At 58.4% G+C, this 114,129-nt stretch carries 110 protein-coding genes and 1 pseudogene (2 of these 111 only partly in view); 45 read left to right on the plus strand and 66 right to left on the minus strand.

Going from position 1 to position 114,129, the window contains the following annotated elements; genetic code table 11:
• Nucleotides 1–1,249, minus strand: the 5' portion of a protein-coding gene (locus HGP16_RS13785; RefSeq protein ID WP_168840583.1) for a polysaccharide biosynthesis/export family protein. 92 nt of this gene lie to the left of the window's left edge; the window shows 1,249 of its 1,341 coding nt (coding positions 1–1,249); the start codon lies at nt 1,247–1,249; the stop codon falls past the left edge of the window.
• Nucleotides 1,250–1,561: 312 nt separating this feature from the next.
• Here HGP16_RS13785 and HGP16_RS13790 point away from each other — a divergent pair, with 312 nt between their 5' ends.
• Together HGP16_RS13790 and HGP16_RS13795 are read left to right on the plus strand one after the other, a co-directional pair.
• Entirely contained in the window at nt 1,562–2,758 is a 1,197-nt protein-coding gene (locus HGP16_RS13790; protein ID WP_168840584.1) for a glycosyltransferase, read from the plus strand.
• 244 nt (nt 2,759–3,002) lie between these two features.
• On the plus strand, nt 3,003–3,254 hold the full coding sequence (locus HGP16_RS13795; protein ID WP_168840447.1) for a hypothetical protein: 252 nt from the start codon (nt 3,003–3,005) through the stop codon (nt 3,252–3,254).
• A gap of 124 nt (nt 3,255–3,378) precedes the next feature.
• On the opposite strand, the gene HGP16_RS13800 is transcribed toward HGP16_RS13795, so the two are convergent.
• Nucleotides 3,379–4,449, minus strand: a complete 1,071-nt coding sequence (locus HGP16_RS13800; RefSeq protein WP_168840585.1) for a LacI family DNA-binding transcriptional regulator — start codon at nt 4,447–4,449, stop codon at nt 3,379–3,381.
• A gap of 218 nt (nt 4,450–4,667) precedes the next feature.
• Here HGP16_RS13800 and HGP16_RS13805 point away from each other — a divergent pair, with 218 nt between their 5' ends.
• The 6 genes from HGP16_RS13805 (at nt 4,668) to HGP16_RS13830 (ending at nt 11,502) form a co-directional block, all read left to right on the plus strand.
• The gene (locus HGP16_RS13805; RefSeq protein WP_168840586.1) at nt 4,668–5,621 is read left to right on the plus strand and encodes a sugar phosphate isomerase/epimerase; all 954 of its coding nucleotides are present in this window, start codon (nt 4,668–4,670) and stop codon (nt 5,619–5,621) included.
• A 58-nt stretch (nt 5,622–5,679) separates the two neighbouring features.
• A complete protein-coding gene (locus HGP16_RS13810; RefSeq protein ID WP_168840587.1) occupies nt 5,680–6,912 on the plus strand; it encodes an ABC transporter substrate-binding protein in 1,233 nt (410 codons plus the stop codon).
• 72 nt (nt 6,913–6,984) lie between these two features.
• Nucleotides 6,985–7,872 carry a carbohydrate ABC transporter permease gene (locus HGP16_RS13815; RefSeq protein WP_168840588.1) on the plus strand — a complete coding sequence of 296 codons (888 nt, stop codon included), beginning with the start codon at nt 6,985–6,987 and terminating at the stop codon, nt 7,870–7,872.
• On the plus strand, nt 7,872–8,759 hold the full coding sequence (locus HGP16_RS13820) for a carbohydrate ABC transporter permease (protein ID WP_168840589.1): 888 nt from the start codon (nt 7,872–7,874) through the stop codon (nt 8,757–8,759). The genes HGP16_RS13815 and HGP16_RS13820 overlap by 1 nt, the downstream gene beginning before the upstream one ends.
• A 4-nt stretch (nt 8,760–8,763) precedes the next feature.
• Entirely contained in the window at nt 8,764–9,846 is a 1,083-nt protein-coding gene (locus HGP16_RS13825; RefSeq protein WP_168840590.1) for an ABC transporter ATP-binding protein, read from the plus strand.
• An 18-nt stretch (nt 9,847–9,864) separates the two neighbouring features.
• Complete coding sequence (locus HGP16_RS13830; protein WP_168840591.1) at nt 9,865–11,502, plus strand: GMC oxidoreductase; 1,638 nt, start codon at nt 9,865–9,867, stop codon at nt 11,500–11,502.
• 24 nt (nt 11,503–11,526) lie between these two features.
• Here the strand turns inward: HGP16_RS13830 and HGP16_RS13835 are convergent, their stop codons facing one another.
• Both HGP16_RS13835 and HGP16_RS13840 read right to left on the minus strand, forming a co-directional pair.
• Nucleotides 11,527–12,102 carry a dihydrofolate reductase family protein gene (locus HGP16_RS13835; RefSeq protein ID WP_168840592.1) on the minus strand — a complete coding sequence of 192 codons (576 nt, stop codon included), beginning with the start codon at nt 12,100–12,102 and terminating at the stop codon, nt 11,527–11,529.
• Between the two features lie 183 nt (nt 12,103–12,285).
• Nucleotides 12,286–13,188 carry a LysR family transcriptional regulator gene (locus tag HGP16_RS13840; protein ID WP_168840593.1) on the minus strand — a complete coding sequence of 301 codons (903 nt, stop codon included), beginning with the start codon at nt 13,186–13,188 and terminating at the stop codon, nt 12,286–12,288.
• Between the two features lie 212 nt (nt 13,189–13,400).
• Here HGP16_RS13840 and HGP16_RS13845 point away from each other — a divergent pair, with 212 nt between their 5' ends.
• Nucleotides 13,401–14,279 (plus strand): NmrA family NAD(P)-binding protein, encoded by an 879-nt coding sequence (locus HGP16_RS13845; protein ID WP_168840594.1) that lies wholly within the window; start codon nt 13,401–13,403, stop codon nt 14,277–14,279.
• Nucleotides 14,280–14,355: 76 nt separating this feature from the next.
• On the opposite strand, the gene HGP16_RS13850 is transcribed toward HGP16_RS13845, so the two are convergent.
• The 14 genes from HGP16_RS13850 to HGP16_RS13915 form a co-directional block, all read right to left on the minus strand.
• Nucleotides 14,356–14,655 carry a hypothetical protein gene (locus HGP16_RS13850; RefSeq protein WP_168840595.1) on the minus strand — a complete coding sequence of 100 codons (300 nt, stop codon included), beginning with the start codon at nt 14,653–14,655 and terminating at the stop codon, nt 14,356–14,358.
• Nucleotides 14,656–15,258: 603 nt separating this feature from the next.
• On the minus strand, nt 15,259–17,061 hold the full coding sequence (locus HGP16_RS13855; RefSeq protein WP_168840596.1) for an ABC transporter ATP-binding protein: 1,803 nt from the start codon (nt 17,059–17,061) through the stop codon (nt 15,259–15,261).
• Between the two features lie 2 nt (nt 17,062–17,063).
• A complete protein-coding gene (locus HGP16_RS13860) occupies nt 17,064–17,924 on the minus strand; it encodes an ABC transporter permease (protein WP_168840597.1) in 861 nt (286 codons plus the stop codon).
• On the minus strand, nt 17,921–18,862 hold the full coding sequence (locus HGP16_RS13865) for an ABC transporter permease (RefSeq protein WP_168840761.1): 942 nt from the start codon (nt 18,860–18,862) through the stop codon (nt 17,921–17,923). Before HGP16_RS13865 ends, HGP16_RS13860 begins: the two co-directional genes overlap by 4 nt.
• 21 nt (nt 18,863–18,883) lie before the next feature.
• A complete protein-coding gene (locus HGP16_RS13870) occupies nt 18,884–20,401 on the minus strand; it encodes an ABC transporter substrate-binding protein (RefSeq protein ID WP_168840598.1) in 1,518 nt (505 codons plus the stop codon).
• Between the two features lie 80 nt (nt 20,402–20,481).
• Complete coding sequence (locus HGP16_RS13875) at nt 20,482–21,963, minus strand: M81 family metallopeptidase (RefSeq protein WP_168840599.1); 1,482 nt, start codon at nt 21,961–21,963, stop codon at nt 20,482–20,484.
• A 225-nt stretch (nt 21,964–22,188) separates the two neighbouring features.
• On the minus strand, nt 22,189–22,401 hold the full coding sequence (locus HGP16_RS13880; protein ID WP_168840600.1) for a hypothetical protein: 213 nt from the start codon (nt 22,399–22,401) through the stop codon (nt 22,189–22,191).
• A 48-nt stretch (nt 22,402–22,449) separates the two neighbouring features.
• The gene (locus HGP16_RS13885; RefSeq protein ID WP_312862878.1) at nt 22,450–22,824 is read right to left on the minus strand and encodes a hypothetical protein; all 375 of its coding nucleotides are present in this window, start codon (nt 22,822–22,824) and stop codon (nt 22,450–22,452) included.
• A 173-nt stretch (nt 22,825–22,997) separates the two neighbouring features.
• A complete protein-coding gene (locus tag HGP16_RS13890) occupies nt 22,998–24,329 on the minus strand; it encodes a sorbosone dehydrogenase family protein (protein WP_246705530.1) in 1,332 nt (443 codons plus the stop codon).
• A gap of 28 nt (nt 24,330–24,357) precedes the next feature.
• A complete protein-coding gene (locus tag HGP16_RS13895) occupies nt 24,358–24,774 on the minus strand; it encodes a DUF2231 domain-containing protein (RefSeq protein WP_168840601.1) in 417 nt (138 codons plus the stop codon).
• A gap of 202 nt (nt 24,775–24,976) precedes the next feature.
• Nucleotides 24,977–25,174: a hypothetical protein gene (locus tag HGP16_RS13900; protein WP_168840602.1), complete on the minus strand. Its 198-nt coding sequence runs from the start codon at nt 25,172–25,174 to the stop codon at nt 24,977–24,979.
• A gap of 10 nt (nt 25,175–25,184) precedes the next feature.
• Entirely contained in the window at nt 25,185–25,367 is a 183-nt protein-coding gene (locus tag HGP16_RS13905; protein WP_168840603.1) for a hypothetical protein, read from the minus strand.
• Between the two features lie 83 nt (nt 25,368–25,450).
• Nucleotides 25,451–25,606: a hypothetical protein gene (locus HGP16_RS13910; protein WP_168840604.1), complete on the minus strand. Its 156-nt coding sequence runs from the start codon at nt 25,604–25,606 to the stop codon at nt 25,451–25,453.
• A 153-nt stretch (nt 25,607–25,759) separates the two neighbouring features.
• Nucleotides 25,760–26,617: an SDR family oxidoreductase gene (locus HGP16_RS13915; RefSeq protein WP_168840605.1), complete on the minus strand. Its 858-nt coding sequence runs from the start codon at nt 26,615–26,617 to the stop codon at nt 25,760–25,762.
• 178 nt (nt 26,618–26,795) lie between these two features.
• Between HGP16_RS13915 and HGP16_RS13920 the strand changes: the two genes are divergently transcribed.
• The 3 genes from HGP16_RS13920 (at nt 26,796) to HGP16_RS13930 (ending at nt 30,206) form a co-directional block, all read left to right on the plus strand.
• Entirely contained in the window at nt 26,796–27,560 is a 765-nt protein-coding gene (locus tag HGP16_RS13920) for an SDR family NAD(P)-dependent oxidoreductase (RefSeq protein WP_168840606.1), read from the plus strand.
• A 16-nt stretch (nt 27,561–27,576) separates the two neighbouring features.
• On the plus strand, nt 27,577–28,014 hold the full coding sequence (locus HGP16_RS13925) for a PPC domain-containing DNA-binding protein (protein ID WP_168840607.1): 438 nt from the start codon (nt 27,577–27,579) through the stop codon (nt 28,012–28,014).
• Between the two features lie 98 nt (nt 28,015–28,112).
• Nucleotides 28,113–30,206, plus strand: a complete 2,094-nt coding sequence (locus HGP16_RS13930; protein ID WP_168840608.1) for a catalase — start codon at nt 28,113–28,115, stop codon at nt 30,204–30,206.
• Between the two features lie 87 nt (nt 30,207–30,293).
• Here HGP16_RS13930 and HGP16_RS13935 read toward each other — a convergent pair whose 3' ends face one another.
• The 13 genes from HGP16_RS13935 to HGP16_RS13995 form a co-directional block, all read right to left on the minus strand.
• Nucleotides 30,294–32,081 carry a thiamine pyrophosphate-requiring protein gene (locus tag HGP16_RS13935; RefSeq protein ID WP_168840609.1) on the minus strand — a complete coding sequence of 596 codons (1,788 nt, stop codon included), beginning with the start codon at nt 32,079–32,081 and terminating at the stop codon, nt 30,294–30,296.
• A 103-nt stretch (nt 32,082–32,184) separates the two neighbouring features.
• Nucleotides 32,185–32,460, minus strand: a complete 276-nt coding sequence (locus tag HGP16_RS13940; protein WP_168840610.1) for a cytochrome C oxidase subunit IV family protein — start codon at nt 32,458–32,460, stop codon at nt 32,185–32,187.
• Nucleotides 32,461–32,467: 7 nt separating this feature from the next.
• Nucleotides 32,468–33,103, minus strand: a complete 636-nt coding sequence (locus tag HGP16_RS13945) for a cytochrome c oxidase subunit 3 (protein ID WP_168840611.1) — start codon at nt 33,101–33,103, stop codon at nt 32,468–32,470.
• Nucleotides 33,096–34,763, minus strand: coding sequence for a cbb3-type cytochrome c oxidase subunit I (locus HGP16_RS13950; RefSeq protein ID WP_168840612.1), 1,668 nt, complete (start codon nt 34,761–34,763; stop codon nt 33,096–33,098). Before HGP16_RS13950 ends, HGP16_RS13945 begins: the two co-directional genes overlap by 8 nt.
• Nucleotides 34,760–35,701 carry a cytochrome c oxidase subunit II gene (gene coxB / locus HGP16_RS13955; protein ID WP_312867313.1) on the minus strand — a complete coding sequence of 314 codons (942 nt, stop codon included), beginning with the start codon at nt 35,699–35,701 and terminating at the stop codon, nt 34,760–34,762. The genes HGP16_RS13950 and coxB overlap by 4 nt, the downstream gene beginning before the upstream one ends.
• Nucleotides 35,698–36,504, minus strand: a complete 807-nt coding sequence (locus HGP16_RS13960; RefSeq protein WP_168840614.1) for an SCO family protein — start codon at nt 36,502–36,504, stop codon at nt 35,698–35,700. Before HGP16_RS13960 ends, coxB begins: the two co-directional genes overlap by 4 nt.
• Complete coding sequence (locus HGP16_RS13965; RefSeq protein WP_168840615.1) at nt 36,501–36,899, minus strand: hypothetical protein; 399 nt, start codon at nt 36,897–36,899, stop codon at nt 36,501–36,503. Before HGP16_RS13965 ends, HGP16_RS13960 begins: the two co-directional genes overlap by 4 nt.
• On the minus strand, nt 36,896–37,951 hold the full coding sequence (locus HGP16_RS13970) for a hypothetical protein (protein WP_168840616.1): 1,056 nt from the start codon (nt 37,949–37,951) through the stop codon (nt 36,896–36,898). The genes HGP16_RS13965 and HGP16_RS13970 overlap by 4 nt, the downstream gene beginning before the upstream one ends.
• Nucleotides 37,948–38,481 carry a cytochrome c gene (locus tag HGP16_RS13975; protein ID WP_168840617.1) on the minus strand — a complete coding sequence of 178 codons (534 nt, stop codon included), beginning with the start codon at nt 38,479–38,481 and terminating at the stop codon, nt 37,948–37,950. Before HGP16_RS13975 ends, HGP16_RS13970 begins: the two co-directional genes overlap by 4 nt.
• Nucleotides 38,478–39,038, minus strand: coding sequence for a DUF3341 domain-containing protein (locus HGP16_RS13980; protein WP_168840618.1), 561 nt, complete (start codon nt 39,036–39,038; stop codon nt 38,478–38,480). The genes HGP16_RS13975 and HGP16_RS13980 overlap by 4 nt, the downstream gene beginning before the upstream one ends.
• Nucleotides 39,031–40,368 (minus strand): NrfD/PsrC family molybdoenzyme membrane anchor subunit, encoded by a 1,338-nt coding sequence (gene nrfD / locus HGP16_RS13985; protein ID WP_168840619.1) that lies wholly within the window; start codon nt 40,366–40,368, stop codon nt 39,031–39,033. Before nrfD ends, HGP16_RS13980 begins: the two co-directional genes overlap by 8 nt.
• A complete protein-coding gene (locus tag HGP16_RS13990; RefSeq protein ID WP_168840620.1) occupies nt 40,365–43,313 on the minus strand; it encodes a TAT-variant-translocated molybdopterin oxidoreductase in 2,949 nt (982 codons plus the stop codon). The genes nrfD and HGP16_RS13990 overlap by 4 nt, the downstream gene beginning before the upstream one ends.
• 4 nt (nt 43,314–43,317) lie before the next feature.
• Nucleotides 43,318–43,986, minus strand: a complete 669-nt coding sequence (locus HGP16_RS13995; RefSeq protein ID WP_168840621.1) for a cytochrome c3 family protein — start codon at nt 43,984–43,986, stop codon at nt 43,318–43,320.
• 199 nt (nt 43,987–44,185) lie between these two features.
• Between HGP16_RS13995 and HGP16_RS33980 the strand changes: the two genes are divergently transcribed.
• The 3 genes from HGP16_RS33980 to HGP16_RS14005 all read left to right on the plus strand — a co-directional run bounded on the left by HGP16_RS33980 (nt 44,186) and on the right by HGP16_RS14005 (nt 46,679).
• Entirely contained in the window at nt 44,186–44,389 is a 204-nt protein-coding gene (locus HGP16_RS33980) for a hypothetical protein (protein WP_312867314.1), read from the plus strand.
• Between the two features lie 13 nt (nt 44,390–44,402).
• A complete protein-coding gene (locus tag HGP16_RS14000; protein ID WP_312867315.1) occupies nt 44,403–45,560 on the plus strand; it encodes a DNA topoisomerase IB in 1,158 nt (385 codons plus the stop codon).
• Between the two features lie 537 nt (nt 45,561–46,097).
• A complete protein-coding gene (locus HGP16_RS14005) occupies nt 46,098–46,679 on the plus strand; it encodes a hypothetical protein (RefSeq protein ID WP_168840622.1) in 582 nt (193 codons plus the stop codon).
• 23 nt (nt 46,680–46,702) lie between these two features.
• Here HGP16_RS14005 and HGP16_RS14010 read toward each other — a convergent pair whose 3' ends face one another.
• Together HGP16_RS14010 and treS are read right to left on the minus strand one after the other, a co-directional pair.
• On the minus strand, nt 46,703–46,924 hold the full coding sequence (locus tag HGP16_RS14010; protein ID WP_168840623.1) for a hypothetical protein: 222 nt from the start codon (nt 46,922–46,924) through the stop codon (nt 46,703–46,705).
• Between the two features lie 514 nt (nt 46,925–47,438).
• Nucleotides 47,439–49,085, minus strand: a pseudogene (gene treS, locus HGP16_RS14015) (maltose alpha-D-glucosyltransferase); the annotation flags it as partial.
• Nucleotides 49,086–49,310: 225 nt separating this feature from the next.
• On the opposite strand from treS, the gene HGP16_RS14020 reads away from it, so the two are divergent.
• Nucleotides 49,311–49,598 carry a DUF3175 domain-containing protein gene (locus HGP16_RS14020; protein WP_168840625.1) on the plus strand — a complete coding sequence of 96 codons (288 nt, stop codon included), beginning with the start codon at nt 49,311–49,313 and terminating at the stop codon, nt 49,596–49,598.
• Between the two features lie 66 nt (nt 49,599–49,664).
• On the opposite strand, the gene HGP16_RS14025 is transcribed toward HGP16_RS14020, so the two are convergent.
• Nucleotides 49,665–50,084 carry an HD domain-containing protein gene (locus HGP16_RS14025; RefSeq protein WP_168840626.1) on the minus strand — a complete coding sequence of 140 codons (420 nt, stop codon included), beginning with the start codon at nt 50,082–50,084 and terminating at the stop codon, nt 49,665–49,667.
• A 341-nt stretch (nt 50,085–50,425) separates the two neighbouring features.
• Between HGP16_RS14025 and HGP16_RS14030 the strand changes: the two genes are divergently transcribed.
• From HGP16_RS14030 to HGP16_RS14040, 3 genes are all read left to right on the plus strand, one after another.
• Nucleotides 50,426–50,953 carry a hypothetical protein gene (locus HGP16_RS14030; protein ID WP_168840765.1) on the plus strand — a complete coding sequence of 176 codons (528 nt, stop codon included), beginning with the start codon at nt 50,426–50,428 and terminating at the stop codon, nt 50,951–50,953.
• A gap of 65 nt (nt 50,954–51,018) precedes the next feature.
• Nucleotides 51,019–51,180, plus strand: a complete 162-nt coding sequence (locus HGP16_RS14035) for a DUF1328 domain-containing protein (RefSeq protein ID WP_112421833.1) — start codon at nt 51,019–51,021, stop codon at nt 51,178–51,180.
• 169 nt (nt 51,181–51,349) lie between these two features.
• Nucleotides 51,350–52,450, plus strand: coding sequence for a PAS domain S-box protein (locus HGP16_RS14040; protein WP_205926444.1), 1,101 nt, complete (start codon nt 51,350–51,352; stop codon nt 52,448–52,450).
• A 106-nt stretch (nt 52,451–52,556) separates the two neighbouring features.
• On the opposite strand, the gene HGP16_RS14045 is transcribed toward HGP16_RS14040, so the two are convergent.
• The 5 genes from HGP16_RS14045 to HGP16_RS14065 all read right to left on the minus strand — a co-directional run bounded on the left by HGP16_RS14045 (nt 52,557) and on the right by HGP16_RS14065 (nt 57,739).
• On the minus strand, nt 52,557–52,823 hold the full coding sequence (locus HGP16_RS14045; RefSeq protein WP_168840627.1) for a DUF6894 family protein: 267 nt from the start codon (nt 52,821–52,823) through the stop codon (nt 52,557–52,559).
• A gap of 63 nt (nt 52,824–52,886) precedes the next feature.
• On the minus strand, nt 52,887–53,387 hold the full coding sequence (locus HGP16_RS14050) for a ferritin-like domain-containing protein (RefSeq protein WP_168840628.1): 501 nt from the start codon (nt 53,385–53,387) through the stop codon (nt 52,887–52,889).
• 553 nt (nt 53,388–53,940) lie between these two features.
• Nucleotides 53,941–56,226 carry a xanthine dehydrogenase family protein molybdopterin-binding subunit gene (locus HGP16_RS14055; RefSeq protein ID WP_168840629.1) on the minus strand — a complete coding sequence of 762 codons (2,286 nt, stop codon included), beginning with the start codon at nt 56,224–56,226 and terminating at the stop codon, nt 53,941–53,943.
• Nucleotides 56,223–57,212, minus strand: a complete 990-nt coding sequence (locus HGP16_RS14060; protein WP_168840630.1) for an FAD binding domain-containing protein — start codon at nt 57,210–57,212, stop codon at nt 56,223–56,225. The genes HGP16_RS14055 and HGP16_RS14060 overlap by 4 nt, the downstream gene beginning before the upstream one ends.
• Nucleotides 57,209–57,739 carry a 2Fe-2S iron-sulfur cluster-binding protein gene (locus HGP16_RS14065; protein WP_168840631.1) on the minus strand — a complete coding sequence of 177 codons (531 nt, stop codon included), beginning with the start codon at nt 57,737–57,739 and terminating at the stop codon, nt 57,209–57,211. The genes HGP16_RS14060 and HGP16_RS14065 overlap by 4 nt, the downstream gene beginning before the upstream one ends.
• Nucleotides 57,740–58,111: 372 nt before the next feature.
• Between HGP16_RS14065 and HGP16_RS14070 the strand changes: the two genes are divergently transcribed.
• The gene (locus HGP16_RS14070) at nt 58,112–58,261 is read left to right on the plus strand and encodes a hypothetical protein (RefSeq protein WP_133704710.1); all 150 of its coding nucleotides are present in this window, start codon (nt 58,112–58,114) and stop codon (nt 58,259–58,261) included.
• Between the two features lie 254 nt (nt 58,262–58,515).
• Nucleotides 58,516–59,952: a CHAD domain-containing protein gene (locus tag HGP16_RS14075; protein WP_409526837.1), complete on the plus strand. Its 1,437-nt coding sequence runs from the start codon at nt 58,516–58,518 to the stop codon at nt 59,950–59,952.
• An 89-nt stretch (nt 59,953–60,041) separates the two neighbouring features.
• On the opposite strand, the gene HGP16_RS14080 is transcribed toward HGP16_RS14075, so the two are convergent.
• Entirely contained in the window at nt 60,042–60,485 is a 444-nt protein-coding gene (locus tag HGP16_RS14080; RefSeq protein WP_168840633.1) for a hypothetical protein, read from the minus strand.
• Between the two features lie 174 nt (nt 60,486–60,659).
• Here HGP16_RS14080 and HGP16_RS14085 point away from each other — a divergent pair, with 174 nt between their 5' ends.
• From HGP16_RS14085 to HGP16_RS14095, 3 genes are all read left to right on the plus strand, one after another.
• Entirely contained in the window at nt 60,660–63,068 is a 2,409-nt protein-coding gene (locus HGP16_RS14085) for an FdhF/YdeP family oxidoreductase (protein ID WP_168840634.1), read from the plus strand.
• A gap of 532 nt (nt 63,069–63,600) precedes the next feature.
• Complete coding sequence (locus HGP16_RS14090; RefSeq protein WP_168840635.1) at nt 63,601–64,971, plus strand: MFS transporter; 1,371 nt, start codon at nt 63,601–63,603, stop codon at nt 64,969–64,971.
• Nucleotides 64,972–65,318: 347 nt separating this feature from the next.
• Nucleotides 65,319–66,248: an NADP-dependent oxidoreductase gene (locus HGP16_RS14095; RefSeq protein ID WP_168840636.1), complete on the plus strand. Its 930-nt coding sequence runs from the start codon at nt 65,319–65,321 to the stop codon at nt 66,246–66,248.
• Nucleotides 66,249–66,523: 275 nt separating this feature from the next.
• Here the strand turns inward: HGP16_RS14095 and HGP16_RS14100 are convergent, their stop codons facing one another.
• From HGP16_RS14100 to HGP16_RS14120, 5 genes are all read right to left on the minus strand, one after another.
• Nucleotides 66,524–67,501, minus strand: a complete 978-nt coding sequence (locus HGP16_RS14100; protein WP_409526839.1) for an aliphatic sulfonate ABC transporter substrate-binding protein — start codon at nt 67,499–67,501, stop codon at nt 66,524–66,526.
• A gap of 31 nt (nt 67,502–67,532) precedes the next feature.
• Entirely contained in the window at nt 67,533–68,303 is a 771-nt protein-coding gene (locus HGP16_RS14105) for an ABC transporter ATP-binding protein (protein WP_168840638.1), read from the minus strand.
• Entirely contained in the window at nt 68,300–69,034 is a 735-nt protein-coding gene (locus HGP16_RS14110; RefSeq protein WP_205926459.1) for an ABC transporter permease, read from the minus strand. The genes HGP16_RS14105 and HGP16_RS14110 overlap by 4 nt, the downstream gene beginning before the upstream one ends.
• 68 nt (nt 69,035–69,102) lie before the next feature.
• A complete protein-coding gene (locus HGP16_RS14115) occupies nt 69,103–70,062 on the minus strand; it encodes a formylglycine-generating enzyme family protein (RefSeq protein WP_205927519.1) in 960 nt (319 codons plus the stop codon).
• Nucleotides 70,063–70,115: 53 nt separating this feature from the next.
• Complete coding sequence (locus HGP16_RS14120; RefSeq protein ID WP_168840640.1) at nt 70,116–71,552, minus strand: sulfatase; 1,437 nt, start codon at nt 71,550–71,552, stop codon at nt 70,116–70,118.
• A gap of 190 nt (nt 71,553–71,742) precedes the next feature.
• Between HGP16_RS14120 and HGP16_RS14125 the strand changes: the two genes are divergently transcribed.
• Both HGP16_RS14125 and HGP16_RS14130 read left to right on the plus strand, forming a co-directional pair.
• The gene (locus HGP16_RS14125; protein WP_246705532.1) at nt 71,743–72,744 is read left to right on the plus strand and encodes a LacI family DNA-binding transcriptional regulator; all 1,002 of its coding nucleotides are present in this window, start codon (nt 71,743–71,745) and stop codon (nt 72,742–72,744) included.
• 12 nt (nt 72,745–72,756) lie between these two features.
• Nucleotides 72,757–74,226, plus strand: a complete 1,470-nt coding sequence (locus HGP16_RS14130; RefSeq protein WP_312867316.1) for a sulfatase-like hydrolase/transferase — start codon at nt 72,757–72,759, stop codon at nt 74,224–74,226.
• A gap of 231 nt (nt 74,227–74,457) precedes the next feature.
• Here HGP16_RS14130 and HGP16_RS14135 read toward each other — a convergent pair whose 3' ends face one another.
• The 10 genes from HGP16_RS14135 to HGP16_RS14180 form a co-directional block, all read right to left on the minus strand.
• Nucleotides 74,458–75,201 (minus strand): SDR family oxidoreductase, encoded by a 744-nt coding sequence (locus HGP16_RS14135; protein ID WP_168840643.1) that lies wholly within the window; start codon nt 75,199–75,201, stop codon nt 74,458–74,460.
• A 274-nt stretch (nt 75,202–75,475) separates the two neighbouring features.
• Complete coding sequence (locus HGP16_RS14140) at nt 75,476–76,351, minus strand: shikimate dehydrogenase (RefSeq protein WP_168840644.1); 876 nt, start codon at nt 76,349–76,351, stop codon at nt 75,476–75,478.
• 137 nt (nt 76,352–76,488) lie between these two features.
• Nucleotides 76,489–77,160 carry a TetR family transcriptional regulator gene (locus tag HGP16_RS14145; RefSeq protein WP_168840645.1) on the minus strand — a complete coding sequence of 224 codons (672 nt, stop codon included), beginning with the start codon at nt 77,158–77,160 and terminating at the stop codon, nt 76,489–76,491.
• An 83-nt stretch (nt 77,161–77,243) separates the two neighbouring features.
• Nucleotides 77,244–79,130, minus strand: a complete 1,887-nt coding sequence (locus HGP16_RS14150; RefSeq protein WP_168840646.1) for a bifunctional sugar phosphate isomerase/epimerase/4-hydroxyphenylpyruvate dioxygenase family protein — start codon at nt 79,128–79,130, stop codon at nt 77,244–77,246.
• 83 nt (nt 79,131–79,213) lie between these two features.
• A complete protein-coding gene (locus HGP16_RS14155) occupies nt 79,214–80,554 on the minus strand; it encodes an MFS transporter (protein ID WP_168840647.1) in 1,341 nt (446 codons plus the stop codon).
• Between the two features lie 271 nt (nt 80,555–80,825).
• Nucleotides 80,826–80,972, minus strand: coding sequence for a hypothetical protein (locus tag HGP16_RS14160; protein WP_168840648.1), 147 nt, complete (start codon nt 80,970–80,972; stop codon nt 80,826–80,828).
• A 171-nt stretch (nt 80,973–81,143) separates the two neighbouring features.
• Nucleotides 81,144–81,386: a hypothetical protein gene (locus tag HGP16_RS14165; RefSeq protein ID WP_246705533.1), complete on the minus strand. Its 243-nt coding sequence runs from the start codon at nt 81,384–81,386 to the stop codon at nt 81,144–81,146.
• Between the two features lie 73 nt (nt 81,387–81,459).
• Nucleotides 81,460–82,032 (minus strand): cysteine hydrolase family protein, encoded by a 573-nt coding sequence (locus HGP16_RS14170; RefSeq protein ID WP_168840649.1) that lies wholly within the window; start codon nt 82,030–82,032, stop codon nt 81,460–81,462.
• Nucleotides 82,033–82,129: 97 nt separating this feature from the next.
• The gene (locus tag HGP16_RS14175; RefSeq protein WP_168840448.1) at nt 82,130–82,549 is read right to left on the minus strand and encodes a hypothetical protein; all 420 of its coding nucleotides are present in this window, start codon (nt 82,547–82,549) and stop codon (nt 82,130–82,132) included.
• A 172-nt stretch (nt 82,550–82,721) separates the two neighbouring features.
• Entirely contained in the window at nt 82,722–83,177 is a 456-nt protein-coding gene (locus HGP16_RS14180) for a hypothetical protein (protein WP_168840650.1), read from the minus strand.
• 270 nt (nt 83,178–83,447) lie between these two features.
• On the opposite strand from HGP16_RS14180, the gene HGP16_RS14185 reads away from it, so the two are divergent.
• The 3 genes from HGP16_RS14185 to HGP16_RS14195 all read left to right on the plus strand — a co-directional run bounded on the left by HGP16_RS14185 (nt 83,448) and on the right by HGP16_RS14195 (nt 86,103).
• Nucleotides 83,448–83,759 carry a PadR family transcriptional regulator gene (locus HGP16_RS14185; RefSeq protein WP_168840651.1) on the plus strand — a complete coding sequence of 104 codons (312 nt, stop codon included), beginning with the start codon at nt 83,448–83,450 and terminating at the stop codon, nt 83,757–83,759.
• The gene (chrA, locus tag HGP16_RS14190) at nt 83,731–84,960 is read left to right on the plus strand and encodes a chromate efflux transporter (protein WP_168840652.1); all 1,230 of its coding nucleotides are present in this window, start codon (nt 83,731–83,733) and stop codon (nt 84,958–84,960) included. The genes HGP16_RS14185 and chrA overlap by 29 nt, the downstream gene beginning before the upstream one ends.
• 111 nt (nt 84,961–85,071) lie before the next feature.
• Nucleotides 85,072–86,103: a DUF1176 domain-containing protein gene (locus HGP16_RS14195; protein ID WP_168840653.1), complete on the plus strand. Its 1,032-nt coding sequence runs from the start codon at nt 85,072–85,074 to the stop codon at nt 86,101–86,103.
• 70 nt (nt 86,104–86,173) lie between these two features.
• On the opposite strand, the gene HGP16_RS14200 is transcribed toward HGP16_RS14195, so the two are convergent.
• On the minus strand, nt 86,174–87,061 hold the full coding sequence (locus tag HGP16_RS14200) for a LysR family transcriptional regulator (protein ID WP_168840654.1): 888 nt from the start codon (nt 87,059–87,061) through the stop codon (nt 86,174–86,176).
• A 71-nt stretch (nt 87,062–87,132) separates the two neighbouring features.
• On the opposite strand from HGP16_RS14200, the gene HGP16_RS14205 reads away from it, so the two are divergent.
• The 3 genes from HGP16_RS14205 to HGP16_RS14215 all read left to right on the plus strand — a co-directional run bounded on the left by HGP16_RS14205 (nt 87,133) and on the right by HGP16_RS14215 (nt 89,473).
• Nucleotides 87,133–88,407, plus strand: coding sequence for an MFS transporter (locus HGP16_RS14205; RefSeq protein WP_246705534.1), 1,275 nt, complete (start codon nt 87,133–87,135; stop codon nt 88,405–88,407).
• Nucleotide 88,408: 1 nt separating this feature from the next.
• Nucleotides 88,409–88,876, plus strand: coding sequence for a cyclophilin-like fold protein (locus HGP16_RS14210; RefSeq protein ID WP_168840655.1), 468 nt, complete (start codon nt 88,409–88,411; stop codon nt 88,874–88,876).
• A 198-nt stretch (nt 88,877–89,074) separates the two neighbouring features.
• The gene (locus tag HGP16_RS14215) at nt 89,075–89,473 is read left to right on the plus strand and encodes a DUF1236 domain-containing protein (protein WP_168840656.1); all 399 of its coding nucleotides are present in this window, start codon (nt 89,075–89,077) and stop codon (nt 89,471–89,473) included.
• A 271-nt stretch (nt 89,474–89,744) separates the two neighbouring features.
• On the opposite strand, the gene HGP16_RS14220 is transcribed toward HGP16_RS14215, so the two are convergent.
• Nucleotides 89,745–90,425 carry a hypothetical protein gene (locus HGP16_RS14220; RefSeq protein ID WP_168840657.1) on the minus strand — a complete coding sequence of 227 codons (681 nt, stop codon included), beginning with the start codon at nt 90,423–90,425 and terminating at the stop codon, nt 89,745–89,747.
• 277 nt (nt 90,426–90,702) lie between these two features.
• Between HGP16_RS14220 and HGP16_RS14225 the strand changes: the two genes are divergently transcribed.
• Together HGP16_RS14225 and HGP16_RS14230 are read left to right on the plus strand one after the other, a co-directional pair.
• On the plus strand, nt 90,703–92,136 hold the full coding sequence (locus HGP16_RS14225) for a sensor histidine kinase (protein WP_168840658.1): 1,434 nt from the start codon (nt 90,703–90,705) through the stop codon (nt 92,134–92,136).
• Complete coding sequence (locus HGP16_RS14230; protein WP_168840659.1) at nt 92,133–92,777, plus strand: response regulator transcription factor; 645 nt, start codon at nt 92,133–92,135, stop codon at nt 92,775–92,777. Before HGP16_RS14225 ends, HGP16_RS14230 begins: the two co-directional genes overlap by 4 nt.
• On the opposite strand, the gene HGP16_RS14235 is transcribed toward HGP16_RS14230, so the two are convergent.
• The gene (locus tag HGP16_RS14235; RefSeq protein ID WP_168840660.1) at nt 92,771–93,256 is read right to left on the minus strand and encodes a hypothetical protein; all 486 of its coding nucleotides are present in this window, start codon (nt 93,254–93,256) and stop codon (nt 92,771–92,773) included. The two genes, HGP16_RS14230 and HGP16_RS14235, sit on opposite strands and share 7 nt — an antisense overlap.
• A gap of 405 nt (nt 93,257–93,661) precedes the next feature.
• On the opposite strand from HGP16_RS14235, the gene HGP16_RS14240 reads away from it, so the two are divergent.
• Nucleotides 93,662–93,985 (plus strand): hypothetical protein, encoded by a 324-nt coding sequence (locus HGP16_RS14240; protein ID WP_168840661.1) that lies wholly within the window; start codon nt 93,662–93,664, stop codon nt 93,983–93,985.
• A gap of 36 nt (nt 93,986–94,021) precedes the next feature.
• Here the strand turns inward: HGP16_RS14240 and HGP16_RS14245 are convergent, their stop codons facing one another.
• From HGP16_RS14245 to HGP16_RS14280, 8 genes are all read right to left on the minus strand, one after another.
• Nucleotides 94,022–95,221, minus strand: a complete 1,200-nt coding sequence (locus tag HGP16_RS14245; protein WP_168840662.1) for an ABC transporter permease — start codon at nt 95,219–95,221, stop codon at nt 94,022–94,024.
• A gap of 4 nt (nt 95,222–95,225) precedes the next feature.
• Complete coding sequence (locus tag HGP16_RS14250) at nt 95,226–96,368, minus strand: ABC transporter permease (RefSeq protein ID WP_168840663.1); 1,143 nt, start codon at nt 96,366–96,368, stop codon at nt 95,226–95,228.
• The gene (locus HGP16_RS14255) at nt 96,365–97,075 is read right to left on the minus strand and encodes an ABC transporter ATP-binding protein (protein ID WP_168840664.1); all 711 of its coding nucleotides are present in this window, start codon (nt 97,073–97,075) and stop codon (nt 96,365–96,367) included. Before HGP16_RS14255 ends, HGP16_RS14250 begins: the two co-directional genes overlap by 4 nt.
• A complete protein-coding gene (locus tag HGP16_RS14260; protein WP_168840665.1) occupies nt 97,072–98,211 on the minus strand; it encodes an efflux RND transporter periplasmic adaptor subunit in 1,140 nt (379 codons plus the stop codon). The genes HGP16_RS14255 and HGP16_RS14260 overlap by 4 nt, the downstream gene beginning before the upstream one ends.
• A gap of 86 nt (nt 98,212–98,297) precedes the next feature.
• Nucleotides 98,298–99,320: a helix-turn-helix domain-containing protein gene (locus tag HGP16_RS14265; protein ID WP_168840666.1), complete on the minus strand. Its 1,023-nt coding sequence runs from the start codon at nt 99,318–99,320 to the stop codon at nt 98,298–98,300.
• 328 nt (nt 99,321–99,648) lie between these two features.
• Nucleotides 99,649–100,671: an ABC transporter permease gene (locus HGP16_RS14270; protein ID WP_168840667.1), complete on the minus strand. Its 1,023-nt coding sequence runs from the start codon at nt 100,669–100,671 to the stop codon at nt 99,649–99,651.
• Nucleotides 100,655–102,175, minus strand: a complete 1,521-nt coding sequence (locus HGP16_RS14275; protein ID WP_168840668.1) for a sugar ABC transporter ATP-binding protein — start codon at nt 102,173–102,175, stop codon at nt 100,655–100,657. The genes HGP16_RS14270 and HGP16_RS14275 overlap by 17 nt, the downstream gene beginning before the upstream one ends.
• 171 nt (nt 102,176–102,346) lie before the next feature.
• Complete coding sequence (locus tag HGP16_RS14280) at nt 102,347–103,333, minus strand: sugar ABC transporter substrate-binding protein (RefSeq protein WP_168840669.1); 987 nt, start codon at nt 103,331–103,333, stop codon at nt 102,347–102,349.
• A gap of 323 nt (nt 103,334–103,656) precedes the next feature.
• Here HGP16_RS14280 and HGP16_RS14285 point away from each other — a divergent pair, with 323 nt between their 5' ends.
• The 10 genes from HGP16_RS14285 to HGP16_RS14330 all read left to right on the plus strand — a co-directional run.
• Nucleotides 103,657–104,667: a LacI family DNA-binding transcriptional regulator gene (locus HGP16_RS14285; protein ID WP_168840670.1), complete on the plus strand. Its 1,011-nt coding sequence runs from the start codon at nt 103,657–103,659 to the stop codon at nt 104,665–104,667.
• Nucleotides 104,668–104,892: 225 nt separating this feature from the next.
• Nucleotides 104,893–105,303 (plus strand): hypothetical protein, encoded by a 411-nt coding sequence (locus tag HGP16_RS14290; protein ID WP_168840671.1) that lies wholly within the window; start codon nt 104,893–104,895, stop codon nt 105,301–105,303.
• Nucleotides 105,304–105,638: 335 nt separating this feature from the next.
• On the plus strand, nt 105,639–106,439 hold the full coding sequence (locus HGP16_RS14295; RefSeq protein WP_168840672.1) for a hypothetical protein: 801 nt from the start codon (nt 105,639–105,641) through the stop codon (nt 106,437–106,439).
• 619 nt (nt 106,440–107,058) lie between these two features.
• Nucleotides 107,059–108,072: a UDP-glucuronic acid decarboxylase family protein gene (locus HGP16_RS14300; protein WP_168840673.1), complete on the plus strand. Its 1,014-nt coding sequence runs from the start codon at nt 107,059–107,061 to the stop codon at nt 108,070–108,072.
• Nucleotides 108,072–109,058: a UDP-glucose 4-epimerase GalE gene (gene galE, locus HGP16_RS14305; RefSeq protein ID WP_168840674.1), complete on the plus strand. Its 987-nt coding sequence runs from the start codon at nt 108,072–108,074 to the stop codon at nt 109,056–109,058. The genes HGP16_RS14300 and galE overlap by 1 nt, the downstream gene beginning before the upstream one ends.
• 44 nt (nt 109,059–109,102) lie before the next feature.
• Entirely contained in the window at nt 109,103–110,911 is a 1,809-nt protein-coding gene (locus HGP16_RS14310) for a glycosyltransferase family 2 protein (RefSeq protein WP_168840770.1), read from the plus strand.
• Between the two features lie 12 nt (nt 110,912–110,923).
• Nucleotides 110,924–112,342, plus strand: a complete 1,419-nt coding sequence (locus HGP16_RS14315; protein WP_168840675.1) for a UDP-glucose/GDP-mannose dehydrogenase family protein — start codon at nt 110,924–110,926, stop codon at nt 112,340–112,342.
• Entirely contained in the window at nt 112,326–112,895 is a 570-nt protein-coding gene (locus HGP16_RS14320; RefSeq protein ID WP_168840676.1) for a DUF995 domain-containing protein, read from the plus strand. The genes HGP16_RS14315 and HGP16_RS14320 overlap by 17 nt, the downstream gene beginning before the upstream one ends.
• Nucleotides 112,892–113,836 carry a glycoside hydrolase family 26 protein gene (locus HGP16_RS14325; RefSeq protein ID WP_168840677.1) on the plus strand — a complete coding sequence of 315 codons (945 nt, stop codon included), beginning with the start codon at nt 112,892–112,894 and terminating at the stop codon, nt 113,834–113,836. The genes HGP16_RS14320 and HGP16_RS14325 overlap by 4 nt, the downstream gene beginning before the upstream one ends.
• 28 nt (nt 113,837–113,864) lie before the next feature.
• On the plus strand, nt 113,865–114,129 hold the 5' portion of the coding sequence (locus HGP16_RS14330) for a DUF995 domain-containing protein (protein ID WP_168840678.1). 236 nt of this gene lie beyond the right edge of the window; 265 of the gene's 501 nt are visible here — the first part of the coding sequence; the start codon lies at nt 113,865–113,867; its stop codon lies beyond the right edge, outside the window.

The raw sequence follows: 114,129 nt of genomic DNA on the forward strand, positions 1-114,129 counted from the left end.
GCAGTTCGGTCGCTTCCGATGCCTTGATGGCGTCGGCCTCGTTGCCGTTTCGGGTGATCCAGTACTCGAGCGGCTGGAGATCGAGCGCCTTCATGCTCTGGCTGCGCGAGAGCGAGGCGCCGGAAATCTGCAGCAACTGAAGCGTTGTATTTCGCTTGAGTTTCGTATCCTCGATTTCCGTCTCGGCGACCTGGAGCTGTTGTCCGGCCTCCGTCTTGCGCTGGCCCGTCAGATTGAGCGCATCGCGCTCGGTCTCGTTCAGCTTCTGCTTTGCCTGCATCGATGCAACGACAAGATCCAGCTTGCCGGCCTGCATCTCGGCAACGATCCGTTCCAGCGAGGTCTTGCGAGACGTCGTCAGGATTTTAGTGTCGACCAGCTTGGAAATATCGCTCAATTCATCCTGCGCAATCTTCACCTGCTCGTCCTGCGACGACATCTTCTCATCGAGAATGTTGATTTCATTGCGCAGCAGCACTTCCAGATCTGAGGCGGCGGCAAGCTGCTGGCGCAACGCCTCGGCCCTGGCATTGAACAGATCGAGCTCGCTCGTCATGATCTGTCGAACCACCGATCCTTCAGGCGCGGCCTTGATCTCCGGCGGAAATGCGATTGACGGCTGATCGTTGAGTTCCGCCAACAGGCGCGCGCGCCGGGCTCCGAGCTGCTTCAGCTGCAGCTCCATACGGCTAATTTCCCCCGCATAGCTGATCTGTTGCGCCTCGGAATAATCCCCCGCCTGGGTCGAGCGACGCTCACGCCCCCCGGCCATGGCGATCGCCTGCCTGACGGTCAGGCCCGGCCTGAATTCCAACTCGCTTCGTTTCTCCACCGCGCCGGACACGTAAATCATCGGATATTTGACGACCTCGACGGAAGCTGTCGGCGCCACCGCCAAACCAGTGATCTGCTTCAGCCTTTCGCCGATACTGGCGCTGATGTCGTCGACCGTCTTGTCAGCGACCTGCATCTTCCCAATCATCGGAATTGAGATCGAGCCCGTTTGCGACACGACATATTCGCCGTTCAGCGCCGTCCATTCCTTATATTCGCCGGTCGCGGCGATCCATTCGACGATGGCGATCTTGATCCGGGCCTGAGGTCCGACATGGTACATCTCGCTGGCTGCGGCGGCGTTGGCGGTATGGAACACGCCCGCGCCGGAAAGCATCAATGCCAGTAGCCATGGCGCCATGCGCCGAGGCGGCCTCGAGGTGGAATGGTAAGGCAAAGCTGAAACTCTAAACATGAGCCGAAATCCTGCTTTCGTGTCGCTTGCACCGTCGGGCAGCCGAGGCGCGCCATGCAACGAGATCAGCAGCTGAACGCATAGCGTGTAAATCCCCTACCGGAGCAACAGGGCTTATCATTTCTGACAGGGAAGAAGACGTTCCTACAGTCCCTTAGGCGGGCGGATATATCCTTGAGTGCAGGCTTCGATCCTCGGCTAAATCTTTTGGTTACCCCCTTCGGCCATTTGGATGCCGTGGTGAACCGATGTGGGCCCTGTCGCAAAAGTTGCCGTCTGACAATGTTGTTTCGACCCATGGAGGGAAGAGCAATGCGAGTAGCGATCGTGCATTACTGGCTTGTGTCGATGCGGGGTGGAGAGAAGGTCGTCGAGGCGCTCTGTGACATGTATCCGGACGCCGATATCTTCACCCTCGTCTACGACGAAAGCCGCGTCTCGGAAAAGATCCGCAAACACAAGATCGTCACATCGTTCCTGCAGCGGATTCCGGGGGCGGTCAGAGGCTATCAATCGCTTCTGCCGCTCATGCCGTTCGCGCTGGAGAGTTTCGATCTCTCGGAGTACGATCTGATCATCTCCAGTGAATCGGGTCCTGCCAAGGGCATCATTCCACCGCCGCAGGCCACGCATGTCTGCTATTGTCATTCACCCATGCGCTATCTTTGGGATCACTATCATTTCTACCGATCCCACGCGGGGTTTGCATCGCGGCTGATGCTGCCGATGCTCGCGCCGCTCTTGCGCTCCTGGGACGTCAATACGAGCCTGCGCGTCGATCGTTTCGTCGCCAACTCGCATCATGTCTGCGATCGCATCAGCAAATACTACCGCCGTCCCGCGACCGTGCTGTATCCGCCGGTCAACGTCGATGACTTCGCGCCGGCCGCATCGACCGAGGACTTCTATCTCTGCGCCGGCCAGCTGGTTCCCTATAAGCGGATCGACCTCGCCGTGCAGGCGTTCACCCGGATGAACCGCAAGCTGGTGGTCATCGGCGAAGGCAAACAGATGGACGAACTGAAACGCATTGCCGGTCCCTCCATCACCTTCCTGGGCCGAACTCCGTTTGCGGTGCTCAAGGAGAAACTGGCGCGGTGCCGCGCCCTTATCTTTCCCGGCGAGGAAGATTTCGGGATCGTTCCGGTCGAAGCCATGGCAAGCGGAAGGCCCGTCATCGCCTATGGAAGCGGCGGAGCGCTGGAAACGGTCGTGCCGGGCGTGAGCGGCGTTCTTTTCAATACGCAGTCAGTAGACGCCTTGATCGAGGCGGTACTCGATTTCGAGGCCACGGAGCACCGCTTTCGCCCCGAAACGCTACACGCGCATGCGGAACAATTCAGCCTGCACAGGTTCACCACGGGCATGCGGGCGATCATCAACGAGGAGCTGATGATCCGCAAGGCCATCAGACTTCGCAATCCCCAGGTCGTCGCGGCGGTTCAACGCGGACTTGAAGCACAATTACCCGCCCTTGCTGCAAAGCCGCACAGCACGACGCTGCAATAGACCACACGGCACAATCGCCTGAGGGAAATCCCCGCTTGGACAAGCATGTTCCCAGCAAACCAATTTTTCAGTGTGATTCGCCTATCCATCGTGATCTCGAACCGAAGCCGTCCTCTCATCGTGCGCTCGTCCGAAACCGTCGGTTAACCATCTGAAACCTACCGTTCGTGCCGACGCTTCCGAACATGAACTGATTCCATGTCTGGCTCCGGCAGGACAGGACAAGGCAAAAGAGGATTCGACGATGACCGACGATGCAGCCGAGATGACGCTCTCCCTCGAAATGCAGGCCTTGGAGAGCCATTACTGCGAATATCCCGGCTGCTTGAAGCGGGGCAGCCTCGGCTACGATGTCGGCGATGGAGAAAACCAGTTTTTCTGTCATGCGCATAAATGGAGCGATTATCGTCGAGACGGAGCACGGCGTTCGTTCTTCGAAGAAGAGGCGGCGGGAATCGAAGCCATCATGGTCGAGCCGCGAAGCCTTGCCTCGTGAGGGTGCGGACGCATAAAGCACCCCGGAATGGTGATCTTCCATGGCAAACCGCCCTCTGGGATATGGGGTGGTAGCGGTCACCTCCCCAGACCGCTCGGATCAGGGTCACATTTCGCATCTTTCTTCAATTCCTCGGCGGGGCCACGCTCTCCCGCAGGATCAGCCTGCTGCGGATCGTGACGCGCAGGTCCCGCACTTTCTCGGCTTGTCCGATGCCATCAAGCAGACGAGCGACGGCGGCCTGCCCCATTTCCTCGAACGGCTGTTCGATCGTCGAGAGCGGCGGGAAACAGAATTCGCAGACCGGCGCGCCGTCGAAGGAGAGCACCGACAGATCGTCGGGAATGCGCAGGCCCGTTTGCCGTATGCGGCTGACGAAAGAGATGGCCATATCGTCGCTGGTGGCGATCACCGCCGTCGGCCGATCCTTCAGCGGCGCGAAATCGGCGGCAGCCTGAACGCCGATCTCGAAGCCCTTCTGGTAATCGAGATTGCCTCCGGACCGCGACAGCGCTTGTTTCGAAATTCCGGCATCGCGCAGGGCTTCCAGGGTGCCGCCATAGCGCTCGACATCATGATAATTGTCCTGCGGACCGGCAATGTAGAAAAAGCGCCTGTGACCCATTCTGATCAGCTCCGCCACCGCGTCCCGCACCGCCTCGCGATCATTGGTCACGATGCTCGGTACGCCGGCGTTGCTCATGTCGAGCAGCATGGAGACGATCGGCAGGCCGGCATTCGCCAGGGATCGGCCGTCGATCTCCGGCAGTTTCGACGACAGGATGATGGCACCGCGAATGGTGCCACCGAAGGCGAGATTGAGAATATGCCGTTCCGATTCCGGGTCGCGGCCGAGATTGGCGATCATCAGATTGTAGCCATTCTGCAGCAGGGCTTTGTTGATGCTCTGCAGGACCTGCGGGATGACCTGGGAGACACCGTAGTAGAGCGATCCTGGAAGGATGATCATGATGGTGTTGGATTTGCCGACCCTTAAGCCCCGAGCCATGGCGTTCGGCGTATAGCCCAGCTGCTTGGCGGCCGCATCAATCTTGGCGCGCGTCTTCTCGTTCACACGTCCGGGATTGGCAAGGGCACGGCTGACCGTCGAGATCGCGACCCCAGCTAACCTCGCGACATCGGCCATTAATGGTCCGGAATGCTCCTCAACGGGCATATCCTTGTTATTTTTCACTTTTTTGTTTCCTTCCCGGTGCCTGACGCAGCGGATGCTATGGTAATTCCTCTCGCTTAGCAAACGTTTGCCAAAAATCGCTTGCATATGGAAATGACTTGTCTACTATCACCTAATGGCAAACGATTGCCAAATGATAGCGCATTGAAATTATGTTGGATTACTCGCTGCGGGATGTTCCGCAGGCGATGGTCCCCAGTTTGAGAACGGACAGCATCATGAGCTCGACCGAACGGCTTCGCTTTGGCGTGGATCTCGTCACCTTTTTCCATCCCGGCTTCTGGGGCGTCGAGGATTACGACGGCATCGTCGCGCTGTCGCGCAGCGAACCCCGCGCCTTCTGGGACAAGATCCTCGATGCCGTTAAGGCATCCGGCGTCACCGGTGTCGAACTGACCTTCTCTCCCTTCAACTGGCAGGATGCGACGAAAACCTATGGTTCGGTCGAAGCCTTCGCGGCCGAGCTTTCCAGGCGCGGCCTGACGCTGGCAAGCGGCTTTTTTGCCGAACTCGAGGCGGCGGGCGATTTCACCGAAACGGCGGCACAGGCCGCCATCATCGAAAAGGCGGAGAAGTACGCCGCGTTTCTCAAGGCCTGCGGCAGCGACATCATGGTCATCGGCGCGCCGCTGCGCCAGACGCTCGGCGCCGAGCCCGTTCGGTTCTTCGATTTCGAGCAGGCCCGCAAGATTGCCGACTTTCTCAACCGTCTCGGCGCCATCCTCCATGCAAAGGGCGTGCGGCTTGCCCTTCACACGGAGGCGCACTCGATCTTTGCCGCATCGCGCGATGTCGATCTTCTGATGCTGTTGACAGATCCCGCCTATGTCCACATGTGCCCAGACACCGCCCATATCATCGTTGCCGGTTCCGACCCACTCCAGGTGGTCGACCGTCATCACGAGCGGGTCATCATCGCCCATTGGAAGGATGCGCTCGGACCGATGCCGGCCGATACGCCGATCGACGAACATATTCATGATCGCCATCGCCCCTATTTCTGCGGCTTCGGCCTCGGCCGCGTCGACTGGCCGGGCTGGATCAGGCTGCTGCGCGACCGTGGCTACCAGGGCTGGGCCATTCTCGAGCTGGACGCCGCACCTGATCCGGTCGGAGACATCGCCAACGGCCTGACACTGGTGCGGCAGGCATTACTGCCGATCTATCGCTGATTTCATAAACCGAAGACCAATGGCTCCGCAAAGAGGGCCTTCTTGAAGAGGTGGAACAATGAAGAATACGATGAAATTGCTCATAATGGGGGCAGCACTCGCGGCTGCCTCCGCTCCCGCCCGCGCCGAGGACAAGGCAAGGGCCGAAGTCATGACGTCCTGGACGTCTGGCAGCGAAGCCGCGGCTCTTAATGTCATCAAGCAGGAGTTCGAAAAGCGCGGGGGCGTCTGGAAGGATTCGTCCATTGCCGGCTTCGGTGCGGCCGACGCCGCCTTCCAGAACCGGCTGGTCGCCGGCGATCCGCCCGCCGCCAAGCAGGCGGTGATCGGCCTCGCCAACACGGATTTCGTCAGGCAAGGGCTCATGAACCCGATCGACGATATCGCCAAGGCTGGCAAATGGGCGGACGTGCTGCCGAAATCGATCCATGACCTCATCACCTATAATGGCCAGGTCTATCTTTCCCCCACCGATGCCCATGGCGAAAGCTGGGTCTTTTATTCCAAGGAGGCCTTCACCAAGGCCGGTGTAAGCGAAGAGCCTAAAAGCTGGGACGAATTCTTCATGGCACTCGACAAGCTCAAGGCCGCCGGCGTGCAGCCGGTAGCTTGGGGCGGCCAGTCCTGGCAGGAATCCAAGGTCTTCAACATGATCCTGCTCACGCAGGTCGGCATCGAGGGCTTCCTCAAAATCTATGTCGACAAGGACAAGGGCGACGCATCCGTCGAAGGTGTGAAGAAGGCACTCGATATTCTCGGCAAGCTGCGCGCCTATGTCGATGCGGGAGCGCCGGGACGCAACTGGAACGATGCCACCGCGATGGTCATCACCGGCAAGGCGGGCGTCCAGTTCATGGGCGACTGGGCCAAGGGCGAATTCGTTGCGGCCGGCAAAGAGCTCGGCAAGGACTACGGCTGCATGCTCGCTCCCCAATCCCCCGGCATGGTCTACGTGGCCGACGCCTTCTCCTTCCCGAAGATCGCCGATGCGGCATCGCAGAAAGGACAGACGCTGCTCGCCGAAGTCGCCATGAATCCCGCCGTGCAGGTCGAGTTCTCGCTCAAGAAGGGCTCCGTGCCGATGCGCACCGACGTCGACAAGTCGAAGCTCGATATTTGCGCGCAGAAGGGCCTGGAGCTGATGAGTGCCGGCAAGATCGTTCCGGATCAAGCATTGATCCTCTCGCCGCAGCAGGCAGGCGCGCTCAACGACTTCGTCGACGAGTTCTGGAGCAACCCATCGGAAGACAGCGCCTCCGGTGCCGAGAAGTTTTTCGGGGTCTTCGAATAGCGCCTTTGTTTCGGACCGGTCGACGATGTGATCGTCGATCGGCTCCTTCCGTTCTTTTGAGAGGGTTTGCTCATGCAAGCCAAGCGCAGACGTTCCCTGGCTGCGACCTTTGCACTCCTGCCGACATGGATCGCCGCAATCTTCGTCTATATCGGCACCATGGTCTGGTCAGTCCGGCTGTCCTTCACGGATTCGACGATCTTTCCGTCATCCAACTATGTCGGCTTTGCCCAATATGCCAGGCTGTTTAAAAACTCACGCTGGCTCGCATCGCTGGAGAATGTACTGATCTTCGGCATTCTCTATGTCGCGGGATGCCTCGCTCTCGGCTTCGTCCTGGCAGCAGCCCTTGACCGCAAGGTTCGCTTCGAAAGCGTGTTCCGCACCATATTCCTCTATCCCTATGCCATGTCCTTCGTGGTCACCGGCCTCATCTGGCAATGGATGCTGAACCCGACATTCGGCATTCAGGCGACCGTACGGGCAATCGGCTGGCAGGGCTTCGTCTTCGACTGGATCGTCAATCGCGACATGGCGATCTATACGGTGGTCTTCGCCGGCGTCTGGCAAGGCGCCGGTCTCGTGATGGTCATTGCGCTTTCCGGCATGCGCGGCATCGGCGAGGAGCAATGGAAGGCCGCCCAGATCGACGGCATTCCGGTCTGGCGCATCTATCTTTCGATCATCCTGCCGCAACTCGGACCGGCGTTGGCAGCATCCGGAATGCTCCTGTCGATGGGAGTGATCAAAACCTACGATCTGATCGTCGCGCAAACTGGCGGCGGCCCCGGTTACGCGACCGATGTGCCGGCAAAATTCATCATGGACAATCTGTTCGAACGCCAGAACCTCGGGCTCGCCAGCGCCGGCGCCACCGTACTGGTCCTTTCCGTCGTCATGGCCGTCGCCCCGTTCCGCTATGTGCTTGCCATGCGCGCCAGAAGAAGGGGAGCGCATTGATGACAATTCAACTCCATCCTCGCGGTCCGAAACCATCCAGGCTTAGCGGCGGCCAGATCGGGCTCTACGCCTTCCTGATCCTGTCGGCATTGTTCTTCCTGCTGCCTTTATACACCATGCTCGTGACCTCATTGAAGTCGATGGAAGAAATCCGCCAGGGTCATATCTTCGCCCTGCCCGCCACTATCGATTTCGATGCGTGGAAGACCGCCTGGTCGGGAGCCTGCATGGGTACGCAATGCCTCGGCGTGCGGATCGGTTTCTGGAATTCGGTCAAGATCACCGTGCCTGCCGTCGTCATTTCCGTCTTCATCGGGGCGATCAACGGTTATGCATTGTCGCTCTGGCGGCCGAAGGGCTCGAACCTTCTGTTCGGGTTGCTGATGGCCGGCGGCCTGATCCCCTATCAGATATTCCTCTATCCGCTGGTACGGCTGCTCGCCAATCTGAGCCTCTATAATTCGGTCGCCGGCGTCGTCCTCGTGCACGTGATCTTCGGCCTGCCGCTGGTCACGCTGCTGTTCCGCAACTACTTCGTCGCCATTCCCGAAGAGCTCTGCAAGGCAGCCCGCGTCGACGGAGCCGGCTTCTGGCGCATCTTTCTCGAGATCATGTTGCCGATGTCGGTGCCGATGGTGATGGTTGCCTCCATCTTTCAGTTCACCGGTATCTGGAACGACTTCCTGATCGGCCTCGTCTTTGCCGGGCGCGACAACCTGCCGATGACGGTCCAGCTCAACAACATCGTCAATACCACCATGGGCGAACGCGCCTACAATGTGAACATGGCCGCCACCATCCTGACCGCCGTCGTTCCGCTCGCCATCTATTTCTTCTCCGGCCGCTGGTTCCTGCGCGGTGTCGCAGCCGGCGCCGTCAAAGGGTAATGCCATGCAGCCTGCCGTATCGGTCAAAGACCTCAAGATCGCCTATGGTGACCACACCGTCATCGAAAAGCTCTCCATCGACATTGCTCCGCGCGAGTTTCTCGTGCTTCTCGGCCCATCCGGCTGCGGGAAATCGACGCTGCTCAATGCCATCGCTGGATTGCAGGACATTCGCGACGGCGAGATGTGGATCTCCGGAAAGAACGTGACTTGGGAGGAACCGAAAGACCGCGGCATCGGCATGGTTTTCCAGTCCTATGCGCTTTACCCGCGCATGACGGTGCGCAGAAACCTGTCCTTCGGCCTGCGCGTCGCCGGCCTGCCCAAAGCCGAGATAGAGGCGCGCATGGCTCGCACCGCCTCCCTCCTGCACCTTGAAAATCTGCTCGATCGGCGTCCCTCGGAACTGTCTGGTGGCCAGCGCCAACGCGTCGCGATCGGCCGGGCGCTGGTTCGCGAAGTGGATGTCTTCCTGTTCGACGAACCGCTCTCCAATCTCGATGCCAAGCTTCGCAACGAGCTGCGCGTCGAGATCAAGAAACTGCATCAAAGCCTCGGCAATACGATGATCTATGTGACGCACGATCAGGTCGAGGCGCTGACGCTTGCCGACCGCATCGCCATCATGAGGGATGGCGTGATCCAGCAGCTTGCGAGCCCCGCGGAGATCTATCACCGACCCGCCAATCTTTTCGTTGCTGGCTTCATCGGCGCACCGGCGATGAACCTCATCAGGGGCGAGATCGCGATCAAGGCTGGTGCCCCGGTCTTCGAGAGCGACAGCCTGACCGTCAATCTCAGCAATTATCCATTTCTCGCGCCCGTCAAAGCGGGTCCCGCAACGCTCGGCATCCGGCCGGAACATGTCGCTCCGGAGGGAGGAACGGCATCCCTGCCAACCGTCGCCGGCATCGTCTCGGTGGTCGAGCCGATGGGCGCCGACACCGTCGTCTGGTTCGATTGGGCCGGGCAGAGCCTGTCCTATCGCATCATGGGCGACACGGTACTCCAGCCTGGCGCGGCAATCGCACCCGGCATCGATATAGCCAGGGCTTCCCTCTTTGACGCCGATGGCGTCCGTCTCTGAAATATACGGAAAATATCTATGTCTCAGACTGTTTATGACGCGCTGGTCATCGGCTCCGGCGCCGCCGGCTCCTTTGCCGCCAAGGAATTAACCGCCCAGGGGCTTTCCGTGCTTTTGCTCGAAGCCGGCCTGGCGGTGAGCCAGAAGGATTTCGATCCGGCACGCAAGAAACTGCCGGCCAGCAGCATCAACATCTGGGAGCGCGCCCGCGCAACCATAAAGGGGCAGCCGATACAGGCACGCGCTGCCTTCTTTACCGAGCGCTTCAGTCATTTCTTCGTCAACGACCGTAAAAATCCCTATACGACCCCGAAGGATGCGCCCTTCCTCTGGATTCGCGGCCGGCAAAGCGGTGGCCGCCTGCACAGCTTTGGCCGAGTACTGCTGCGCTGGACCGACGATGATTTCAAGATCCGGTCGAAGACCGGCAAGGGCGTCGACTGGCCTGTCAGCTATGATGATCTCGTGCCTTACTACGAGGAAGTCGAGACCAGTCTCGGCCTCTACGGCAACCCCGACGGCGTGGAGACGCTGCCGGATGGCATCTATGCCCGTCCGGCAAAACTGACGCCCGCCGAACAGATCTTCAAGAACGAGGTGGAGGGCCGCTGGCCGCAACGGCATATCGTGTCCTGGCGCTATATCGCGCCGGACGCCGAACGCACGCCGAAGCCCTTGAGAGAGGCGCTTGCGACCGGACGGTTGACCATCCGCCACGACGCCATCGTCCGCCGCATCGTGACGGACGAGCAAGGGGCTCGCGCCACGGGCGCGGAATTCATCGATCGTGTCAGCGGCAAGGTCGAGACCGCGCGCGCCAACCTCGTCGTGTTGTCGGCGTCGCCGATCGAAAGCGTGCGGCTGCTTCTGAATTCGGCATCCCCGCGCCATCCCGAAGGCCTCGGCAACAGTTCCGGCGCGCTCGGGCGTTATTTCATGGATCAGCTGCCCTGCCTTGCCTTCGGCTCCTTTTCCAAAGCGAAGGGGTGGGCGGTCGATGATTCCGCGCCCGCCGACCCATTCTATAACCCCTCCGGAGGCATCTTCGTGCCGCGTTTCGGCGCCGGCGATGCCGGGCGCGGCGATTTCGACTATCAAGGCAGCATCGGCCGGGCACCGACGCCCGATGACGAGCCGGCGCGGCTGGCATTCTTCGGCTTCGGTCGCATGCTACCCTATGCGAATAACCGCATAAGCCTCAACCCACAGCGAAAGGATGCCTGGGGGATTCCCGTTCCCCACATTCGCTGCGTCATGGGCGAGGAGGAACATGCGCTTCTCCGCCAGCAGGAAGAGGTGCTGATCGAGATGGTGCGCGGCGTCGGCGGAGATCTGGAGTTCATCGGCTCCCCCACCGGCCTCAGGGAAATGGGGCGCGGCGCCTTCCCGGACGCCGATCCTTTTAGCCGCTTCATGTTCCGCACATGGTTCCGCAAGACCATGTGCATGGGCGCGGCCATTCACGAGACGGGCGGCGCGCGGATGGGGGATAATCCCAGCAATTCCGTACTCAACCCCTATAACCAGCTCTGGGACGCATCCAATGTCATTGTCACGGACGCCAGCGCATTTCCCGGCAGCGGCATCGCCGGCACAACCCTCACCGTCATGGCCTTGACGATCCGTGCATGCCGCAATCTCATCGGCCAGTACTAATCAGACAGGGCTGGTTGCGTTCGCTTACTTCACAATGCGATAGGCGATATGCCGAGCGAGCGGCGTGTCGAGCATGCTGGTGGGCTCAAGCTTGATCTGATTGGGCAGCGTGTCGAACAGGCGAGTCCCAGCACCAAAGAGCACCGGCACGATATGCAACTCGATCTCGTCGACAAGCCCGCCGGCCAGTGCTTGGCGAAAGACGTCGGCTCCGCCCATGAGGCTCACATCCTTGCCTTTGGCCGCCGACTTCGCCTGCTTCACCGCGTCGGGAATTGTCGCAGCCGCGTGATAGATTCCAGTGCTGTGCGAAGCGAGTAACGGCCGGTGGGTGACGACGAAAAGCGGCAGCTTTAACGACCCCGTCGGCCCGTTCTCGTCCCAGAATGGGATCGAGTCGTCATAGCATTTGCGCCCGCAGATCACGGCGCCAACATTGCTGGTGAGGCGCTGCACATATGCATTGCCCTCTGCACCGCTGTTGAAGAACCATTCGTGAAGAAATTCGCCGTTCTTGCCGAGTGGTTCCTCCCTGGTCTGGTTTCCTGCGGTAATGAAGCCGTCGAGCGACATGCTGATATTGAAAGCGACCTTGGTCATTTGCGTTCTCCGTGATCGATCGGTTGAGGTTACGCCTTCATGACGAATGAGTGTCGGTCAAACCTACATCTGGGACAGCAAATAGCTCGTCGCGACCTCTTGAAGCGTCCGAACTCCTCGCCATTCTCGGGCTTACGGCGTTGACCCGGATGCCACGGGTCGAGGCTAAGAGCGGCGGGCCTTTCACATTGCTGCTTTCGCAACCTCCTCGACGAATGCGAGAAATGCCCTCACCTTAGCGGGCGGCAGATGGCGGGAAGGATGATAGGCATAGAGCGGATAGTGCTCGTCCGACCAATCGGTAAGGATGGGCACGAGTTCACCCCGCGCAAGGAAGGGCGCAAGCCCGATCGACAGGCTCTGAAAGATGCCCTGTCCCGCGACGCAGGCGGAGATCGCGACGGACGGGTCATCCAGCATGAGACGGCTTGAGATTTTAAGCTCCATGCGCTCGCCCTGACGCTGAAACTCCCAGGGAAATGGCAGGCCGCTTTGGGGATCACGAAAGAGAAGCGCTTCATGATGCGCAAGATCATGCGGCGAACGCGGTTCACCATATCGCTTGAGATAGGATGGGGCAGCGACCGTCACCACCTGGGTTTCCAGGAGCTTGCGAACGATGAAGGAAGACATGTCCGGAGGGCCAAAGCGCACTGCCACATCGATCCCGGTCATCATCTCCTCACGGTAGTTGCTGGTGGAAAGATCGAGCGATAGCTGCGGATGGCGAGCCAGAAATTGCTGCAGCTTGGGGGCAAGAACGGTTCGTGCGAACCACGGGTCGACCGAAACGCGCAGTCGCCCCCGCACGGACGAGGCCGCACCCGAAACCTCAGCGGCCGCCTCTTCCAAACCGGTGAGAAGCGGAATGACCTGCGAATGAAATCGGCGCCCTTCCTCGGTGAGGCTGACTTGCCGAGGGCTTCGATCAAACAGCCGCACACCGACCCGCGCTTCCAATCGCGCTATCGCCCGGCTGACACCCGACGGGGTTAGCCCCAACACCTCGGCCGCCCGGGCGAAGTTTCCTGCTTCGCTGACTGCGGCCATGACGCCAACACCGGTCAAAAGACGCGCATCGAACATACTGGATCTCCGTTGTCATGGGACCCCACAACACATAGTGATTTTTAGTCATCTTAACATTGATATTAATGCGCGTGAATCACTGATCTCTTAGGCCTACAAACGAGATGTATTCAGCGCAGCCGGCCTCATGACGCCTTCGAGCACGGCTCCTTGCCGAGCCCGTCTGAGCTTGCGCGCTGTCAATCAGAGCAGGTCCTTGGAGAACTATCATGTACGCAATTACGGGAATTACCGGAAAGGTGGGCGGCGCTCTGGCGCGAGAACTCATCGCCAATCGGCAGCCGGTCCGGGCCATCCTTCGAAATGAAGCGAAGGCGGCGGAATGGCTGGAACGCGGCTGCGACATCGCCCTGGCGGAGATGGACGACGAGAAAAGTCTCGCTGCAGCCTTTAGCGGAGCCGATGGCGTTTTCATTCTGCCGCCTTCGGAATTCGATCCCGAGCCGGGCTTTCCCGAAGCCAGGCGCGTGATCGAAGCTGTAGGCGCCGCACTGTCTAAGGGCCGTCCTGGCAAAGTCGTATGCCTGTCGACCATCGGTGCGGACGCACCATATGAGAATCTGCTGAGCCAACGCACATTGATGGAACAGGCGTTGAGCAATCTCGATCTTCCTCTCACCTTCCTGCGGCCCGGCTGGTTTGTCGAAAACGCATTATGGGATGTGCCGTCGGCGCGGGATGAAGGCCTTTTGCGTAGCTTCCTTCATCCCGCTGACAAGGCATTTCCGATGGTCGCAACGCCGGACGTCGGAAAATGTGCCGCGGCTTTGCTCACAGAGGACTGGAGCGGCATCCGGATTGTCGAGCTTGAAGGACCCGTCCGCGTATCGCCGAACGATCTGGCCCGCGCCTTCGCCAAAGCGCTCGAACGTCCTGTTCGTGTCGAGATCGTGCCGCGTGAGAGCTGGGAAGAAATCTTTCGGGCTGAGGGCGCGCGAAATCCGCTCCCGCGTATCCGCATGCTGGATGGTTTCAACGAAGGTTGGATCGAATTTCGCGACCAAGGCCGATCGGCCGTGAAGGGCACAACGCCATTCGAAACCGTTATCCGTGAACTCGTGCGAGAAAGCCGCTTCCAAGCGGGCTAACGCAAACGAGCCGCTTCGGACTGCGCGCCCGTCCATCTGCACACGTCGAAGCCTCCGCCACCGGCGAAGGCTTCGGCTAGCTTCGAATCGAAAGCCGCTCGATCCTGAGCGCGGTATTCTTCAGAGTCGCCCGATCCGTTTTTACGCCGTTGCGAATAAAGTCATTCACCGCCCAGGAAACACCGATAGTTTGGAGATTTGCCGTATTTTCTATTCCCATTTCGATCAAAATCGTAAGTCGCTCGGCTAAGATGTCGCAAGCGCGTTCATTGTCATCGAACCAGGGCTGATTGGTGATGCAGGCCAACACTTTTTGGAGTGTATCGGTCTGCTTCGGCGACAGACGGCCACTCATAACACGGCGAAAACGCTCCATTACTCACTCTCCAAACGCTATCGCCCGTCCAGCTTCGCGAACGGTTGCGTCTTCGAAGGAGAATTTGCCCTGATGGCGCAGGGGCCATCAGGCCACCTTCCTCCGATCGACGCTTGCCGATGGTCCACTGTCACATCGCGATCACCCTGCCTTCACGGCTTGGGACATTAGGCAGATCCCCACCCGGTTCCTACGTCCATTTTTGACGAGCGATGGCTACAGTAAGCATCAGCATGGGCATTTGGACGCCTTTTGATGGTGCTGTGGAGCGAACCGCTCTATCGAGTCAGTGTGCGTCCGACGACAATGCAAGGGGCATATTGATTGCCGCCGGACGCTGCACTCTTCGGCTCGCGGGTGGCATCCGGGCCGACAATTAGAATATTAGCATCAAGCGTAACTTTGACGTACCTACCCGAATGGGTTGCTGGATTCGCTCGCCACCTACCCGCCGAAGGAGGGTTCATGCTTCTCCATTTCAAAATGGCTGGAAGAAGCGATCGGATGGGCGAGATGCGAATGATTGGACACCCGAATTGGACCGCATTCGTAATGTCGATTGCTTGAGCAGCGCTTTTTTCAATTCATCTCGCGAGCCGGTCACTATGTTTCCTGTACGAAATGCCCCGGAGAAACCTGCCGGTAGGCCCGTTTCGGCGGCTCGTAATCGAGCGGCCTTACCGCACTCTTGATCTCATCGGAAGGCTGCGGCGCCACCTGACCACGGTGCGAGGGATCCGGGATCGGCACGGCCGAGATCAGCCGCCGCGTGTAAGGATGCTGCGGGTTATCGAAGATCGCCGCACGCGGGCCTATTTCAACGATTTCTCCAAGAAACATGACTGCGACGCGATGGCTTACCCGCTCCACGACCGCCATGTCATGACTGATGAAGAGATAGGCGAGCTGGCGTTCTTCCTGCAGCTCAAGCAGGAGATTGGCAACCTGCGCCTTGACCGAAACGTCGAGCGCCGAGACGGCCTCGTCCGCAATGATAAACTTCGGCTCGAGCGCCAGTGCCCGGGCGATCGAGATCCGTTGACGCTGGCCGCCGGAAAATTCGTGCGGATGGCGGTCGGCCATCTTCGCCGACAGGCCGACCTGTTCAAGCAATTCGCCGACCCGCCCCTTCGCTTCGCGCTTGCCGATCACGCCGTGGGCAAGCATCGGCTCCGCGATTGCCGATCCGATGGTGATACGCGGATTGAGCGATGCGAACGGGTCCTGGAAAATCATCTGCGACGTGCGGCGCATCGCGCGCAATTCGCGTGTATTCGCTTCCGTGACGTCCCTCCCATCGATCACGACCGAGCCGGCGGTTGGATTGATCAACCGGATGATCGCGCGGCCAGTCGTCGATTTACCGCAACCGGATTCGCCGACCAGTGAAAGGGTCTCGCCGGGACGTAGATCGAACGAAACACCCTCAACCGCATGGATGCGGCCATTTGGCAGGTCGAATCGGACCGAAAGATCACTGACCTTCAGAATTGGCGCGATCGTCCCGGAAACGCGGCGCATTTCGCGACCGTCCGACGCCTCGCCGGTCGCCGGATCGACCTCCGGAAAGCGGCGGGGAGCAACGGCATTGCCCATCGTGCCGAGCCGCGGAATGGAGGCCAGCAGGGATTTCGTATAGACGGCCCTTGGCGCTGCGAAAATCTCGCGCGTTGGGCCGGTCTCGATCATCTCGCCGCGAAACATAACGACCGTACGGTCTGCGATTTCGGCAACCACTCCCATATCGTGCGTAATGAAGAGCACCGCCATGTTCTCTTCGCGCTGCAACTCGCGAATGAGGTGAAGGATTTCCGCCTGGATCGTGACGTCGAGCGCCGTCGTCGGCTCGTCGGCGATCAGGAGCTTGGGCCGACAGGCAAGCGCCATGGCAATCATCACGCGCTGGCGCATGCCGCCCGAGAATTTATGCGGATATTCGTTGAGCCGGGTTTTGGCTGCGGGAATGCGCACGCGTTCCATCAGCCGCACAGCCTCGGCCTCGGCCGCCTGCCAGGAAAGGCTCTGGTGCAACACCAGTGCCTCCGCGATCTGGTTGCCGATGGTGAACACCGGATTGAGCGATGTCATCGGTTCCTGAAAGATCATGCCGATCGAGCCGCCGCGAACCGAGCGCATTTCCACCTCGGAAACCTTGATGAGATCCTTGCCCGCAAGCAGGATCCTGCCTTCGCATCGCGCCTTGCCCGCGGGCAGAAGGCGCATTGTCGAGAGCGCCGTCACACTCTTGCCGGAGCCGGATTCACCGACGATGGCGACGGTTTCCCCCGCGCTGACCTGCAGATTGATGTTGCGGATGACGGAGCGCCAGCCCTCGCTTGTCCTGAACGAGGTCGTCAGGTTCTCAATGGCGAGGACAGGTTGAGTAGCGGAGGTCGTGTCGGTCATGATTAGCTCTCCTTCGCGAGGCGCGGATCGACCAGATCGCGCAGGCCATCGCCGAGCAATTGCAACGACAGGACCGAAAAGACGATGGCGAGGCCGGGAAAGACCATGAGCCAGGGCGCGTTGTTCATGAATTCCCGGCCTGACGCGAGCATGGTGCCCCAGGTCGGAGTGTCGGAGGAGACGCCGACACCAAGAAATGAAAGGCTTGCCTCGGCCAGCATCGCAGAGGCGAAGACGAAGGTCGCCTGCACCAGGATGGGTGACGCCAGATTGAGCAGGACATGGCGACACAGGATCTGCGAGGTCGGCAGACCCATGGCGATTGCCGCTTCGATATAGGGCAGTTCTCTGAGGACCAAGGTCGAGCCCCGGACGATGCGGGCCAGTCGTGGTGCGTAGGTAATACCAAGCGCCAGGATCACCGTTACCAGCGACGGCCCGAGCGCCGCGACCAAGGCGATAGCAAGGAGAATGTCAGGAAACGACATCATGGCATCGAGCAGGCGCGAGATCGGAGCATCGAATTTGCGGAAATACCCCGCGATGACACCGAGAAACACGCCGAGCACGGTCGAAATGCACACCACACCGAGACTGACCAGCAGCGAAACGCGGCCTGCGAAGATCGCGCGCGAGAAGATGTCGCGCCCGAACTCGTCGGTACCGAAGATATGAACCTCCGATGGCCCTTTCAGCTTGTTGATGATCGACAGCTTATTCGGCGCGTAAGGGGCAATCCATGGCGCCAGGATGGCGGCGAGGATGACGACAAGCAGAATGATGGCACCCAGCAGCATGGCGCGATTGCCAAAGAGGCGTCGCAGGCTTGCGACGAGCGGCAAAGTGAAAGAACCGGCCGTCATAGGCGGACCCTCGGATCGACGACAATATAGAGCATGTCGACGATGAAATTGATGAGAACATAGATGGCGGCGACGACGAGAAGCGCGCCCTGAATCACCGGATAATCGCGCCGCAGGACAGCGGACACGACCAGATTTCCGACACCGGGCAATCCGAAGACGGTTTCCGTGACGACGGCACCCGCGACGAGCATCGCAACGGAGAGGCCGATAACGGTGATGATCGGGATCAGCGCATTCTTCAGCGCGTGCTTCAGGATGACGCGGCGTTCGCTCGCACCCTTGGCACGGGCTGTGCGCACATAGTCATCGCCGAGCACATCGAGCATTGCAGCCCGCGTGAAGCGCGTGATCATGGCGGAGTTGACGATACCGAGCGTGATTGCTGGCAGGATCAGATGGTGCAGGCGCTCGAGAAAATCAGTGTCTGGTCCGCCATATCCGGAGGCTGGAAACCAGCCTTGGCCGACGGCGAGGATCTGGATCAGCATCAGTCCGAGCCAGAAACTCGGCACACTCGCGGCCACCATGCTCAGAACAACGACGATCTGATCGAAGAGCGTTCCGCGCTTGACCGCCGAGATGATCCCGACGGGAAGCGCGATCGCCGTGGCGATCAGAATGGAGAACAGCGTCAGGAAGAAGGTCGGCTCGGCGCGGGCTGCCAGCGCATGCGTGACCGGCTGGTTGAGAAAGATCGATTGCCCGAGGTCTCCCTTCAGCAGGCCCAGAACGAACTGGACGTATTGAACCAGCAACGGCGCATCGAGCCCCATCTTGGCGCGCAGCTGCGCAATGTCCTGCGGGGTGGCGTCGGCCCCTAGCATCACGGCCGCCGGATCGCCCGGGGTAACCCGGACGATGATGAAGACGACCGTGACGACGAGCGCGAGCACAATCACCATGCCTCCGAGACGTCTCAAAAGCGCCTGGGCGATCTTTGCCATGTGCTTCAAGCCTTATTTCTTCGGAGTGACGTTCCAGAAATGCGGCCAATAGGTCTGCGTATAGCCGGTGACCGACGCGGAGAGCCCCGAAAGAGCGTTGAAGTTGCCGACCTTGTAGAGCGGCGCATCGTCGTAGATCACGGTCTGGATGCCCTCCCAGGCCTTTTGTTTTGCGTCGTCGCTCGTGGCGTCCATATAGGCCGAGACCGCCTTGGCCTTCTGGTCGGACACGTACCAGCCGGGATAGCTGTCGGTGATGGTGTTGATCGTCGTCGGATCGCCGGGAAAGTTGGAATGGGTGATGAAGATATCCCATTCCTTCGGATCGGCGCGGCGGGTCGTCAGCGTCGCCCAATCGACCACCTGCATATCCACCTTGAAGCCTGCGGCCTCAAGATAGGCCTTGGCGACTTCTCCGATCTTGTAGTGAAACTCGTATTGGCGGCTGGTCAGAAGCCGCAGCGGCGTGCCGTCATATCCGGCATCCTTCAGAAGCTTCGCCGCCGTTTCGGGATCGCCTTCGCCATAGCGAACGACACCCGCCTCGGTGTGCCAGAACGACCCTTTCGGGAAGATGGAACCATCGACGCTGAAGAAGCGCTGATCGTTGAAGGCGGCAAGCATCATGTCCGAGGAGTTCAGTGCGGCCTGCACCGCCTGCCGCAGCGGCTTCTTGGCCAGCAGACCTTGCTTCATGTTCATGTTGAGCGAAACCCAGCCGGTATTTTCGAAGATCACGGGCTTGGCGTTGCCGCTTTTGTCAATGCGCTCATAGGCGCTGACCGGCAGGGAGTCGGCAAAATCGAACTGCCCGGAGATCAGACCTTCCACGCGGGTATTGGCGTCCGGCACGGGCACGAAACGGATTTCCTTGGCGATCGCTTCACGTTTGCCGGCATAGTTGTTCGGCTCGCCCTGAGGCGACTTGTAGCCATCGAAGCGAACAAGCTGGGTGTACTGGTCCGGCTTGCGCTCCTTCAGCATATAGGGGCCGGTGCCGATGAAATCGGTAAGCGTATCGGCGACCTTTTCCGAGGGAAGGATGATCGAAGACTGCGACAACGTTGCCAGTAGCGGCGCATAACGCGACTTCAGCTTGATGATGACGGTATGATCGCCATCGGCCGCCAGGGTATCGACGATGCCGGCAACCTGCTTGCCCTTGGAATTGACATTCATCCAGCGTTTCAGCGAGGCGACAACGTCTTTCGAGTCAAAATCGCTGCCATCGTGAAACGTCACGCCTTCGCGCAGCGGGATGCGATAGGTAAGGCCATCGTCCGAAATCGTCGGCATGGCGGCCGCCAGCAACGGAACGGATTTCCACTGGGCATCGTAGGTGTAGAGCGTCTCGAAAATATGCTGATCGACGGTCAGCACGATATCGGTCGGCGTCTGCATGGCATCGAGCGTCGGCAGTTCACCGATCGTGGCGACGGTCAGGACGCCATTCGAGGACTGGGCGGTCGCCAAGCTGCTTGTGCCGGCAATCATGGCCAGCGTGATCAAAGCAAATGCGCTTTTCTTCATCTTATTCCCCTTCTATTTTCGTTGGCATTTGGTCGAGTGTCTCTCTTAAGGCCGGCAGCCGGTTCCTCTCTGCTAACGGTTCATGCGTCCAATCCCAACGGATCGGCGATGCGCGGCCACAAGTCGAGGCGCGCCTTGCGATAGGGTGTCGTTGCTGGATCCGTGGGATAGGAGGTCGGCGCTGCGACATAGATGATTTCGGAGGAAACCGGCACGAAACCAGCATGGAAATGATTGGTCGATTTGACCAGCAGATAGGCCTTTCCCGTAAAATCGACGCCTTGATTGGAGAAGATATCCGGCTCGTAGGTCTGTGTTCGGCTGGTGATCAACACAATGTCGATATTCGTCCCGACCGGACGAACCACGGCCGTGCTGCCAAGCGTGACGCGGCTATTGCGGAAACTCTGCCATCCGGCATGGAAGAGCCGCTGTACGGTGACGCGAAGATCAAGTGGCTCGCCGCCTTCCGGACCCGACTTGCCGCCAACGCGCAGGTTGAGCACTGCCCCTTCGCCCGCGGCGTGACAGAAGGTCACCGCTATCGGATCCCAGATCGTCGCAACGGCGAAATCATCCAGGCCGCGTTGCATCATCCGCCGCAGAATATGCGTGGCATCGCCAGCAACACCGCCGCCGGGATTGTCCCATATATCGGCGATCGTTACCGGCATCTCCGGATGCGCGACGCGGATTGCTATCGCCCGATCGAGACCGGCCTCGGTATCGAACATCGGCATGGCTGCTTGCTTGCGCAAGCCATAGAGTTCGCGGCCGAGCGCAGCGGCCAAGGAATCCCCCTTGGCCTTGTCATTGTCGGTCAAAACGACGATGCGCGTGCCCATATCGGGCAGATCACCGGCCATGAAGCCATGGATAACGGAGATGGAAAGCACGCCGTTCTCACCTTCCATCGCCTTTAAGCGGTCGACAAACGATCGCATCGGCTCCTGGCTGGTGGGAAAGATGGTGATCATGCGGCAATCGAACGATGAGATGACCGGCTTGATTTCGCCCCGGAGCGTGCGAAGTGTCAATTCGACGACGTGCTCGCCGCGCTCCTCGAAATCGACATGCGGAAACTCAAGAAAGGTTGCCATGATATCGAGATTGGCGACACGCAGCGCGGTCAGATGGCTATGCGGATCGAACTCCGCAGCGACTAGCACCGTTGGGCCGACGATATCGCGAACCCGCGACAGCAAGTCACCTTCGGGATCGTCGTAGCCTTGAGCCGCCATCGCGCCGTGGAGGCCGAGAACGATGGCATCGACCGGCATCGCCGCGGTCAGTTCGGCAAGGATTTGGTCGCGAAGCATCTCATAGGTCTGCCGCTGGATCAGCCCCGCCGGCTCCGCCCAGCAGGAGGTGCCCTCGATGACGACGAACCCCTCCGCTTTGGCACGGCGGCGCAGGATCGGCACGACCGAGGAGCACAGGGTCGGCGTGTCCGGATGCTCGCCTGGTCCAGCATAAAATGCCGCCTTGAACGCGTTCATATCGGTCGGAACGGGAGAAAATGTGTTTGTTTCAGTCGCCAACGAGGCAGTGAATATGCGCATATCTGTTACCTGAATAAACAGAGTGTCGGAGCCGGAAATCGATCAGCACCGGATCGAGGCTCGGGACCGGCAAAGCCGCCGTATGGGATGACCGTTCATGAAATCAAAGGTCGACCACAGCCGCCATCGGCTTCGTCGACAGATTTAGCTCCCGTTCGTATGTTCACCCACTCATCGCTTCTTATGTAATTTATTTTCATCATAATGCGTCAAATAAGCGCAAAGTCAACGCCGTTTGAATATTTCCGGGATAATTTGTAATTTTTTTTCTTCACCGACAAAAACTGTCGCCGAGCTTTCATCCTCGCCCGGGGAAGGCTTGCGGAACAAAAAGCGCGGCTTCATGCATTGGCAAATGCATGGCGAAACAGTCCGCTGATCGCCGTTGAAATATTCATCGCCTTGACGACGGGCATGAAGTGGCCGCGTCTCCGCCATCGGCGAAGCGCGCCGCGCCTACCGTCCATCTTATCCGTAAGATTTTGCTTACTTTTCGGCTCTCTGCAAAAGAATCCGCATTTCCTCGAACCGTCGTTTCCGGTCGGCATCCTGGTCGTTCGCCGTGTAGCAGGTGCTCGATACGCAGAACTTGGCAAGGTTATGAGGCTTGTCCGTCTTGTCGAACTCACATTCGAACGTGTCGCTCATCTCCGACGGAGCCGTTCCCTGCCGCGCGGAATAAGCCATGCGCACACCCGGGGGCTTCAACTCGGGAAAGGATTGGATCGCGCCGATCGAGAGCCCATCGGACAGGAAAAAATTCTTGGCCACCGTTTTGCAGGTTGCCTCGAGATCGGTCGATTGCGCGAATGCGGCCGACGGGATCAGCGTAAGAGTAAGCAAAACCAGATGTTTGAACACCGGAACCTCCATTGGATACGCTATGGACTCACTTAAGAGCGAGACCGACAAAAGCAAGTAGCAGCTGTATCGTCTTTCGCTATCAGCGCATCGACTGCGGCCTCACATATAACAAGGAAAACAACCCACGGTGCGTGGCTTCGTATTTCCAGCCATTGCCTTTTCGCGAGAGATCACGGCGTTGCGGCACTAACGCGCCAAACGGTGTTTCCGACATCGTCCGCGATCAGAAGGCCACCGGCATTGTCGACCGCCAGACCCACAGGCCGCCCTCTCGCCTCATCATCGCCGTTCAGAAAACCGGTCACCACATCTTGCGGAGCGCCTTTTGGCTGCCCGCCCGCGAAGGGAACGAAGATGACCTTGTATCCATTGAATTGGTAGCGGTTCCAACTCCCGTGCTCGCCGACGAACGCGCCGCCGCGATAGGCCGCGGGCAGATTGGCGCCCATGTAGAAGACCATGCCGAGCGGCGCCACATGCGAACTAAGTGCGTAGTCGGGAACGATTGCTTTCTCAACCAGGTCCGGCCTTTGCGGCATGACGCGAGGATCGATATTCTTGCCGAAATAGCTGTATGGCCAACCATAGAAACCGCCCTCCTTCACCGAGGTCATATAATCCGGGACGAGGTTGGACCCCAGTTCGTCTCGCTCGTTGACAACGGTCCACAGGGCATGGGTTTCGGGCTGAAAGGACAGGCCGTTCGGGTTTCTGAGGCCGTCCGCAAAAATGCGATGACGTCCCGTAGCCCTGTCGATCTCCCAGATGGAGGCTCGGTCCATCTCGGCTTGGATGCCGTTTTCCGTGATGTTGCTGTTGGATCCGACACCGGCGTAAAGCAGCGATCCGTCCGGACTGGCCGCAAGGCTCTTTGTCCAATGGTGATCGATCGGGCCGCCCGGTAGATCGGTCAGCTTCGTTTCCGGTTCGGGGATGCTTGTCTCCCCCATCTTGTAAGGGTAGCGCGTAATCTTGTCCGTCTCTGCGACATAGAGATCACTGCCGACGAGAGCAACGCCAAAAGGAGAATTGAGATGGTCGAGAAACACGCTCTTCGTTTCGGCAACGCCATCGCCATCGGCATCGCGCAACAGGGTGATGCGGTTGCTGCCTTCGTTGCCGCCCGCCGACGTCGCCGCTGCCTCGATCCAGCCCATGATCAGGTCCTTGGGCCGCTTGACCGAAGCCTCAGGCGGGGCGACGGATTCCACCGCAAGAATGTCACCATTCGGCAGCACATAGACCGAGCGGGGGTGTTTCAATCCCGTCGCAAGTGCCTTGATCTGCAATCCCTTTGCAACTTGCGGCTTTTCACCGTTTTGCCAGCCGATGACCTTGGCGACGTGCATTGGCGGGAAAAGATATTGCGTTTGGGCTGGCAGCACCGGATTTGGTCCGATCTGTCCACCGGGATCCTCTTCGTTCTGGCTGCAGCCGGAAAGAATGCAGGTCGCGCCAAAGACAAGGACCGCAGCCATCGTCTCGCTTTTCCTGATGATCATGGCTCGACTCCAGTGCTTTCGTAGTCGATCAGCGCCCAGCATATCCAGCCCGCGAAAGGATGAAGACGACTGTCGCAGTAGAAAGGATAAGCCCCATGGGAACGACGGAAGTCCACGCGTCCCGGCTATGCACCAGCGCGTTCAGGAACGATAGAACGAGGATAAGAGCATTGCAGATCGCATAGAGCCAGATGGGACCTTGCATTAAGGAAAGGCGCCTGGTGAAAGCGTCGACAACTGCAGCGATGATTGCGACCAAGCCGAACAAGAGACCAACCGCCAGCAGCCATGCAGATGCATCCGCCCACATCATTTCGGCGGATTTCCAATAAGCCAAATCCGTTGCCAATGCGCCGATGAAGCAAACCATCGGAATTGGAACGAGAACAATATGAAAAGGGCGATATGAAGCACGAGGCATCACCTGAAGATCTCGATCGACCATGCCGGTGTCTCCAATATTTATTTCCGCAGAAAGGCTATCTGACTTCGACCGATCTGCTTTGTCGCGGACGCGAGAAAGGGTGGCATCGGGACGAATCTCATGGCCAAAACTCGATCATGAGCAACACAGCCGTCCAAGCTGAAGCCCGCCATAGGCGAGCTTTGCGATTTCAACAAAAGCGGACATTCTTCTACAGGCTGCACTACTTGCCGCCCTTTCGCTTGGGATCGTGGCCATGATGACGATCGCGTTCTCCGCCACCGCCGGAAACCTTGCTTCGGTCGCGCCGATCGGGCTCGGCGGCCAGCTTTGGAATATTCAATGGCGCCTTGGCATTTTCATGCGATGCGCCCGGACCGCCTTGGCGGATGCTGGCCGGCGTCTTCGTCGAAGTGGACATTGGCACCTCCCTATCGATCCTGTTGATGACCTTGGTGGCTGGTGTTGATCTTGCTATTTCCCTGCTGGCCCTTCTTTTCGGGATCGACCGACATGTCAGGCTTGCGGGGGTCGGATACGGACGGTCTGGCGTGATCGCCGACGCCCTTATCGCTTCGGTTTGCTTCGGGAACCGGTGGTGGTCTGCTACTCATCATATCCTCCTATCGCTGCTTGTGGCGAAACTTGGCGCGCGGAAAACCGCAAAGCTATCTGTCCCTGACAGTGCGGGATGGCGTCACTGGGTCTGAGACGATTGCGTTGTGCCATCTGGAAGTGCAGGTTCACCAGGATATAACTCGAAGGTGAAATAGACGGCGATAACGCAGGCAAGAACGAAAATCGTCGCAACAAAGATCATCATGCGGCGACCTGCTTGCGGCTGACGGTCCATCTGGCCTCCTCGCGAGCGTCTCGCCCGCGCCCAAGCGCGGTCATCTTCTCGGCATCACGGAACGGACAAAGGTTAACCCGCGTCCCATCCATAATGTTCCCGACAAATGGGCGGTAGTTCGGGTCTCTGTCTGTGCAACAAACAATCCAGCTATCACAGCAAGGGCTTGCCTCCCGTGACGGCGACCGTGGTTCCCGAGACATAGCTGGAGAGCGGGTCAGCGAGCATGACGTATGTCGTTGCCAGCTCCGCCGGTTGACCGGGCCGTTTCATCGGCACTTGCTTTCCGAAATGCTCGACGGCATCCGGCGCCAAGGTCGAAGGGATTAGCGGCGTCCAAATAGGTCCAGGCGCGACCGCATTGGCGCGAATGCCCTTTTCCGCGAGCAATTGCGCCAAGCCTGCGGTGAAATTTTGTATAGCGCCTTTGGTTGTGGCATAGGCAAGTAATGTCGGGTTCGGATTGTCCGAATTGATCGACGCTGTATTGATGATGGCGCTGCCCGGCTTCATATGCGGCACGGCCGCCTTGGTCAGATAAAACATGGCGTGAATATTGACCTTGAACGTCAGATCCCATTCCTCGTCGCTGATGTCGCCGATATCGTGAAAGCTTGCCTGATGCGCGGCATTGTTCACAAGGATGTCAATCCCACCGAGTTCGGTCACGGCCTTGTCGATGATATCGCGGCAATGCTTCGGATCTTGGATATCGCCTGAAACCAGAATCGCTTTGCGGCCTGCCTTCTCGACCCAGCGTCGGGTCTCGTGCGCGTCGTCATCCTCGTTAAGATAGGCGATCAGAATGTCGGCCCCCTCGCGCGCGAAAGCAATCGCGACCGCGCGGCCAATACCGCTGTCGCCCCCGGTGATGATCGCCCTCTTGCCGGCAAGTCTCTCCGATCCGCGATAGCTGTCTTCTCCGTGATCGGGCGCCGGATGCATGGCGGCCGTGTGACCAGGCATAGACTGCTGCTGTTGTGGGAATGGTGGCTTGGGGTAGGTAACCATGGTTGTCTCCAGGGCCTCGTGCTCGTTGGATTTCTTCATCTCCGAACCCGCTGGTTGGCGCCGGGTTCCCATCGATTGGCAAAAATCGATGACAACTGGGCCTGCAGGAACCTTGGCGCCGTCTGGCGGTTCTGCACGCAAGGCCAATCCGATAATTCGTTTGGAAAGGGACGCTCCAATGCATCGTTTCAAGGAAAAAGTCGTGATCGTGACCGGCGCAGCCTCGGGAATGGGAGAAGCCACCGCCCGGCGGTTTTCGGAGGAAGGTGCCAATGTCGCTCTTGTCGATCGCAACGCCGAGGCCCTGAGCAAGGTCATTGCCGACCTGCCAGCCGAACGCAGCATGGCGCAGGTGGTGGACGTCTCGCAATCGGCCGCAGTCGACGCGATGGTTTTGGCCGTTGTGGACAGGTTCGGTCGGCTTGATGTGATCGTCAATAATGCGGGCGTCCACGAGGCTGGCGAACCCGGCGACATTTCCGACAAGCGTTGGCGCAATGTCATGGCCACCGACCTTGACGGCGTGTTTTTCGGATGCCGCGCCGCCATTCCGTATCTTGAGAAAACCAAGGGCGCGATCATCAATACCGCATCCGTTTCGGGGACAGGGGGCGACTGGGGAATGAGCCCCTATAACGCCGCTAAAGGTGGTGTCGTCAATCTTACACGGGCATTGGCACTCGATCTCGGCAAGAAAGGTATCCGCGTCAATTCGGTATGTCCGAGCCTGACGCGGACGGGCATGACCACGGACATGCTCAAGGACGATGCACTCGTCGCCAAATTCACGCAGCGCATTGCGCTCGGTCGTGTCTGCGAGGCGCATGAAGTCGCCGCCGTCATCGCCTTTCTGGCAAGCGACGATGCAAGCTTCGTGACCGGTGCCAATATCGCCATCGATGGCGGGGTTTCGGCTTCCAATGGCCAGCCGGCGCAAGATTAAAGCGGAGGCGACTGTCATGAATTTCAAGAAAATCGAGCTCCAGAACGGGCAGAAGACCTATATCGTCGTGCTCGACACCAATGAGGAGGCTTTCTCCACCCTCCGGGCATTCGCCGCGGACCAGCATTTGACCGCGGCCTCGATTACTGCGATCGGAGCCTTCAAAACGGCGACCGTCGGCTGGTTCGATTTCGCAAATCGCAACCACCGCAAGATCCCAATCGCAGAGCAATGCGAGGTACTGAGCTTGGTGGGCGATATCGCCACCGGTGATGACGGCAAGCCAAGTTTGCATCTTCATGCCGTTCTCGGCCTTGCGGACGGATCTACTCGTGGCGGCCATTTCCTCGACGGCATCGTTCACCCGACATTGGAAGCAACCGTCGTCGAAACGCCCGCAGATCTGCATCGCCGTCATCAAAAGGACCTCGGCATCGCCTTGATTGACCTTTGAAATCTGTTGCCTCGCCCCTCACCAGGAACAATGCCGAGCGGCAAAGGTTCGACCTCGCGAACCCGATACGAACATGAGTTCGACAAAAGGAGGACAGCATGGCGAGCGAGACGAATTTCGAAACATCACGCGGTGAAGGCGGCGAGACGCATCAGCAGATTACGGCAAAGGTGTCCCATGACGCGGCCGATCATCTGACAACCAATCAAGGCATACGGGTCTCAGACAACCAGAACAGCCTGAAGTCAGGCCAGCGAGGACCGACGCTGCTGGAAGACTTCGTTCTGCGTGAAAAGATCTTCCATTTCGACCACGAGCGGATCCCCGAAAGGATCGTTCATGCGAGGGGGTCGGCCGCCCATGGCTTCTTCGAGCTTTATGAACCGCTTTCCGATATCACCCGCGCCGATCTGTTCCAGCGCAAGGGCGAGAAGACGCCCGTTTTTGTGCGATTTTCCACGGTTGCCGGCGGCGCAGGATCTGTCGACACGCCGCGGGACGTGCGTGGCTTCGCCGTGAAATTCTATACCAAACAGGGTAATTGGGATCTCGTCGGCAATAATATCCCGGTGTTCTTCATCCAGGATGCGATGAAATTTCCGGACCTCGTGCATGCGGTCAAAATGGAGGCCGACAGGGCCTATCCGCAGGCCGCCTCCGCCCACGACACCTTCTGGGACTTTGTGTCCCTGATGCCGGAATCGACGCATATGCTGATGTGGGCGATGTCCGACCGCGCTATTCCCCGTTCCTTCCGCATGATGCAGGGCTTCGGAATTCACACTTTTCGCTTTGTCAACGAAGCCGGCAAATCCACCTTCGTTAAGTTTCATTGGAAGCCGAAGCTGGGTATCCAATCCCTGGTCTGGGACGAAGCTCTCAAGCTGCAGGCAGCCGATAACGACTATCATCGTCGCGATCTTTTCGAGGCCATCGCGGCAGGGCAATTTCCGGAATGGGAACTGGGGTTACAGCTCTTCGACGATGCCTTTGCCGAAAGCCTTCCCTATGACGTCCTCGATTCCACGAAAATCATCCCCGAAGAGATACTGCCGCTCAAGATCGTCGGGCGGTTGGTGCTCGACCGCAATCCGGACAATTTCTTCGCTGAAACGGAACAGGTGGCGTTCTGCCCTGCCAATATCGTTCCTGGTGTCGATTTCACCAACGATCCATTGCTGCAGGGACGCCTGTTCAGCTATCTCGATACGCAGAAATCCCGTCTGGGCACCGCGAACTTCCACCAACTGCCGATCAATGCACCGAAATGTCCGGTCATGAATTTTCAACGCGACGGACAGATGCAGATGGCGGTGCCGAAGGGTCGAGCCAATTATGAGCCCAACAGTCTTGGCGACGATGGCGAAGCCGGCGGTCCGCGTGAATGTCCCGTCAGCGGCTTTCAAACCTACGAGCATCAGATTGGCGAGGCGGAGCACGGTGACAAACGTCGCATTCGCGGCGAGCTTTTTGCCGATCATTACAGCCAGGCCCGCCTGTTCTGGAAATCGCAGACACCCTCGGAGCAGGCCCATATCGCTTCGGCGTTCGTCTTCGAATTGTCGAAGGTACAAATGGAGCATGTGCCACCCCGTATGGTCGGTAATCTTATGAATGTCGACACCGCGCTCGCCAATCGTGTTGCCGCCGGCCTCGGTCTGGTTGCGCCCCAAAAGAACGCGCCGGCGCGCGAACCGATCGACCTCGACGCATCCCCTGCCCTGTCCATTCATAGGAATATGAAAGAGAGCCTCGAGGGGCGAAAAATAGGCATATTGATTGCCGCCGGGAGCGACGCAAAAGCGGTCTCCGATCTCGTTGATCTGTTGAACGAGGCCAAAGCAACACCCTTCCTTGTAGCGCCGAGGATCGGCGACACAAAGCTTTCCGACGGCAATACGATCAGAGCCGACGGCCAACTTCTCGGGTCGCCGTCGCAGATCTTCGACGCGGTTGCCGTTGTCCTTTCCAAGGAGGGTGCCGCTACGCTCGCCAAAGAAGCTGCGGCCGTGCAATGGGTGATGGACGCGTTCGGGCATTTGAAGGCGATCGGCCACGACGCTCCTGCCAAAGCGCTTCTCGACAAGGCGGGAATTCGGCCCGATGCCGGCGTCGTCGACCTCGTTTCATTTCCGGGCGCTGCAGCCAAACGCTATTGGGACCGTGAACCCGCAATACGCATGCTCGCTTGAACGGTAAGGCTTTCATGTTGCCGGAAAGCCTCCGTCTGGCGACAGGCGGCACCCGCCGAGCTCCTTGTTCGGCGGGTGTTGTTTTGGCTATTTTCGGCCAGGGAGAATGGCACTGAGCGCCTGCTTCAACGTACCCTTGACGACACCGCTTTCCTCCGGATCCCCCTTTAATAAAGCGGCGGTAAGATTGCTCATCTGCTCGAAAGTCAGATGCGGCGGCATGGGAGGCACCTCCGGATCGGTCTTGACCTCGAGGACGACGGGACGTTTGGCGGCGAGCGCCTCATCCCACGCGGCTCCCAGATTTTCCGGTTTGTCGACAAAGACACCCTGCAGACCGATGAGCTCGGCAAAGCGATGATAGGGGACATTCGGAATACGCTGGGACGCATCGAACTTCGGATCCCCTTCCATGACGCGCTGTTCCCAAGTCACCTGGTTGAGATCCTCATTGTTGAAAACGCAGACCACCAGCCGGGGATCGGGCCAGTTTCGCCAATATTTGGCAGCGGTAATCAGTTCGGCCATGTTGTTCATCTGCATGGCGCCGTCGCCCACGAGTGCAATGACAGGCCGGTCCGGATGAGCGATCTTGGCCGCAATCGCATAGGGAACGGCCGCCCCCATGGACGCGAGGCCACCGGACAAGGAAGCCATCATGCCGCGCCGCATGCGGAGATCCCGAGCATACCAGTTGGCGCAGGAACCGGAATCGCTAGTGACGATGGCCCGGTCGGGAAGGCGGGGCGAAAGTTCCCAGATAACGCGCTGCGGATTAACGGGATTGGCCTCCACATGTGCCCGTATCTCGAGCGTTCTCCACCACTTGCCGACGGCGGCTTCGATCTTCTTGCGCCAGGAAAGATCTTGCTTTTGCTTCAGGAGCGGCAACAGCGCCTCCAGGGTTTCACGCGCATCGCCGACCAGATTGACCTCCATGGGATAGCGCAGGGAAAGCATATCCGGTCGTATATCGATCTGAACGCCGCGCGCATCGCCCTCCTCGGGAAGAAATTCCGAATAGGGAAAGCCGGAGCCGATCACCAATAGCGTATCGCAATCGCGCATCAGATCCCATGATGGCTCGGTTCCGAGAAGGCCGATCGAGCCCGTAACCCAGCCAAGATCATCGGGCAGCGCCGCCTTGCCGAGCAACGCCTTGGCGGCACCGGCGCCGAGGCGATCGGCAACCGCGATCACCTCCTGTGTCGCGCCGAGCGCACCAGCGCCGACTAGAACCGCAACCCGCTCACCGGCATTCAGCACCTCGGCGGCACGCCTCAGATCGATTTCATGCGGCACAGTTCTCGGCGCCGTATAGCCAACGCCCGACATCACGGAACCATGCTTGCGCGGCGGTGTTTCATAAGGCATTTCCTGCAAATCGTTCGGCAGGATGACGGCGGTTACGGTCTTGTTGGCAAGAGCGATCCGCACGGCGCGATCGATCAGGTGCCGGATCTGCGCAGGCGTGGCTGCCTGATGCACAAAATCGCCGGCGACATCCTTGAAGAGCGAGGCGAGATCGACCTCCTGTTGATAGTGCCCGCCAATGGCACGCCGGGCCTGTTGGCCAACCAGTGCCAAGACCGGCTGATGATCAAGCCGCGCGTCGTAAAGGCCTGTGACGAGGTGCGTGGCGCCCGGACCTGACGTCGCGATACAGACCCCCAATTCACCGGAAAATTTCGCATAAGCCGATGCCATAAAAGCCGCCATCTCCTCGTGACGGGCCTGGGTGAATTCGATTTTTCCGTCCGCACGGTTCAAGGCACCGAAAAGACCGTTAATGCCGTCTCCCGGATAGCCGAACAAACGCCGTACGCCCCAATCGTGGAGGCGCTGCACGATGAAATCGCCAACCGTCTTTGCCATGATCTATCTCCGCTTGTTACGCGCCGCCATTCCCCGACGCAGATGGCGTCCAACAAGCGGAGCTCGCTTATGTTCCCATAAACAACGGGCGGTAAGCGCTTCGCTAGGAGAAAGCACGCGTCCAGTAATCGATGCCAAGGAAGAGCAGCAAAACGAGAAGCCACGCAGAGGCAGCAAGGGCCGCGATGCGGTTTAACGCATCTTCTTCGTCCAGATGCATGTAGCGCCAATAGATTATCGCCGATTTCAACAATGCAATCGAGAAGCTCGCAGCAAGGCCAGCTACGCCGCTCAACAGCAGGCTGGCGCAGATGGTGATACCGAGCAGACCCAGCAGTATGATCCAGAGTGATACCAGCGGATTTATCTGCCGCAACATCGGGTATTTACCTCGCCAAATAAAATACCGGATAGAGAAAGACCCAGACCACATCGACGAGATGCCAATATAGCCCGGCGACGACAAGGACTATAGAGCGTTGCGGGAGTGCAATGGCGCCTCGCGCCGTTTGAAATGACAACAGCAACAAAAGCAGAATGCCGACGGCCAAGTGTGCGGCATGCAAAGCAGTCGCCGACAGATAAAGATTCATGAAAAGATGCTGGATACTTGTGTCATAGCGCGCTTCTATTCCAGGCACCGGTAGCAGTCCTTCGGCGAATTCCAGCCGGTACTCATAGGCTTTAAGCGCCAGGAACGCCAAACCCAGCATCGAGGCGCCGGCAAACCGGCGAGCAGAAGATCCAGCCTGGCCTGTTTGTGCGCTCTCGACGCCCAGCGCGACGAGCAGGCTTGAGGTCAGCAAGATCGCGGTATTCATCCCGCCAATGCCAAAATGCAAGGCGTGCGAGGCGTGCACGATCTCCGCCGAATGGGCCATTCGCATGGCCGCAGCGACACAGAACAGGGCTCCAAACAGCATGATTTCGCTGCCGAGAAAGACATACATGCCCATCATGGCCGCTCGATGCTGCTGCCGGGGATCGGTGAAAGGTTCGGCAACGGGTTCGGTGTCAGGCATGATCCTCCCTCATCTCGATCTCGTAGTCGTAGGGCGGCCTGTCGATGACGGGTACATGATCGAAATTGTGCTTTGGCGGCGGCGACGGTATCGTCCATTCCAGACCCGTCGCCTCCCAGGGATTGTCGCCGGCCGGCCGACCATAGCGCAAAGAATAAATGAAATAGATCAATGGCATGAAATAAGCGACACCAAGTACTGCCGCACCGCCGGTCGAAACGACATTCAGCACCTGAAACTCCGGCGGATAAACATGATAGCGTCTCGGCATGCCGAGATAGCCAAGCAGGAATTGCGGGAAGAATGTGAGGTTGAAGCCAATAAAAAAGAAGATGGCGGTCACACGACCCCATGCGAGCGGATACATGCGGCCGGTAATTTTCGGCCACCAATAATGCAGCGCGCCAAAGAATGCCGAAATGGTTCCACCAACCATGATGTAGTGAAAATGGGCGATTACGAAATAGGTGTCGTGCACGTGGACATCGATCGCCAGCATAGCGAGCATCAGGCCAGTCAGTCCGCCGAAGACGAAAAGCCCGATGAATGTCATGGCAAAGAGGAACGGTGCATGGAGTGAGATCTGGCCTTTGAAGAGCGTCGCGGTCCAATTGTAGACTTTCACGCCTGAAGGGATTGCCACTGCTATGCTGAGGAACGAAAATGCCGCGCTCGCATAGAGCGATTGCCCCGAGACGAACATGTGGTGGCCCCAGACGAAGAAGCCGAGCGCTGCAATCGCAATCGACGAGCCGGCGACGAACTGATAGCCGAAGATTGGTTTGTGAGCACCGGCCGCTACAAGTTCGCTGACGACACCCAGAGCGGGCAAAATCATAATATAAACGGCCGGATGGCTGTAAAACCAGAACAGATGCTGAAACAGCAATGGATCGCCCCCGATCGCGGGATTGAAAATGCCGAGCCCAAACAATCTTTCGAGCGAGATGAGAACGAGCGTAATCGACAGTACCGGCGTGGCCAGGACGAGGATTAGCGATGTCGCATAGATCGACCAAACGAACAGTGGCAGTCTTCCCCACCGCATGCCGGGACAGCGCAATGTATGCACCGTGACGATGAAATTCAGCCCGGTCAGGATCGAGGAAAAGCCGACGACAAACACGGCGCTTGCCGCAAGAATGACGTTGCCATTGGCATACATTGTCGAGAGTGGCGTGTAGAAGGTCCATCCTGTATCCACGCCGCCTGCGATCAGCACAAAGACAGTGAACAGGCCTGCAATCATGTAAATGTACCAGCTCAAGAGATTGAGCCGGGGAAAGGCCAGATCCTTGGCGCCTATCATCAAGGGCACCAGAAAATTCCCGAACGTATTGGGAATCGATGGGATGAGAAAGAACCAGACCATGATGACGCCATGGACGGTGAAAGCGCGATTGTAACCTTCATTGGTCAGGAGATCGCCGGCCGGGGTCACGAGATCCAGTCTGATCATCGCCGCCGCGACCGCGCCAATGAAAAAGAAGAGCGTGATAGAGAACACGTAAAGGATGGCTATGCGCTTGTGATCCGTCGTCCCCAACCAGGATTTGAGGCTATGGCCGGCGCGCAGATAGCTGGTGCGCTCTTGCGTGGTTTCGGAGACATGGTCAGTGACGGGTTTTTCCAGGCCCGGGTTCTCGGTCGAAGTCGTCATTGCGTCACCTGCGCTGGATGCAACGATTTGATGTAGGCGACAAGCTTCAGGACGTCCTCCTCGCTCAAGACATTCTGGAAGGTTGGCATGATCGGCTGATAGCCGGCGGCAACCTGCAACTGCGGCAGTAGAATGCTATCCCTAATATATTGGTCATCGGCGATCACCGTCTGCCCGCTCGCGAGCGACACCGGGTTGCCATAGATGCCGATCAGCGAGGGCGCGCGCACGATCGAGGCTGGGTCATGGCAGCCGCTGCAGCCGCGGCTGCGGAACAGTGCCGCTCCCTGCTTGGCTAGTGTAATGTCGTTCGAAGACCGCGAGAGCCAATCGCCGTAGTCCGTCGGGCTCATGACGATGAAGCTGCCGGTCATCTCGGAGTGGTTGCTGCCGCAGAACTGGGAACAGGCCAGGCGGTAGATGCCGGGCCTGTCGGCGATAAACCAGCTGGCCGTATATCTGCCCGGCACGACATCCTGCTTGATGCGCAGGGCCGGAATGAAAAGGTTATGGATAACGTCCTGGGACGCCATGGTCAGTTCTATCGGTTGACCGGTTGGGACATGCAATTCATTGATTTCGGCTTGGCCTTCGGGATGCTGAAATTTCCACATCCACTGTTTGGCAACGACGTCGATCTGCATCGCAGCCGACGGAGGATGATAGAGTCTGGCAAATAGATCGGTCGACCAGACGTAGAAACCCAACATGGCAAGGAAGGGAATGACCGACCAGGAGACTTCAAGCGCAACATTCCGATTCGGAGCGTGCCTGCGATCCGCCGCCTTGCCGCGCCGATATTTCACGATAAAGACAAGGAGAAGGATGAAAACAGGCGCGGAAAGTGCGACGATCAGCACGGTGAAAGCGATAACGAGCAAATCCACCTGATGGCTATACACGGAGGCACTGGGCGGCCAGAGAGGAATGAAGTTCACGGCAGCCTCCTCCCGGTCTGCTTCGTCCCGCGCTCCCGGATCATCACCCGGGCAAGTAGGCAGAGACCCACTACAGCACTCAGGCCGGCACTCCATTGTAGGCCGGTCAAAATAAGCGGCGAGTACCGTCCGGTATGCGGATCATAGTGATAGCAGAGCACGAGCAGCTGGTCGCCCCAGTTACCCACGTGCCCCTCGCCCGCCTCGGTCAGCGCCAGTTGCAGGTCACGGCTCGTCGGTGCCAGCCCATAAAGCCAGCGGCTCAGTCGTCCCTCCGGGGTCAGGACGGCGACGGCGGCGGCGTGGGCATATTGGCCGATTTCGGGTTCCCACGCATAACGATAGCCGAGTGCCGCCGTGATAGCATGAACGGCACTGGCATCGCCCGTCAGGGCATGCACCCCGTTTGCCGCCAAAGAGGGAAAGCGTCTCCGCAGCCGATCGAGTGAAGCACGTGCCTCTGTCGGTCCCTCGCGGGGATCGATGCCAAAGGCAACGAGCGTAAAATCACTGGGAGATCGAAACGGCTGGGCCTGGATCGCTTCCATAAGGCCCGACAGGGTCACACCGCAAATATTGGGACAATTGTGCAACACGGGCGCCAGCAGGATCGGTTTCCCTGCGCCAAGCTGGCGGAGGGTCACGCGCGCACCGTTTTCGTCCTGGAAAGCTTGGTCGAGCGGGATACGCGCATCGGGTCCTCGCTCGATGCCGGTCGCGGCGAATGGATCGAAACCTGTGGCATTCGAAGGAATGGCACAGCAGAGCAGTGCAAAGGCAAGCAAGAGGCCACCAACGTTCATCTCCCGACCCCTTGATCATCCGGATCCGGCCAACCGCGCGTGGCGAGAATAGCCATGGCGCGCGCAATTGGAATCTGTGCGGCGTTCGGACCGTCAGCTCGGCCGTATCCTTGCAGTCGCCCCTCTGCGCGCTGCTGAAGCATTGCGCGATCAGCCGAGGGAGATATTTCGAGGCGAGGACCGCCTCGCGCCTGTTGAGCTCCAAAGATCGTCGAGGCAGGAGAGCCGGCCGGCGTGACCCACCGGAGAACCTCGAAGACGACGGCGATGGAAAGTCCCATGACGACGAAGAGACCAAGGGTCACCAAAAGCACAAGGCGCGGGGAGACATCGCTTGTCTCGTAGCCTTGCAAAGCCCGTCGTGATCGGGCTCGCTTGCGAAAAAGCGCCGTCATGGCGAGGCCTCCGTCACTTGCCTTGCTGCCAGCCGCGCCGTGACTGCCTTCGAGCGCGACAGGATGGCGAAAGCAATCTGGATGAGCCCGATCAGCGACAAGAGATAGGCGACGATCGCATATTCGCGGTGATCCGCCAGCTGCGGCACCACCAACCAGGCGTATTCAAGCGATCGCCCGGCAAGGACGATCAATGCAACGAAGACCAGCCACCGCGGAGAGCGTCGTATTGGCGGAAAGAAAAGCAGGAGCAGCGCGGATAGATGCAGGAAAGCGATCAGATATTCCGCTACGGCCCATATGCCAGCGCCGCGACGCTCAAACCAGACAACGCCGGGCTTCAGATTGTCGGACCAGACAATAAAATACTGCATGAAGGCGAGGTACGCCCACAAGAGAATCGCGGTGAGCAGAAGAGCTCCAAGCGCGCTACGCACCACCACATCCTCCCCCACCAAGGTCACGATCACAAGCAATGCCAAAGCCGTTAGCATCTGACCAGCCAGCACATAGAGTGCGAAACCAGAGGAATGGAATTGCGGATCGAGAGACATAAGCCAGTCTGTTGAAAGGATCGACTGACAGACCACGAAACCGATGAGGCCGATGACGGCAACAGACGGCGATCGGCCGCGCAGGAACGCCTGAGCGAGCAAGCATGCGGCGGCAAGAATGAACAGGGTTCGAATGTCGAAGAAAAACGGCCTCAGATAGATTGCCTTGAAGCCCGAAGATGGCGGCCGGCGCGCCCACTCATAAACCGACGGCAGATGAAACATGATCGGCAACCATGCGACGAGCGTGAGCGGAAACAGCGATAATGCCGAACGGGTTGCTTGGCCGAGGTCTTGTCGCCACGAGCCGGGAATGATGCGCATCATCATCGCCAGGCAGAGAGCGCCAATCGGCACGGCGCTCGTGAAGACGAAGGCGGCCAACCAGCCCATCGACGCTGGTCCCGGCAGCACAAGCATCATGGCAAGTACAGCGAGGCAAAAGACGGCGCCGCTGATCGTTAGTAGACGGGTGGGCAAGGCTTCGATCCGGCTCATGATCGCGCCTTCTCGATCCTGGCCCGATCCTGCGGCGGAAGGGCCGCCGGATCAGCATTCTGACTGAACTGCAGTGCGCGAATGTAGGCGGCTACCGCCCACCGATCCTGCGGAGAAATCCTGTCGGCATAGGCATACATCACCCCATGCCCGTTGGAGATTACCTCGACAAAATAACGTGATGGCGCGCTTCGCAGGCGATCGATGTGAAAGCTCGGCGGATGCGGAAAGCCTCGCGCTGGCACCGTCCCATTGCCGTAGCCAGCGGCGTCATGACAGGGCGTGCAATAGATGCCGAACTCCACCTGCCCCCGCTGCAAGAGTTCGGGAGACATCGTCGGCCGATTGGCGAGGGCTTCGCCGTTCAGGACATCGTCGCGCGCCAACGTCCCCGCGGGGGGCGCCTGCAGCGCCTTGCCATCGGCAAAGAGCGGGCTTCTCTCGTAGGAATCGTAGCGTGGCTGATGGTTCATGTCGTCGCAGCTGGAAAGCAGTAGGGTCGTCAGCCCCATGATGAAAAACCTTCTCATTCCGGTTGCTCCGTGTGCTCCACGGCCTCCACGCGCACCGGCTTGAGACTCGTGAGAAAAGCGCGCGTACGCTTCGGATGATAGCGACCGTCATTGCTGAAAATGACGAGGAAGAACTTGTCGGAGCTTGCAAGATGAAACGACTCGATATCGAACAGCGGATGATGCAGCCGCGGCAAGCGGTTCAACAGCAGCATGCCAAAGATTGCAGCGAGTACCGCGAAGAGCACGGTCAGCTCGAATGTGATCAGAACGAAAGATTGCCAGGCGAAGAGCGGCCGTCCGCCGATTTCGATCGGATAGGCATAGTTTGTATAGAGCTGCAGCCCGTAACCGACCGCCGCGCCGGCCGCGCCTCCCGCCACAGTCAGCCAGGGGACAATATTTTCCTCAAACCCCAATGCCTCCGTCAGTTCATGGACAGGATAAGGTGAATAGGCCTCCATGGCGCGAAAACCCGCTTTGCGCGCGCGATTGGCCGCCTCCACCAACCGATCGGGCCTGTCGAATTCGGCAAGCAGGCCGAATGTCACGCTTCCCGGACGTGGCTCACGCATGGCGCAAGTCCCCCGTTTCGCGCAGCGCTTCTTCGACTTCGAAAGCGGAGATAACAGGCAAGAAGCGCACGAAGAGCAGAAATGGCGTCAGGAAGACGCCAAGCATGCCTGCGTAGAGGCCCCACTCCCACATGCTTGGATGATATTCGCCCCACGAAGAGACGAGATAGTCGCGATAAAGCGATGTCGTCAGCAGCATGTATCGCTCGAACCACATGCCGATCGTCGCCGATAGACCAATAAGGAAGAGGAGGATAGGTCGCCGCCGAACGCTTTTGAACCACAATAACTGCAGCGGCACGAAATTAAGAATGACGGCACCCCAATAGCTGAAGGCATAGGTTCCGGTCAGCCGATCCATCAAGGTTCCCATGTCCTGAAGATCGCCGCCATAGAAGCTATCGAATATCTCCGCCAGATAGCCGTAGGCGGTCATGAGCCCCGTCGCCAAAAGGAAGCAGCCAAGCAAATCGAGATGGCGATCCGTCACGAACATGCCGAGGCCCAGGGCATGGCGCAGCACGACCGCGATCATCGCCACCACGGCAAATCCGGAAAAGGCGGCACCCAGGACAAAATAGGGAGGGAAGACTGTCGAGCTCCATCCAGGAATTGGTCCCGCGGCAAATAGCAGCGAGATTTCCGAGTGGACGGACACCACGAGCGGCACGGCGATCGCCGCGGTGAGCCGATAGGCCTGATTCCATCTCGCCCAATGTCTCGCCGATCCGCGCCAGCCGAGCGCGGCAAGACCATAGGCGACCTGTTGCCAACGGCGTTTCGCTCGATCTCGGATCGCGGCAAGATCCGGAACGATGCCGATATACCAGAAAAGCACGGAAACCGTCAGATAGGTCAGCACGGCGAAGAAATCCCAGCTCAAGGGACTTTTGAACTGCGGGGAAATCGTCATGGTGTTCGGATAAGGCGCGATCCAGTAGAAGAACCACGGGCGGCCGAGATGGAGGATGGGGTAAAGCCCGGCACAGATGACCGCAAACAGCGTCATGGCTTCGGCGAAACGGTTCAGCGAGTTGCGCCAATGGGCATTCAACAGCAGCAAAAGCGCCGAAATCAGCGTGCCGGCGTGGCCGATGCCGAGAAACCAGATGTAATTGGCAATCGCGAGGCCCCAATTGACGGGAATATTATTGCCCCAGACGCCGACGCCGTAGATGAGAAGAACAGTTGCGGACACGACGAAGCAAACCAGAAGCAGCAACGAAAACGCAAAACACGCCCACCATGCCCCCGGCGCCGGATATCTCAATGGGATCGTTGTGATAGGCGATGTAAGCTCGGCCTGATCGTTTCCCGTCATCTCGTTCATGCGGGCGCCTCCGCTTTCAGGGTTTCATCCTCGATGCGAGCGAGATATGTCGTGCGCGGGCGTGTACCTGCCTCCTCGAGCAACGCATAGTCACGGGAGCTGGCCTTACGACGGCTGACGGCGGAATTTGTATCGGCGACATTGCCGAATACGATTGCCTGCGTCGGACAGGCTTGTTGGCAAGCGGTGACAATCTCGCCATCCCTGATCGGGCGACCATCCTTGTCGGCGACAATTCGCGCTTCGGCGATGCGCTGTACGCAATAAGTGCATTTTTCCATAACACCGCGGCTGCGCACCGTAACATCAGGATTGCGCATTGCTTTCAGTTGTTCAGGATCGTTGCCGGTAAAGTCGAACCAATTAAAGCGGCGGACCTTGTAGGGGCAGTAGGATGAGCAGGTGCGCGTGCCGATGCAGCGATTATAGACCTGCAGGTTCAAGCCATCGACACTGTGGACGGCAGCATTGACCGGACAGCCCATTTCGCACGGCGCCTGCTCGCAATGCATGCAGGGAACCGGCTCGAAATAGGATTTGGGCTCGGCAACGTCGCCTTCATAATAATGGTCGACCCGCAGCCAATGCATATGCCGCCCCTCCGCCACAAGGTCCTTACCAACGACGGGGATATTGTTTTCCGCCTGGCACGCCGTGACACAGGCGTTGCAGCCGATGCAAAGATCGAGATCGATGGACATACCCCAGGACGGGTCTGAGTTCGGTTTGTCGGGATAAAGGGAAGGCGATTTATCCTTATGGTCAGACCGCGACCGAGGATCGAGTTGGCTAATATTCACGGTTCGGACAAAATCGAAACCATCGATCGCCTGGTGCAACTGCGTCGTTGCGACCTGCAATGTCGTGCCGGTCGCCTCGATGCGAACATCGGCTCGATGCCATATGGCCGTCGATTCTCGGAGCTTGTAAGCATCATAGCCAAGCCCGGCAGCAATCGAATCCTTCAATTTGCGACCATAGCCGAGCGTGATCGTCACGGCATCCCCTGCTTGACCGGGCATGATCCAAACCGGACCGTCGATTGACCGAGTGCCAGCCGTCAGTCGGACTTCGTCACAGTTTTTCAAGCTCCGTTTGGCCGCAAGCTGCGGACTGATGAGAATAACATTCCCCCAGGTGATCTTCGTGAGCGGTCTTGGCGTCTCCTGCGCCCAAGCGTTTTCGCAGAGAGAGCCATCCCAGACGCCCGCATCGGGGCGGATGCCGAGCACCAGGCCGGCATCGCCGGAATTTTGAACGGGTGTGACCGTTCGATCCACAATGGCCGGACTAGTTGGTTGCACGGTGCTGCCGGCGACGAAACCGCGATTGAGCGCATCACGCCAGCGCTCCTCGAAATTATCGCCCCAGTCTGCCTGCCAAGTCCGCTGCAAGACAGCCCTGTCGGTTGCAGAACGCCCCATGAGATTTTCGAGCACGACCTGGGGGGAACGAATGTCATAAAACGGCCGGACAAGAGGCTGCATGAGGCAGGTGGTGCCATCGCGCAATCGCACGTCGCCCCAACTTTCCAAATCGTGCTGCAGAGGCAGATGCCAGTGGCAGAAGGACGCGCTCTCATCGACGTAAAGACCGGCGTGAACGCGGAGCGTCACCTTTTGCAATGCGTCGCGAAATGCGAGGTCGGCGGGCGCCATGTAGGCAGGATCCGTCCCGATGATCACGAGCGTCGAAACCTTACCTGCCCTCATGTCTTCCGCAAGCACCTCGAGCGATCGTGCGCCGTCGGGAGGCTCGGCGATGACAGGATCGCCGAAGCGCAGAGTCGTCCCAAGACCTCCCAGTCTCTCGTTGATCAGCAGGCTAAGCGCCTGCGTAGCCTCGCCGTATTGCGGCCCGACCAACAGCAATGCGTTGGGCTTAGAAGCGACGAGCGACCTGACTGCGGTTGCTGCCCATCGGCGTTCCTTATCGGCAAGTTCGATGTCTTCCACTCCCTCGACGCCGAGCTGCTTTGCAATTGCTTGAAGCAACCGCTCCATCGACGCATATGAGGACGCCAGGCGCACATCCGCGACAGATCCCGTGACCGAGGGAGAAGGTTCTGCCGCAAGGAGCCGGCATGCCCCCTGTCCGCTCTGACGCAGGCGACGACGATTGGCGAAGGACAGGGCGTTTGCCGTCTGATGCGGGCCGGGGCCAAGAAAATCGTCATCGATGCTGACAATCGTCTCGGCAGCATCGAATGCGGGCCGAAACAGCAATGACCGACCGAAAACACGCCTCGTTGCGCTTAGCCGGGACGTGTCCGGCAAGGGGTCGCAGACGTGCCAGCGTGTCTTCGGCCATCGTTTCATCATGGCATCGATCTGCCGTAGCATAGTTGGCGAACTGAGAGGACAAGTCAGCAGGCGAAACCCCTCTCCCTGCAACCTGTCCAGCTCGCTTGCTTGTGCCGCCATCGCGACCTCGAACGCATCCCAATTCGTGGGCTGGCCGAGATGAAGCGGTACCTGCGAGCGCCCCGGATCGTAAAGTCCGAGCAACGCCGCCTGCGTGAAGGCATCGGTGGCGCCTGCCGACGCGGGATGATCCGGATTTCCCTCGAGCTTGACCGGTCGGCCTGCAAAGGTCTTTCCAAGAACCGGTTGCCCATAACCAGCAAACGTGACCGCCGTCGCATACCATTTGGCGACACCAACCGTGACGCCTTCAGGTGCCTCGACATAGGGAAGCGCTTCTTCATCCTCCTCACCCTTGCATGCGGAAAGGCCTGACAGGGCAAGCGACGCAGCCATGATCTTGAGAAGCGCGCGTCGGTTGAGCGTGATGCCCTTGACATGCAGCGCGGGAAACTCGCTGCTGGCAAAACGGCGGAACGCCTCGGAATCCGCGAGCTCTTCTAGGCTTCGCCAAAAATCCCGGCCCGTCCTATTCTTGAGGCGCTCATGGATTGCTTTGTCCGGGAATGACGGAGAGGTCATGGGGTCACCTGTGGCAGATATTGCATTGGATGAGTTTCGCCGGCTCGATGCCATAAGCCTTCACCATTTGCGCGCCGAAATCCTTATGCTGGTCGGGATTGGCATCCCAATCCGACCAATCCATGCGCGTCACCTGATCCGCAGGACGCAGGTTCGGCGCGGGATTTCGATGGCAATCCAGGCACCATTGCATCTGGAAGGGCCGTGCGCGCGACATGAGCGGCATCTGATCGACCCGACCGTGGCAAGTCACGCAAGCGACGCCACGGGCAATGTGGATCGAATGATTGAAATAGACGTAATCCGGCAAGCGCGAGACACGGTTCCACATCAGCGGCACGTTTGCCGCCAGGCTGTGGCGCACCGCCGCCAGCATGCCGGCGCCGGTCCATATCTGCGAATGGCAGCTCATGCAGATATGGGTCGCAGGTAGGCCGGCGCGCGCGCTCGTCTCGACCGACGTGTGGCAATAACGACAGTCCACACCGAGGCCGGCGACATGGTGCTCGTGGCTGAAGGGGACCGGCTGGTCCTTTACCCAGCCAACCAGCGTGCCGTAACTGGAACTCGCATAACCGCCGACAAACAATACGATCAGGAATATGAGGATGGCGGCGGCAAGCAGGGATGCGCGCAGCCTTGTATCAGCAGATGCTGTAAAAATCTGCGGCACCGAATTCCCCTGAATTCGCTCTAGCGATCATGCCAAACGAAAAATGGGATCGAAAGTTCCGATCCTCGCCTGAACGCGCCCGTGCGACCGCCAACGGCCTGCCTTGCCAAGCCAAAAGGAACAATGCGGCGTGCGAACGGTTTCATTGCCAAAAGAGAGGCGTCAGCTGACGCGTCGAACGTTCAAAAAGGAGACCTCTGTGAAACATCAGCAACCACGCGACGGCGCGCCGGGGACCACGGACCAATCACCGCGATGGGAAGGACCGGCGGGATCAAGACCAGCCGGATATCTTCCAGCCAAGGATGGAGGGGAGGAAGCACGCGATGCGCACGGCGAGAATAGCGACCATCCTCGCAAGCGCCGGGTATCCGACGCATTGAAACAGAAGGGCGACGATTGACGGCGGTGCACGGGTGAAAACGGAAGTCGGTATACCGGGCGTAATCCCCGATGAGCGCGGAGACGCATCGACGGCGGAAGACAGTTTCACGCGCGATTCGGGTGACCCTGGCCGCGGCAAACAAATTGGCACGCGGACTGGTGATTGGCCAGCTTCGGGACATGAAGAGATCGTCTATCTTGCTGGACTTGAAACGGGCATAACCCGCAGAAGGAGCGGCACAGGCTTTTCCTATTATGATCGAGAGGGGCAGAGGATAACCGCTTCGGGAGAGCTCGATCGGCTGTCCGCTTTAGCAATTCCCCCCGCCTACACGGATGTGGTCATATCGCCGGATCCGAACAGCCATCTGCAGGCGGTCGGCCGTGACGCAAGGGGGCGCAAGCAATACCGGTATCATCCCAGCTGGATCGCCATGCGGGAAAACGAGAAATTCGGCCAATTGGCCGAGTTTGGACGGTCGCTTCCGGCCATCCGCAAGCGCGTCGATATCGATCTCAGGCGACGCAAACCGGGCCTTGCGAAGGGGCTTGCAACCGTCGTTTCGCTGATGGACAATCTTTTTGTCCGTATCGGCAACGAGGCCTATGCCGTGGAAAACGGCTCCTATGGCCTGACGACGCTGCGCGGTCGCCACATCAAAGCGATTGGATCGCGCCTGCAGTTCCGCTTCAAAGGCAAGTCCGGCAAGGAATGGCGTCTTAACGTCACGGACAGGCGGATCGTCCGCGCTATTCGCATGCTTCAGGAACTGCCAGGCCAGCACTTGTTTCAATATGCAGACGAAAACGGACTGATCCATCCGATCCGCTCGCAAGACGTGAATGCCTATATCCGCGAAGCGACAAGCTGCAACTTCAGCTCGCGTCAGTTTCGCATATGGGGTGCCACGCGCATGGCGGCAACAGCGCTTTCGCTACTCGAGCCGGCGGATACCGTAAGGGGACGAGCAAGACAGATCAATGACGTCATCGATGGCGTCGCGGCGAAATTGGTGAACACCCGTGCCGTTTGTCGCAGCTCCTATATTCATCCCCGCGTTTTCGAGGATTTCGACAATGGCCGTCTTAGCGAAATCGCCAAAATGCGCGTGCGAAAAGGATCGGCCATTCTCAAATGGATGGATGAAGACGAATTGGCGGTGCTGCGTTGGCTGGAAGCATTGGGTTGAGCGGCGCCGGCAATTTGATCTCTTACGCGGCCATATGTTGGCAGCTCTCGGCACATTGACGACAGCTATCGGCGCAACCCGCCATGCCACCGATATGTTCGCAGTCAGCGGCGCACTCAAGGCAGATCGCTGCGCATTCCCGGCCTCGCTGTGAATGATGGCTTGAGCTGACCAGCATGGAATATGCGGCAGCCTGGCGGATCTCCACCCATGACATCATCAAGCGGAAATGGGCGGAGCCAGTCTGCTTGCCGCCTGCGTGCAGGCAATGAAGCATGGCTGTCGAAAGGCAGCGGCTATAACAGCGCAGACAAGCCTCGACACATTGCTGTTCCCGCCGATCCAATTGCATGGTCATCTCCAGGAATTTCTTCGCCGCTCTGCGATGCCGCCAAACCGGCGACTGAGCTGATTGTTCCCAACCGGCCGGAGCAGGCCCGATGAGCCTTAGAATGTGGGCGTGAGCAGGGAACATGTGGGTCTTTCAGACAGTTACATCCGCAAATATGCGTTCCGACCCACGAAGGGAGATGGCTCATGCCGATGGTCGCCGGACTTTTCGACGAATACTACGAGGCAAAGCTTGCGGTCGAGCTACTGGAAGATGCCGGAATTGCACCGCAGGGCATCTCGATCATTTCTCGCACCCTTTATGGTCGTAGGATCGATGAAGGAGACAATCAAACGGCGGCGAATGCGACCGGATGCTCCGGCGCTGGAGCCGTGGCGGGTGGTCTTTTGGCCAGCCTCGACGTCATGTCAATTCCCGGCATCGGTCCCGTCGTGGCCGCAGGCTGGCTTATCACGATGCTGAAAGGCCCGGCCGGCGGTGCGACGGGAGGCATCATAGGAGCATTGACCAGTTCAGGCATTCCAAAAGACGATGCCAATGTTTACGCGGAAAGCCTACGCCGAGGTGGGGCGCTGGTTATCGCCCAGGTCAAACAGACGCAGGTTTCGCTTGCAAATGAAATTCTCGATCGCGTGCCGCGGATCGATATTGCGGCGCGCCAGGCATTCTACGTACAAACCGGCTGGGAGGAATTTGAAGAGAATCGCGGCCCATACGATCCGCCGGATCGTGATCCCATACATTATGCTCCTCTGCCGCGTGTGTGAGAGCAGGCGTGACCAGCAGGACATCAGGTTCGTATGTCAGCTGCCTTCGCCAGGAGCAAGAGCTGCTTTTCGTCACGGATGCCCTTTTGATACAGCTCGATGATCAGTGCTGCAGCTGCTTCCGCTTCTTCGCTGTCGCGCCTAGCATCCCGCTCGATCAGGAAGGCGTCGAAGGCACGTTGGCAAAGGTTGAGTTCGGCCGGAGCGAGGGGATAGGCCCGATTTTGCAGAGATTTCCGGATCATTACAGTCTCTTTCTATCAAGAGCGATGCGCCGCGGCAGGAGCTCCCTTGAGAACCGCCGGCATCGAGGTCTGCCGTTCTGGACGTTCGAACTCGTCATCTTTCGCTCGCCTTGTCGAGCCGCCAAACTTGCACCCGGGAGGCCGCCTGGCGCGTACGGAATGCGCTAGGATAGGCGCAAGAAAGCCCAACGCTTCTTCCCGCGAGGTTTCGTTTATCGATCACAATCCTATGGACGATATGTCGCCATGGCCCACCCCCTCGTGGCGAGCCGGGCCTTGCTTACCCCAAATGTACGCTTTCCAGGCTGAGAAACCGGTGCGCGCTTTTCCTGGAAATACTCCAACTAAATCGAACTGCGGTATCAAGCGGATGTTCCGGGGGATCGCTCATTTTTTTGTGGGAACGAGATTATCTCAGCGAATGTGATGAGGGATCGGGATCATATTGGGCCTCCGGCCGCGCAGCCAACGTTGGGCTGGCAAACGCAAACCTGCACGCTCACCTGGGCGGGCACTCCAACTGGAGCCAAAAATATCCGTAGGGCGGAAATGTCAGCGTACAGGGACGCTCGCCAATGACTGGAAATGCTGCGCCGCCAAACAATTCCCTCAGGCGTTGATCTGCATATTGGCGCAGATCGAGATCGGCCGCTTGCGGCACCTTCGACAGATTCGCAACGCAAAGCACGTGATCGCCGCCGCATTCCCTGACATAGGCAATGACGGCGACATTATCCGTGCCGACGAAATGAATATAGCCCCGCGCGAAAGCTTCATGCTCGGAGCGAATTGCCAAGGCGCGGCGAATCCAGTTTAGCAGGGAATGTGGGTCATTCTCCTGCGTCGCCACATTGACCGCGCGAAATCCGAACCGGGCATCGTCGATGGGCGGAAGCGCAAGCGCCTCGGGATCGCCATTTGAAAACCCACCGTTTCTACCGTCGGACCATTGCATCGGTGTGCGAACACCGCTTCTATCGCCCAATTCGACATTATCGCCCATGCCGATTTCATCGCCGTAGTAGAGCACCGGGCTGCCCGGCAGCGAGAGCAACAGCGCGTGCAGGAGTTCGACGCGACGCCTGTCTTGATCCATCAACGGCGACAGACGACGTCGGATGCCGAGGTTGAGGCGCGTGCGCTCGTCCGACGCATAAGTGTCCCACATGAAATTGCGCTCGGCCTCGGTGACCATTTCCAGCGTCAGCTCGTCATGGTTTCTGAGGAAAATAGCCCACTGGCAATCTTCGGGAATGTCGTGAGTCTGCTCGATCATCGTCACGATCGGCTGGCGGTCTCCGGTTGCGACCGCCATGAATATTCGCGGCATCAGCGGAAAATGGAAAGCCATGTGGCATTCATCGCCCTTTCCGAAATAATCTCGTGCCTCATCCGGCCACTGGTTGGCTTCGGCCAGAAGAATGACGCCCGGATAGCTGGCATCCAGAGTCTTCCTAATGCGCTTGAGCAGCTGATGGGTTTCCGGAAGATTCTCGTTATTGGTGTCGTCCCGCTCGACCAGGTAGGGAACGGCATCGAGGCGAAAACCATCCACTCCGAAATCTAGCCAGAAGCGCATGATGCCCAAAACCGCTTCGACGACCGCGGGATTGTGATAGTTGAGATCCGGCTGATGCGAATAGAATCTATGCCAGAAATAGGCTCCCGCAACCGGATCCCAGCTCCAATTGGATCTTTCGCTGTCGATGAAAATAATGCGCGTCTCGGCAAACTTGTCGTCCGTGTCCGACCAAACGTAGAAATCCCGCTCAGGGGAACCAGCGGGTGCATGTCTCGCACGTTGAAACCAGGGATGTTGATCGGATGTATGATTGATGACGAGCTCGATGATGACGCGCATCCTGCGCGCGTGAGCGGCGTCTATGAAGACTCTAAAATCGTCAAGGTTTCCGAACTCCGGGCTGATGCTTTCGTAATTCAGGACGTCGTAGCCATCATCGCGCTTGGGGGACGGATAAAAGGGTAGCAGCCAGATCGTGTTGACACCAAGTGATGTCAGATAGTCCAGTTTCTGGGTGAGCCCCTCGAAATCCCCAAATCCGTCACCGTTTGCGTCGAAGAAGGATTTGACGTGCAGCTGATAGATTACGGCATCCTTGTGCCAGGATGGATACCGGAGCTCCCGTTCAGTCCTCTTCAATCGGCTGCTCCTCGGGCAACGCTATTCGCCAATTTAACACCCCTCGGAATTAATATCGCCTGGCGTGTCTTCAAGGCCGGGATTGCGAATGTCTGCCTCGAAGGTGACGTTCGGCTGGTCAACATCCCGGGAACACAGGAGGATCCCTCGGTGTTTGGCTGAATGCCATGGGGCCTTCCCGAGGCGGCTGTTCCCGTGGGCATCATTTCAAGGAGGAACGGAACGATGTCAAAAAAGAAATCGAAAAAATGGTCAAAGCGGGTCACCGACAACAGCGACGCCCTGGATCTTGACCAAGGCGTGTTCAAACAGCGCAGCGCCAAGAAGATCGCCGACTCACTCAAGCAATCCGCCGAGCAAAGCCATCGTCGCATGGCCAGCCCATTTCAATCGGCGATGTCCATGCTGAACTTTTATATCAATCGCGCAGGCGACCAGCTTTCGAAGTCGAGGCGGACAACGCTGGAAAAGGCGAAGACCGAATTGCGCAAGGATTTTGGCCGCGAACCCTAGTCAATCTGCGATTGGCATATGAGCATCGAACTGCCGAAATGCCGGACCAGGGGCTGCTAACCGAGATTAGATTTTCCCCATCATTCCGAGCAATATCTGCAAACCACGCTGATATTTCTCGCCGCTCTTGCCGATTTGTTCGCTTTGCCACAGATTATCCTCCAAATCGGCCTTCTTTACTGGCAGTGCCAGTGCATTCGTTGCCGCCCTGATGACGAATTCGTCATCCGACTCGGCCGCTCGCCGCGTCAACGCGTTGACGGCGGAGACGATCCTTGGCGGAAAACCCTCTTCTCTCAATCGATCGAGCGTCCATCCCCTTCCCTTCTCGACGACATCGTGAAGATAGGCGACCATGCGCGCGTCTTCCCCGGAAACGAGAAGTGCAATCCGCTGGCAATGCTCGAAAAAAGGGCGCCCCGTCTTATCGGTCTGCCCCTCATGCGCCTCGAGCGCAATCTGTATGGCTTGGTCAAGGTGCCTCATGACGTTCTACGCCTCCAGTCATTGCAAATGCCCGCCGGACCGGCAAGCAGATCGAATATTCAGGGTACAGGACGCCATCAGAGCCCGTGGAAGGTGCCCTGAGCGCCGGCCCGGCATCTTATACCCTCTTTGTCGAAAGACACGGGAGACCGGCAACGCAGACCTTTTCCAAGAAGCGCATCCCGCGAATCAGCCAATGAACCAAGCTCGAAAAGGATTGTTCCCTCCCCGTCGCCCCACAACACCGCTGTTAGCGTCTATTTTCGTTGCAATTGGCGGTCTGCCATGCTGATGCCGAAATTTTCTGATCTTGCGTTCCCACGACTTTGGAAGGGCGCCGCATGGAATTCATCACTCGTTATGTTGATCAACCATTGCTTGATTGTGGAGCGATGGCGCTGCGAACGTGGCACGAGCACACACGTCAATCGCCGCAGAAACTCGTCCCTTTCTGGACTCTTTTCGTCATATTGTTGCTTTTGTCCGCAACCAGCCTCTTCCTGGCGGGCACTGCCTACAAATTGACCTTTGCCGCCTTGTTAATGCTCTCCCTTCCGTCGGTCCAAATGCTGACGCTCGGCCGCACGGCCAGAACCTACGATATCCGAGCCTACCGTGCGCTGGCGACCGTTGCAATTCGCAAGCGCGAAACTGAATGGGCCATTCGCCTGACGGTTCTCTTCACCTCGGTCGTCTTTCCGTTCTGCATACACGTCGATGATCAGACGACGGCATTTTTTCTCATTGGCGCTAGCCTTTGGTTCGCACTCATTGTGCCGGCAAGGCTATATTTGGACGCAGCCGAACCGCCGCCACCGGCCGACGATGGCCGCAAGGTTTCCTCGCGAGCAACGATGGTTGTCGCTTAACTTTCAGCCATGGAACAAATTGATAGCCAAGCCCGTTCTCTATTGGGTAACAAATGGAGAGTGAGATGCTTTACTATGCGTTGGTATTTCTCGTCGTGGCCCTGATCGCCGGCGCCCTTGGATTCGGTGGTATTGCCGGTACATCCGCATCAATTGCTCAGGTGCTATTCTTTATCTTCCTGATATTCTTCGTTGTCTCTCTGGTCATGAATGTAATGAGACGCTAGGCGATGGCGAAAGAATTGACCTCGGAAGTTCCGAATGCCGGGTTGCCAGATGAGTTGAGCATAAACATCTTGTATCTCTGGCACCAAGGCCGACCCATTCGGCTTGATGCCAGAGATATGGGATATCGTCGTTTACCCAAAACGGCGTGACAAAAACGGGAGGCAACGCATGCGTGAGGAGGCACCTCACTTGCTGCAATCAATAGATTTGCAACGCGAAACAGCACCGAATTCATCATCACGCGCGACGGCCGTTACGTCTGGAGAACCCTCGGGCACCGACGCCCCTCCAGCGCAAGCCTTGCTCGCAGCCATCGTCGAAAGCTCCGACGACGCGATCGTCAGCAAATCCCTTACCGGCCACATTACGAGCTGGAACCGTAGCGCCGAACGGCTTTTTGGGTATGCGGCAGTCGAGGCGATCGGACAGCACATTTCCATTATCATCCCTGATGACCGACTTCATGAAGAAGACGTCATTATTTCCAGCATTCGCGCCGGAAAGAGAATCGAGCACTATGAAACCGTCCGCCGCCGGAAGGATGGAACCTTGCTGGATATTTCGCTGACAGTGTCGCCGGTCCGCGACAGCCACGGCACCATCGTCGGCGCTTCGAAAGTCGCACGTGACATTTCCGAGCGCAAGCGTGCCGCCGAACGCCAGGTCCTGCTGCTTCGGGAAATGAATCATAGAATCAAGAACATTTTCGCCATCGTGAGCGCAGTGATCGGATTAAGCGAGCGCACGGCAACCACGGTCCACGAACTTGCTCGCGACGTACGCGCCAGAACCAACGCATTGGCAATCGCGCACGAACTGACCCTGCAGGATATTGGGCCAACGACCTTCCAGTCGCAACAAACAACGCTCTTTGCGCTTATGAAAGCTCTTTTTGCCGCCCATCAGATCGATGGGGTCGAGCGCGTCTCGATAGATGGCGAGGACATACCGGTGCGAGGAAATATGTTGACACCACTCGCCTTGCTCCTGCACGAGTTTTCCACGAACGCCACGAAGTACGGCGCTTTATCAACGCCTGACGGCCGCATCGAGATCGACGTGCGCCATGACACTGATTTTTCGCTTGTCTGGACGGAAATCGGCGGACCGGCGGTCTATCGGCCTGACGGGCAGGGCGGCTTCGGATCGCAACTCGAAAAAGCGACCATCGGGTCACTTCAGGGTTCGATCGAGCGCGAATGGGATCCGACCGGGTTGAAGATCTCGTTGCGAATTCCCGCCACCATCCTCCGTGGAGAACAGCGCTGAGACCGTTGAGAAGCTGTAATTTACGTCCACATATATGGGAAGGAGGGCAATGGGACGAGACCCGAGTCCCGGAAAAAGCGTTGACGCAAAGCCTTCGTTTACACAGCTACTGGCTATGGTCGCCTCCTTCTTCTTGGATAGCCGGGTATGAGATCTCCATCAGCAATGCCAACCGCACGATGGGAAGCTTGTCGCTTCCTGCGATTTCGACAACCAGCCGTTCCCCATGCTTTTGTGGAATACCGTCAGCAGCCATTTCCGCCAATATATTCTTTGCTTGCGCGATAGCGGACATGAGATCGGGCAGATCACAACCTTCGCCGTCATCCCATATGCAGTCGCTGTCCTGCGTCACAAAGTAGAAGGTTGTCATGTTTAATCTCGTGCGATGCGCTACGCCGGCAGCGCATCGCCGAATGAAATGTCAACCGTTCTTCTACGCCGCCTTCTTTGCCTTTGCGTTCGCGGCCGTTTCCGCCAGCTTCGTAAGCTTCTGGTCGGTCGCTTTTTCCTCAGCCAGGGTCTGCTGAAGGAGAGGTACGGCGTCCTTCAAGCCAAGTTGCTTGGCCCATTCGATAAGAGTGCCGTAGCGTGCGATTTCATAATGCTCGACAGCTTGAGCCGAGGAGATTAGGCCAGCGTCGAGCGCAGGTGTGCCCTTGAACTCTTCCGTGATCTCATCGGCTTCGGCTATAATGCCCTGGATCGCTTCGCATGTCTTACCCCGTGCCGGCTTCCCAAGCATTTCGAACACCTGCTCCAGGCGTTCGACATGCGCTTGCGTTTCATCGCGATGTTGCAGAAAGCCTTGCTTGCCTTGTTCTGCCTGCGCTGCCCGCGCCATCTTGGGCAGAGCCTTGAGAATTTGCTTTTCGGCGTAGTATATGTCTTTCAGAGTGTCCAAGAACAGATCGTTCAATGTCTTCTCGGATGCCATTGATTCCTCCAACGATTATCGGTGCGTTCTTTTTGCGCGGCCGACCTTTGATAGCCTGCGGGAAAGCCGCCTGTGCGGCATTTCATGAAAACAAAATCACGAGCTCTTATGGCCCTGCCGGCCGGCCTTCCCATGTTGTTCGTGGCTGCCACCACGTGTTGCCTCTTTTGACTGCTCGTTGCGAGGTGAGGCTTGCTGCTTCGTGCCAGTATTCTTGTGGCTCTGCTGACCAGCCTTAACGTGCTGGTCATGTGAACCGCCTTGAGTTGCCATGTTCTTTCTCCTTGGCTTGATTGCGAGACCTTGCCGATCTCGACTTCCAAACAGATGGCCAGGGCTTTGGTTCCACTAAGACTTTCAAAAAAATACTGTTGCTCTATTTCGACAATTGATGCTGTCAAGATGGGACGGCAGCCAGTCTGATCCGTCAACTTCGCTATCACGAGCTGGGTATTCACCGTCCTGCGAACACCCGGCTTGCGCCTGCAATCTCAGAATTCTTCATCAACCGACGCCCTGCATGCAACCCGCCTTGCTTAAGGCTGCACTTACGCTACATCATTTTATCAAGCGTGATCGGCAGCTCGCGAACGCGTCTACCTGTCGCGTTAAAAACGGCATTGGCGACAGCGGCTGCCACTCCTGTGATGCCGATTTCACCGATGCCGCGTGCTCCCATTGGTGCTTGCGGATCGGCGACATCCGTGTAGATGATGTCGATCTTCGGCACATCCATCTGCACAGGCACATGATATTCGGCAAGCGAGGCGTTGACAATGCGACCGGTCCGCTCATCGAAATTCGTCTCTTCCGTCAGTGCGAGACCAATTCCCATGACGATGCCTCCCTTGAATTGGCTGGTCGCCGTTTTGGCATTCAGAATGCGCCCGGCGTCAAATGAACCAAGAAAGCGAGTGACCCGAATTTCTCCCGTAACCTCGCTGACGCGCACTTCGCAGAATTGGGCGCCGTATGAATGCATGGAGAACGCCTGCATCTCGGCCGGCGGTAGGGCCTCGGCCTGGCAGACCAGTTCATTGCGACCGGAGCGATGGAGGATCGTTTCATACGTCTCGAAACGTTCGGCATCGTTGCGATGGCCGATCCCTCCCTCGCGCGGCTCGACATCGGCGAGCGAAAGGCCGGCGAGCGGCGAGGCATTTCCCGCGAGCTTGATCAGCTCTTCGATAAACACATCCGTCGCGGCAATGACAGCGCCACCGATCGACGCCGTCTGCGTCGAGCCTCCCGCAATGACGCCGCGAGGCAAGTCGCTATCGCCATATTCGAAGGTAATGCGATCGGCCGGAATGCCAAGTCGCGCAGCAATATGCTGCGTCTGCGCGGTAGCAGTGCCCATTCCCATGTCGTGAACCGCGGTCGAAACCGTGACGCGGCCGTCAGCCGTGAGCTTGATACTAGCCGCAGTTCCGGGGAAACGATGGTAGGGATAGGTCGCCGTCGCGCAGCCCATACCGATCAGCCATTCTCCGTCGCGCTGCCGACGCGGCTCCGGGTTACGGCGATGCCAGCCGAATTGCTTCGCGCCCCTGTCATAGGCATCAAGCAAATGACGCGAAGAGAAGGACTTCCCGCTCGTGGGATCCTTTTCCGGCTCGATACGCTTGCGCAGTTCAACCGGATCGATCCCGAGCTTGTCGGCAAGTTCGTCCAGTGCGCATTCGAGCGCGAATGTCCCGACAGCTTCGCCCGGAGCGCGCATGAAAGTATTTGCCAGCATATCCATGTCGGCAACTTCCTGAGCAAGGCGAAATGTTTCGGCAGCATAGAGATGCCGGGCTGGAAAGGTAAACTGCTCGGGACAGGAATTATGCAGCGTCATGGCGACGATGCCGGTATGTATGAGCGCATTCAGGGTTCCGTCGGTAGTAGCGCCCAGCGCCACCCGCTGCTCCGTCACCGTACGGCCGCCGACCAGGCGAAAGACGCCCTCGCGCGACAGCATGATCCGGACCGGACGCTGCGCGAGCTTGGCGGCCGCGCAGGCCAGGATCTGATGATCCCATAGGCACTTGCCGCCAAAGCCTCCACCGACATACGGGGAGGTCACACGCACCTTGCTCGCATCAATGCCGAAAACCTCGGCGAGTTGCCCCGCGGTCAGATCGATCATCTGCGTCGCATCGTGCACACGCAGTTCATCGCCTTTCCAGACGACCGTCGCGGCGTGCAGCTCGATTGCGTTATGATTGTACCGAGGCGTTCGATAAATGTTGTCCACCTGCACGTCGGATGCCTTCAACGCGCCTTCCGCATCGCCGATTTCCAGGATGGGCGGCTCGCCGAGCAACGTGTCCAGCTGACGCGGCTTCCTCTTGGCCTCCTCAAAGGACGTAACCGCCGGCAAGGGAGCATATTTCACCACGATCAGCGATGCGGCGTGATCGGCTTGTTCCTGCGTTTCTCCGAGAACAACCGCGACCGTCTGGCCGTTCCAATGGATTTCGTCATTCTGCATGACGGGCAGGTCGCTTGCGCCGGCGGCCGACGGCGACGACATCATCAAGGACGGCGCTTTCATTCGGGGCGCATTGCGGTAAGTCATCACGAGTACGACGCCGGGCGCCCTTTCGGCTGCAGCGGTATTAAGTTCGGTCACGCGACCCCGTGCGATCTTGCTGAAGACGAGGGCGGCGTAGCAGATGTTCTCATACGGATATTCGGCTGCAAATCGAGCCTTGCCCTGGACCTTCAGCGGCCCGTCGACCCGCGAGATCGGCCGTCCGAGCGCGCCGTGCTTGCGCAGCAATGGGTCGGATGTGACGGCTGGTTGCCAGCTGCGGGGCATTCCTTGCGGAGTGTCGGATCGTACGCTCATGCGGCCTCTCCCTTTAATTCATCGAGCACGGCGACAATCGTTCGTTTCGCCAACTCGATCTTGAATCCGTTATCCTTCAGGGCAACCGCCGCGGCGAGTTCGGCTTCGGCTGCCGCGCGAAAGCTTTCGACGGTGGCGGGCTCACCTTTCAGGGCCGCTTCGGCCTTTAAGGCCCGCCAGGGCTTATGCGCAACGCCGCCGAGCGCCAAGCGGACATCGCGCACCTTGCCCGCCTCATCGATGTCCATCGCAGCGGCGACGGAGATCAAAGCGAAGGCGTAGCTCGCGCGGTCGCGCACCTTGCGGTACGTGGAGCGTCGGGCGAAGGGAAGCGGCGGAATTTCGACCGCGGTGATCAGTTCATTCGGCTGCAAGTCCGTTTCGATATCGGGCCTTTCACCGGGCAGTCTGTGCAGATCCATGAGCGGCATGCTACGCAAACCAATCGTACCCTTGAGATGTAGCCTCGCATCCAACGCGGCAAGCGCGACGGACATGTCGGACGGATGGGTCGCGACACAGGAAGGCGAGGCGCCAAGGATCGCATGATAGCGATTGAAGCCGTCTCTGGCATCACAACCGTCACCCTGATGCCGCTTGTTGCAACGCGCGGCGTCATCATAGAAGTACCGACAGCGCGTGCGCTGCAAGATATTACCGCCGACGGTCGCCATATTGCGGATCTGGGCGCTCGCCCCGGCAAGGATGGAGCGGGTAAGCAGAGGAAAGGCCGCGCGGACATACGAATCTGCCGCGAGCGCGGTGTTCTTTGCCGCGGCGCCGATGAGAAGGCCGCCGTCAGGACGTGGTTCGATGTCGGCGGGTAGTTGCGTAATATCGATCAGCATGTCCGGGCGTTCGATATCTTCACGCATTAGATCGACGAGATTCGTGCCTCCCCCGAGATATCGTGACGCGTTACCGGCCTTGGCAAGATCGATGGCCGTATTGGCATTGGGTGCCAGCTGGTAGGAGAAAAGGTTCATGGCCGCGCCCTCCCCTTGGTCTCCGTTTCACTTTGCGCGAAGGTCTGCGAGATGGCCTCGACAATACCGTTATAGGCGCCACATCGACAGAGATTGCCGCTCATTCGTTCGCGAAGTTCAATCTCATCAAGAACGACGCTTGTCGCGGAAAGGTCCTTTGTGACGGCACTCGGCACGTTGCGGTCGACCTCATGCATCATGCCGATCGCGGAACAGAGCTGGCCCGGCGTGCAATATCCGCATTGAAAGCCTTCACATTCGACGAAAGCATGTTGCAGCGGATGAAGCGGGCCTCGTGAAGCAATGCCTTCAATCGTCGTAATACTTCGGCCTTGATACTGGACCGCAAGCGCCAGACAGGAATTGATGCGTTCACCATCGACCAAGACCGTGCAGGCGCCGCAAGCGCCTTGATCGCATCCCTTCTTTGTGCCGGTGAAGTTCAGAATATTACGCAGCAGATCGAGAAGCGATGTGCGAATATCTGCCTGCACCTCGACATTTTCACCATTAATCGTGAACCTCATGATTCTTGTCTCCATGATGGCAACCGATGCGCTTGATATCGGGGATTAGCGTCTGGCCGGCGTTTCCCGGTGACACCCGCTCCGCGGCCGCCGGCGCCCTCGTCCGATCGCCGGAGCGTTGAACAGGCTTGCCCCTTTCGAAGCCCGGCCGCTGTCTAAGCGAGAACCACGCGAACGGCCAATTGTTCCCAGGAGATTCCCGATGGCGAAGATTTAGATAAGGAGCGCGCCAGCGCCCGTTCCGGCTTTCACGATGTGGTTTTCACGATGCGGCCGGCACGACGACCGGCGCGGCGGCATGACAGCGACTGGGTTCCTTGGAACCAGACAGGTTTATGAGAATTAATTTCTTTTCAATGGGAGAACACGGCCATGATCCGGAAATTGAAATCTGGCGAATATCGGCTTTACTCGCGCAAGGTCGACCCGAAGACAAATAAGCGTAAAAATCTCGGCACCTTCAAAACCCGCGAGGCCGCCGAAAAGCATGAGCGCGAGGTGCAATACTTCAAGCATCATTAGTCGGCTGCCAACGAAACATCGGCTCGAAACATCAGGTCCCGCCGACGATCCCCCGGTCAAGAGACCGCGCGATAATAGGGCGAGCCTTTGGACGTTTGACCGATTTTGTCGTGGTCTCGCTCTGCGTTCAGTCGATTTCATTACCCCAGACGGTGATCTTGTGGGCAAAGCATGCTTTCATCTGAATGTGAGATGATTGAACTATCCCTGTTACAAAGCCGTTCCGCAGATCATAGGGCATAGGGAGCATGAAGGTGGCCGAAATCGAACTTAAACTTGACCTGTCAGATCTGGAGATGGACAGGCTCGTGACGTCGGACCTTCTCGGCGAACCCGCCGAAACGGTCGAGCAGCGTTCGGTTTACTTCGATACGGATGACCGAAGGCTATTCAACGCAGGATTCACACTCCGGATCCGCCGTTCCGGTGTCGCGAGGACGCAGACGGTGAAAGCAACTGGTCCCAGCGCCTCGTTATTCGCTCGCTCGGAATGGGAGACCGCCGTCGAGACGGATGTCCCCGCCCTCGACCATACAAGCCCTCTTCTGAACCAGTTCGGCGACATCCGGGAAAGTCTGTTTCCCCAGTTCGAGATTTCCATAGAGCGTCGGATTTGGAACCTGATCGAGAACGACTCCAAGATCGAGCTCGTTGCCGATCGGGGCACGGCCGCGGAGGCCGACCGGCAGGCGGCTATCTGCGAGATAGAGCTTGAATTGAAAGACGGTAATCCGAAGGATCTCTTTACTCTGGCGCGCAAAATCGAGGCGATCGTGCCGTTCAAGTTCGGCGTCAACTCCAAGGCCGAGCGCGGATATCGGCTGCTGGATGCGGCGCAACATGTGCATAAATCAGCGGAGATCGCACTTGAGTGGCGCTCAAGCGCCGAGGACGGCTTCCAGGCGATCGCGCAAGCCTGTTTGCGCCAATTTCGGTTGAACGAGACCGTTCTGCTGCACCGAAGAAGCGCCGAAGCCCTTCATCAGGCGCGGGTCGCGATCCGGCGATTGCGATCGGCCATTTCGCTCTTCAGGCCGATCCTGGACGAAGAGGCGCGTCGGCTGTCCGATGAGTTCCGCTGGCTGGCTGGCGTGCTTGGCGAAGCCCGCAACACTGACGTGCTTTTGCCAAAAGCGAAAGACGGGGATCTTACGGACAGGCTGCAGAAAGTTCGCGAGGCGGCTTATGATGAGGTCGAGAACGCGCTAGGTTCGCCCCGAGCCAGAGCGCTCATGTTGGATTTCCATGAATGGCTGCATACCGGCGCCTATCGAGACGGGCCGGCGAAAGACAAGACGATCGGCGAACAAGCAGTCGAAGCGCTCGACAAGATGCGGAAGAAGCTGAAGAAGCACGGCCGGGATCTTGCCCATGTGGGCGACGAGAAGCGGCACGAGGCTAGGAAGGACGCGAAAAAGCTACGCTACGCCGCGGAATTCTTCAAATCATTGTTCGCCGACCACAAAAAGGCGCGCCGCCATAAGCGTTTCATCAAGGCCATGGAAGAATTGCAGGATCAGCTTGGAGCTCTGAACGATCTTGCAACCGGCCCCGACGTATTGGACAAACACGGTCTACGAGACCACCCGGGGGCCGCGTCGGTCATTTCGCACGCCGACAAATCATCGCTGATCGCAGCCGCGCAGGCGGCCCTCGACGACGTCCTCGACGCCAAGCGGTTCTGGCGATAGCTGCTTTCACGACGATACGGCTGCATTAGCGAGGCCGTCGGCTTTTGAAATTCATAAAGGCCTCCGTTTTTGATATCGCGCTCGATCCGTCACTGCAGGCCTGCCATAACATTTGACTTGGACTCATATTGGTGAGGCGTAAAATCCACCCATTGTTGCCGACCGATCTGGTAGGCGGTGACGGGTGAAGGTAAACGCGCGCTCTGGAAGCACATGACGACCCGTATGGAACGAGCACAATTCCCAAGAGATCCGGCGCTGCGCGCCTGAGCAATTGGGCGCGCGCGTTTCTTGCCAACGAGACGTCCGTAAACCGTGTGGTGGAGCGGACCATCAACGTTGCTTGCGATGACCCCGAAATCCTCAATGGCACCAATATGGACGATGCCCTGTTTGCTCTTTTGCATCGGCACGCATTGGAGGAGATCCACCTGACCGTGGCGCTGGCTTCGGGAACCGAGATGTCGATCGTGGCGCAGCCGGACGACATTCGCAACCAGCCGTTCTGCTGAAAATCCCGCTTCGAACCCCATGCATATCCACCGATCGCCGTATTCGGGCACGAATGCAAATGGCTGCCCGCGAAGCGAACCGGGCGTAAAGTGCCCGGCCGCTGGTTTGTGAGATTTCACGTCGCCGCGATAGGTGGAACCAATTGTTCTTCCCTGTGTTCGATGTAGGTTCCAGACGACGCAGGACACATCCCCATGACCAGCAATCCACGAAATCCTCCCAGAATTCGGGCTTATGACGGCCCAGCCGGCGGCTGGGGGTCGGCAAGGTCAGTGAGTGAAGTGCTGCTTCGCGAGCACGTCCCTGCGAAAGGACCGAGCCTGCTTGCGCACCAGAACAAGCCGGACGGCTATATGTGTGTCAGTTGCGCCTGGGCAAAGCCGGCAAAGCCTCATCCATTGGAATTTTGTGAGAACGGTGCAAAGGCCACAGCCTGGGAGGTCACCGATCGCAGAGCGGATGCGGCGTTCTTCGCCCGCTACTCGCTGACGGAATTGGCAAACTGGAGCGACCACGATCTGGAAGAACAGGGCCGCCTGACGCAGCCCATGCGCTTCAATCCCGATAGCGATCGGTACGAACCCGTCGAATGGGAGGTCGCTTTCGGAGAAATCGGAAACGAGCTGCGTGCCCTAGAGCCCAAACAAGTGGATTTTTACACCTCCGGCCGCGCCTCCCTGGAAACGTCTTACATGTATCAGCTCTTTGCGCGCATGTACGGAAGTAACAATCTGCCAGACTCTTCGAACATGTGCCATGAGAGTACCTCCGTCGCCCTGCCGGAAAGTATCGGTGCTTCTGTCGGCACCGCAATCCTCTCCGACTTTCAAAACTGCGACTGTATTTTCTATATCGCACAGAATGTCGGGACCTCGTCCCCTCGCCTGCTGCACGATCTGCAGGATGCGGCGGATCGCGGCGTACCGATCGTCACCATCAATCTTCTGCGCGAACGCGGATTGGAGCGTTTCAAGAACCCGCAAGCGCCGAGTCAAATGCTGTCGGGCAAGGAAACGATCATTTCGACGGAATATTATCAAGTCCGCAACGGTGGTGACACCGCCGCGCTTTTTGGAATATGCAAGGCTTTGATCGAAGCGGATGATGCGCTGAAGCTCACTGGCGTCAGCAAGAGCAGCGGCGCGGATGCCGAGCCCAAAGACCAGACCAATGCCTCAGAAGTCGCCTTTGCCGCCTCGATGGCGGCGGCCGACAAGAAGCACGTATTGGATCACGACTTCATCAAGGAACATACAACCGGATTCGAGCAATTCGCCTCGATCACCAGAGCCCACTCGTGGGAGGAGCTGGAACGCGTTTCAGGTCTCAACCGACAACAGATGGAACAGGCTGCGAAGACCTATGCAAATGCGCAAGCGGTCGTCATTGCCTACGGCATGGGCGTCACTCAGCACATCATGGGCGTCGACAATGTTCACATGATTGCCAATCTGGCCCTGCTGAGGGGAAATATCGGCAAACCTGGGGCAAATATATTGTCCATCCGTGGCCATTCGAACGTCCAAGGGCAGCGCACGGTCGGCATTACGGAAAAACCGGGTCTTGCTCCGCTTGATAAGTTGGCGCAGCTTTATCATTTCAATCCGCCGAGATGGATGGGGCGGTCGACGGTCGAGACGTGCGGTGCGATTCTAAACGGCGAGAGCCGTGCCTTCATCGGACTTGGCGGCAATTTTCTCCGGGCTGTGCCCGACACCGACCTGATGGAAAAGGCTTGGCGAAAGCTTCGCCTGACGGTCGCGATAGCCACGAAGCTCAATCGCTCGCATGTCGTTCATGGCGAGCTCGCCTATCTCCTTCCCTGCCTGGGACGCCTGGAAATCGACGAACAGGAGAGCGGCGCGCAAGCGGTTTCGATCGAAAGTTCCATCGCGCATTTTCACGGCTCGCGAGGGCGAGCAGCACCTGCAAGCACGCTTTTGCGTTCCGAGCCGGCGATCGTCGCCGGCCTCGCCCAGGCGACGCTTGGCGCCACTGCAGTGCCATGGGACAGATGGGTCGCAAACTATGCAGAAATCCGCGACGCGATTGAAAAAACCTATCCGGAGACATTCAAGGATTTCAACAAACGGCTTTTCCAGCCTGGGGGATTCGCGCGCCCGCTTCCTGCGCGCGAACGCAAATGGGTGACAGCGTCGGGGAAGGCAAACTTCATCGCGCCGGCCCGTTTGTTTCCGGACTTCGATATCGACGGCGACCCCGGCCGCATTCTTCATCTTGCGACCCTGCGCTCCAACGATCAATTCAATACCACCGTCTATGGCTATAGCGATCGCTTCCGGGGAGTGGACGGAACGAGAATGGTCGTGTTCATGAACGGCCACGACATTCGTCGGCTCGGCTTTGTCGAGGGTGAGAGCATTGACCTGCGCACCGCGCTTGCAGATGCGACAGACAGACAGGTCACAGGCCTGCGGATCATTGAATACGCCATCCCGGAAGGCTGCTGCGCGGCCTATTACCCCGAGGCCAATCCGCTTTTTCCGTTGGCCCATCACGACAAGAAGTCGAAGACGCCCTCCTACAAGCTTCTGCCGGTCTTGGTCTCCCGCACGAGCGGTATGTCTGCTGTTGATGAATGACGATCCTATCAACCCCTTCATGTTGGCGAGCAGGAAAGGCTCCCACACTCGGTGTCATCAAGGCTACGAACTATTGCCGGCATGCGCGGGAACTTCAGGCGGAGCTGCCGGGCCATCGTTCTTGGTTGACCGCATCAGTTCAACCACGTTTTGTGGGAGGCGCCGAAGCTTCGACGACGTCGTCACGTTATGCGGCCCTGGATCCGTGCCCGACTGTTTTCCGATTTCATCAAAAGCGCACCCGCAAACAAAGCGAAAATCAGCTCGCTAGCCAAGGGACCAGGGAAGTGCCGACCCCGCGTCGGGATGCCGGCGTTGTGCGGATGTCGGGCTGGTCCTTGGATTTATCGTTCATCGTCAACTCCGAGCCGGGATGAGTATCGGAAGCATTCGCTCTAGGGCCGAGCTTGTTTCTGCCAGCATGTTGCTGATCGAGCGAAGCCCATTGGCATTTGTTCCGGCGCTCTGATTGGAGCGCATCCGACGTGAAACCAATTCAATTGCGCTAGGTTTGCTTGCGAGAGGAAATGCCATGCATTCGATCGAACAATCCGCGAAACCACTTTCGAAACTGCATCCTGCTTTGCTGAGCGTTCTCTGTCTGGGCGTGATCGTCGCGCAAGTCGACACATCGGTCGTCAATCTGGCGGTACAACCAATTGGTAAGAGCCTCGCGGCTTCGGTAACGCAGTTGCAGTGGGTCATCGATGCCTACAATCTTGTCTACGCCGCCCTTCTCATCAGCGGCGGCCTGCTGGCTGATCTTTATGGGCGGCGCCTGATTTTCGTCGTCGGCTGCATCATCTTCACAATCGCAAGCCTGGGCTGCGCCCTGGCTCCGTCGATCGCGATCCTGATCGGCGCCAGAGCGACAACCGGCCTTGGATCGGCTCTTCTGATCCCCGCCTGTCTCTCGCTCATTCGGGTGATTTATCCGGACGAGAAGGTTCGCGGCCGTGCGCTGGGCATCTGGGCGGGGTGCAACGGCATGTCGCTCGCCATCGGACCGAGCCTCGGTGGATATCTGATTCACGGCTTCGGTTGGCGGGCAGTCTTTCTTGTCGTCGTTCCGATCGGTGCGGTTGCCGCCGTCGGGGCGTTGCTTTTGGTCCCGGAAAGCGCGGACCGAAAGGGAAGATCGTTCGACGCGCTCGGCCAGATGCTGGGCATTGTATCACTGGGCGCCATCACTCTTGCAGCCATCGAATCCTCGCATCTTCCCTTGCTCTGGACGATCTTCCTGGCGTTTTGCGGCGTCGTTCTTCTCTCGCTTTTTATCCTGGTGGAACGGCGTCTGGATCAGCGCGCCCTCGTGCCGATCCCGATGTTTGCCAGCGGGAAGTTCAGCGGCGCCATGGCGGGAACGGCCGCAATGACTTTCGGCATGTATGGCACGCTCTTTCTGTTTCCGCTTACCTCGCTAAGTCTCGACAGAATGGATCCGACCGAGGTCGGCCTGGCTCTCCTGCCCATGGCATTGAGCTTTGTGGCGATATCGCCTTTTTCGGGCCCACTTTCAGAGCGTCTCGGCAAGCGGCGAGTAATTACGCTGGGACTGGCTGCAATGGGTCTGGGAAATGTGCTGCTCGGCATTGCTTTTGCCGAAAACCTATTAATCGCTGAGGAACTCGGCCTGCTGTTGACCGGCATCGGCATGGGCTTCGCAACCGGCCCGCTTACAGCGGTTGCGGTATCAAGCGTCGCCAGCGAACGCGCGGGAACCGCAAGCGCACTCATCAACGTCGCTCGCATGGTCGGCGCAACCATTGGCGTGGCGGCACTCGGATCGGTCTTTGCATTTTTCCATGAACCTCCGTCGGGCTTCATCACAGCCATGCTCTGTGGCGGCGTTGCTCAACTTCTCGGCAGTGTGGCTACATGGAGGTATCTGAAACGGGCCTAAGCGCTTTCGGATCACTTATTGTTCGTATCTTCCGCTGTGGCTTCGCATCTTCCGTTTTGGGAACTTCCCGCACGGCAGCTTGTTCGGTTACGAGTCAATCGGTGCCGACGAAGACGACATTGGTCGTAATCGGATTGCTGGTGATACTGGCTGCAAGCGGTAGCCCTGCTTGTCTGCGCTTATGTCGGCCATGTCGATTACGTGGCTGAGAAAGGCAAAGAACCCTTACCTCTCAGGCAAGCTGCCGAACCCCGCAGCGGGCTTTGATTGGATCACGGTGACAAGATAGTTACGCATCTCATCGGCACATTGCAGTTCTGAGATTTAATCAGCAAGGAGAGTCAACGATGCAAGCCGTACGAATTCATCGCTTTGGCGGGCCGGAGGTCATGCAGCTCGACCAAATCGAACAGCCAATACCGGCGACCGACGAAGTCGTCATCAAGGTCGTTGCCGCGAGCGTCAATCCGGTCGATACGAAGATGCGCGAGGGCAAATATCCTGTCGTCACCGAAAAGGATTTCCCGTATGTGCTTGGGCGCGATGTAAGCGGCAAAATTGCCGATGCAGGCGAGTCGGTTTCAAGTTTTCTGGTGGGCGACGAGGTCTTCGCCTTTCTGGCACCGGATCACGGCGGCTACGAAGAATTCGTGATCGCAAAATCGGACGAAATCGCCATGAAGCCCGTGTCCTTAGACCATGTTGAGGCTGCCGCGGTGCCGCTTGCGGGCATTACTGCGTGGCAAGGCCTCTTCGATCACGGCAAGCTCGAAGCGGGCCAGCGCGTTCTCATCCATGGCGGTGCCGGCGGTGTCGGCCACCTTGCAATTCAGTTCGCTAAAGCAAAGGGTGCCTGGGTGGCGACCACGGCTTCCGCGGCTGACCGGGATTTTCTGAGTGGCTTGGGTGCCGACCGGATTATCGACTACAAGTCGGAGCGCTTCGAGACGATCGTCGAACCGGTCGATCTCGTCTTCGATCTCGTGAGCGGCGAGACACAGGATCGGAGCTTTTCGGTCATCAAAAACGGCGGTGCGTTGATTTCCACCCTGACGGAGCCCAACAAGCAGCGCGCAGAAGCCGAAGGCATCAGGGCCGGCCGTTACACCGCGCAGCCGAATGGCGCCCAGCTCCAGAAGATCGCCGAACTTATCGACAGCGGCAGGGTGAGAGTTCACGTCGACCGCACCTTCGGGTTTCGTGAGGCTGCGGCGGCACAAAAGGCCCTGCAGGAAGATCACATCCGAGGCAAAATTGTTCTGAAGGTGCTGAATTGAATGAGAGTAGGCGACGCCGCCGATGAGATGACGCTCGATACCTCCGGAAAAGCAAAACCGTTGCTGCCATGACCGGAACATCCGCCACCATCGAGCCCGTCGCTGACCTGCTCTGGACGGGCCTTGGCGGATTGCTGCCGGCGGACATACTACCACCCGGCGGCTGACGGAAGGGCAGCCTAGGACAGTTGTTTAATGCCCACCGGCTTTGGAACCGGAACAATAGGCGGCGACCCGCTCCCGGATGCGATAATCCGTTCGTTCCCGCATAGATATCAGGCCGAAAGGAACAATTTCGCGTCGAAATATTTCTCCGGCGGCAGCGGGTCCTTGATGGTGCCGAAATCGACGAACATCTTGTTGAACTCGCCCAGCCACTTTGTGACGCTGCCGTCTTCGGTGAACTTGTTCAGTTCGGCGCTGGTCAGAAGTTTTCGGCTCTTTGCAACCTTCGCCGTCGCATCGGGCGGCGATTGCGTAAAGGCGACCGTCAATTCGATGGAGTGATCCAGGTTTGCAACCCGATAGTCCATCGCCTTCTTGATGACCTTCAGGAAGCTCTTAGCAAGCTCGGGATCGCTCTGGATCGTCTCATTGCGCGCCACGAAGGTGTTGATGAACGAGGTGTCGGGATAGAAGTCCTTGTTCGAGATCAGCTCCTTCATGTCGGGAACACGCGGCTTGATCGCATCGATCAGCGGATACCAGATGCCGGCCGCATCGATTTGTTTCGACGAAAAGGCGGCCACGACGGTGCTCGGATCCATCGGCACGATCTGTACGTCCTTGATCGTCATACCGGCCTTGCCGAGCGCCATGCGCAGGATCATGTCGCCGGACGTGCCTTGCGGGACACCGATCTTCTTTCCCTTGAGATCGGCAATCGAGCTGATTGCCGCCTGCGCGATGACGCGGTCGCTGAAGCCGATATCGTTGACCCCAAGCACCCTGGCGTGACCGCTTGCCGGAAGCCAAAGCGCGCCTGGCCCGATGGTCCCGAAATCGAGGCTGCCGGCGCCCATCGCCTGGATCTGGATGGGGCCGTTGGTGAAGACCTTCAGATCCGGCTCGAGCCCCTCGGCATCCCACAGCTTCTGATCGTTGGCGATCGCAAACAGGCTCGAATTGGGAAAATCGGAGAGATAGCCGATCCGGACCGCCTTCGAGGCTGCACGAACCGACTTGGCGATGAAGGGCATGGTGGCGGCGGCCGTCAGGGCTGCGCCCGTCCTCAATAGACTGCGTCTCGTCAGCATGATCATTTCCTCCTGTGATTGCTGATCTTCAATTCGCGGCGGGATGATAGACGGCCCGCCAGACCTCGTTGCGCAGCTCGGCAAATTGCGGCGAAAGCCGTATTTCCTCCGTGCGGGGAAACGGCAAATCCACGGGGATGATCTTGTGGAGTCGGCCCGGACGAGCCGCCATCACAATGACCCGGCTCGCCAGATAAACCGCCTCGTCGACATCGTGGGTGATGAACATCACCGTGCGGCGTTCCTTGCTCCACATGGTGAGAAGCTGGTCCTGCAATTGCACGCGCGTCAAAGCATCGAGCGCGCCGAAGGGCTCATCCATCAGCAATATTTTCGGATTGACCGCATAGGCTCGGGCGATGGCGCAGCGCTGTTTCATGCCGCCTGAGAGCATCTTCGGCAGGGCGTCGGCAAAGTCCGTCAGGCCGACCAGCTCGATGAAGTGATCGGCAATTTCGCGGCGCTCCTCCTTGGGGCGGCCGGAAATCTGAAGCCCGAATTCGACGTTCTGCCGCACGCTCAGCCAGGGAAACAAGGCATATTGCTGGAAGATGACGCCGCGTTCGGGGCCTGGTCCCTTTACAGGCCCATTGTCGACCAGGACCTGGCCCGAGGACGGCGGCGTCAATCCCGCGGCAATATTCATGGCCGTCGACTTACCGCAGCCGGAAGGGCCGACCACGGTAATGAACTCGCCATCCTCTATATCGAGATTGAGGTTCTGCAATGCGGTAAAGGCCGCCTGACCCGCAAGATCGAAGCTTTTCGAAACGTTCTGAAACGAGATCTTCGGCGTCATAGCTTTTCCTGCCATGCGGTGAGAATGCGATCGGCGGCCATGACGATCCGATCCATGAGAAGGCCGAGAACACCGATGGCGATCAGGCTGACAAAGATCGTCGGCAGGTCATAGTAAAGTTGCGCCTGCTGCATGCGATAACCGAGGCCGGACTGTGCGGCGATGAGTTCAGCTGCGACGACGGTCGCCCAGGACGAGCCGAGGCCGATGCGCACTCCGACCATGATATAGGGCGTCGAAGCCGGAATGATCACGCGCCGGAAAATGGTGAAGTCGCCCGCCCCCAGCACGCGGGCGGCGTTGATGAGCGTCTTGTCGACGCTGATAACCCCCTGATAGGTCGCAACGACGCTCGACAGGAAGGCGGCGAGGAAGATGACGAAGATCTTCGGCGTCTCGTCTATGCCCATTGTCACGATGGCGAGCGGAATGATGGCAAGCGGCGGGATCGTGCGGAAGAACTGGACATAGGGTTCGATGACGCCCCGGGCGATGCGATACCACCCCATCAGAAACCCGATGGGAACGGCGACGATCAGGCCGAGGCAGAAGCCTGTCATGACGCGGCCAAGGCTGGCGAGCGCATCGCTGAGCAGGATGCCGTTTCTGGCCTCGGCGGCCGCGGCCGCAGCCACCTGGGCCGGCGTCGGAAGACCGACCAGCCCTTCGGCCGTCACCAGCCACCAGAGGCCGATACCGACAATGACGGCAGCCGCATTCAGAACCAGCATGGCGGCCGATGTCGCCAGGAAAGGGCGCCGGACCGCGTCGGGACGCGCGGATGCGTTCGTTGCGATGCTCATTGCCGTTCGCTTTCAACTGCATGTGGTTCGCTATGGGGCCTGTCGGTCAGGCGGCGGACGCAGCGGAAGCCGACATGCGTGGTCGCGCTGTCGATCATTTCCGGATGCCGGGCTGCCGGTCGGTAACGGCGGCAATAGTTCGGAGCGCAAAGATGCGAGCCGCCCTTCAATACCTTGCGCGGTATGCGGATTGCCGGTTGAAGCGGGTCGTAGCTGCGCTCAGCCGTGGCAATCCTGGGATTGATCGGAATGCAGCAAGGCTTTATGACCTCGTCCGGATGGCGGTCCGTCCAGTAATCGTCGGTCCATTCCCAGACGTTGCCGATCATATCGGAGAGACCATAGCCGTTTGCAGGAAAGGCCGCGGCAGGCGTGGTGCCGAACCGAGCCTTGCCTGCCGGATTGGCCATCGGAAAGTTGCCATCCCAGACATTTGCCATCTTGCGGCCGCCGGGCTCGAACTCCTCGCCCCAGGCGAAAGTCGCGCCCTCCATACCGCCACGGGCGGCAAACTCCCATTCAGCCTCGCTCGGTAGTACCTTCCCCGCCCAGAGCGCGTAGGCCTCGGCATCGGCATGGCAGACCTGCACCACCGGATGATCCATCATCTCCTCCGTCAGAGGCGAGATGCCATCGGGCCGATACCAACATGCACCCGCTACATAGTGCCACCAATCACCCCAGAAGCGCATTTCGCCAACGCTCTTCGGCGCTCGAAAGACCAGTGATCCCGGCTGCAGCATGGCCGGATTGGCGCCGGGATAAAGCGATGAGTCCGGTGCCTGCTCCGCAACCGTCATATAGCCGGTGTCGGCAACGAAGCGGGAAAAATCCCGGTTCGTGACGGGCGTCGCATCCATGAAGAAGCCGTCGACCTTCACGCGATGAACAGGCCCCTCTTCTGGATAGAAATCCTCCGAGCCCATCAGGAAACTCCCGCCTTCGATCCATACCATCCCGTCCATCGCGAACGGGACCGATCGGTTTGCGGTTATCTCCCGAAAGCCGGTCATCGCGCAGCCGCCATGACGTCGCGCGTGCGATAGTTCGATTCGATCAACCAATCCCGCATGACATCGAGGAGCTCGCGCTTTTGCTCTTCGTAGACGGGATCGCTCCATAGATTACGCACCTCGCCGGGGTCGTTCTTAAGATCGAACAGCTGCCCATCGCTTGATCCCTTGAAATGAACCAGCTTCCATCTGTCGCTGCGCACGCCAGTCATGAATTCGACGCCGCCGCTCATCGCGACATCGCCGATCTGTTCACAAAAGACATGCGTTCGCGGCGCCCACTCGCCCGTCTCCAGCGCGGATTTCAGACTGCGGGCCTCGAAACTTTTCGGCGGGGTGATACCTGCATATTCGAGGATCGTCGGACCAAGATCGAAGAGCTGACAGAGGCCCTTCAACTCCCGGCCCCCTTCGAACCGATTGGCGGTCGACCAGATGATGGTGGGCACGCGGGTGACGACGTCGTACATCGACCATTTCTGGATCAGGCCATGGTCTCCCAGGCATTCGCCATGGTCTGAGGTGAAGATGACGATCGCATCCTCCAGATAGCCACGGGTTTTCAAAGCCTCCAGCAGCTCGCCGATCTTCTCGTCGATCAGCGAGACGTTGCCAAGATAATGAGCCCAGAGGCGCTGCATCTGCTCGGGCGATGGGTCGAGGCTCCAGACGACTGAATCGTGATCGACCTCGACATCGTGCTGTCGTTTCTCCTTCAATTCCTGATGCAGGGAATCGAGCTCTTGCGCAGATGGCTTCGGCAGCGGCAAATCGCTGCGCTTCAGGTAAGGCTGCGAATAACGCGCCGGCGGATCGAAAGGCGGATGCGGGCCGGGAAAGCCGACTTGCAGGAAAAGTGGCTCGGTCGGCGGATAGCTATTGACCCACCACCTCGCCATGTTGCCGACAAAGGCATCGGAATGCAGCTCTTCCGGCAACTCCCAATCGAAGGCGCCAAGACGCTCGCGATAATCCTCCCGCTTGCGATAGGTTTCGCGCTGCTGCTTGACAAGGCCGTTTGCGGCAAGCGCCTTGTCCCATTCGTCGAAATACCAGCGCCCCTCCATATAGCGGTCCTTGTTTTCAACGATATAACGCTCGTGGAAACCGGAGTCCGAATTATAGGGAATGGTGTGCATTTTGCCGACATTGACGCAGCGATAGCCGGTCTCTCTCAACTGCTCGACCCAGGTCCGCTGCCAGTGCTGACCATTGGCGAGCACGCCGGTCGTATGCGGATAATAGCCGGTGAAGAGGCTGGCCCTCGAGGGCACGCAACTCGGTGCAGTGATATGGCAATCGGTCAGCGTCACGCCTTTTTCGACGAGCGCATCGAGATTGGGCGTTGCCGCATAGGGAAATCCAAGCGCGGCTATCGAGTCGTACCGCTGCTGGTCGGTCATGATCAGGATGATATTGGGGCGGTCAGCCACGCCTTATGTCCTTCCCTGCTGCCGTGCGCCAGATTCGTGCGAAATAGGCCGCAAGAAAATTTTGCGCTCTTGTCTCCTCAGCCAAGAAATGGCATAAAGTTAACGGTAACGCAACGCTCACTTGAGCAAATTTTCGCGAGGTTGGATGAGTTCTGGGGCGGAGCCGAGAGAACAGGGAGGAACGCCGACCTTGGCGTCGATCGCCGCCAAGGTCGGCGTTTCGATCAATACGGTATCGCGGGCGCTACGCGCGCCCAAGACGGTGCGACCGGAGCTGCGACGGCAGATTGCCGAGGCCATGGACGAGCTGAATTACGTGCCGAACCGGCTCGCCGGCGGTCTATCGGGAACGAGATCCGATATCGTCGGCGTCGTGGTGACATCCCTTTATTATTCGGAATTTGCCTCCATCATCGACACCCTGCAATCGGCTTTGCTGAAGGATAATCTTCAGGTCATGCTTGCGAACACGCGCTACGATCCCGATCAGGAGATAACACTCGTCCGCTCGATCCTCAGTTGGCGCCCCGCGGCCGTTGCCATTATCGGCGTCGACCATCCGGCAAAAGTCACCGAACTGCTTAAATCCTCAGGCGTTCCGGTCATCGAGATGTGGGACGTCGGCGGCGGCATCATCGATTCCGCCGTCGGTATGGATCATGAAGGAGCCGGCAAAGCGCAGGCGCAGCACATAATCGCATGCGGCTACCGACATCTCGCCTTTCTCGGCAGCATGCGGGAAAACGATATGCGCGCAAGGAAACGTGCCCGCGGCGCGGCAAGCGCCATTGCCGCCGCCGGCCTGCCGGATCTCGTCCATGCCGTCCGCCAGGAAGGCGGCCGGCCGGCACTCGGCGAAGAGTTGGTCCATGAACTGCTCGATCATCATCCGCAGATTGACGGGATCATCTGCAATAGCGACGTCGTCGCCTTCGGTGTCCTGAAGGCGCTGCATCAACTCGGCAGGAAAGTACCCGACGACATCGGCGTCATCGGCTTCGGCGACAGCGAGGCGGCAAACTACGTCACCCCATCGCTCAGCACCATCAGGCCCGACCGTCATCGGATCGGCGAGCTGACGGCGGAACTCATCGTCGCGCGGATCAATGGCGAAGAGCCGAGAACGGATGTGGTCGATTGGGAGCTGATCGCGCGTAACAGCACCCGCCCTAGCCGCTCCCCAACTCGTTGAATGGAGATTGACGTGACCGAAGCAAGGCAGAGGCCCAACATCGTCTTCATCATGACCGACCAGCAGCGTTTCGATACGATCGCCGCTGCCGGTTTCGACTACATGATCACACCCAACTTCGACCGCTTGGTACGGGAAGGCACATGCTTCAGCCACATGTACGTGACATCCCCCTCCTGCGCTCCCTCCCGGGCGAGCCTGTTTACCGGGCTTTATCCGCATACCAACGGCGTCTTCCGCAACGACGAGCGCTGGACGCATAGTTGGGTGCGCCGCCTGGCGGATGCCGGCTATCGCTGCGTCAATGTCGGCAAGATGCACACCTCGCCCTTCGAGGATTCCTTCGGCTTTCACGAAAGACATGTCGTCGAAAACAAGGACCGAGCGACCGAGCGCCTCCCCTTCTATCTCGACAACTGGGACAAAGCCTTCTGGAACAGGGGCATCGAAAAGCCGAGCCGTGTCACGTACCGGCGACGGGAGGATTATCGCGAACGACTTGGCGCCTTCGTCTGGGATCTACCCGAAGACCTGCATTCGGACAATTTCGTTCCTGAATTCGCCGCCATGTGGCTTGATCGCTATCAGGGCCAAGAACCATTCTTCCTGCAGATCGGCATTCCCGGCCCGCATCCGCCCTACGATCCGACGCAAGCCTATATCGATCAATACAAGGATCGCGATCTGCCGGAAGCGATCCGTGATCAGGCGGCAATGGACGGGCAGCCGTCGGCGCTCAGGAAGCTTCGAGAACAACATCTCAGCATCGATCATGATGCCGTCGTCCATCTCGAAAACCCGACACCCGAGCAATTGCGCCGCCAGCGGGAGCATTACTTCGCCAATGTTTCGATGATCGACACGCAGATCGGCAAGCTCATGGAGGCGCTGGAGCGCCGCGGCGTTCTCGACGATACCATCATCATCTTCACGTCAGACCATGGCGATTGCCTCAACGATCACGGCCATAGCCAGAAATGGACGATGTATGAGCCGAGCGTGCGCGTCCCGGCGATCGTATGGTCGCCGGGACGCGTCGAGTGCGGGAAGCTTGTCGGCGATCTCGTATCGCTCTTCGATTTCGGACCGACGATCCTGGAGATGGCCGGGCTCGACGTGCCGAAATGGATGGAGGCACGTTCGCTTTGCCCTTACCTCATAGGCACAAAGGTCACCCCTCGCGAATTCGTCTTCTCCGAACATGCGGGCGACCGTATTCTGAGCGGCACCGAATTCATGACGATGATCCGCGATCGCCAGTTCAAACTGGTCCATTTCGTCGAGAGCGACGTAGGACAGCTTTTCGATCTCCTTGCCGACCCGCAGGAGATCAACGATCTGTGGGGTGATCCGGATCATCAGGAAGTCAAACGCCGCCTGATCAACGAGATCCTGAAATGGCGCATCCGCAGCGATCTGAAGACACAAGGCTGGACCGAAGCGATCATGAAGGAGGCAGGAGGCCAGAGCCCGGCGGAATAGGGAAGCAATGCCGGATAGCGCGGTCGAACCGCTTCATTATCAGCACCGCCGTGCCGCCGGTACACTCGGCGTTGGAACAGTGCCCAATCAAGTCGTCGGAGCGCTCCCGCCGCGAACGGACCCGCTTTGCGCTCATGATTGAGGAGAAGATTTGACATATTTTCCGATGACGTCCGCCACAGCGTCGTTGCTGGCGAATTCGCCGCGGTTGGCATCAGACAATCCGACGGGTTAGGCCTGTTGCGTCGGATAGAGCGTAAGGATGTTGACATTGACCCTGGGCGGCTGCGTGACCGCGTAGAGAATGGCATTGGCAACGTCCTCGCTTTCCAGCTGCACCATATCTCCCAGTCTTTGTTCGACGGATTGGCGAACGTCAGCGCGCATATGCGATACAAATTCAGTTTTGACGGCGCCGGGCTCAATACAGGTCACGCGAACACCGTCCCTGCCAATTTCGCGCCGAAGCGATTCAGCCATGGCACTCGCCGCATGCTTGGTTCCCGAATACACCACGGACGGGTGAATATAGCGGCCCGTGCCGGACGAGACGATGACGATGTGGCCTGCGCCTCGCTCTTTCATCGATGGAAGCGCAGCGTGGATGGGATAGAGTAACCCCAAAAAATTGACGTCGATCATGCTTCGGTATTCTGCCGTCACTGTATTTTCGAAGGGGGCGGCAACACCAACGCCAGCAACACAAAGGAGCATGTCGATCTGCCCGAGATCTTGCAGGACGCGGCGCACCACGCCCGATATCTGCTCCTCGTTTGTCACATCGGCTTCGATCGCTATCGCTTCGCCGCCGCTTTGGCGGATACGCTCAGCAAGATCGTTCAAGCGCTGCATACGTCTCGCGGTTATCACCACGCGAGCGCCCTCTGCCGCCAATACCAATGCCGTGGCTTCGCCGATACCCGACGAGGCTCCGGTCACCAATGCGACTTTTCCGTTCAGCTTGCCTGTCTGCATGTTCGTTGGCCTCCCGCCGGAAAACTGAGGTGAAGAATCCGCGCTTGGTCCGGCGCCACAGTGCACCTTCAAAACTAGAATATGGGCATTTAGATGAGAATGGGGTGTTTACTGAACCGGACGACGCGCAGTCTTTCTTTGACTCACGCAGACGTCTCCATGCGCTCTTCGTCGATCGTCGTCAGAACCGACATTAATCCCGCGCAGAGACGGCCGGATTGATCAGTGATTTTCGGCTTGCCGCATCGACTGCGGAATGTCCCCCGGCCACGCGTCAGATCATGGTGCGCAGCGAATTGAAATGCTGCATCATGCGCTCCGCCGTCGGGTGGATGCCAGTGAACAGTTCGAAAGCCTTCACTGCCTGAAACACCGCCATGCCGCCGCCATCAAGAACGCGGCATCCCTTTTTCTTTGCAAGCGCCACCAATTCGGTTTCAATCGGGAAATAGACGATCTCGGCGACCCAGAGGCGCTCCGATAGAAGTTGCGCGTCGAGCGGCAGCCCTGGATGGGCGGCCATGCCGGTCGGCGTTGCGTGAACCAAACCGTCAGCAACATCCAAGGCCGCGGCCAGATCACGACCAACCGAGAAAGTGCAGGCGTCGTGAGCCGGCTGCAGCTGATCGACGAGTGTCTTTACGCGCAAGGGATCCAGATCGAATATCTCGATCGAACGCGCACCCATCTCTGCCACCGCATGGGCAACGGCAACGCCGGCGCCGCCAGCGCCCAGTTGCACGACGTGATCGAGCGAAACACCCGCCAATCCACGCCGGAAACTTTCGGCAAATCCCCACCAATCGGTATTGTGGCCGATCCTGCGTTTTCCTTGGAAAACGACCGTATTGATAGATCGCAGCGCCTGCGCATCGGGCGACAGCTCGTCCATCAGCGCGACGGCCGCCTGCTTGCAGGGATGAGTGATGTTGAGACCGGCAAAGCCCTGCGCCTCGGCCTCGTCGACAAGCGCCGGCAGATCCGATACGGAGAGACCACGGACGTCGAGGTCGATGAGATCGTAACGATAGGAGAGGCCGCAATGCTCGCCTTCACGCATGTGTAATGCCGGCGTCAGCGAACGACCTATGCCGGCGCCGATCAATCCAACATGAAGCTGGCGCGGAATAATGGCGGCTTGAGTGTTCAATTTTTCCTCCCGAGCGGCAAATCAAACCCATGCCACAGGCTTGCTTGCAAAATGTACGAACTAGTACGTAAAGTCAATAACAGGCATGCTTTCTCGCTCCGGGAAATCCCCAGCGCAAACCAACGGCTTTATGCGTGTCAGGCTAATTCGGAGGAAGGATGTCGCAGAAACGCAAGAATGGCGTCGACGATCAAGGACTTGTGCCGCTTCTTCAGCTCCTCCGAGGACAAGTCCCGCTCAAAGATCGCTCCGAAGGTGTGGCGATTGGAAACACGGAAGAAGCACTGGGCGCTGATCATCATATGTAGATCGACCGGATCCACGCGACGCACGAAACTGCCATCGGCATAGCCCCGTTCGAGGATGTCCGTGATGATATCGATGATTGCGATGTTCATCTGCGACAGGACGACGGAACGCTTCATATGCTCGGCACGATGGATGTTTTCGATGCAGACAAGGCGCACGAAATCCGGATTCTGATCATCATGATCGAAGGTGCTCGAGATCAGTTGAGCCATCGCCTGAACCGGCGGCATGTTTTCGAGATCGAGCTCGCTCTCAAGTGTGCGGATCCTCGTATAGGCTTGCTCGAGAACGGCGAGATAGAGCCCTTCCTTGCTGCCGAAATAATAATAGATCATGCGCTTGGAAGTCTTGGTACGCTCGGCGATCTCGTCGACGCGCGCACCGGAAAAACCGGCTGCGACAAACTCCTCGGTGGCGATCTTCAGAATATTTTCCTTGGTCGCGTCTGGATCATTCTTTCGCGTCAGACGATCGATCTTGGCCGCTTGCGCTTTCGTCATGCCCTGCCCGTCTTCCTGGGTCTGTCCCTGCCCATCATTGACGATCAAAGCTTTAACACAGGCTTTACGCGAATGGGGAGAGCCTAAAGTTTCGGCAGACCAATCGGCCGCAGGTGACGCCTCAGCGCGGCTATGCGAAAGATGGCATTCGCCGCGCCATATCCACGATAGCCGCTGCGCTGAACAATCTCGAAGAAGAAGCCTTCGCCGTAGGTCGGGCTGTAGAGCTGGAAATATTCACCGTGATCGTCGCGATCGTAGAGGATATTGTGCGCCTTCAGCCGATCGGTGAAAACCAGATCCAAGCCGAACCTCGCCTCCAGATCGTCGTAATAGTTGGGCGAGATCATCAAGGTGGCAAAGCCGTTTTCCGACAGGGCTGCCGCTGCCGCGAAGATGTTATCGGTCGCAAAAGCTAGATGCTGAATGCCGGAACCGAATGTCTCGGCGATAAAGTGCCCGGCCAAGGTGTTGCGATTTTCCGCACCGTTCAGCGTGATGCGCAAGCTGCCCGGCTCGTTTTCGACGACCTGGCTGCGAACGACCCCGGCAGGATCGATAATATCGACCATCGGCGTCTTATGCGCATTCAATATCGCCGTATAAAACAGCTGCCAGGTCAGCAGTTCCTCATATTTCGTCGTTTGCGCAACATGATCGATACCGGTCAGGCCAACCGGCTGCAGATTGGTGTCGTCATTGACCGGATCGAATTCGATCTCCCATATGCGCGCGAGGGCGCTCCTGCGGTCGAGAAAGTACAGGATGCCGCCGCCAACGCCCCTGACAGCAGGCATTTCGATCTCGCCGGGATCCAATGGCTGCTCGAAACGTTCGGCGCCGAGCGCCACGGCCCGCGCCATCGCGGCCTGAGCATCATCCACCCACAATCCCATCGCATAGGCCGACTGCCCATGCAAAGCATAGGAGGCGCCGGCAAATCCATCCGGATCGGTATTGACGACCAGATTGATATCGCCTTGCCGGAAGACATCGACACGCTTGGTCTTGTGACGCCCGACATGTCGAAAGCCCAACGCGTGCAGCCGATCGGAAAGAACGGGCGCCTCTGCTTCGTCGACGGCAAATTCGATGAATGCAATGCCGTCCACGTCGGCACGCGCCGGCATGGGCGGCAGGGTGAGGCTGCTGCTTTCCGCGCGGCGAACCTGATCACCGAGATAGATGAGCGATCGTCGGCCATCCACGGCAATGGCGGTCGGCGAACCGCCACGAAACTGGTCGTTGAAAATCTCCAGCGACAGGTAGCCATCGTAACCGGTCGCGGCGACGGCCTTCATGAATTCGAGCACCGGAAGATCGCCCTCCCCCGGCATGTTGCGGAAGTGGCGGCTCCAGTAGAGAAGATCCATGTCGATCAGCGGCGCATCGGCAAGCTGGATGATGAAGATCTTCTCTTTCGGGATTGACCGGATCGAATTGACATCGATCTTGCGCGAAAGCGTATGGAAGCTGTCGAGAATGAGGCCGATATTCGGATGGTCGGCCCGACGAACGATTTCCCAGGCGTCGCGGTGATCATGAATGTGCCGCCCCCAGGCAAGAGCCTCATATCCAACCCGCAGGCCGCGCTTGGCCGCCCTCTCGCCGAGTTCGAAGAAATCGGCTGCGGCGCGGTCGATCCCGCCCAGCGCCACGGACGAAACGTTGGAACAGACGAGAACGAGATCGGTCCCCATCTCCTGCATCAGGTCAAACTTGCGTTCGGCGCGATCGAAGGTCCGACTGCGCAAGGGTTCAGGCATGCCCTCGAAGTCCCGGAAGGGCTGAAAAAGCGTGATTTCCAGCCCATGATCCCGAACCATTCGACCGACCTGGCGCGGCGATTCATCGAAGGCGAGGAAATCGTTCTCGAAGATTTCGACGCCATCGAAGCCGGCCTTGGCGATAGCCTGGAGTTTTTCCTTGAGGTCACCGCTAATCGAAACGGTCGCGATCGAGGTTTTCATTGTTTCATCCCATTCACTTGGCGATTTTCAACAAATTCATCCGCGATCGCGATGTCATCGCTACCCAGAATAAAGACTGGTCGCTAGACCATCCGGTCGGCGTGATGGACCGAGGCCGCGAAGCGTCGTCCATCCTTGCCGAGTTGATTGATCGGCGTTCGGTAAGTCTCGGTTGCGGTTGCTGCGGAGACGGCGGCAATCAAGGCTGTGATCGAGGTGAACACGGCAACCGGCACCCATCCCATCGGCCCGGTACCCATGATGGCGGCGCTGATCGTGGGCGCGAAACCGCCGAGGGCAAAGCCGATCTGGGTACCGACCGCCATGCCGGACAGACGCACGCGCGTGTCGAACATTTCCGCATAAAGTGCCGGCCAGATGCCGTTGGAAGCGCTGTAGACCACGCCCGAGAGCAGGATGCCGAGGACGAAGACGAGCATGAGATTGTTCTGGCTGATCGCCCAGATGTAGGGCCAGATCAGCACCGCGCAGCCGACGGCGCCGAAGATGAATACCGGCTTACGGCCAATACGATCCGCGAGAGTGGCCCATGCCGGGATCGCGCCCAATGCGACGATATTGGCAAGCACCAGAACCGTCAGCATCGTCGAGCGATCGATATGCATGGTATTGACCGCATAGGACAGCGTGAAGACGCTGAAGATGGTGCTGACGACCGAAATCAATGCAGCAAAGATGATGCGCAGGACATCGGCCCAATAGTTGGTGAGAAGCGAGACGAGCGGCACTTTCACGACTTCGCCCTTCTTTGTTTCCTCCAGGAAGGCGGGCGTTTCAGCGAGCGTTCGGCGGACCCAGAATCCGACGATGACCACTGCGAAGCTCAAAAAGAAGGGCACGCGCCAACCCCAAGACATCAATGCGGCCTCGTCGAGCTTTCCAAGCGGGATGAAGACCAACGTTGCAAGGATCAGCCCTGCCTGCGTTCCGCTCAGCGTGAAGCTGGTAAAGAAGGCCCGCCGGTTTTCAGGGGCGTGCTCAAGCGTCATGGAACTGGCGCCGGCCTGTTCGCCGGCGGCCGAAATGCCTTGCAGCAAGCGCGCCAGAACCAGAAGTATCGGAGCAAGGATGCCAGCCTGATTGTAGGTCGGCAGGCAGCCGATGATGAAGGTCGAAAAACCCATAAGGAGCAGCGTGAACGTCAGCACCTTCTTGCGACCGAACTTGTCGCCGACGTGGCCGAGAACCACCGCACCCAACGGCCGCATGATGTAGGCGACGCCAAAGGTTGCAAACGAGGCGATGGCCGCCGTTTGCGGGTCTTCCGCTGAAAAGAAGATTTTTGGAAAAATCAGCGCTGCCGCTGTTCCATAGACGAAGAAATCATAGTACTCGACCGCGCTTCCGAGCCAGCTCGCAAGTGCCGCCCGCCTGGGCGTCTTGTGTTCAACCTGTGTTGTCATTGTCGCTCCTCCCCGAAGCATTCCGATATCGAAAGAGTGCCGCGTCCAATGCATGCGGTGCTACCCGCACTCGGGCCGCAGGACATTTAAGGTCATCCTAACGGTCATCGGTACTGCCAACGCAGCACGCCTCACTCCTCCAACCAATAATGTACGAACTAGTTCGTTTTGTAAAGCTCCGCCGTTTTGCCGGTGCCACAATGGCTTGCGGCGATGCATTGCGCCGGCTGAGCGTTAACCCGCATCATCCCTTGCTGAGCGTCGTCGAAGTCTAGGATGCGTGCGATGATGGCTCTGCACCGGTGATTTGATCCAGATTTGCGATCAGCCGAGTGCAGGCGAGCGCAGCCTCCCGCGCAGTAAAACCGCCTAATGCATCACGATTTCCTTTGAACAGGGTTTCGCTTGCATCCAGCATGCAGTTCTTCGCAGCCATCGTGAGAATTATGTGGCTACTTCGCCCGTCTTCTCAGCTGCGGTGTTCACCCGATCAAACCGTGCCGCTCGCGCTGCAGAACAGCAAGATCGCGCCCTTCGACATCGAGGGCACGTAAAGTGCCTCGCGGAACCATAGGGGTAATTGCCAGGATCAGTGAATGGCGGCGGACGTGGGCGCGTTGAACTTTGTCGGCCAGATGCCGATGTAGGTTCCGATCAACATCACGGCAATGTCCTCTGTCGTGTGATACCCATCGTGAAAGAATTCGAGAGCTGCACCGACGAGGGCGCGCGAAGCCTCGTCATCTGGCGGCACTTCATAGAAGTGATACCATTGCAACACAGCTTCCGCGAGCATCTGGCAATCGCTTCCCGTAGGGGCGCGGCGGGGCATGGCAGATCTCCTCCGATCTTATCCAGGCGGATGTAGCGGACCATCGCAGCAATTCAAGGAAGTCGGCCTTCCATCATCGGGCGGACAGGAATTGTTCGACCGTCATGATTTCAGATTGAACGGAGAACCGTCTTTCGAGGAGCGTGAGCGCGGCCTCGTGCGCATCGTCATCGCCACTGCAGACAGCGTCTTTCAAGACGATGATCCCATATCCGAGGTCGATTGCGCCGAGTGCCGCCGCCAGGACGCAAACATCCGTCTCACCTCCACTGATCACCAGGGTATCGATGCGTTCGTGAACAAGATTGCGATGAAGGCGACCATCGGTCCAAGGGGAATACGTGCGCTTGTCAAAAATGCGAGCCGGCGGAACGAAGCGCGGAAGCGGGTCGACGAGCAGTATCAAATCGTGCGGAAGCCGACTGGCTGTCATCATCTCCCATTTTTCATAGTAATCCCGCCATTTCCCCGGCATGACGCCGGGACGCGATGGCGGAACGAAGCGCGTAAAGATCGTGCGCTCGGGAAATCGCTCCGTCACCTCGGTTACCTGGTCCAAAGTGCGCGCCATCCAGGGCACATGCCATGGCGTCTCTTCAAAGAACATGCGTTGCATATCGATACAAAGATGCAGCCAGGTCCTCATGCAAATACCGCTTCAACGATTTGCGGCGAATTTGTCGCTCGACACTTGTCGGGGACGACGCCAACAGCTCTGGCGTTGAAAGTTACCGGCAAGCGTCTCAACGCGTAAGCCCGTAAGCAAATCCTATTGCCATGGCAGCCAAGATGGAAGCGATCGGCTTTTCACGAATTCGCAGGGCAATTCCAGACGCACTGAGATCGATTTTTGATTCCATTACAGTACTGGATCGGTCTTCCTGCCGTGCGGCCCTATAGAGCGCGTTCACCCTATGCTTTTCTTTGGCAGTGTCATCTGCTTGCGTGCTTCCGCCTTCAAGCAGGTACTCTGATTTTCCTTCTGCGCTATCGTCAAGGGCAAGACCGCCGAGCGTAGCCGTATGCGTCGCCGAAGCCGGATCTGAGGCTGGAAAAGTATCTTCAAGCGCTTTGTCAAGTTCGCTTGCCGACTGGGCTCGTTGCTGCAGCTTTTGTTCTTTTCGTAAGGATTGAACTGCTGGTGACTCATTTCGCTCGGGCATTTTTCGCTCCGTTAACAAAGATCAGATCGCAAGACGTTGTCCAGTCAACACTTGCCGCGGCCGTATGGAAACTCCTGTGAAAGCAACTGCGATTTGACAGATTTGTTCCAACGCCTTGAGTGCATCACTCGATCTGCTCCGGGCATCAAAGGCTCGCCATTAGACTGGACGATTAGCGGTCGATTTGCGTGGGAAGGATCGTGTCGACCGAGACCTCGCCTTCCAATATGCCCCGCTTCAGGTCGGTTCGACCGCGGGCGATCTCGATGACGGTGTAAAGCTTATCATCTCGAAACGCGCTTGCATTACTGGTCGTTACATCTTCGGCGGGGGCCGCGTCGACTTCCATAAAATCAAGCTCTTTGCCCGCCGCCACGATGCGCGCGTCGCCCGCAGTTCTGGCTGCCACAACGACCGTGCCCTGATTGGGGGCATTGCCCCAACGCGGATCTTCCGGAGCGGCGATGGGTTCCAAGCGATAAATATTCAACATCTCGTCACCATCGGCTGCTGCTGAGAGGACAGCCGCATCCTGCATTTGGGCTTTGCTCTCGACGGATCGTCCGAACCTTGTGCGGCTGGTTGCATTGTTGATATCGTCGCTTCCCGTTCTCGAAACATTCGACATGATATCCTCCTATCTCTGTTTTCTCCGTCCTCCGCTTGACCCTAACTGCCCTGCAACCGACTTGGTTCCTGGTTTTCATGGCTGTGGTTGCCGATCCAGGAAAAGCAAGGGAAGCCTCCGGGGCGGGCCTGCAGCGGTCGGAATCAGATCGCCTAAGTCGGCTTACGATTTCCATCGCTTGATCTGCCGAGCGTTGCCTAGTTGATGGGATCAAATTACTATCGATTTCCGATATCGAAATTCGAGCGCGAGATTGTTTTATGGTGGGAAATGGAACACCAAGATCTTCTTTCCGGCTTCATCCGGCTTCATGTCCTCTTCCATGCAGCCAAAGCCGACCTGCATGGGCTCTGGATGATCGAGGAGCTAGCGCATCACGGCTACAAGGTCAGTGCCGGCACACTCTATCCGATGCTTCATTCGATGGAGAAGAAAGGCTATCTTATCTCACGCACCGAGCGCGTCGGGCGCACCCGTCGCAGGGTTTACAACGCGACTCCCTATGGCAAGGAAGCTTTGGAAATAGCGCGAGAGAAAGCCAAGGAGCTGTTTCGTGAAGTCGTCGACGGCAGCACTCCCTGACACCGTCACCGACCGCCCGCAAGGAACGCCCGGTGAAGTCTTCCTGACCTTCCTGAAACTTGGCCTGACCTCATTTGGCGGTCCGATCGCCCATCTCGGCTATTTCCGCAATGAGCTTGTCACGCGCAGAAACTGGATCAGCGAAGAGGGCTATGCCGATCTGGTGACGCTGTGCCAGTTTTTGCCAGGTCCCGCATCCAGCCAAGTTGGATTTGCCCTCGGCCTGTTGCGTGGGGGTTTTCGAGGCGCTGTTGCCGCCTGGGCCGGCTTTACGCTGCCTTCCGCGCTACTTTTGGTCGCTTTTGCCATGGCGGCCACGGCCTTCGGCGGCCCGGTCGGAAATGGCCTCCTGCATGGTCTAAAGATTGTTGCCGTCGCGGTCGTCGCGCAAGCGGTCTGGGGCATGGCACGCAACTTGGCGCCCGACAAGGAGCGAGCGAGCATTGCGCTCGCAGCTGTTTTGATCGTCGTTTTTGTCTCGAGCGCATTCGGTCAGATCGTGGCGATCATGGCGGGAGCGCTCATGGGAATGCTCTTTTGTCGTGGCGAGATATCATCCGATTCCCACCATTTTTCTTTTGGGGTCCCGAGATGGATCGGTGTTTCGTGCCTGTTGATTTTTTTCGGTCTCCTGGGCCTGCTGCCGCTGGCCGTCAACATTATCGGGTCCAAGGGAATATCCCTGTTTGATGCCTTCTATCGCTCGGGTGCGCTTGTCTTCGGGGGTGGACATGTCGTGCTGCCGCTCCTGAAGGCGGAGGTGGTCAACACCGGCTGGGTCAACGCGGACACATTCCTGGCGGGTTATGGTGCGGCCCAGGCTGTGCCGGGTCCGCTGTTTACCTTCGCAGCCTATCTCGGCACGGTGATGGGCCCTTCCCCAAACGGTGTCGCCGGGGCTGCGATTGCGCTCGTCGGCATATTCTTGCCAGGTCTCCTGCTCTTGATCGGCACGCTGCCGTTCTGGGACGCTTTCCGTCGACATTCCCTAGCACAGGCCGCCTTGCGCGGCGCAAGTGCCGCGGTCGTCGGGATTCTTGGGGCGGCGCTTTATGATCCGGTTTGGACCAGCGCTATTCTAAGGTCTTATGATTTTGCGCTGGCGTTGATCGGCTTTGTGCTACTCGCCGCCTGGCGCGCGCCGCCGTGGGTAGTGGTGCTCATGATGGGCGCGGGGGGCATTGGCCTCTCTTTCATTTGAGATGTGTGGCCATCGCCGCGTACCCTTGGCAATGGCCGGAATGCTTATTTCGCCACTGCATTCTGGGCGACTGATGAGGAAATCTGCATGAAGAATTTCCATAAGCGCGTCATGGCAATCCTGCTCTCAAGCCTCGCCCCGGGCGGCGCGGCAATCGCGGCGGAATCCTCGTATGATCAGTATAAATCCTGGCTGATTGCGTGCGACAACGGTTTGACCTGCGAAGCTAAAGGTTTCACGAACGGCATCATAAGCAGCCCAGACTTGCGCTTTCATCGCGCCGCTGGTCCCGATGCGGTCACGGAGGTGACAATCAGCGTTCCATTTCCAGTCGAACTTAACGAATTTCGCGCCGATGGTACACTTTTGCATTTTGGCTCGGCCTGGCAGCTCAGCCGCGACGAAAATCTCACAAAAATCTCGACCAAAAGCCCGGAGGCGGTCGTGGAACTGCTTTCCGCTTTGCGCAACGCCACCGAATTGCAGGTCGGAGACGCTAAAACCGTCATTCCGCTTGACGGCATGGTCGCCGCGCTGTTGCATATGGATGATCGTCAAGGCCGCCTCGGCAATGTTACCGCCCTGATCAAGAGGGGAGCCGCTCCTGCTTCGAACGTCGCGGCCGCGCCCGCCTTGCCCATCCTCGCTCGCCGAAAGATTGATATCGCCTTGTCGGATGCGGAGAAACAACGCCTTATCATGCTGGCCAAGGGTTCTGGCAAGGCCCTGTTTGAGGTGGAAGAATGCCAGGCCGACGCTTCGAAGGGAGGCCTTGACGAGGAAGCTTACCCCCTCGACGCAGATCATGCCCTTGTATTCATTCCCTGCATCATGGGCGCGTACCAAGGATCGTCGCTAGTCTTCATCATGCCGCGGAACGGAAATGGTTCCGCTGTCCCATTTCGGCCTAAACTTCCTCTCGGCGGTGACGGAACCGAAATGAAAATACTGACGGAACCGGGCTTCGATACGAATACGGGATCATTACAGATGGCAGGCAGGGGGCGCGCAGTCGGCGATTGTGGGCTCGCCGCCGAATGGGTATGGGATGGCATGCAGTTTCAACTGGCGGCGGTTTCCTATCAAAGGACCTGCGGCGGCAGCCAACTCGGAGATTGGCCGACGCTGTTTCGGACGAGCTGAAGGGCAATACCCATCCCTTAATGGCTTCGATCTTTATTCGCCCGCGACGGCCTTCGTACAGCGCCACCCCCTACTGCCTGAGGGCATCAATCACGATCCTGAATGCGGGCGAATTCTGCCGCCGGCTCGCATAGCAGAGATAGTAGCCGGGGAAGACCGGAGACCAATCGTCCAGAACCTGAACCAAACGTCCCGATGCAATAGACGCTTGAACGAGATCTTCCGGCAAGTAGGCGATACCGTATCCATTCAGGGCTGCGTCGATCATTGCGTAAGAAGTGTTGAAAGTCAGCTGTCCGTTGACGCGCACGCGCAATTCCCTGCCGCCTTTCTCGAACTCCCAAGCATAGAGGCCACCCGATCGTTCCTGTCGATGATTGATGCAGATATGGGTGACAAGCTCCTCCGGATGGCTCGGAACATTATGCACGGAAAGGTATTCAGGAGATGCGACGGCGACGAGGCGCCAGTCGGGGCCGATCCTGACGGCGATCATATCCTTGTCCAGGCTTTCGCCAAGCCGGACGCCTGCATCGAACCTTTCCTCCACGATGTTGCGAAAACCGTTATCGATGTTCAGCTCCAGCTTCACGTCCGGATATTCCTTCAAGACAGGACGCAGCTTCGGCCAGACGACGCTGTTGAGAGCATGGTCCGAGAGCGTCATACGCACGGTGCCGGAAGGCTTATCCCGAAATACCATGAGTTCGTCTATTTCGGTCTCGATCTCCGCAAGTCGCGGTGCAAGCGACCGGATAAGCCGCTCTCCCACGTCCGTGGGCACGACGCTGCGAGTTGTGCGCGTCAAAAGGCGAAGTCCCATGCGGGCCTCCAGGCGCTTGACCGCATGGCTGATCGAGGACTGAGACGTACCGAGTTTCGCCGCGGCCTTCGTAAAGCTCCGTTCCTCGGCGACCGCCAGGAACCATAGCATCTCGTTCAGGTCTTCGCGCTTCATCTCTCATCTCCGACTCGATCATCGATTGATGTCAAAGATCGATAAGTCCAAGCGAATTGCAATGGCTAATCATGGAAATGCGCAACGTCTATCTTGCGGTCATGACACAGCAATCACTCGCACGACCATTGGACGGCGACATCGCCGACCCGCACGACAGCACCCGATCCGTAGCGACGGCAGCCCAGGAAAAGCGCCCCGCCGCATGGGGCGCCGTGCTGTCGATGGCTCTTTGCGTCGCCGTTCTCATCGCCTCCGAATTCCTGCCGGTCAGCCTGCTTACGCCGATCGCCGGCGATCTCGGCGTGACGGAGGGCCAGACGGGACAGGCCATATCGATCTCGGGCGTCTTCGCGGTGCTGACGAGCCTCTTCATTTCAAATATCACGCGCGGCATGGACCGCCGGCTCGTGGTCATATGCTTCTCCGCCGTCCTCATCCTGTCGGGCATCATCGTAACGCTGGCGCCCAATTATGCCGTTCTCATGGTTGGTCGCGCCCTGCTTGGCGTGGCGATCGGGGGCTTCTGGTCGATGTCGACGGCAATTGTCATGCGTCTCGTGCCCGAGGAATCGGTGCCGAGGGGCCTGGCCATGCTCAACGCGGGAAATGCCGTTGCGGCCACGATTTCAGCTCCGCTGGGCAGCCTGCTGGGTAATTATATAGGCTGGCGCGGCACCTTCTTCGCGGTCGTGCCGCTGGCATTGCTTGCTCTAGTCTGGCAATGGATCAGCCTCCCACCCCTCCCCTCGCGGGAGAAGGAGAAGCCGCCGAACGTGTTTCGTCTACTCGCACGGCCACAGGTCGCTCTTGGCATGGCCTCGGTCATGATGCTCTTCATGGGCCAGTTCGCGCTGTTCACCTATCTGCGACCGTTTATGGAGACCGTCACCGATGTCTCCATCTCCACGCTGTCGCTCCTTCTCCTGCTCATGGGGCTTTCAGGGGTGGCCGGCACGTATGCGGTCAGCCATTTGCTGCGCATACGGCTGTTCAGCATCCTCGCCGCGATCCCTTTCGTGATGGCAATCATTGCAACGGGGCTCGTCCTGTTCGGGACATCGCCCTCCGTTACTGCGGTGCTTCTGATGGGCTGGGGCTTCTTCGGCACTGCAGCTCCGGTCGGGTGGGGCACCTGGCTTAGCAGATACATGGCGAATGACGCGGAAGCCGGGGGCGGCCTCCAGGTCGCGACGATCCAGCTTGCCATCACCATCGGCGCGTCGGCCGGAGGCGCTCTCTTCGATGCCGCGGGCTGGTGGGTCACGTTTGCCTTTGCAGCAGCGCTGCTTCTTACGTCGTCATTGTTTGCCATCGTTGCATGGCGTTCGGCAACCAGGATTTGACATGAGGGCTGGATCATTCTCTCGCCGATCGGTTCTCGCTGGTGCAATCGCAACCATCATTCGTCCCGGCATTACCAACGCACAGAACGGCAGCGATCCGGCAAGTCAGGAGACAAATGGCATGAAGGTACGTTTCACATTCAACGATCAGCACATGATCGCGAGCCTTTATGACAATCCATCGGCGGCGGATTTCGCATCCATGCTGCCGCTCGAGTTGACGATCGACAACTATGCGAACAACGAGAAGGTCGCCTATCTGCCGCGAAAACTGACCCCGGCCGGAAGCGGCCCCTTCGGAAATGAACGGGCGGGAGATCTCTGCTATTTCGCTCCCTGGGGCAATCTTGCGCTGTTTTATGGCGGCTATCGATATTCGGCCGGACTGATCCGGCTGGGCCGGTTTGAGGCTGGTTTCGAACCTCTGCTCGTCCGTGGCGAATTTCCACTGCGGATGGAACGGACCTGACGAACGACAAGACCGCGCCTCAATGGAGCTTCAAGCGAGCATGAATTTACACTTTTGAGGCTTTGGTCCGAACATCCTTGCGACCCATGTCCCGATCCAATCGACTGAAGCCTAAGAAAAGGAACAGATTGCAGTCAGGCCCTGTTTTACCAATAGCTCCGTCGCTGACGGACGAATAAGTGGTGAAAGGAGATTCTGATGAAAATGAAAGTACTTAGTATTGCGGCACTCTCGCTTGGCCTGGCCGCCGGAAGTGCCTTCGCCCAGTCGTCGACCGTCACCGGCGCGGCAGGTGGCGCCGCAACAGGAGCCGTGGTCGGTGGACCTGTCGGAGCTGCCATAGGCGGCGTGGCAGGCGCCATCGTCGGTACCGCCATCGATCCGCCGCCGCAGAAGGTGGTTACCTACGTCCGCGAACAGCCGCTGCCTGATGATGGAATGGTGGTCCGCGACCGGGTGGTGGTCGGCCAACCGTTGCCGGAAACCATCGTGGTGAGAACCGTTCCCACAAACCCACGATATGCTTATGCGGTGGTCAACCACGAACGCGTGATCGTTGAACCGTCATCGCGAAAGGTCATCCAGATTATCAAGTGACCGAGGTGGGGAGCGAAGATACGCGCTCCCCAACCTTTCCCGAGCTTTGCATTTGGCCATTCAATCTGGTGGAAACGTCAGGTTGTAATTGCCTATCGCCGGATCGAGCAGCGTTGGGGCGGAAAGCTCGACCCGGCGATAGAGCCGGTGGGCGGACCGGCTATGAAGTGGCGTCAGTTTAGCGGAACCCCTCAAAGGAAGGCCCAAGGAACCGTCGAGGCCGACGCGCGGTAGTCATCTGCTTATGCTGCAAAGCCGCTATGGCAGAGCTTCAGTCGTCGACCCCGTTATCGCTCTGAGACGGGGACGTGGATTGCTTTTCCAGGGCGTCGCGAACTTCTGCGATTTTTCCCGTATTCGTTCCGGCCCCGAGAATGCTCTTTGCCTCGGCAAACGTCTGGTCCGTCACTGGTTTGTTCGACAGCTGCGCCAGTGCCGAACGCAAAGCGCTGTCGCTCAGCGCGGGATCGGTCGGCACGGCCGTCGTTCCGTATTGCATCTCGAACTCTGCATATGCTTTTACATAGGCCGAGAGCGCCGCCATCTTGGGATCCTTCGAATTCAGGTAGGCGTGGTAATCTCTCTTGAGCGAACTCAGGCTGCCGAGGCCGGGCTTCGAGACCTTCGCGCTTGCGCTATGGGATCTCGCGCTATGGGATTGGGAGTGCTTGTCGGGGTGATGCGCCAACAAGGACGATGAAGTGCCCGACGCCGTGGCCGTATTCGTGGCGGTGCCGCTGGCATCGTCGTCACCGGACTTTGCGTGCTCGGAATTTCCTTGGCCATGGCTGCCGCCATTGCCGTTGCCGTTACCACCACCATTTCCGTTGCCGCCGCCATTTCCGCCCTTTGCGAATGCCGTCTCTACGAAGCCGGCGGCAGTTCCAACCATGGGAGCGACAGCCAACACCAGGCTAAGGCTTGCGGTACCGATGATAGAGCCGATTTTCATGCGCATTTCCTTCACAAAATGTCCGTCGCCTGGGGCAGCGGCCAGCAAATCAATACGCACTACAATATTACCGAATTCCCGCGTTTCTACACCGGTCGGACCTATGCCTTGGGTATTAGGACCATCGTCTGATTGATCCCGTGCGATGGTCCCTTAGATTGCGTGGGCCGGATAACAATACCATCTTCAGGTGACGACCCGGCCGGTACGGACGGGCAATGGTTGACACTCGATCCAGCTGGGATAGCTATAAGGGGTTGGGAGATCAGTGCTGACTATGCCAGTTCTGCGAGCACATCGTAAACACAAGCTAACTCTGGCAGGTCTGATCGAACGCTGGAACTCTCAATCCTTGGCCAGACAGTTTTTGCTCGCGGGCGGCTTCGTCGCGATCTGTGCGATGATTGTTGTCGGCTCCTTCGTTGCCGGCCTGATCGAAAACGCGGTGACACGCAATTCCGCGGCGACGACGGCCCTTTACGTCGACAGCGTCATCGCCCCACTTCTACCCGATATGCAAACCACCCAGGTCCTCGATGACACCGTAACACGGGCTCTTGACGAGACGCTCGGTCAGGGCGCGCTTGGTACGCGGCTGTTTTCGTTCCGATTGTGGCGTAGCGACGGGACGATCCTTTACTCCAATAACAAAAATCTTTCCGGCAAGCAGTTTCCGCTCTCAGACAGTCTGAAGACCGCTTTTTCCGGCCGGATGGTCGCGAAATTCAATCAGATCGATGATGTGGAGAGCGTTGCCGAGCGCGAAAGCGGCAAACCGCTGCTGGAAATCTACAACCCGGTATTACAGCCTTGGTCAGGCAAAGTTGTTGCCGTATCCGAGTTTTACGAAGTGGCGAACGACTTCGAAGGAAGCCTGATACAAGCCCGGCTGTTGAGCTGGCTTATGGTCGCCTTGTTTACACTGACATTCTTCGCGCTTTTGTCGATTATCGTCCTGCGCGGCAGCCGCACCATCGATAATCAGCGCAAGGCGCTCAATGGCCGTATCGGGGAGCTGTCGGCGCTTCTTCTGCAGAACGAGGCATTGCGCGCGCGCGTTCAGCGCGCGACGCAGCGATCGGCTGCGCTCAACGAGAGCTATTTGCGTCGAATCGGCGCCGACCTGCATGACGGCCCTGCCCAATTGGTCGCTTATGCCTCTTTACGTCTGGACAGCCAGACCCTGACAAGTCCCGCCACCGCGACGGATGAACGTGAGGCATCACTGCGCACCATCAAAGCCAGCCTCGACGATGCGATGGCGGAAATAAGAGGTATCTGCAGCGGGTTGATGCTGCCCCATATCGAGACGGACAATCTGACCGATCTCTTGAAGCGCGCAATCCGCGCGCACGAGCGGCGCACCGGCGTCATGGTCGCGCTCGTCGTGGGCGCGACACCGGCTGATCTTTCCACCTCCGCAAAGATCTGCGTCTATCGCTTTGTCCAGGAGGCCTTGAACAACGGCTATCGCCATGCCGGCGGGATCGGACAGAAGGTCGTACAATCCTTGGAAGGCCGACAGGTCGTGATCGAGGTTGCCGATGAAGGGCCCGGATTTGATCCGAAAGAGGTCGGTCCGCAAAAACTGGGCCTCGCCGGCCTCAGAGATCGGGTCGAGAGCCTTGGCGGCACGTTTGCGCTTCTATCATCGAACCGGGGAACCACCGTTCGAATGGCTCTGAACATCGAGGAAATGGAGCAGGCATGACAACATCAATTAGCTTGGCAGTCATCGATGATCACCCGCTTTTCAGGGAAGGCGTCATCCGAAGTCTGACTGAAATGGATGGATTTAGCGTCGTCGGCGAAGGAAGCAGCAAGGAGGACGCGCTGAGGATCGCGGCGGAGTGCCGGCCGGACATCCTTCTGCTCGACATCTCGATGCCCGGAGGAGGGCTGGAGGCTGTTCCTCTCATACTCGAAAAGATACCCGATCAGAAGATCGTGATGCTGACCGTCTCCGAGGCGAGCGATGACGTCATGGCCGCGCTCAAGAGCGGGGCGAAGGGCTATGTCCTGAAGGGTGTTGGATCCAGGATGCTCGCCGACATCATTCGCAGCATCGCCGCCGGTGACAGCTATGTCGCACCGACGCTATCGGCTCGCCTGATTTCGGAAACCGGGTCGAGCACTCAAATAAATCCCTTCACCGCGCTGACCGATCGGGAACGGGAGGTGCTGGAATTGGCCTCCGCCGGATTGAGCAACAAGCATATCGGGTTGAAGCTCGATTTACATGAAAAGACCATCAAGCATCACATGACCCAGATTTTCACCAAGCTCGAGGTGAGCAATAGAACGGAAGCGGCGATGGCATTCCGGGATGAGCTTGAAAGGCGCCGTCAGTGAAGGAAGGACTTGAGCCGCTGCTCGTCTGAAACCGTGGCAGTGCGGTTGACGATCGTGCGGCCCTTTGAATCCTGCATAACGTAGCGTCCGCTCTGTATCTTTTCGCTCATACCATCCTGATGGCGAACCGTAATCGAGCCGTTGCCCGCGTCGGTGGACTGATCGGCATCGACCTGGCCCTGCGTCGCGCTCTTGGCGCTGGACGACTGGCCCTTGTCGTTGCCTTTCCCATTTCCATTGCCGTTACCCCCTCCGTTGCCGCTACTGCCGCCGCCGTTGCCGCTGCCTCCCCCATTCCCGTTACCCCCGCCATTGCCACCATTGCCACCGCCATTGCCGTTCCCGCCCTTGGCCTCCGCCATCTGCGGCCCAAATGTCGGGGAACCACCGTTAATTTTGACAGTGTAAGGCAGCGCGGTGCTGACGAAGGTCAGCAACAAGCATGGCAAGGCAGCGATAAGCTTTCGACGCAGTGACAACTGTAGCCTCCTGAGGCTTGGAGTAGTTCCAGCGACGGGCGGTCATCGTTCCCCGGCACGAAAGCGCCGCCCTCCATCGCCGATTGGCAAGTTCCGATCTCCATATCAGATCGTCGCAACACAGCGACGGGTCAAGGTTTATCACGCAGGCAAAGCTCAGCTGGGACTTCAGCAATCGCTCCCGCGACCTTTTGCCGGCACGGCATCAGACCAACGTCGGAGAAGGAGACCGACCGAAGCCCAATTGCATGACGGCATTATTGAAAGCGATTTTCTCCGGCCGATATCACTGCGGGCACGGCGCGACCCTGACGACGCAGATGCGGCGGTCGGGATCCCGTCTCTGAAAAAATTGGCAGGCGCTATGCGTCAGCAGCTTCGCGACCGGTCCGATGGGAGAGTATTATGAACCAGCATTGGAGGATATTTCTGGCCCGTGTAGCCCCGCCGGGTGCGATACTAGGCTTCTCAGCCGCCGAATTCGCCATCGAGGTTGCCATCAATCTGCGCTATTGCCTGAACCTCGTCCAACCGACGCAGGAATGCTTCGATCTGGCCGAACTCGTCTTGCTGCGCGCCCAAAATTATGGCGAGGCAAGAATGGGTGATAAGTCGCTGTTGTTCGCTGAAGCCGAAGATGCCCTTGCCCAGGCGACAAGGCTGCTCGAGCTCGAGCTCGAATATTGCTCGAGAGGGAACATGAAGGAGACCTGCGAACAAGCCGCCTGAAATTTTCGCCAAACCATGCGATGGCACGCCAAGACCCTATCCCCGTGATCGCAAGGCTGCGGTCAGGGGAAGCCGGCTTGCAACGGTTGCCGGCAACGCGCCGCCCAGAATACCGATTGCAAGTCCAAGCAGACCGGCGGTTGCCATGACATCGCCGGTGACGGAAAGCTGAAAGGCCATGCAAGCGCCATTGGCGCCGACGGTGCTTGCCTGCCAACCGTTGAAGGCGAGCCATGAGGCCAATAGTCCGACCATCACGCCTCCGGTCGCAAGCAGGACCGCCTCCACCCAGGTCCCAAGAAAAGCGGAGATGCGGCTGAAGCCCAGCGTCCGGACCGTTGCGATCTCAACCGTGCGGTCTAAGACCGAGTTCATCATCGTATTGAATGCGCCCGCGGTCGCGCCAATCGCCATCAGCAGTGCAAGCGGCCATCCGAACAGTCGGATCAAGCTTGCCGTGCGGGCCGATTGCGCCGCATAAAGCTCGGCTTCAACGACGGCACGCAGCGGCGGCGTCTTGATCGTGTCGAGCCTATCCTGAAGTCGTGACAGCGAGGCGGCGTCGGCAAGGCGCATCCGCAGGCTTTGCACTTGTCCCTGACGATCGAAAGCCGAGCGAACCGCATCAAAATCGGCCCATATTTCGGACTCGAATGCACTGCCGCGCGCCGAGAACAGACCGACCACCGTCCAGTCGACCGTACCGAGCCGCACCACATTGCCGATCGAAAATCCAAACTGTAGCGCGAGGCGGTCTCCAACGACGATCTCGCGCGTACCGGGTGCAAATAGATGTCCGGCCGACAGAAGAATATTGTCACGGATCGACGGGCCGCTTGCGTCCATACCCCGCAAAGCTAATGTCTGCGCGGTGACAGCGCTGCCCGACTTGGAATCGACGGCGACGACGATTTCTCGCGAAAAGATCGGCATCCCGTTTGCATCCCGCGTGACGCCAATATCGCCGGTCATCGCAGCGAGCGTGCGGATGACCGAGGCTGGAACGTCGGAGCCAGCCTCCTGATTGGTGCCTCCGCCCAGGATAACCGCCACCGAATTCGAACCGGCACTTTGCAGAGCCATTTCGAAACCTCTCGCCATCGCCAGAAAACCGGCAAGGACACAGACGACCAGCGCCACGGAGATTACCATGGAAGCGGAGATGGAGACGCGTCGTGGCATGCTGAACAGGTTTGCCCGGATCATGACGACGGCCTGCCTGGTATTGGAAGACATGGATCTACCTCGTTCTGAATGCGGAAGTGATCGGAATCCTGAGTGCGTTCAGGGCTGGAAGCGCTCCGGTTACGAGCGCAAGCAGAACGATCATTCCGAGAGCTTTTGCAAAGATGACGCTGGAAAAGACCAAGCCGATTGCTGGGCCAGTGATCCTCGTTGCAAGCAGTGCAAGCAGCAATCCCGTCGCTCCGCCCACCAGGAATATGAGGAGTGTTTCGCAAAGGATGAGAGCCATGATCCAGGAGCCGGAAAAGCCCAGGGTTTTCAAGAGACCGATCTCGAAGGTACGCTCGCGAACGGCAAACACCATGGTGTTCCCGACGATCATCAGCAGCGTGACGAAGGCCGCCCCGACAACCATGTTCACGATCAACCCGATATCCGCATACTGACGCAGAAAGGCCTCGAGGAATTGCTTTTCCGACCTGGTCTGCGTTGGCGCGGCTGAATTGGCGAACAATTGGTCGATCCTGGAAGCGAGTTCCCCGGCCGATATATTTGGTTGCGGTCGAACGATGAAGGCGTCGACCGTATCCTTGTTGCGGGCTCTGAGCGCATTGACATAGTCATATTGGGCGACCACGAAATAGGTGTCGGTGGAGGCATTCTCGCCCTCGAAAATGCCGGCGATCTCGAAGGGCCAGTCGCGGCTGCCGTCCTGCTTTGCCGTATCGAAACTGGTGACGGTGATCTTGTGGCCGATCGTCCAACCCTGCGCCTTGGCAAGCGCCCGGCCGACGAGGACCGTGCTGCGGTCCTTGCCGAGCGCACCGATCAGATCGGACGTCAGTCCGAGTTCCTTGCCGTTCGAACTCAAAAGACGCCGAGGATCAACGGCACTCACGGGGATAATGTTCTTCTCAACCGTCGCAAACCCGCGCAGGCGCAACATATAGCCGACCGCGGCCACATCCGGTTCGGCGGTAATTCGGTTCAGGTAAGAGATCGGCAGCGGCTGGGTGCGGCCGGCCTGGCTCATGACGCCGAGTATGTCGTCGCTGGCCGCCGACGAACCCTGACTGCCATCGACGAAGCTCGTCGTCAGACCGTAAATGAGAAAGGCCGTGGCCACGCTGATCATCAGCAGCACAGTGCGCAGTGGCTTTCGCCATGCGCTCTTTCGCACGAGATCGAAGACCGTCATGCGTCAGCCCTCCCCGCCTCGACAAACTCACCCTTATCGAGATGCAGCGTTCGGCTGGCATAACTCGCGGCTTGCGGATCGTGGGTGACCATGATGATCGTCTTGCCCAGCTCCCCGGTCAGAAAGCGCAGCATTTCCAGCACCTCGTCGGCCGATCTGCGATCCAGGTCGCCCGTCGGTTCATCGCAGAGCAGCAAAGCCGGATCCGCTACGATGGCGCGCGCGATGCCGACGCGTTGCTGCTGTCCACCCGACATCAGCCTTGGATATTGCTTCTGGCGCCCGGCAAGTCCGACCAGATCCAGAACCTTGTCGACGCGAGCCCGTCGCTCCCGGGACGAGAGCGGCTTCAGCAGAAGCGGCAACTCGATATTCTCGGCCGCATTCAGCATCGGCAAGAGATTATAGAACTGGAAGACGATCCCCATATTATGGCCGCGCCAGGCGGAGCGAGCCGACTCGCCCATCTGATCGAGATTGCTGACACCGATGCGCAAACGACCTGAATCCGGCCTGTCTATGCCGGAAAGCATATTCAGCAGCGTCGATTTTCCGGACCCCGAAGGTCCCATGATCGCGACGAACTCGCCGCGAGCAATCTGGAGATCCAGATCGGAAAAGATGGGGACGGTCTCGCTTCCTATCAGATATGCCTTCTTGACGCCGCTAAGCGCGATATAGGGTTCGTTTCTTGTCAAAGAGGTCATTGAAGTGTGCCTCCTGGCTGTTGTGCTGAAGCGATCGAAATACGAATGCGCGCAGCCATGTTGGGCATGATGCCCTCGGGTGGGTTGAGGAGCGCAAGGCGCAGGGTAATCGTGCCTTTCTCGGCCGAAGCGATCGGCCAAAGCTGCAGGATGTCGATGGCAAAGGGCTTGTCGGGAAAGCCGTCGAGGACGGCTTCGCCGCGAAGGCCCGGCCGAAGCGCGCCAATATTGCTTTCGGCAACATCAGCGTCGATCACGAGGCTGCTGGTATCGGTGATCGTCAGAAGGCTTTCATTTTCCTTGATGCTGTCTATCCGGGCCAGAACGCGGCCACCGACGTGGGCATCGAGCCGCGTCACCGTGCCGGAGATCGGAGCTTTCACCGTCAGCGCGTCGACATGCTCCTCGGCGATCTTCACGCCGACTTGCGCTTTCGTGTAAGCTTGGCGTGCCTGATCGACGGCATTGAGGGCGGTATCTCTCGCCGTGCGCGTTTCCTCGACCGTTTGTGCCGAGACGACGCTTTTCGCGGAAAGCGCCTCGTTGCGCTCCAGGGTGCTGCGCGCCTGCTTCAGTTCCAGGATCTTTCCGTCAAAGACTAGCTTGGCGGCATCGCTATCCGCCTTGGCCTGCTCAAGCGCGAGGTCGGCGCTGATATCGTCGATCCCAACGAGAACCTGCCCGGCTTCGACGCGATCACCAATCCGGGCCGCGACCGAGGCGATCTCCCCCTCATATTTGGAAAAGACCGTCACGATACTGGGAGCGATGACGTAGCCGGACCCGGTTATCTCGGGCACGGTCGCCGATCGAGGCGCATCGAGAGCCGAAGTGGATGCACTGACGCCTGCAGTCGTCCGGCTTGCTATCAGGCCTGTTTGGTCGCTCGTTCGCCCGATGTTTGGCGCAAGCTCAATTTCCAAACTCCGCTGCACTATTCCTTTGAGCCGCGGCGCAAATTCGGGCCAGAGGACGGAACCCGCGATCGCGCTGGCACCGAGCGCAACCAGGATACTCGAGAGCGCAAGCCTCCGGCTCTTGTTGGCCGGCGGCTCCAATGATGGGAACGAAGGCCCAAGGGAAAGCGACCTGAGCGTTTCTGAGAGCTTGCGATTGTCTTCGGTGATCGTGTTCATGCCACCAACATGAACGGGACGGAAGAAAATTCGACCTCGAACGCGTTCCAGATCGTCCTCGATCGCGATCTGGTACCGTTGCCTCCCTATGCAGCTGCCATGGTCTTCTTCCGCCACTCCACAGGTGTGACCTCGGTCACGCGGCGGAACTCGCGATTGAAATTAGATTTCGTCTCAAAGCCGACCGCATACATGATCTCGATGACCGACTTTTCGGTTTCGGTCAGCAGCTTGCACGCGGCCGCGATACGGAATTCATTGACATATTGCGAGACGTTTTTTCCGGTGCCGCGGTTGATCGCCTCGGAAATTTGACGCGTCGACAGGCCGGCTTTGCGCGCCAGTCTGTTCAAGGTCAGATCGTGATCCTCATAGAGCCGCCTGTCCGACATCAGCGCTTGAACGACAGCCATCGTCTCGATATCGCCCGTATCCGCTTTCGGGACCTCGGCGATGTCGGGCGTTTCCCTTGCCGCTGCGCCACCACGGCTGGCCGCCGCGGCTGCGGTGGATAAGATGACGAGCGCCACCAGGTTCCCACCGACAATGAGCGTCGCCGCGTAGCGGCCATGCGTCCATATCAAATCGAACATCACAACCGTATCGAGCGCCGCGGAAAGAAGCAGCGAGGCAGCCGCAAACAGGATCGCATAATAGGTAGGCCTGGCTTCGTCGAGGGCAGCAAGCCGAAGGGCGTCCATTCCCGGCCGCATCAGGCGCAATATGGCGACCGCATAGCCGACGAAGACGACAACAAGAATGACGTCGATCGCGTCGCGCCAAACGATCATCGATATCAAAACGAGGATCGCCGGCACGACATGAATGCCGGCGCGCAGGAAAGGCGGTTGTCCGCTCCTCCTGACCAACTGGAACACGCCCGCATAAACCAGCGGCGGCATAATCGCCGCGACCAAAGGGGCCACATACATAACGACCTGGACCCCGTAACCCCATCGCAACCCTGACAACACGGACTGGAAAGCGCTAACCAGAATAAGCGCAAGGAACGGGACGTTGGCGGGGCGTTCGTCATCCGGCTTGAACACCACGGCAAACAGCACGAGCAGCACGATGGCGACGGCAAAGGGAAATGGAATAAAAAGCATGACAGTCACCCACGGCGGCTTGAAATCAATAGAATGAAATCATGTCAGTAACTATCGCTTCGCACGACCTCGATCGTGTTTCAGTACGGTGCCATTGCGATAAATTGGCGCCTGCCACCGGTCAGGGACGGACAGCGGTCCGCCCTCACCTCGACGGGGAGCCGTTAGCGCCTATTCCGGAGCGTGTTATCCCAAGACCTGGCTATGCGCTACGCAGCATCATCCTCGGCATCGAGACAATCGGCTCGACGCAGAAATGACGAGATTATCGAAACGACTTCAGCTTCAAGGACGAACGCACTATTGGGGCTGGCACGTTGAATATCATTCATCGCGTTTCCAATATCCTCATCAATCGACCGCGGTAGCTGTCGAGAATGACTGCCAGCACGATGACCGCGCCAATGACGATCGGCTTGATGTTATCGTCGGCGCCGAGCAGTTGCAGGCCCGTGGATAGTACTTGCAGAATGCATGCGCCTACCAGCGTACCGACAATCGATCCCTTGCCGCCAGAAAGACTGGTCCCGCCGATGATTACAGCTGCAATGGCATTGAGCTCATAGCCAATACCGGCAACCGGGCTGCCGACATTGAGGCGCAACAGATAGACCATAGCTGCAATGCCCGCCGTCAGTCCCGAAATCGTGAAGACGGCGATCTTGAACCTTTTGGGCTCGTGCCCTGACAGTCGGACGGCTTCCTCATTGGTGCCGATCGCAAAAACAAAACGCCCGAACACGGTATAACGCAGCACGAACCAGCCAATAAGCACGACGACGATCGCAATCAGAAAGATTGAAGGGAATACGTCCCAGAAGATCAGGTTTCCGAAATCGACAAAAGGTTGAGGCAGGCCGGTAATGGTGGAATTGTCACTGACGACGCGCGCCAAGCCGCTTGCGATGTTCAACATGCCAAGTGTCACGATGAAGGACGGAAGCTTCCATTTCTCGCATACCCATCCATTGATCGCACCCAGCACGGCGCCCGCTCCCATCGAGGCTACCGAAGCCAGCACGATCGCCTGCCAGGGAGAAAGTCTCGGATCGACCATGATCGTCGCCCCGATAACAGTGCAAAGCGCCAGCAGCGAGCCGACCGACAGATCGATGCCGCCAGTAAGGATGACGAAGGTCATGCCCGAGGCGAGCACGGTATTGATGGCGATCTGCACGAAGATCTTCAGAAAATTCTCCGGCGTTGCGAAGTATGGTGCCGTCGCCGAGAAAAAGATCAGGATCAGAACGAGGGCAATGGCAACGCCCGCTTCCTTCATCGATATCCGAATCAGTTTGTCCCAGAAGCTTCTCTCTTTCGCCTCCATATTTTTTTCAATGTTGCCGGACACGACTGTACTCCTTGTAGGCGAGTGAGAGGATCCTGCTCTCTTCGAATTGGTCCCGAGGCATTTCTCCGGCTATTTTGCCGTTCGAGAAAACGATAATGCGATGGCAAATGCTCATGAGCTCCGGCAGATCGGACGATACGACCAGAACACCCTTTCCCTCGGCGGCGAACCTCCATAGAAGGTCATAGATTTCGGCCTTTGCACCCACGTCGATCCCGCGGGTCGGCTCGTCGAAAATCAACACTTTGGGGCCGCGGAACAGCCATTTGGCAATGACGACCTTCTGTTGGTTGCCGCCGGAAAATGTCCTGACCACCTGGTGGATGGACGGCGTTTTAATGCGCAGCTCGCGTGCGAGACGCTGTGAATTGTCATTCTCGATCTTCCGGCTGATCAGGCCGTTGCGGGAGACTTTGCCGAGATCTGTGATGGTGGTGTTTTCGGCGCAGCTCATGTCGAGCATCAGGCCCTGCATCTTGCGATCTTCGGTTGCCAGACACAGCCCTGCCGCGACAGCATCGCTGGGCGAATTGATCTCGACCAGCTCACTGTCAATGCGAATTTCCCCCCCGGCTTTTGCATCTGCGCCGAATATGGCGCGAACTGCCTCGGTCCGACCACTACCCACAAGCCCGGCAATGCCAACGATTTCACCCTTGGCCACGGAGAATGACAGCTCTGGACTATTGTGCGTCACCTTCAGACCGGAGACACCGAGCGCCTCACCCGATATGACGCTGTCGCCGCGAAAAGCGTCGTGTTTCGCGAGCGTTCGCCCTACCATCAGTTCAACGATTTTTGGAATTCCTAGCCCTTCAAGCGGTCGCGTGATCACATGTTGGCCGTCGCGCAAGATGGTCACGTCATCGCCTACCTCAAAAATCTCTTCGAGCCTGTGCGATATGTAAAGCGTGGTTACGCCCCGCGCCTTCAGCCGCTTCAGAATTTCGAAGAGACGATCGACTTCCTTGGAGGTCAAGGTTGCCGTCGGTTCGTCAAGGACCAGAAGCTTGCTCTCGTAACAGAGCGCCTTGGCGATCTCGAGAAGCTGAAGCTGCGCTAGGCTCAAGCTGCTGGCAAGCGTTGTCGGCGCCACGTTGAGGCCGACTTCTGCCAGCAACTCTGCCGCCCTGGCGTTCATTTGCTTGTAGTTCACCAGGCCGTATCGGCGTGGGAGATGTTCGAAAAGGAGATTTTCACCAACGGTGAGGTTGGATAGGGGATGCAGTTCCTGATGGATGACGCGAATGCCGGCCTTAAAGGCCTCCAGAGGAGAAGCCGGATCGTAGCGCTGGCCGTCGAACACGATATGACCGTCATCCGGCTTAAGGACACCGCCAAGGAGGTTGATCAGCGTGGATTTTCCGGCACCGTTTTCGCCGAGAAGGACGTGTCCCTTGCCGCGACCAATGCCAATGGAAACATCTTTGAGCGCGACGACGCCCGGGAAGCGCTTACCTATTCCTTCCAGCTTCAGGATGTAGTCATCTGGTGTGCCTGACACGTCCCACCTCACGCATGGTCTATTTCGGATCGGAAATGGCCACCGGCCATGGCTGACGCCCAGGCTGCTCGAAAACGAGCGACGTCGGAGCATTCAACATGAAAGCGATCGGGCAGCGAATAGCGCCGGCCAAGAGCCGGCGCCTCCTTTAGCCTCGGAGCTAAGCCCCGACTATTTGATATCCTTGGCGGTAATGAGCGTGACGTTCGTCTTGACCCAACCGGTGAATTTTTCGCCGGCGAGCTCACGAAGGCCATACTTAATGCCCATGGCTGCCATCTCGGCACCATACTGCTCGACAGTGGCAAGCATCTTGCCGTCCTTGATCAACGGCCTGACAGACGGAATGTTATCGAAACCCACCACCTTGATCTTGCCGCTCTGGCCGGATGCATCAAGCGCCTTGACGACACCGAGAGCCATGGAGTCGTTTGCAGCCATGACGCCCTGAATATCCTTATACTTCGTCAGGAAATTCGTCATGACGGTGTTCGCTTCCTCGGTCTCCCAATGCGCGGTCTTGCTGTCGAGAAGCTGGAGCTTGCCGTTCTTGATGGAGTCCATGAAGCCCACCTTGCGCTCCTTGGCGTTGTCAGCCTCAGGATTGCCTTCCAGGATCACGACCTTCGCGCCAGGCCCCAGATCCTTGGCAAGCGCATCGCCCGCAAGCTTGGCGCCCTCAGCATTGTCAGGCCCGAAGAAGGCAAGATCGATACCGGCTGCCTTCTTCGCGTCGGCATCCAACGGCACGTCGATGTTGATGACCTTGACACCGGCCTTTACGGCCTTCGCAAGCGGAGTGGCCATCGCCTTCGAGTCGGCCGGCGCGACGACGATGATATCGTATTTCTGCGTCACGAAGTTTTCGACCGCATCGACCTGCGAGGCAAAATCACGCTCGTCCTTCATGCCGACGGCCTTGAAGTCGAACTTGTCCTTGTTTTCAGCCGCATATTTGTCGGCCCCCGCCTTCATCTGCTTGAAGAACTCATTCGACAAGGACTTCATGATCAGGCCGACCTTAGGCTTACCGGCCGCAAAGGCGGGCGACACGCCGCAAGACAGCGCAAGCACCAAAGTGCCTGCAAGACCAAACTTCAACGCCGCACGACGCGAGGCGCTGATCAAGACGGATTCATGGTTTTTGGAATTAGACATTTCTTTCCTCCCGACGGTCCTGGGCTCAGCTCCACCTGAGTTGTCAACGACAATGAACCGTTTCACCAGGCAATGGGTAACAACGCCCCCGAACATTGTCAAGGCGATTGAAATGGCGAAAGAAATTAACAAGGCTTGCACTTTCGCTCGTATGTTGCAGTATATGCCATGAACCGTTTCCAACGGCGCTGGGAAATGCCTTCCGTTAGACTATATGCGGTCGATGAATTTGACGTGCAGACTTTGGGTGAAGGCGCTAGAGACCGCCTGGGTCGGGCTGTTGTTGGGCACTGGTTCCGGAGAAAAAGGACATATGTTCTGTTATGCAAAAAGTCGGAATTCGCGACGTTGCCAAGCTCGCAGGGGTCTCTACGGGGACCGTCTCGAGAGTCCTGAATGATCACCCATCCGTCACGCACGAATTAAGGACGCGGGTCAATACCATCATAGAGGAACTCGGTTACACGCCGGATCCGTCGGCAAGAAGCATGCGCAGCAAGATCAGTCGCCTCATCGGCATCGTCATCCCGGATCTGACCAATCCATTCTTTTCCGAACTCGTCCAATCTGCCGAGCAAGCCGCAGCAACGCACGGCTACAACATCATCGTCATGACATCCTTCGATAACGCTGCGAAGGAAGCCGACCGTATCCGGCAACTGACGAGCCGGAGGGTGGACGGCATCATCCTCGTTCCGAGCAACGACTTCCATCCGATCAGGCTGCCAAAAGGGCTGCCAATCGTTGTCGTCGACCGTCTTATGCCGGGGTATTCGGGCATTGCCTCCGATCATCGCAATGGTGTCCGTCTCGGCGTCGAATATCTCCTAAAGCTGGGGCATCGCCGTATCGGCTTCATTTCAGGACCTGAACATTCGGTTCCAGCCAATGATCGCCTCAAGGGCTATCTCGATGCGATGATACAAGCCGGCGATAGCGCGGGAACCGCAGCCTCGCCGCTAGTTGCCGAGGCCAACTTCGATTATGAAAGCGGACGGCAGGCAGGAAATTATCTGCTGGCGCGTGCCCGCAGCGAGCGTCCGACCGCCATCTTCGCAAGCTCAGATCAGCAGGCGATCGGCTGTATGAGAGCGGCATATGACCTTGGTATCCCAATTCCGGCAGCGCTTTCCATTCTTGGGTTCGATGGCATCCCGCTCTCGGATATGACCATCCCGCGCTTAACGACGGTGAAGCAACCGATTCAGAAGATCGCGACAGCCGCAGTGGAAGTTCTTCTGAATGAGCAGGGCGCACCGAGCATTGACCATCCGGTCTTGTTGGCCTGCGAGCTATCTTATGGTGAAACTACCTGCGCACCGCAGCCCGACTGAATGCTGATGGGATATTCGCCGCGGATTCACAATGGAGCTGTGGCTGGGCAAAAAATCCACGCCGGAGGCTCGCTGGTCCGTGTACCAAGCAACATCCGACGAATACTGCGACTATTTTTGGTTCGATGCGCAATAACGCTTAAATATTCGCGGCCGCTGCTCACCAGCTAACAATGCGTTCATGCAGCCAGCCTACGAAAATCCCGTCAATTGGGAGAATTCAAAATGCATGAGATTAAGAAGGCTCTGCGGGCAATTGCTTTTACGGCAGCTCTGGCCCCGACGTCGACAGCTTGGGCGTCAGGATTTGAGAACATCATCATCTCGAACGCCAAGGATGCCGACGTGACGGAGACGACGCTTCCGGCAAACAGTGCTGCGATTTATCTGTCAGCGGACATTGATGAAGTCAGCTCCGGCTCAAAAATCACCGTTTCCTGGATCGCTATTGATACCAACGACGTAGCGCCCGCAAATTATAAGATTGACGAAGTCAGTTTCGATATCGGCTCTCTGGAAAACCATGTCAACTCGTCGCTTAGCAAACCGAATGCGGGCTTCCCCGTCGGCAAATACGAGGCCGTCCTGTCCGTGGACGGCAAGGTGATGGAGACCGTCGACTTCTCCATCAAGTAGGCTCACCTAGAGCATTAAGCACGATCCAAGGGAATTGCTGGACCCTCACCTCGGCAGAGCGCGTGACAACGATTATGGCGTTTAAGATCGGCGCTGTTGACTTCGCGGCGGTTCTGTTCGCGCTGGCCGGTTCGTTGAGATTTCCCGTTGCGATCGAGCTCGCCTTGAAGAGAACGATGCCGGCAGCTCCAAGCTTGTCTCGCCATCTGTTTCGTCGATGTGAACGGCGCAAGTAAAATTCGCCTTCACGCTGCGCGATCGCGGAGCTTTTGTCCTCCCGCCCCATCGAAATACATGACATACTCAATAACCAGATGTAGCTGGAGCATTTTCCGATGCCGCGAGAAGCCGTCTGGACCCTGGTTTTGTTTGTTCTCCTCATAGTGAGCGCCGCAGTCGGTTCGATATTACGCGCCAGGCTGCCTGCTCCGCACCGCGGTACCGAGACGATAGACTTCCTTCGAGCGGTGACGGCTTTGCTTGTGACTTTTGCGGCGCTCGTGATGAGCCTGCTTTTGGCATCGGAATTGACCGCATTCACCACTGCCTCCCGCGATCGCAACCGTTACGCCGCCGGTCTGGCGGAAATGGACGTCTGCCTCAAAAACTACGGGTCCGCATTGGATAGTGAGAGACAACTCTTGCACAGCTACACCGCCGCTGTCATTGCCAGCACATGGCCGGGAGAACCGCTTCCGCCGGGAATGATCTATCCTGACGTATCAAAATTGCCTCTGATTGGTGAAGCACCCACGCTTGGGGCGCTTGTGAACACCATAGGCCTCGGCATTGCCCACCAGCAGCCAAACGATCCCTTGCACCAGGTGCTCGTGACCCGTTGCAATCAGCTCTTCAGCAATCTCATGGTCGCGCGATGGACCGTGATAGAAGATGCGCACGGCTCGCTTTCGGCGCCGTTTCTCGACGTCCTGATCTTCTGGCTTATGCTGGTATTTCTGAGCTTCGGTCTTCAGGCTCCCAGAAACCCGCTTACAGGCTCCATTGTCGCCGTCGCCATCGTTTCGGTGGCGAGCGTGATGTTCGTCATCCTGGATCTTGATCTTCCCTATGGCGGCTTTTTTGGTATTTCGAGCACGTCCATGCGGCATGCGCTCGCCGACATGCTGGCGCAATAGCGATCGATCACGCAGAGCGCAAAGATGTAGCGGAGCCGTCACCCCTAATGGACCATGATGCTGCCACAAGCGCCCTCGGGCCGGCACAATAGACCAGCTCAAAGTTCCAGCGCTGACCGGTGTTTCAGCGACACCGGCCAATCGCGAAAGGCTACCGAATGCCGGACCGGTACCCCCGAGAAGCAATAGTTACTGGAACTGACGGCGATTGATCCACAAAGGCTTCAAGCGGCGGGGCACAGCGTCCTGTTGCCAAAATGACCGTTGCGAATGAAGTTTCTCTAGCCGCCGCCGAAAGCAATGCTTCGTGTCACGCGGCAAATTGCAAAAAAGGCGGCAATTCCGGCAGTCGATGCCGAACGCCCCGCCTAAAAGTGCTCAGCGAGCGTGTTTCGCAAGCAGCGCTTGGTTTTACTTACCTAACGTCTCTTGTGGTCAACAAATGTACAGATTGTAAAAATTTCGAATTCCCCGATAACGACAGAAACTCCAGACATTAGTAATTTGTTAATTATAGTCCTCGCCGAAACTATATTTAGGCGCTAGGAAAAAACACGGCGCGTAAACAGTACAGCCGTCGCGACTATGTTTGTGCATCATCGTACAAGTGGAGAGTTCTATGAATATGCCGCTCAGATATACGAATTTGTATTCGAGAAATTCCGAACGCCGTACCGTTCTTGTTGCCGGGGGCGCCGGCTTTCTGGGTTCTCATCTCTGTGAGTGGCTACTGCGGGATGGTTGCCAAGTCATCTGTGCCGACGATTTCTCGACCGGGCGAACGGAGAATTTGCGGCATTTGCTCCGCTACGACGCCTTCAGCTTCGTTCGTCACGATATCGTCAATCCCATCGATCTGCCGGTCGACGAGATTTACAATCTAGCCTGTCCCGCGTCCCCCGTGCACTATCAGGCAGACCCGATCCATACGATGAAGACATGCGTCTTCGGTTCGCTGAACCTGCTTGAACTGGCGACACGTCACCAAGCCCGCATATTCCAGGCTTCCACCTCGGAAGTCTACGGAGACCCACAGGTACATCCCCAGCCGGAACGCTATTGGGGCCATGTCAACTCGTTTGGCCCGCGCTCCTGCTACGACGAGGGAAAGCGCTCTGCCGAAACGCTTTTCTACGACTTTCATATGAGACATGGCGTGGACATCAGGATCGCGCGCATCTTCAATACTTACGGGCCGCGCATGCGTCCCGATGATGGCCGTGTCGTTTCCAATTTTATCGTCCAGGCACTCAAGGGGCAGGATATCACCGTTTACGGCGACGGATCGCAGACGCGCTCCTTCTGCTATGTGGACGACCTTATCGAAGGCTTCGTTCGGCTGATGAGGAATCCGTCCGCGCTTCATTCGCCGATCAATCTGGGCAATCCAGCCGAATTCAGCGTCCGCGAACTTGCCGAACAGGTCATCGCGCTGACGGGTTCGCCATCGAAAATTGTCTACAAACCGCTGCCAATCGATGACCCTCGACAGCGTCGTCCCGACATTACGATCGCCAAGCGGGACTTGGGATGGGAGCCGACGGTCGCTCTGGCCGAAGGTCTGAAGTCGACGGCCGCCTATTTCGAACGTCAGCTTCATCGGCAAGGCAGCGAACTCGTAGAGGTCATCTGATGTCTGCGCGCACCATCCTCGTCGCGGGCGGAGCCGGCTTCATCGGCAGCCACACGGCCAAGCTTCTGCATAAAGAGGGTTACGAACCGATCGTCTATGACAATCTTTCCACGGGCCATCTTGAATCGGTCCGCTGGGGGCCATTCATAGAGGGGGATATTCTCGATACCCCCCGCCTGGTCGAGACCATCAAGACATACCAGCCCGATGCGATCATCCATTTCGCAGCTTCGGCCTACGTCGGCGAATCCGTCGAGGAACCGGCGAAATACTACGCCAACAACGTCAACGGCACGCATTCGCTGCTGGAAGCCTGCCGCGCCACCGGTACCGACAAGCTCATCTTTTCATCGAGCTGTGCCGTCTATGGCATACCGGATCAGCTGCCGATCCGCGAATGCGAACCGCAGCGCCCCATAAATCCCTATGGCCGCACAAAGCTTATCGCCGAACACATGCTCGCCGACTATGCGGCAGCCTATGGGCTCCGTTACGTTGCGTTGCGCTATTTCAATGCGGCGGGAGCCGACCCCGAGCAGGAGCTCGGCGAATGGCACACTCCGGAAACACACCTGATCCCCCGCGCGCTGCTTGCCACGACGGGCTCCATCGACTGCCTCGAGGTCTATGGCGATGATTACGACACCCCGGACGGCACCTGCGTCCGCGATTACATCCACGTCATGGATCTGGCTCGCGGCCACGCTCTCGCCGTGAAATATCTGATGGCGGGCGGCGCCAACCTTGCCATCAATCTGGGAACCGGTCACGGGACGTCGATCAGAGAGGTTCTGGACGCTATCGGACTTGCCTCGAAACGCTCCGTGCCGGTCACCATGCGCCCTCGCCGGCCAGGCGATCCGCCGGCGCTTTATGCGGCATCGGATCTCGCCGCCGAAAAACTCGGCTTCCAGCCTCTGTATTCCGATATCGGAACCATCATCCGAACGGCAGCCCCATTCTTCGGATTGGAGACTCAATCGTGAGGACGCCCACGATAAACAGATCCGCCGCACAGGACGAGCCACTGATGGTTCCGATCCTCTCAGGCTATCGGCGCACGGAATATATCGTCTGTGCCGCGATATGGTTTGCGGCGCTCGTTTACCTTTGGCGCTGGTGGCTCCTGCCGACCCATCATATCGATCCGCTCGGATCGATTCTGATCACCACCGTTCTGGCATGGACGACACTTCTTCCGGCCTATTTCGTGGTTGTATTCTATCGCGCGCGGAAGCCAAACGGGCCGCTGCGCCTGCCTGCGGGCAGCCGTGTGGCAATGGTGGTGACAAAAGCGCCGTCGGAACCGTTCGATGTCGTTGCGCGCACCCTGCAAGCCATGCTGGCCCAGGAAGTGCCGCATGATACCTGGCTGGCTGACGAGGACCCCTCATCCGCGACGATCGATTGGTGCCGCAGGCACGGCGTTCAGCTGTCCACCCGCAAAGGGCGGGACGATTATCACCGCCAAACGTGGCCGCGGCGCACGCGCTGCAAGGAGGGAAATCTCGCCTTCTTCTATGACCATTATGGCTATGAACGTTATGACTACGTCGCCCAGCTCGATGCCGATCACGTGCCGAGCCAGGACTATCTTTATCAGATGTTGCGTCCATTCGCCGATCCTGCGGTTGGCTACGTGTCGGCACCCAGCATCTGCGATAGCAACGCTCACGAGAGCTGGTCTGCTCGGGGACGTCTCTACGCCGAGGCGAGTATGCATGGATCACTGCAAGCCGGTTTCAACAACGGCCTGGCACCGCTCTGTATCGGCTCGCACTATGCTGTCCGCACTGCAGCTCTGAAAGATATCAGCGGCCTCGGACCGGAACTCGCCGAGGATCATTCGACGACGCTCATGATGAATGCACACGGCTGGCGCGGCGTTCACGCCATCGATGCGATTGCTCATGGCGATGGCCCGCGCACCTTTACCGACCTCATCACCCAGGAATTCCAATGGTCACGCAGCCTGATGATGATCTTGCTGCAGTATTCGCCTAAGTTGCTGCCCTGCTTGCCGCCTCGGTTAAGAGCGCAATTCCTGTTCTCGCAGCTCTGGTATCCGCTGTTTGCACTGTTCATGACTCTGATGTTCGTGCTGCCGATAATAGCGCTCATGGGAGGGCGGAACTTCGTCAATGTGTCCTATCCCGATTTTCTGCTGCACTTCCTGCCGCAATCGTTCCTGCTGATCGCATTCGCCTATCGCTGGCGCCGTACCGGCACGTTCAGGCCGGTTGATGCCAAAATTCTCAGCTGGGAAGTGACGCTGTTTCTGTTCGCGCGCTGGCCATGGGCGCTTGCCGGGACAATCGCGGCGATACGCGATTGGACGACTGGATCTTTCGTCGATTTTCGCGTCACCCCGAAAGGCACGTCCAACGTCGATCCATTGCCTTTCCGCGTGCTGGCGCCTTATGCGCTTCTGTCTCTCGTTTCCATAGCGCCTGTCCTGACGGTTCGTGATGCTGGAGAAACGAGCGGATTCTATATCTTCGCGACCATGAATGCGACGGTCTACACGCTGCTGCTATTGGTGATCATTCTGAAGCATGTGCAGGAGAACACCGTCTCCATGAGCAGCCGCTTCTATCGCTCTGCCGTTGCAAGCGCATTGCTTGTTCTCATCGCTCTGCCAGGGCTTGCGGCCACAGAGCGCGGCCCCGACGGAGTGCTGTCGCTGACATGGAGCGCCAGCGGCTATGCGCTTTTCGTGCAGCGTTCGTCGGTGGCGGGGGCAGGCGTCAGCGGACACAAGCTGCACCGTATTATGTTCGACCCGCACTGGCATGACGCCAACGCAATGACGGAAATTCCCGACAGGAGGGGCGCATAAGCGCGACAAAAGATGAAAATAGCTGTTGTCGGAACGGGATATGTGGGTTTGGTCAGCGGCGCATGCTTCGCCGAGTGGGGTCATATCGTCGTCTGCGTGGACAAGGATCCGCCGAAGATAGCAGGCCTGCGGCAGGGCAGAATGCCGATCTACGAGCCGCACCTCGACGAAATGGTCGAACGAAACTGTGCGTCGGGACGGCTCGATTTCACCTGCAATCTCGCCAAGGCGTTAAAGGAAGCCGCTATCGTCTTTATCGCTGTCAACGTCCCGCCTCACGGCGATCGAGGTGAACCCGATCTTTCCTGCCTCTATCGTACAGCAAGCGACCTTGCGCCGTTGATAGCGGACAACACGGTTGTCGTCGTTAGATCGACCGCGCCCGTCGGCACCGGCGACATGGTGCAGAAGATCATCGCTGCGACGCGGAAACCATGCACGTTTTCCGTAGCGTCCAACCCGGAGTTCCTGTGCGAAGGCGTTGCGGTAAAGAACGCGCTCACGCCGGACCGTGTCGTTGTCGGCGTCGACGACGAGCGTGCCTATAAGCGGCTCCTGGAACTCTACGCCGACCCGATGGATCTCCAAGATATACCGGTTGTGGTGACGGCACGGCGAACTGCGGAATTGATCAAATATGCGGCCAACGCATTTCTGGCGACGAAAATAACCTTCATCAACGAGCTCGCCGACCTTTGCGAACGGCTGGGCAGCGATGTCGAGGAACTGGCGCTCGGGATGGGATTGGACAAGCGTATAGGCACGACCTTCCTGACGGCAGGCCCCGGCTTTGGCGGCTCCTGTTTTCCGGGGGATACGCTCGCTCTTCTGCGAACCGCACAGGATCATGGCGTCCCGCTGCGTGTGATCGAGGAAACCGTTGCGGCGAATGATGCCCGCAAGCGGCGCATGGCGCTCAGGGTCGTCGAAGCGCTTGGCGGCAATATAGACGGTCTGACCATCGCCATTCTGGGCCTCACCTGCAAACCCGACACGGACGACATGCGCGAAGCCCCCTCGATCCCGCTGATCGAAGCGCTCCAGCGCTTTGGCGGTCATATTCGAGCTTATGATCCGATGGGTGTCGAGAATGCCGCGAAGATCCTCGATGATGTGGTGTTCTGCGACGATCCTTATGATTGTGCGCGAAACGCTGACGCAGCGGTCGTCGTGACGGAATGGGCAATCATTAGGGATCTCGACCTGGTCCAGATCAAGGCGAACATGCGCCAGCCGATACTGGTGGATCTCAGAAACGCTTTTCGCAGGGACGCTGCCGTGCAACTCGGATTCCGCATTTCCACCATCGGAAATTCGGCCAGCACAAAGGGCGATGTTCGTAGCATGGCGAGACAGAGGAACAGGTCCCTAGGGACCGCGAAAATCATACCAATTGCTATGCGGGAGAAAGACAATGGTATCATTATATAACAAACCGCGCGCCCTCATCCGCCTAGGCGCGGCGACGCTTGCCGCCGTCATCGCCCTTGGATCCGTCGCGTCAAGCAGCGCGGTTGCCGCGAGCAAGGGCCTTAAACTGCCGGTCGACGCTCGCCCCATGACGGCGTATGAGCTTTACCAACTATATCGCGACAAGAACTGGCAGTGGCCGGATGGCGCAGGGCAAATGCAGGACGCAAATCGTCATTTCGCTGCCTGGGTTGACGGCAAGGGAGGTAAATCCTGGGCCGAGGGCCGCTGGAGCGTCAGCGATGCCGGACGTATGTGCTTCGAAGCAACCTGGTACGCGGCGAACGGCAAGTTCCCGGCCAAGACCTGCTTCCTGCACCGCATTCTCAATGAAACCGTATACCAGAAGCGTGAGCCCGGTGGGGCATGGTTCATATTTCGCCATGCCGCGGCCAAAGACGCCGATGAGGCGCAAAAGTTGGTCGCCAACGATCTGGTTACTGAACGACTGAGCATCGTGAAAGCCACCTTGAGCACGAGCAAGGCCGAACTGAAGAAGGAGGCAGTCCAATGAAAACGGCATTCAAGTTTACCGCAGCCGTCGTTTGCTTCGCAGGTTTGTCCGGAGCGATTTACGCAGCAAATAATGGCCTCGAAACGGCGGGCGGCGGTCAAAGCATGTTCCACGACAAGAGGCCGATCATCACGCCGCAATCGTTGCCGTCAGGCGCATACGATCCGAACGGCGATTTCTCAAATGACCCCAATCCCAAGATCGAGCATGTCTTCCTTCCCTGGGAGGATGTCGATCTGTCGACACTCGGGGTCGCGGACACCTATGCCCGCGAGCGTGGTCGCTCCTTGTTGATTACAGTCGAGCCCTGGTCCTGGGCGCGCAACTGGCGCGTCACGCCAGACGATCTTTTCCAGGGGATCATGGATGGGCACTACGATACGAACATGGCATCGATATGCTCGGCCGCCGCCAAGCTCAAGCAACCGGTGACCATTCGCTGGGCCCATGAAATGGACGAGAAGAACGGGCAGTTCACCTGGGCCTACTGGAGCCCGTCGCAATATGTGAAGGCATATAGACATGCCGTCGATGTCTGCCGTCGCGATCTTCCATCCGCCAAATACATGTGGTCGCCGATGGGCAAGGAAGGGCTCGAAGCCTATTATCCTGGCGATCGATATGTCGATGTCGTGGGCCTGTCAGTCTTCGGCTATCAACCTTTCGATCAGCTCATGCTCGGGCGTGATTCGACTTTCGTCGAAGCGACCAAACCGGGCTATGACCGCGTCAAAGCCTTTGGAAAGCCGATTGTTATCGCCGAGCTGGGCTACCAGGGAAGCGAAGCCTATGTCCATGCCTGGGCTGAAGAGGCCGCCAAACCGCATGACGAATTCAAGAACATCGTGGGGGTGGTGTATTTCGACGATCGCGAGGTTTATCCGTGGCCCCATGGTCTTGGACGGCCGGACTGGCGTGTGGCCAGCCCTCTGTTGAATTGAACCAACAACAACGGAAGTGGAGGCAAAGATGTCCCTCTTAAGACTCTCGATATCAAGTGCAGCCATATCGCTGTTACTGCTGGGCGGACCGGCACATGCTGCGAGCCCGCAGCATGCCGATTGGATGATCGAGCGCTCGGCCATTCAAGCAACATCGATCAGCGCTTCAGACGTGCGAAGCCTCTACTCCGGCCGATCCTGGATCTGGAAAGACGGTGCCGGCTACTTTTCGGCCAAACAAGGCACCTTCATGGCCTGGTCGCATAACGGTGCCGAGAGAACCTATGCCAAAG

Source organism: Rhizobium sp. P40RR-XXII (genome assembly GCF_012641405.1).
Classification (GTDB): domain Bacteria; phylum Pseudomonadota; class Alphaproteobacteria; order Rhizobiales; family Rhizobiaceae; genus Rhizobium.

Excerpts from the sequence above, each read along its gene's own strand:
- HGP16_RS13790 (WP_168840584.1), top strand. The coding sequence starts at position 1,562 with ATGCGAGTAGCGATCGTGCATTACTGGCTTGTGTCGATGCGGGGTGGA.
- HGP16_RS13795 (WP_168840447.1), top strand. The coding sequence starts at position 3,003 with ATGACCGACGATGCAGCCGAGATGACGCTCTCCCTCGAAATGCAGGCC.
- HGP16_RS13805 (WP_168840586.1), top strand. The coding sequence starts at position 4,668 with ATGAGCTCGACCGAACGGCTTCGCTTTGGCGTGGATCTCGTCACCTTT.
- HGP16_RS13810 (WP_168840587.1), top strand. The coding sequence starts at position 5,680 with ATGAAGAATACGATGAAATTGCTCATAATGGGGGCAGCACTCGCGGCT.
- HGP16_RS13815 (WP_168840588.1), top strand. The coding sequence starts at position 6,985 with ATGCAAGCCAAGCGCAGACGTTCCCTGGCTGCGACCTTTGCACTCCTG.
- HGP16_RS13820 (WP_168840589.1), top strand. The coding sequence starts at position 7,872 with ATGACAATTCAACTCCATCCTCGCGGTCCGAAACCATCCAGGCTTAGC.
- HGP16_RS13825 (WP_168840590.1), top strand. The coding sequence starts at position 8,764 with ATGCAGCCTGCCGTATCGGTCAAAGACCTCAAGATCGCCTATGGTGAC.
- HGP16_RS13830 (WP_168840591.1), top strand. The coding sequence starts at position 9,865 with ATGTCTCAGACTGTTTATGACGCGCTGGTCATCGGCTCCGGCGCCGCC.
- HGP16_RS13835 (WP_168840592.1), bottom strand. The coding sequence starts at position 12,102 with ATGACCAAGGTCGCTTTCAATATCAGCATGTCGCTCGACGGCTTCATT.
- HGP16_RS13840 (WP_168840593.1), bottom strand. The coding sequence starts at position 13,188 with ATGTTCGATGCGCGTCTTTTGACCGGTGTTGGCGTCATGGCCGCAGTC.
- HGP16_RS13845 (WP_168840594.1), top strand. The coding sequence starts at position 13,401 with ATGTACGCAATTACGGGAATTACCGGAAAGGTGGGCGGCGCTCTGGCG.
- HGP16_RS13850 (WP_168840595.1), bottom strand. The coding sequence starts at position 14,655 with ATGGAGCGTTTTCGCCGTGTTATGAGTGGCCGTCTGTCGCCGAAGCAG.
- HGP16_RS13855 (WP_168840596.1), bottom strand. The coding sequence starts at position 17,061 with ATGACCGACACGACCTCCGCTACTCAACCTGTCCTCGCCATTGAGAAC.
- HGP16_RS13860 (WP_168840597.1), bottom strand. The coding sequence starts at position 17,924 with ATGACGGCCGGTTCTTTCACTTTGCCGCTCGTCGCAAGCCTGCGACGC.
- HGP16_RS13870 (WP_168840598.1), bottom strand. The coding sequence starts at position 20,401 with ATGAAGAAAAGCGCATTTGCTTTGATCACGCTGGCCATGATTGCCGGC.
- HGP16_RS13875 (WP_168840599.1), bottom strand. The coding sequence starts at position 21,963 with ATGCGCATATTCACTGCCTCGTTGGCGACTGAAACAAACACATTTTCT.
- HGP16_RS13880 (WP_168840600.1), bottom strand. The coding sequence starts at position 22,401 with ATGGCGGAGACGCGGCCACTTCATGCCCGTCGTCAAGGCGATGAATAT.
- HGP16_RS13890 (WP_246705530.1), bottom strand. The coding sequence starts at position 24,329 with ATGATCATCAGGAAAAGCGAGACGATGGCTGCGGTCCTTGTCTTTGGC.
- HGP16_RS13895 (WP_168840601.1), bottom strand. The coding sequence starts at position 24,774 with ATGGTCGATCGAGATCTTCAGGTGATGCCTCGTGCTTCATATCGCCCT.
- HGP16_RS13900 (WP_168840602.1), bottom strand. The coding sequence starts at position 25,174 with ATGTCCACTTCGACGAAGACGCCGGCCAGCATCCGCCAAGGCGGTCCG.
- HGP16_RS13905 (WP_168840603.1), bottom strand. The coding sequence starts at position 25,367 with ATGAGTAGCAGACCACCACCGGTTCCCGAAGCAAACCGAAGCGATAAG.
- HGP16_RS13910 (WP_168840604.1), bottom strand. The coding sequence starts at position 25,606 with ATGGACCGTCAGCCGCAAGCAGGTCGCCGCATGATGATCTTTGTTGCG.
- HGP16_RS13915 (WP_168840605.1), bottom strand. The coding sequence starts at position 26,617 with ATGGTTACCTACCCCAAGCCACCATTCCCACAACAGCAGCAGTCTATG.
- HGP16_RS13920 (WP_168840606.1), top strand. The coding sequence starts at position 26,796 with ATGCATCGTTTCAAGGAAAAAGTCGTGATCGTGACCGGCGCAGCCTCG.
- HGP16_RS13925 (WP_168840607.1), top strand. The coding sequence starts at position 27,577 with ATGAATTTCAAGAAAATCGAGCTCCAGAACGGGCAGAAGACCTATATC.
- HGP16_RS13930 (WP_168840608.1), top strand. The coding sequence starts at position 28,113 with ATGGCGAGCGAGACGAATTTCGAAACATCACGCGGTGAAGGCGGCGAG.
- HGP16_RS13935 (WP_168840609.1), bottom strand. The coding sequence starts at position 32,081 with ATGGCAAAGACGGTTGGCGATTTCATCGTGCAGCGCCTCCACGATTGG.
- HGP16_RS13940 (WP_168840610.1), bottom strand. The coding sequence starts at position 32,460 with ATGTTGCGGCAGATAAATCCGCTGGTATCACTCTGGATCATACTGCTG.
- HGP16_RS13945 (WP_168840611.1), bottom strand. The coding sequence starts at position 33,103 with ATGCCTGACACCGAACCCGTTGCCGAACCTTTCACCGATCCCCGGCAG.
- HGP16_RS13950 (WP_168840612.1), bottom strand. The coding sequence starts at position 34,763 with ATGACGACTTCGACCGAGAACCCGGGCCTGGAAAAACCCGTCACTGAC.
- HGP16_RS13960 (WP_168840614.1), bottom strand. The coding sequence starts at position 36,504 with ATGAACGTTGGTGGCCTCTTGCTTGCCTTTGCACTGCTCTGCTGTGCC.
- HGP16_RS13965 (WP_168840615.1), bottom strand. The coding sequence starts at position 36,899 with ATGACGGCGCTTTTTCGCAAGCGAGCCCGATCACGACGGGCTTTGCAA.
- HGP16_RS13970 (WP_168840616.1), bottom strand. The coding sequence starts at position 37,951 with ATGAGCCGGATCGAAGCCTTGCCCACCCGTCTACTAACGATCAGCGGC.
- HGP16_RS13975 (WP_168840617.1), bottom strand. The coding sequence starts at position 38,481 with ATGAGAAGGTTTTTCATCATGGGGCTGACGACCCTACTGCTTTCCAGC.
- HGP16_RS13980 (WP_168840618.1), bottom strand. The coding sequence starts at position 39,038 with ATGCGTGAGCCACGTCCGGGAAGCGTGACATTCGGCCTGCTTGCCGAA.
- nrfD (WP_168840619.1), bottom strand. The coding sequence starts at position 40,368 with ATGAACGAGATGACGGGAAACGATCAGGCCGAGCTTACATCGCCTATC.
- HGP16_RS13990 (WP_168840620.1), bottom strand. The coding sequence starts at position 43,313 with ATGACCTCTCCGTCATTCCCGGACAAAGCAATCCATGAGCGCCTCAAG.
- HGP16_RS14005 (WP_168840622.1), top strand. The coding sequence starts at position 46,098 with ATGCCGATGGTCGCCGGACTTTTCGACGAATACTACGAGGCAAAGCTT.
- HGP16_RS14010 (WP_168840623.1), bottom strand. The coding sequence starts at position 46,924 with ATGATCCGGAAATCTCTGCAAAATCGGGCCTATCCCCTCGCTCCGGCC.
- HGP16_RS14020 (WP_168840625.1), top strand. The coding sequence starts at position 49,311 with ATGTCAAAAAAGAAATCGAAAAAATGGTCAAAGCGGGTCACCGACAAC.
- HGP16_RS14025 (WP_168840626.1), bottom strand. The coding sequence starts at position 50,084 with ATGAGGCACCTTGACCAAGCCATACAGATTGCGCTCGAGGCGCATGAG.
- HGP16_RS14030 (WP_168840765.1), top strand. The coding sequence starts at position 50,426 with ATGGAATTCATCACTCGTTATGTTGATCAACCATTGCTTGATTGTGGA.
- HGP16_RS14035 (WP_112421833.1), top strand. The coding sequence starts at position 51,019 with ATGCTTTACTATGCGTTGGTATTTCTCGTCGTGGCCCTGATCGCCGGC.
- HGP16_RS14040 (WP_205926444.1), top strand. The coding sequence starts at position 51,350 with ATGCGTGAGGAGGCACCTCACTTGCTGCAATCAATAGATTTGCAACGC.
- HGP16_RS14045 (WP_168840627.1), bottom strand. The coding sequence starts at position 52,823 with ATGACAACCTTCTACTTTGTGACGCAGGACAGCGACTGCATATGGGAT.
- HGP16_RS14050 (WP_168840628.1), bottom strand. The coding sequence starts at position 53,387 with ATGGCATCCGAGAAGACATTGAACGATCTGTTCTTGGACACTCTGAAA.
- HGP16_RS14055 (WP_168840629.1), bottom strand. The coding sequence starts at position 56,226 with ATGAGCGTACGATCCGACACTCCGCAAGGAATGCCCCGCAGCTGGCAA.
- HGP16_RS14060 (WP_168840630.1), bottom strand. The coding sequence starts at position 57,212 with ATGAACCTTTTCTCCTACCAGCTGGCACCCAATGCCAATACGGCCATC.
- HGP16_RS14065 (WP_168840631.1), bottom strand. The coding sequence starts at position 57,739 with ATGAGGTTCACGATTAATGGTGAAAATGTCGAGGTGCAGGCAGATATT.
- HGP16_RS14070 (WP_133704710.1), top strand. The coding sequence starts at position 58,112 with ATGATCCGGAAATTGAAATCTGGCGAATATCGGCTTTACTCGCGCAAG.
- HGP16_RS14080 (WP_168840633.1), bottom strand. The coding sequence starts at position 60,485 with ATGGGGTTCGAAGCGGGATTTTCAGCAGAACGGCTGGTTGCGAATGTC.
- HGP16_RS14085 (WP_168840634.1), top strand. The coding sequence starts at position 60,660 with ATGACCAGCAATCCACGAAATCCTCCCAGAATTCGGGCTTATGACGGC.
- HGP16_RS14090 (WP_168840635.1), top strand. The coding sequence starts at position 63,601 with ATGCATTCGATCGAACAATCCGCGAAACCACTTTCGAAACTGCATCCT.
- HGP16_RS14095 (WP_168840636.1), top strand. The coding sequence starts at position 65,319 with ATGCAAGCCGTACGAATTCATCGCTTTGGCGGGCCGGAGGTCATGCAG.
- HGP16_RS14105 (WP_168840638.1), bottom strand. The coding sequence starts at position 68,303 with ATGACGCCGAAGATCTCGTTTCAGAACGTTTCGAAAAGCTTCGATCTT.
- HGP16_RS14110 (WP_205926459.1), bottom strand. The coding sequence starts at position 69,034 with ATGCTGGTTCTGAATGCGGCTGCCGTCATTGTCGGTATCGGCCTCTGG.
- HGP16_RS14115 (WP_205927519.1), bottom strand. The coding sequence starts at position 70,062 with ATGGTATGGATCGAAGGCGGGAGTTTCCTGATGGGCTCGGAGGATTTC.
- HGP16_RS14135 (WP_168840643.1), bottom strand. The coding sequence starts at position 75,201 with ATGCAGACAGGCAAGCTGAACGGAAAAGTCGCATTGGTGACCGGAGCC.
- HGP16_RS14145 (WP_168840645.1), bottom strand. The coding sequence starts at position 77,160 with ATGACGAAAGCGCAAGCGGCCAAGATCGATCGTCTGACGCGAAAGAAT.
- HGP16_RS14150 (WP_168840646.1), bottom strand. The coding sequence starts at position 79,130 with ATGAAAACCTCGATCGCGACCGTTTCGATTAGCGGTGACCTCAAGGAA.
- HGP16_RS14155 (WP_168840647.1), bottom strand. The coding sequence starts at position 80,554 with ATGACAACACAGGTTGAACACAAGACGCCCAGGCGGGCGGCACTTGCG.
- HGP16_RS14160 (WP_168840648.1), bottom strand. The coding sequence starts at position 80,972 with ATGCTGGATGCAAGCGAAACCCTGTTCAAAGGAAATCGTGATGCATTA.
- HGP16_RS14165 (WP_246705533.1), bottom strand. The coding sequence starts at position 81,386 with ATGCCCCGCCGCGCCCCTACGGGAAGCGATTGCCAGATGCTCGCGGAA.
- HGP16_RS14170 (WP_168840649.1), bottom strand. The coding sequence starts at position 82,032 with ATGAGGACCTGGCTGCATCTTTGTATCGATATGCAACGCATGTTCTTT.
- HGP16_RS14175 (WP_168840448.1), bottom strand. The coding sequence starts at position 82,549 with ATGCCCGAGCGAAATGAGTCACCAGCAGTTCAATCCTTACGAAAAGAA.
- HGP16_RS14180 (WP_168840650.1), bottom strand. The coding sequence starts at position 83,177 with ATGTCGAATGTTTCGAGAACGGGAAGCGACGATATCAACAATGCAACC.
- HGP16_RS14185 (WP_168840651.1), top strand. The coding sequence starts at position 83,448 with ATGGAACACCAAGATCTTCTTTCCGGCTTCATCCGGCTTCATGTCCTC.
- HGP16_RS14195 (WP_168840653.1), top strand. The coding sequence starts at position 85,072 with ATGGCAATCCTGCTCTCAAGCCTCGCCCCGGGCGGCGCGGCAATCGCG.
- HGP16_RS14200 (WP_168840654.1), bottom strand. The coding sequence starts at position 87,061 with ATGAAGCGCGAAGACCTGAACGAGATGCTATGGTTCCTGGCGGTCGCC.
- HGP16_RS14205 (WP_246705534.1), top strand. The coding sequence starts at position 87,133 with ATGGAAATGCGCAACGTCTATCTTGCGGTCATGACACAGCAATCACTC.
- HGP16_RS14210 (WP_168840655.1), top strand. The coding sequence starts at position 88,409 with ATGAGGGCTGGATCATTCTCTCGCCGATCGGTTCTCGCTGGTGCAATC.
- HGP16_RS14215 (WP_168840656.1), top strand. The coding sequence starts at position 89,075 with ATGAAAATGAAAGTACTTAGTATTGCGGCACTCTCGCTTGGCCTGGCC.
- HGP16_RS14220 (WP_168840657.1), bottom strand. The coding sequence starts at position 90,425 with ATGAAAATCGGCTCTATCATCGGTACCGCAAGCCTTAGCCTGGTGTTG.
- HGP16_RS14225 (WP_168840658.1), top strand. The coding sequence starts at position 90,703 with ATGCCAGTTCTGCGAGCACATCGTAAACACAAGCTAACTCTGGCAGGT.
- HGP16_RS14230 (WP_168840659.1), top strand. The coding sequence starts at position 92,133 with ATGACAACATCAATTAGCTTGGCAGTCATCGATGATCACCCGCTTTTC.
- HGP16_RS14240 (WP_168840661.1), top strand. The coding sequence starts at position 93,662 with ATGAACCAGCATTGGAGGATATTTCTGGCCCGTGTAGCCCCGCCGGGT.
- HGP16_RS14245 (WP_168840662.1), bottom strand. The coding sequence starts at position 95,221 with ATGTCTTCCAATACCAGGCAGGCCGTCGTCATGATCCGGGCAAACCTG.
- HGP16_RS14250 (WP_168840663.1), bottom strand. The coding sequence starts at position 96,368 with ATGACGGTCTTCGATCTCGTGCGAAAGAGCGCATGGCGAAAGCCACTG.
- HGP16_RS14255 (WP_168840664.1), bottom strand. The coding sequence starts at position 97,075 with ATGACCTCTTTGACAAGAAACGAACCCTATATCGCGCTTAGCGGCGTC.
- HGP16_RS14260 (WP_168840665.1), bottom strand. The coding sequence starts at position 98,211 with ATGAACACGATCACCGAAGACAATCGCAAGCTCTCAGAAACGCTCAGG.
- HGP16_RS14265 (WP_168840666.1), bottom strand. The coding sequence starts at position 99,320 with ATGCTTTTTATTCCATTTCCCTTTGCCGTCGCCATCGTGCTGCTCGTG.
- HGP16_RS14280 (WP_168840669.1), bottom strand. The coding sequence starts at position 103,333 with ATGTCTAATTCCAAAAACCATGAATCCGTCTTGATCAGCGCCTCGCGT.
- HGP16_RS14285 (WP_168840670.1), top strand. The coding sequence starts at position 103,657 with ATGCAAAAAGTCGGAATTCGCGACGTTGCCAAGCTCGCAGGGGTCTCT.
- HGP16_RS14290 (WP_168840671.1), top strand. The coding sequence starts at position 104,893 with ATGCATGAGATTAAGAAGGCTCTGCGGGCAATTGCTTTTACGGCAGCT.
- HGP16_RS14295 (WP_168840672.1), top strand. The coding sequence starts at position 105,639 with ATGCCGCGAGAAGCCGTCTGGACCCTGGTTTTGTTTGTTCTCCTCATA.
- HGP16_RS14300 (WP_168840673.1), top strand. The coding sequence starts at position 107,059 with ATGAATATGCCGCTCAGATATACGAATTTGTATTCGAGAAATTCCGAA.
- galE (WP_168840674.1), top strand. The coding sequence starts at position 108,072 with ATGTCTGCGCGCACCATCCTCGTCGCGGGCGGAGCCGGCTTCATCGGC.
- HGP16_RS14310 (WP_168840770.1), top strand. The coding sequence starts at position 109,103 with ATGGTTCCGATCCTCTCAGGCTATCGGCGCACGGAATATATCGTCTGT.
- HGP16_RS14315 (WP_168840675.1), top strand. The coding sequence starts at position 110,924 with ATGAAAATAGCTGTTGTCGGAACGGGATATGTGGGTTTGGTCAGCGGC.
- HGP16_RS14320 (WP_168840676.1), top strand. The coding sequence starts at position 112,326 with ATGGTATCATTATATAACAAACCGCGCGCCCTCATCCGCCTAGGCGCG.
- HGP16_RS14325 (WP_168840677.1), top strand. The coding sequence starts at position 112,892 with ATGAAAACGGCATTCAAGTTTACCGCAGCCGTCGTTTGCTTCGCAGGT.